This is a genomic window from Paenibacillus sp. FSL M7-1455 (assembly GCF_038004655.1).
GTDB lineage: Bacteria > Bacillota > Bacilli > Paenibacillales > Paenibacillaceae > Paenibacillus_AQ > Paenibacillus_AQ cookii.
Window position 1 is genome coordinate 987032 of the sequence record NZ_JBBORO010000001.1, and the last position, 115343, is coordinate 1102374.

104 protein-coding genes, 6 tRNA genes and 3 riboswitches (1 of these 113 cut by a window edge) are annotated in these 115343 nt (G+C 55.0%); of the genes, 85 read left to right on the forward strand and 25 right to left on the reverse strand.

Annotation, left to right across the window (positions count from 1 at the left end):
• The first annotated feature begins 61 nt into the window (after positions 1-61).
• The 5 genes from NYE48_RS04530 to NYE48_RS04550 all read left to right on the forward strand — a co-directional run bounded on the left by NYE48_RS04530 (position 62) and on the right by NYE48_RS04550 (position 6275).
• A complete protein-coding gene (locus NYE48_RS04530) occupies positions 62-1156 on the forward strand; it encodes an outer membrane lipoprotein-sorting protein (RefSeq protein WP_340997128.1) in 1095 nt (364 codons plus the stop codon).
• A 209-nt stretch (positions 1157-1365) separates the two neighbouring features.
• Positions 1366-2553, forward strand: coding sequence for an alanine racemase (gene alr / locus NYE48_RS04535; protein ID WP_340997129.1), 1188 nt, complete (start codon positions 1366-1368; stop codon positions 2551-2553).
• Positions 2554-2785: 232 nt separating this feature from the next.
• On the forward strand, positions 2786-3067 hold the full coding sequence (locus tag NYE48_RS04540) for a CopG family ribbon-helix-helix protein (protein ID WP_036713120.1): 282 nt from the start codon (positions 2786-2788) through the stop codon (positions 3065-3067).
• A gap of 3 nt (positions 3068-3070) precedes the next feature.
• Entirely contained in the window at positions 3071-3421 is a 351-nt protein-coding gene (locus NYE48_RS04545; protein ID WP_036648300.1) for a type II toxin-antitoxin system PemK/MazF family toxin, read from the forward strand.
• Between the two features lie 643 nt (positions 3422-4064).
• On the forward strand, positions 4065-6275 hold the full coding sequence (locus NYE48_RS04550; RefSeq protein ID WP_340997133.1) for a Tex family protein: 2211 nt from the start codon (positions 4065-4067) through the stop codon (positions 6273-6275).
• 91 nt (positions 6276-6366) lie between these two features.
• Here the strand turns inward: NYE48_RS04550 and NYE48_RS04555 are convergent, their stop codons facing one another.
• Positions 6367-6942 carry a CGNR zinc finger domain-containing protein gene (locus NYE48_RS04555; RefSeq protein ID WP_212952188.1) on the reverse strand — a complete coding sequence of 192 codons (576 nt, stop codon included), beginning with the start codon at positions 6940-6942 and terminating at the stop codon, positions 6367-6369.
• A 189-nt stretch (positions 6943-7131) separates the two neighbouring features.
• On the opposite strand from NYE48_RS04555, the gene NYE48_RS04560 reads away from it, so the two are divergent.
• The gene (locus NYE48_RS04560) at positions 7132-7599 is read left to right on the forward strand and encodes a DinB family protein (RefSeq protein ID WP_036713078.1); all 468 of its coding nucleotides are present in this window, start codon (positions 7132-7134) and stop codon (positions 7597-7599) included.
• Positions 7600-7791: 192 nt separating this feature from the next.
• Here the strand turns inward: NYE48_RS04560 and cmpA are convergent, their stop codons facing one another.
• Complete coding sequence (cmpA, locus tag NYE48_RS04565; protein WP_156124654.1) at positions 7792-7920, reverse strand: cortex morphogenetic protein CmpA; 129 nt, start codon at positions 7918-7920, stop codon at positions 7792-7794.
• Between the two features lie 193 nt (positions 7921-8113).
• Positions 8114-8464, reverse strand: coding sequence for a hypothetical protein (locus NYE48_RS04570; RefSeq protein WP_036713081.1), 351 nt, complete (start codon positions 8462-8464; stop codon positions 8114-8116).
• Between the two features lie 168 nt (positions 8465-8632).
• On the opposite strand from NYE48_RS04570, the gene NYE48_RS04575 reads away from it, so the two are divergent.
• The 3 genes from NYE48_RS04575 (at position 8633) to NYE48_RS04585 (ending at position 9316) form a co-directional block, all read left to right on the forward strand.
• Entirely contained in the window at positions 8633-9112 is a 480-nt protein-coding gene (locus NYE48_RS04575; protein WP_081992589.1) for a SprT family protein, read from the forward strand.
• A gap of 32 nt (positions 9113-9144) precedes the next feature.
• Positions 9145-9220 (forward strand) — tRNA-Asn (locus tag NYE48_RS04580).
• A gap of 7 nt (positions 9221-9227) precedes the next feature.
• Positions 9228-9316 (forward strand) — tRNA-Ser (locus tag NYE48_RS04585).
• Positions 9317-9394: 78 nt separating this feature from the next.
• Here the strand turns inward: NYE48_RS04585 and tlp are convergent.
• Positions 9395-9610: a small acid-soluble spore protein Tlp gene (gene tlp / locus NYE48_RS04590; RefSeq protein WP_036713083.1), complete on the reverse strand. Its 216-nt coding sequence runs from the start codon at positions 9608-9610 to the stop codon at positions 9395-9397.
• 214 nt (positions 9611-9824) lie between these two features.
• Between tlp and NYE48_RS04595 the strand changes: the two genes are divergently transcribed.
• The 3 genes from NYE48_RS04595 (at position 9825) to NYE48_RS04605 (ending at position 10126) form a co-directional block, all read left to right on the forward strand.
• A tRNA-Glu gene (locus NYE48_RS04595) sits at positions 9825-9896 on the forward strand.
• A 48-nt stretch (positions 9897-9944) separates the two neighbouring features.
• Positions 9945-10020 (forward strand) — tRNA-Lys (locus tag NYE48_RS04600).
• 20 nt (positions 10021-10040) lie between these two features.
• Positions 10041-10126 (forward strand) — tRNA-Leu (locus NYE48_RS04605).
• 182 nt (positions 10127-10308) lie between these two features.
• On the opposite strand, the gene NYE48_RS04610 is transcribed toward NYE48_RS04605, so the two are convergent.
• From NYE48_RS04610 to NYE48_RS04620, 3 genes are all read right to left on the reverse strand, one after another.
• A complete protein-coding gene (locus NYE48_RS04610; protein ID WP_340997135.1) occupies positions 10309-12258 on the reverse strand; it encodes an amidase family protein in 1950 nt (649 codons plus the stop codon).
• 211 nt (positions 12259-12469) lie between these two features.
• Entirely contained in the window at positions 12470-13300 is an 831-nt protein-coding gene (locus NYE48_RS04615) for an AraC family transcriptional regulator (RefSeq protein ID WP_340997136.1), read from the reverse strand.
• 90 nt (positions 13301-13390) lie between these two features.
• Complete coding sequence (locus NYE48_RS04620) at positions 13391-14050, reverse strand: urease accessory UreF family protein (RefSeq protein ID WP_340997138.1); 660 nt, start codon at positions 14048-14050, stop codon at positions 13391-13393.
• A gap of 423 nt (positions 14051-14473) precedes the next feature.
• Between NYE48_RS04620 and NYE48_RS04625 the strand changes: the two genes are divergently transcribed.
• From NYE48_RS04625 to NYE48_RS04650, 6 genes are all read left to right on the forward strand, one after another.
• Positions 14474-15784 carry an AraC family transcriptional regulator gene (locus tag NYE48_RS04625; protein WP_340997140.1) on the forward strand — a complete coding sequence of 437 codons (1311 nt, stop codon included), beginning with the start codon at positions 14474-14476 and terminating at the stop codon, positions 15782-15784.
• 39 nt (positions 15785-15823) lie between these two features.
• Positions 15824-16120, forward strand: a complete 297-nt coding sequence (locus tag NYE48_RS04630; RefSeq protein WP_340997141.1) for a hypothetical protein — start codon at positions 15824-15826, stop codon at positions 16118-16120.
• A 168-nt stretch (positions 16121-16288) separates the two neighbouring features.
• Positions 16289-17299, forward strand: coding sequence for an ABC transporter substrate-binding protein (locus NYE48_RS04635; protein WP_340997143.1), 1011 nt, complete (start codon positions 16289-16291; stop codon positions 17297-17299).
• Positions 17300-17325: 26 nt separating this feature from the next.
• Positions 17326-18333: a FecCD family ABC transporter permease gene (locus NYE48_RS04640; RefSeq protein ID WP_340997145.1), complete on the forward strand. Its 1008-nt coding sequence runs from the start codon at positions 17326-17328 to the stop codon at positions 18331-18333.
• Positions 18326-19345, forward strand: coding sequence for a FecCD family ABC transporter permease (locus NYE48_RS04645; RefSeq protein WP_212952193.1), 1020 nt, complete (start codon positions 18326-18328; stop codon positions 19343-19345). The genes NYE48_RS04640 and NYE48_RS04645 overlap by 8 nt, the downstream gene beginning before the upstream one ends.
• 23 nt (positions 19346-19368) lie before the next feature.
• Positions 19369-20928, forward strand: coding sequence for an alpha/beta hydrolase (locus NYE48_RS04650; RefSeq protein ID WP_340997148.1), 1560 nt, complete (start codon positions 19369-19371; stop codon positions 20926-20928).
• Positions 20929-21057: 129 nt separating this feature from the next.
• Here the strand turns inward: NYE48_RS04650 and NYE48_RS04655 are convergent, their stop codons facing one another.
• From NYE48_RS04655 to NYE48_RS04670, 4 genes are all read right to left on the reverse strand, one after another.
• Positions 21058-22080, reverse strand: a complete 1023-nt coding sequence (locus NYE48_RS04655; protein ID WP_340997150.1) for a DUF2804 domain-containing protein — start codon at positions 22078-22080, stop codon at positions 21058-21060.
• Between the two features lie 235 nt (positions 22081-22315).
• A complete protein-coding gene (locus NYE48_RS04660; RefSeq protein WP_340997152.1) occupies positions 22316-23545 on the reverse strand; it encodes an MFS transporter in 1230 nt (409 codons plus the stop codon).
• Between the two features lie 11 nt (positions 23546-23556).
• Positions 23557-23952, reverse strand: coding sequence for a MarR family transcriptional regulator (locus NYE48_RS04665; RefSeq protein WP_052147175.1), 396 nt, complete (start codon positions 23950-23952; stop codon positions 23557-23559).
• Positions 23953-24177: 225 nt separating this feature from the next.
• Positions 24178-24795 carry a PAS domain-containing protein gene (locus NYE48_RS04670; RefSeq protein ID WP_340997154.1) on the reverse strand — a complete coding sequence of 206 codons (618 nt, stop codon included), beginning with the start codon at positions 24793-24795 and terminating at the stop codon, positions 24178-24180.
• 253 nt (positions 24796-25048) lie between these two features.
• Between NYE48_RS04670 and NYE48_RS04675 the strand changes: the two genes are divergently transcribed.
• Positions 25049-25402 (forward strand): helix-turn-helix domain-containing protein, encoded by a 354-nt coding sequence (locus NYE48_RS04675; protein WP_036713100.1) that lies wholly within the window; start codon positions 25049-25051, stop codon positions 25400-25402.
• Positions 25403-25598: 196 nt separating this feature from the next.
• On the opposite strand, the gene NYE48_RS04680 is transcribed toward NYE48_RS04675, so the two are convergent.
• Positions 25599-27002: an MFS transporter gene (locus tag NYE48_RS04680; RefSeq protein ID WP_340997156.1), complete on the reverse strand. Its 1404-nt coding sequence runs from the start codon at positions 27000-27002 to the stop codon at positions 25599-25601.
• Between the two features lie 137 nt (positions 27003-27139).
• Here NYE48_RS04680 and NYE48_RS04685 point away from each other — a divergent pair, with 137 nt between their 5' ends.
• From NYE48_RS04685 to kdpC, 7 genes are all read left to right on the forward strand, one after another.
• On the forward strand, positions 27140-27982 hold the full coding sequence (locus tag NYE48_RS04685; RefSeq protein WP_340997157.1) for a helix-turn-helix transcriptional regulator: 843 nt from the start codon (positions 27140-27142) through the stop codon (positions 27980-27982).
• Between the two features lie 137 nt (positions 27983-28119).
• Positions 28120-28202: transfer RNA gene (locus tag NYE48_RS04690), tRNA-Leu, on the forward strand.
• A 471-nt stretch (positions 28203-28673) separates the two neighbouring features.
• Positions 28674-28880, forward strand: a riboswitch (cyclic di-AMP (ydaO/yuaA leader).
• A gap of 109 nt (positions 28881-28989) precedes the next feature.
• Positions 28990-29165: riboswitch (cyclic di-AMP (ydaO/yuaA leader) on the forward strand.
• Between the two features lie 176 nt (positions 29166-29341).
• The gene (locus NYE48_RS04695) at positions 29342-29734 is read left to right on the forward strand and encodes a hypothetical protein (RefSeq protein WP_212952198.1); all 393 of its coding nucleotides are present in this window, start codon (positions 29342-29344) and stop codon (positions 29732-29734) included.
• A gap of 220 nt (positions 29735-29954) precedes the next feature.
• Positions 29955-30017 (forward strand): K(+)-transporting ATPase subunit F, encoded by a 63-nt coding sequence (kdpF, locus tag NYE48_RS28165; protein ID WP_445324056.1) that lies wholly within the window; start codon positions 29955-29957, stop codon positions 30015-30017.
• Positions 30018-30079: 62 nt separating this feature from the next.
• A complete protein-coding gene (gene kdpA / locus NYE48_RS04700) occupies positions 30080-31756 on the forward strand; it encodes a potassium-transporting ATPase subunit KdpA (protein WP_340997158.1) in 1677 nt (558 codons plus the stop codon).
• A 99-nt stretch (positions 31757-31855) separates the two neighbouring features.
• Positions 31856-33886 (forward strand): potassium-transporting ATPase subunit KdpB, encoded by a 2031-nt coding sequence (kdpB, locus tag NYE48_RS04705; protein ID WP_340997160.1) that lies wholly within the window; start codon positions 31856-31858, stop codon positions 33884-33886.
• 79 nt (positions 33887-33965) lie between these two features.
• A complete protein-coding gene (gene kdpC, locus NYE48_RS04710; protein WP_052147174.1) occupies positions 33966-34580 on the forward strand; it encodes a potassium-transporting ATPase subunit KdpC in 615 nt (204 codons plus the stop codon).
• Positions 34581-34761: 181 nt separating this feature from the next.
• Here kdpC and NYE48_RS04715 read toward each other — a convergent pair whose 3' ends face one another.
• Positions 34762-36033 carry an Nramp family divalent metal transporter gene (locus tag NYE48_RS04715; protein ID WP_445324057.1) on the reverse strand — a complete coding sequence of 424 codons (1272 nt, stop codon included), beginning with the start codon at positions 36031-36033 and terminating at the stop codon, positions 34762-34764.
• Between the two features lie 400 nt (positions 36034-36433).
• Between NYE48_RS04715 and NYE48_RS04720 the strand changes: the two genes are divergently transcribed.
• The 12 genes from NYE48_RS04720 to NYE48_RS04775 all read left to right on the forward strand — a co-directional run bounded on the left by NYE48_RS04720 (position 36434) and on the right by NYE48_RS04775 (position 48358).
• A complete protein-coding gene (locus tag NYE48_RS04720; protein WP_036713108.1) occupies positions 36434-36712 on the forward strand; it encodes a hypothetical protein in 279 nt (92 codons plus the stop codon).
• A gap of 210 nt (positions 36713-36922) precedes the next feature.
• Positions 36923-37348, forward strand: coding sequence for a thiol-disulfide oxidoreductase DCC family protein (locus NYE48_RS04725; protein WP_340997161.1), 426 nt, complete (start codon positions 36923-36925; stop codon positions 37346-37348).
• Between the two features lie 217 nt (positions 37349-37565).
• Positions 37566-38711 (forward strand): hypothetical protein, encoded by a 1146-nt coding sequence (locus tag NYE48_RS04730; protein WP_340997162.1) that lies wholly within the window; start codon positions 37566-37568, stop codon positions 38709-38711.
• Positions 38704-39948, forward strand: a complete 1245-nt coding sequence (locus NYE48_RS04735; protein WP_212952309.1) for a CpaF family protein — start codon at positions 38704-38706, stop codon at positions 39946-39948. Before NYE48_RS04730 ends, NYE48_RS04735 begins: the two co-directional genes overlap by 8 nt.
• 56 nt (positions 39949-40004) lie before the next feature.
• Positions 40005-40799, forward strand: coding sequence for a type II secretion system F family protein (locus NYE48_RS04740; RefSeq protein WP_341000599.1), 795 nt, complete (start codon positions 40005-40007; stop codon positions 40797-40799).
• 34 nt (positions 40800-40833) lie between these two features.
• Positions 40834-41685 carry a type II secretion system F family protein gene (locus NYE48_RS04745; protein WP_341000600.1) on the forward strand — a complete coding sequence of 284 codons (852 nt, stop codon included), beginning with the start codon at positions 40834-40836 and terminating at the stop codon, positions 41683-41685.
• 13 nt (positions 41686-41698) lie between these two features.
• A complete protein-coding gene (locus tag NYE48_RS04750) occupies positions 41699-41893 on the forward strand; it encodes a Flp1 family type IVb pilin (RefSeq protein ID WP_036714770.1) in 195 nt (64 codons plus the stop codon).
• Positions 41871-42560, forward strand: a complete 690-nt coding sequence (locus tag NYE48_RS04755) for a TadE/TadG family type IV pilus assembly protein (protein WP_212952308.1) — start codon at positions 41871-41873, stop codon at positions 42558-42560. Before NYE48_RS04750 ends, NYE48_RS04755 begins: the two co-directional genes overlap by 23 nt.
• Before the next feature lie 19 nt (positions 42561-42579).
• Positions 42580-44814, forward strand: coding sequence for a TadE/TadG family type IV pilus assembly protein (locus NYE48_RS04760; RefSeq protein ID WP_340997168.1), 2235 nt, complete (start codon positions 42580-42582; stop codon positions 44812-44814).
• Positions 44815-44875: 61 nt separating this feature from the next.
• A complete protein-coding gene (locus NYE48_RS04765; RefSeq protein WP_340997169.1) occupies positions 44876-45784 on the forward strand; it encodes a TadE/TadG family type IV pilus assembly protein in 909 nt (302 codons plus the stop codon).
• Positions 45785-45856: 72 nt separating this feature from the next.
• Complete coding sequence (locus NYE48_RS04770; protein ID WP_036714773.1) at positions 45857-46369, forward strand: A24 family peptidase; 513 nt, start codon at positions 45857-45859, stop codon at positions 46367-46369.
• Positions 46370-46381: 12 nt separating this feature from the next.
• Complete coding sequence (locus NYE48_RS04775) at positions 46382-48358, forward strand: DUF6382 domain-containing protein (protein WP_340997170.1); 1977 nt, start codon at positions 46382-46384, stop codon at positions 48356-48358.
• On the opposite strand, the gene NYE48_RS04780 is transcribed toward NYE48_RS04775, so the two are convergent.
• Both NYE48_RS04780 and NYE48_RS04785 read right to left on the reverse strand, forming a co-directional pair.
• On the reverse strand, positions 48337-49254 hold the full coding sequence (locus tag NYE48_RS04780) for a TIGR01777 family oxidoreductase (RefSeq protein WP_340997171.1): 918 nt from the start codon (positions 49252-49254) through the stop codon (positions 48337-48339). The two genes, NYE48_RS04775 and NYE48_RS04780, sit on opposite strands and share 22 nt — an antisense overlap.
• 129 nt (positions 49255-49383) lie before the next feature.
• Positions 49384-49854, reverse strand: a complete 471-nt coding sequence (locus NYE48_RS04785) for a DUF2621 family protein (protein WP_036714776.1) — start codon at positions 49852-49854, stop codon at positions 49384-49386.
• Between the two features lie 121 nt (positions 49855-49975).
• Here NYE48_RS04785 and NYE48_RS04790 point away from each other — a divergent pair, with 121 nt between their 5' ends.
• The 13 genes from NYE48_RS04790 (at position 49976) to ppnP (ending at position 70326) form a co-directional block, all read left to right on the forward strand.
• A complete protein-coding gene (locus tag NYE48_RS04790; protein ID WP_036714778.1) occupies positions 49976-51097 on the forward strand; it encodes a deoxyribonuclease IV in 1122 nt (373 codons plus the stop codon).
• Between the two features lie 67 nt (positions 51098-51164).
• Positions 51165-52067, forward strand: a complete 903-nt coding sequence (gene purU, locus NYE48_RS04795) for a formyltetrahydrofolate deformylase (protein ID WP_036714779.1) — start codon at positions 51165-51167, stop codon at positions 52065-52067.
• 180 nt (positions 52068-52247) lie between these two features.
• The gene (locus NYE48_RS04800) at positions 52248-54170 is read left to right on the forward strand and encodes an IS1182 family transposase (protein ID WP_340997174.1); all 1923 of its coding nucleotides are present in this window, start codon (positions 52248-52250) and stop codon (positions 54168-54170) included.
• A gap of 115 nt (positions 54171-54285) precedes the next feature.
• Complete coding sequence (locus tag NYE48_RS04805) at positions 54286-56694, forward strand: DUF7408 domain-containing protein (protein WP_340997176.1); 2409 nt, start codon at positions 54286-54288, stop codon at positions 56692-56694.
• Positions 56691-57620: an ABC transporter ATP-binding protein gene (locus NYE48_RS04810; protein WP_212952301.1), complete on the forward strand. Its 930-nt coding sequence runs from the start codon at positions 56691-56693 to the stop codon at positions 57618-57620. The genes NYE48_RS04805 and NYE48_RS04810 overlap by 4 nt, the downstream gene beginning before the upstream one ends.
• On the forward strand, positions 57617-58561 hold the full coding sequence (locus NYE48_RS04815; protein WP_340997179.1) for an ABC transporter permease: 945 nt from the start codon (positions 57617-57619) through the stop codon (positions 58559-58561). The genes NYE48_RS04810 and NYE48_RS04815 overlap by 4 nt, the downstream gene beginning before the upstream one ends.
• A 53-nt stretch (positions 58562-58614) precedes the next feature.
• Complete coding sequence (locus NYE48_RS04820) at positions 58615-60312, forward strand: phage tail tape measure protein (protein ID WP_340997182.1); 1698 nt, start codon at positions 58615-58617, stop codon at positions 60310-60312.
• A gap of 58 nt (positions 60313-60370) precedes the next feature.
• Entirely contained in the window at positions 60371-61360 is a 990-nt protein-coding gene (locus NYE48_RS04825; protein WP_212952298.1) for an AAA family ATPase, read from the forward strand.
• Positions 61357-62292 carry a DUF58 domain-containing protein gene (locus tag NYE48_RS04830; RefSeq protein ID WP_340997184.1) on the forward strand — a complete coding sequence of 312 codons (936 nt, stop codon included), beginning with the start codon at positions 61357-61359 and terminating at the stop codon, positions 62290-62292. The genes NYE48_RS04825 and NYE48_RS04830 overlap by 4 nt, the downstream gene beginning before the upstream one ends.
• 39 nt (positions 62293-62331) lie before the next feature.
• Entirely contained in the window at positions 62332-64302 is a 1971-nt protein-coding gene (locus NYE48_RS04835) for a vWA domain-containing protein (RefSeq protein ID WP_340997185.1), read from the forward strand.
• Positions 64286-67243 (forward strand): VWA domain-containing protein, encoded by a 2958-nt coding sequence (locus NYE48_RS04840; protein ID WP_340997187.1) that lies wholly within the window; start codon positions 64286-64288, stop codon positions 67241-67243. Before NYE48_RS04835 ends, NYE48_RS04840 begins: the two co-directional genes overlap by 17 nt.
• A 687-nt stretch (positions 67244-67930) precedes the next feature.
• Positions 67931-69949 (forward strand): transketolase, encoded by a 2019-nt coding sequence (tkt, locus tag NYE48_RS04845; RefSeq protein ID WP_212952293.1) that lies wholly within the window; start codon positions 67931-67933, stop codon positions 69947-69949.
• Positions 69950-70005: 56 nt separating this feature from the next.
• Positions 70006-70326, forward strand: coding sequence for a pyrimidine/purine nucleoside phosphorylase (gene ppnP / locus NYE48_RS04850; protein WP_339322178.1), 321 nt, complete (start codon positions 70006-70008; stop codon positions 70324-70326).
• 175 nt (positions 70327-70501) lie between these two features.
• On the opposite strand, the gene NYE48_RS04855 is transcribed toward ppnP, so the two are convergent.
• A complete protein-coding gene (locus NYE48_RS04855; RefSeq protein ID WP_340997189.1) occupies positions 70502-71401 on the reverse strand; it encodes an NAD(P)-dependent oxidoreductase in 900 nt (299 codons plus the stop codon).
• Positions 71402-71645: 244 nt separating this feature from the next.
• Here NYE48_RS04855 and NYE48_RS04860 point away from each other — a divergent pair, with 244 nt between their 5' ends.
• The 3 genes from NYE48_RS04860 to NYE48_RS04870 all read left to right on the forward strand — a co-directional run bounded on the left by NYE48_RS04860 (position 71646) and on the right by NYE48_RS04870 (position 74328).
• On the forward strand, positions 71646-73001 hold the full coding sequence (locus tag NYE48_RS04860) for a glucose-6-phosphate isomerase (protein WP_036715391.1): 1356 nt from the start codon (positions 71646-71648) through the stop codon (positions 72999-73001).
• Positions 73002-73105: 104 nt separating this feature from the next.
• Positions 73106-73738, forward strand: a complete 633-nt coding sequence (locus NYE48_RS04865; protein ID WP_341000601.1) for a YigZ family protein — start codon at positions 73106-73108, stop codon at positions 73736-73738.
• A gap of 5 nt (positions 73739-73743) precedes the next feature.
• Positions 73744-74328 (forward strand): TetR/AcrR family transcriptional regulator, encoded by a 585-nt coding sequence (locus tag NYE48_RS04870; RefSeq protein WP_036715393.1) that lies wholly within the window; start codon positions 73744-73746, stop codon positions 74326-74328.
• 315 nt (positions 74329-74643) lie between these two features.
• Here the strand turns inward: NYE48_RS04870 and NYE48_RS04875 are convergent, their stop codons facing one another.
• Positions 74644-75045, reverse strand: a complete 402-nt coding sequence (locus tag NYE48_RS04875; protein ID WP_339322175.1) for a secondary thiamine-phosphate synthase enzyme YjbQ — start codon at positions 75043-75045, stop codon at positions 74644-74646.
• Positions 75046-75344: 299 nt separating this feature from the next.
• Here NYE48_RS04875 and cysT point away from each other — a divergent pair, with 299 nt between their 5' ends.
• The 5 genes from cysT (at position 75345) to NYE48_RS04900 (ending at position 80557) form a co-directional block, all read left to right on the forward strand.
• On the forward strand, positions 75345-76160 hold the full coding sequence (cysT, locus tag NYE48_RS04880) for a sulfate ABC transporter permease subunit CysT (RefSeq protein WP_340997192.1): 816 nt from the start codon (positions 75345-75347) through the stop codon (positions 76158-76160).
• Positions 76157-76954 (forward strand): sulfate ABC transporter permease subunit, encoded by a 798-nt coding sequence (locus NYE48_RS04885; RefSeq protein WP_036715396.1) that lies wholly within the window; start codon positions 76157-76159, stop codon positions 76952-76954. The genes cysT and NYE48_RS04885 overlap by 4 nt, the downstream gene beginning before the upstream one ends.
• Before the next feature lies 1 nt (position 76955).
• Positions 76956-78020 carry a sulfate/molybdate ABC transporter ATP-binding protein gene (locus NYE48_RS04890; protein WP_212952291.1) on the forward strand — a complete coding sequence of 355 codons (1065 nt, stop codon included), beginning with the start codon at positions 76956-76958 and terminating at the stop codon, positions 78018-78020.
• A 447-nt stretch (positions 78021-78467) separates the two neighbouring features.
• Positions 78468-79535, forward strand: a complete 1068-nt coding sequence (locus NYE48_RS04895; RefSeq protein ID WP_340997194.1) for a sulfate ABC transporter substrate-binding protein — start codon at positions 78468-78470, stop codon at positions 79533-79535.
• Positions 79536-79786: 251 nt separating this feature from the next.
• Positions 79787-80557 (forward strand): MBL fold metallo-hydrolase, encoded by a 771-nt coding sequence (locus NYE48_RS04900; RefSeq protein WP_036715399.1) that lies wholly within the window; start codon positions 79787-79789, stop codon positions 80555-80557.
• 134 nt (positions 80558-80691) lie between these two features.
• On the opposite strand, the gene NYE48_RS04905 is transcribed toward NYE48_RS04900, so the two are convergent.
• Complete coding sequence (locus NYE48_RS04905) at positions 80692-81489, reverse strand: Cof-type HAD-IIB family hydrolase (RefSeq protein ID WP_036715721.1); 798 nt, start codon at positions 81487-81489, stop codon at positions 80692-80694.
• Between the two features lie 39 nt (positions 81490-81528).
• A complete protein-coding gene (locus NYE48_RS04910; RefSeq protein ID WP_036715723.1) occupies positions 81529-82431 on the reverse strand; it encodes a DMT family transporter in 903 nt (300 codons plus the stop codon).
• Positions 82432-82598: 167 nt separating this feature from the next.
• Between NYE48_RS04910 and NYE48_RS04915 the strand changes: the two genes are divergently transcribed.
• Positions 82599-82859, forward strand: coding sequence for a YqkE family protein (locus NYE48_RS04915; protein ID WP_212952288.1), 261 nt, complete (start codon positions 82599-82601; stop codon positions 82857-82859).
• 82 nt (positions 82860-82941) lie between these two features.
• Here the strand turns inward: NYE48_RS04915 and NYE48_RS04920 are convergent, their stop codons facing one another.
• From NYE48_RS04920 to NYE48_RS04930, 3 genes are all read right to left on the reverse strand, one after another.
• Positions 82942-84045 (reverse strand): DUF1835 domain-containing protein, encoded by a 1104-nt coding sequence (locus tag NYE48_RS04920; RefSeq protein WP_340997198.1) that lies wholly within the window; start codon positions 84043-84045, stop codon positions 82942-82944.
• A 57-nt stretch (positions 84046-84102) separates the two neighbouring features.
• Positions 84103-84984 carry an AraC family transcriptional regulator gene (locus NYE48_RS04925; RefSeq protein WP_340997199.1) on the reverse strand — a complete coding sequence of 294 codons (882 nt, stop codon included), beginning with the start codon at positions 84982-84984 and terminating at the stop codon, positions 84103-84105.
• A 140-nt stretch (positions 84985-85124) separates the two neighbouring features.
• The gene (locus NYE48_RS04930; RefSeq protein WP_340997201.1) at positions 85125-85559 is read right to left on the reverse strand and encodes a copper amine oxidase N-terminal domain-containing protein; all 435 of its coding nucleotides are present in this window, start codon (positions 85557-85559) and stop codon (positions 85125-85127) included.
• Between the two features lie 503 nt (positions 85560-86062).
• On the opposite strand from NYE48_RS04930, the gene NYE48_RS04935 reads away from it, so the two are divergent.
• Positions 86063-87256 (forward strand): transposase, encoded by a 1194-nt coding sequence (locus NYE48_RS04935; protein ID WP_340997203.1) that lies wholly within the window; start codon positions 86063-86065, stop codon positions 87254-87256.
• A gap of 667 nt (positions 87257-87923) precedes the next feature.
• Here the strand turns inward: NYE48_RS04935 and NYE48_RS04940 are convergent.
• A complete protein-coding gene (locus tag NYE48_RS04940) occupies positions 87924-88928 on the reverse strand; it encodes a lipoate--protein ligase (RefSeq protein WP_036714621.1) in 1005 nt (334 codons plus the stop codon).
• Between the two features lie 289 nt (positions 88929-89217).
• Between NYE48_RS04940 and NYE48_RS04945 the strand changes: the two genes are divergently transcribed.
• From NYE48_RS04945 to NYE48_RS05010, 14 genes are all read left to right on the forward strand, one after another.
• Positions 89218-90321 carry a pyridoxal phosphate-dependent aminotransferase gene (locus tag NYE48_RS04945; RefSeq protein WP_340997205.1) on the forward strand — a complete coding sequence of 368 codons (1104 nt, stop codon included), beginning with the start codon at positions 89218-89220 and terminating at the stop codon, positions 90319-90321.
• Positions 90322-90541: 220 nt separating this feature from the next.
• On the forward strand, positions 90542-91264 hold the full coding sequence (locus NYE48_RS04950) for an adenosylcobinamide amidohydrolase (RefSeq protein WP_340997207.1): 723 nt from the start codon (positions 90542-90544) through the stop codon (positions 91262-91264).
• Positions 91246-92226: an adenosylcobinamide-phosphate synthase CbiB gene (gene cbiB / locus NYE48_RS04955; protein WP_340997209.1), complete on the forward strand. Its 981-nt coding sequence runs from the start codon at positions 91246-91248 to the stop codon at positions 92224-92226. The genes NYE48_RS04950 and cbiB overlap by 19 nt, the downstream gene beginning before the upstream one ends.
• On the forward strand, positions 92217-92840 hold the full coding sequence (locus NYE48_RS04960; RefSeq protein WP_340997211.1) for a histidine phosphatase family protein: 624 nt from the start codon (positions 92217-92219) through the stop codon (positions 92838-92840). Before cbiB ends, NYE48_RS04960 begins: the two co-directional genes overlap by 10 nt.
• Before the next feature lie 164 nt (positions 92841-93004).
• A riboswitch (cobalamin riboswitch) is annotated at positions 93005-93214 on the forward strand.
• Positions 93200-93424: a hypothetical protein gene (locus NYE48_RS04965; protein ID WP_036714628.1), complete on the forward strand. Its 225-nt coding sequence runs from the start codon at positions 93200-93202 to the stop codon at positions 93422-93424. Its footprint overlaps the riboswitch before it by 15 nt.
• Positions 93425-93487: 63 nt before the next feature.
• Positions 93488-94486, forward strand: a complete 999-nt coding sequence (locus NYE48_RS04970) for an ABC transporter substrate-binding protein (protein WP_340997214.1) — start codon at positions 93488-93490, stop codon at positions 94484-94486.
• The gene (locus NYE48_RS04975) at positions 94486-95532 is read left to right on the forward strand and encodes a FecCD family ABC transporter permease (RefSeq protein WP_036714629.1); all 1047 of its coding nucleotides are present in this window, start codon (positions 94486-94488) and stop codon (positions 95530-95532) included. The genes NYE48_RS04970 and NYE48_RS04975 overlap by 1 nt, the downstream gene beginning before the upstream one ends.
• Positions 95529-96335 (forward strand): ABC transporter ATP-binding protein, encoded by an 807-nt coding sequence (locus NYE48_RS04980; protein ID WP_212952808.1) that lies wholly within the window; start codon positions 95529-95531, stop codon positions 96333-96335. Before NYE48_RS04975 ends, NYE48_RS04980 begins: the two co-directional genes overlap by 4 nt.
• A complete protein-coding gene (cobT, locus tag NYE48_RS04985; RefSeq protein ID WP_052147336.1) occupies positions 96335-97390 on the forward strand; it encodes a nicotinate-nucleotide--dimethylbenzimidazole phosphoribosyltransferase in 1056 nt (351 codons plus the stop codon). The genes NYE48_RS04980 and cobT overlap by 1 nt, the downstream gene beginning before the upstream one ends.
• A 5-nt stretch (positions 97391-97395) precedes the next feature.
• On the forward strand, positions 97396-97953 hold the full coding sequence (cobU, locus tag NYE48_RS04990; RefSeq protein ID WP_340997219.1) for a bifunctional adenosylcobinamide kinase/adenosylcobinamide-phosphate guanylyltransferase: 558 nt from the start codon (positions 97396-97398) through the stop codon (positions 97951-97953).
• On the forward strand, positions 97950-98759 hold the full coding sequence (gene cobS, locus NYE48_RS04995; RefSeq protein WP_340997221.1) for an adenosylcobinamide-GDP ribazoletransferase: 810 nt from the start codon (positions 97950-97952) through the stop codon (positions 98757-98759). The genes cobU and cobS overlap by 4 nt, the downstream gene beginning before the upstream one ends.
• Positions 98760-98933: 174 nt before the next feature.
• On the forward strand, positions 98934-100478 hold the full coding sequence (locus NYE48_RS05000) for a cobyric acid synthase (RefSeq protein ID WP_341000602.1): 1545 nt from the start codon (positions 98934-98936) through the stop codon (positions 100476-100478).
• A gap of 358 nt (positions 100479-100836) precedes the next feature.
• Positions 100837-102231 (forward strand): L-cystine transporter, encoded by a 1395-nt coding sequence (locus NYE48_RS05005; RefSeq protein WP_212952801.1) that lies wholly within the window; start codon positions 100837-100839, stop codon positions 102229-102231.
• A 310-nt stretch (positions 102232-102541) separates the two neighbouring features.
• Positions 102542-103264 carry a queuosine precursor transporter gene (locus NYE48_RS05010; RefSeq protein WP_036714635.1) on the forward strand — a complete coding sequence of 241 codons (723 nt, stop codon included), beginning with the start codon at positions 102542-102544 and terminating at the stop codon, positions 103262-103264.
• Between the two features lie 165 nt (positions 103265-103429).
• Here the strand turns inward: NYE48_RS05010 and NYE48_RS05015 are convergent, their stop codons facing one another.
• Positions 103430-104521, reverse strand: a complete 1092-nt coding sequence (locus NYE48_RS05015; protein WP_341000603.1) for a M24 family metallopeptidase — start codon at positions 104519-104521, stop codon at positions 103430-103432.
• 111 nt (positions 104522-104632) lie between these two features.
• Positions 104633-105370, reverse strand: coding sequence for an MBL fold metallo-hydrolase (locus NYE48_RS05020; RefSeq protein ID WP_340997224.1), 738 nt, complete (start codon positions 105368-105370; stop codon positions 104633-104635).
• A gap of 232 nt (positions 105371-105602) precedes the next feature.
• Here NYE48_RS05020 and NYE48_RS05025 point away from each other — a divergent pair, with 232 nt between their 5' ends.
• From NYE48_RS05025 to NYE48_RS05070, 10 genes are all read left to right on the forward strand, one after another.
• The gene (locus NYE48_RS05025) at positions 105603-106478 is read left to right on the forward strand and encodes an SDR family oxidoreductase (RefSeq protein WP_340997226.1); all 876 of its coding nucleotides are present in this window, start codon (positions 105603-105605) and stop codon (positions 106476-106478) included.
• Positions 106475-107026 carry a DUF2569 domain-containing protein gene (locus NYE48_RS05030; protein WP_340997229.1) on the forward strand — a complete coding sequence of 184 codons (552 nt, stop codon included), beginning with the start codon at positions 106475-106477 and terminating at the stop codon, positions 107024-107026. The genes NYE48_RS05025 and NYE48_RS05030 overlap by 4 nt, the downstream gene beginning before the upstream one ends.
• Positions 107027-107155: 129 nt before the next feature.
• Entirely contained in the window at positions 107156-107659 is a 504-nt protein-coding gene (locus NYE48_RS05035) for a GNAT family N-acetyltransferase (protein ID WP_340997231.1), read from the forward strand.
• Positions 107660-107953: 294 nt separating this feature from the next.
• The gene (locus NYE48_RS05040; RefSeq protein WP_340997234.1) at positions 107954-109495 is read left to right on the forward strand and encodes a copper amine oxidase N-terminal domain-containing protein; all 1542 of its coding nucleotides are present in this window, start codon (positions 107954-107956) and stop codon (positions 109493-109495) included.
• A 367-nt stretch (positions 109496-109862) separates the two neighbouring features.
• Positions 109863-110738 carry a site-specific tyrosine recombinase/integron integrase gene (xerA, locus tag NYE48_RS05045; protein ID WP_341000604.1) on the forward strand — a complete coding sequence of 292 codons (876 nt, stop codon included), beginning with the start codon at positions 109863-109865 and terminating at the stop codon, positions 110736-110738.
• A gap of 138 nt (positions 110739-110876) precedes the next feature.
• Positions 110877-111647: a TRADD-N-associated membrane domain-containing protein gene (locus tag NYE48_RS05050; RefSeq protein WP_340997236.1), complete on the forward strand. Its 771-nt coding sequence runs from the start codon at positions 110877-110879 to the stop codon at positions 111645-111647.
• A 246-nt stretch (positions 111648-111893) separates the two neighbouring features.
• The gene (locus NYE48_RS05055) at positions 111894-112775 is read left to right on the forward strand and encodes an AbiJ-NTD4 domain-containing protein (protein ID WP_340997239.1); all 882 of its coding nucleotides are present in this window, start codon (positions 111894-111896) and stop codon (positions 112773-112775) included.
• A 239-nt stretch (positions 112776-113014) separates the two neighbouring features.
• The gene (locus NYE48_RS05060) at positions 113015-113512 is read left to right on the forward strand and encodes a hypothetical protein (RefSeq protein ID WP_028538617.1); all 498 of its coding nucleotides are present in this window, start codon (positions 113015-113017) and stop codon (positions 113510-113512) included.
• Positions 113513-113736: 224 nt separating this feature from the next.
• Complete coding sequence (locus NYE48_RS05065) at positions 113737-114222, forward strand: hypothetical protein (protein WP_340997244.1); 486 nt, start codon at positions 113737-113739, stop codon at positions 114220-114222.
• A 26-nt stretch (positions 114223-114248) separates the two neighbouring features.
• A protein-coding gene (locus NYE48_RS05070; protein WP_340997247.1) for an IS3 family transposase occupies positions 114249-115343 on the forward strand; the annotation gives its coding sequence in 2 pieces (ribosomal slippage) (positions 114249-114504 and positions 114504-115343; 1152 coding nt in all); it runs 56 nt beyond the window's last position.

Sequence of the window (115343 nt, forward strand, 5' to 3'; positions counted from 1 at the left end):
GAACAAGTCCCTCATAGACATGTATCAATCAAGTAAAACATGTGCTAAAGGGGATGATGTCATGCGCCGGATGTCATGGGTACTCGCCATGATCTTGTGCGTTACCGTCGTATTTGCCGGGTGCGGCAAAAAGGACGCCGCTTCCGTAGTCAAAGGATTAACCGATGTGGCCGACACACTGCAAAGCAAGGAGGGATCTTATAAAGGAACGGGCAAAATGACGTTGTATACGGGCGAAAAACCGCAGGAATACGACATTGAGGTCTGGTACCAAAATCCTTCCTACTACCGGATCAGCCTGACCAACGCGCAAAAGGACGTGACGCAGATCGTTCTCCGCAATGACGACGGCGTATTCGTCCTGACGCCCAGCCTGAAGAAAAGCTTCCGTTTCAAGAGCGACTGGCCCGAAAACCAAGGGCAGGTCTACTTATACCAATCCCTGGTGCAGGGCATCTTGAGCGACAAAACCCGCCAGTTCGCCGAGGACAAAGACGCTTATGTATTCGACGTTGCGGCCAATTACCACAGCTCGTCCCTGGTTCGCCAAAAAATTTGGCTCAGCAAAGACAACTACGCTCCGAAGCAGGTCCAGGTATCCGACGCCGAAGCGCATGTCATGGTGGAAGTGAAATTCAGCGACTTCAAGTTCGATGCCAAGTTCGAAAAGGATTCCTTCGACATGAACCGGAACATGGCGTCCGCAGGCGATCCGACGCTGGGCATGGTGACGGAAGTGGACGAGAACGGAAATCCAATCTCCGCGGACGATTCGCAGGGAGCCGAAAACGCGGCGGCGCCAACAGTGCTCGGAGACTTCGGAACGATCGAGCCGGTGTACATGCCGGAAGGCGTTGAACAGAAGGATGTCCACAAAATAGAGGACAGCGCAAACCATACGGTCCTTCTCCGTTATGACGGAACTTATCAATATACCATCATGGAATCGCGCTCCCCGGACTTGGCCGTATCCTCCCTGGCATCCGGAGATGTCGTCGATCTCGGCTTTACGGCAGGGCTTTATACCGAAGACGAGCAAAAGACGCTGACCTGGATGAACGACGAAGGCATCGAATTCCGCATCACGAGCAGCAACCTGCCGTTCGACGAGATGAAAAAAATCGCCGTGTCGCTGCAGGAGCAGACCGGAAAATAACTTCACGCGGGCGGATTCTCCGCTGCAGGGCAGCTGCTCTGCGGCAGGGGAATCCGCTTTTTTTGCTTGCGGGATGGATCGGTACGCCCGTGTGGTACGGTAAACATGCCCGAAACCGCCCTGCCGTGGTTCATTGACAGTGGCCTTTTCGAACATTACGATTAATGAGCGAGCTTGGCGTAAAACGTAAGAGAAGGTGACTGCAAAAAATGCAAGTTCAATATAGAGCAACACGGGCGGAAATCAATTTGGATCATCTCATCGAGAACTATAAAGCATTCCGGCATGCGCTTCCCGAAGGGATGCGGCTGCTGGCCTGCGTCAAGGCGGACGCTTACGGCCATGGTGCCGTGGAAGTGGCAAGAGCGCTGGAGCAAGCCGGCGCGGACTATTTGAGCGTCGCCTTTCTGGATGAGGCGATCCAGCTTCGCCGGGCAGGCATTCAGGCGCCGGTGCTGGTGCTGGGGTATACGCCCCCGGAAGGAATCCAGGCCGCCTGGGAGCATCGGGTGACGGTGACCGTATTCAGTCCCGAGGTGCTTGAGGCGATCCGGCGCCTGCCGGAAGCAAGCCTGGAGCGGCCGCTCAAGGTGCACGTCAAAATCGACAGCGGCATGGGACGCCTGGGGCTGCTGCCCGGGGACGGCGCGGTGTCCTTCATCGAGGAGGCCGCGGCTTTGCCTCAGGCCGAAGTCGAAGGGATGTTCACCCATTTTTCCAAAGCCGACGAAGAGGACAAAAGCTATACGCAGGTGCAATACCGCCGGTTTGCCGGCGTCGTTGCAGCCATGGAGCAAAAAGGCATCCGCCTCCCGATTCTCCATACCGGAAACAGCGCGACCGCGATCGACATGCCGGAGCTGAGCTTCAACATGGTACGGATCGGGATCAGCCTATACGGCCTGTACCCATCGGATGAGGTCAACCGTCAGCGCGTGGCTCTGCGCCCCGTCATGTCGCTGAAAACCAACATTTCGTTGGTCAAAAAGCTGCCCCCGCATTGGGGCGTAAGTTATGGCGCAAGATATGTAACAGAAGCAGAGGAAATGATCGCTACGCTCCCGATCGGGTATGCCGACGGTTACTCCCGGATGCTGAGCGGCAAGGCGGAGGTGCTGATCCGCGGGCGCCGCGTGCCCGTGGCCGGAACGATCTGCATGGACCAGTGCATGGTGTCGCTCAAGTCCTTCGGGAAAGAAGCGGAAGAGATCGGGGCCGGCGAAGAGGTGGTGCTGATCGGCAGCCAATCCGGCTCAAGCATCACCGCCGACGAGCTGGCTTCCTGGCTTGGCACGATCAACTACGAGGTCGTCTGCATGATCGCGGGCCGGGTACCGCGCCTGTACGTTCGCGGCGGAAATCACGTCCGATTGGTCAACTCCCTCCTCCCTGAATAAAAGGGAAAAAATGGCCGCCCGACTTTTCCGAAACAGGTAGCAGGAATAACTTGCCTGCTTCTCGAATAAGGATTTATGCCGAGATTGTCTGTACGGAAACCGCGGCTGTAGTTTATAATGGAATGCAGCATACCTGATATACCTTCGGCATATATATTCCTTTGTATAAATTTCCTTGAATAAAGTAATACTGGTGCACAAGGGTGTGAAGGTTGTGGGGGTGGAAGAAAAGGTGGCTAATATGCAGAATACCAAACGAATTATGATCAGCTTGCCGGATCATCTTTTGCAGGAAGTGGATGGCATCGTTGCGATGGAAAATTCCAACCGCAGCGAATTGATCAGGCAGGCCATGAAGCTGTATCTGATGGAACGGAAAAAGCGTTATATTCGCGAGTCCATGCAGCGCGGCTACATGGAAATGGCCAAAATCAATTTGACGATGGCCTCTGAGGCGTTTCATGCGGAGGAAGATGCAGACAGCACTTTAGGTCGCTTAGTGAGCGGGGTGTAAACATTGATCGTAAAACGCGGCGACGTTTTTTTTGCGGATCTGTCACCCGTTGTCGGTTCTGAACAAGGCGGAGTAAGACCGGTGCTGGTCATCCAAAACGATATCGGCAACCGTTTCAGTCCTACGGTCATCGTAGCGGCGATTACGGCCCAGATTCAGAAAGCCAAGCTGCCGACGCATGTCGAAATCGATGCGGCTTCGCATGGCTTTGACAGGGACTCTGTCATATTGCTGGAGCAAATCCGAACCATTGACAAGCAAAGGCTGACGGACAAAATCACCCACCTGGACGAGGAAACGATGAAAAAGGTGGATGATTCCCTGCAGATCAGCTTGAGCTTGATCGACTTTTAACCATGAATAGTGCAGTGAAAAGGCGTGCCCGGGGGGCCGCCTTTTTTCATTTTTTTTGCGGCTGTTTTTTTTCAGGCTGTTTTGCCTGGGAAGGGAATAAGGCGTTGGAGCTGCATCAGCGACCCATACTTTAGAGGGAGCGTCTTTTTGAGTTCCGAAGTCCCTCCTTAGGCGGCTCTCCCTTGTGGAGAAAGTTTCCACCGCCCCAAATCCTTGAAAGACCGCGTAAAAAGATTGTAAAATACAAGCCTCGTACCCGAGCATTTTTGACAAAGCGTTAATGCAAATGCCGACGAAACCGGCAGAATGAAGGGAATAAATGCCCCCTGAAAGAAGCATCTGCCATCCTTGTTTGCCTCTTCCAAAGATGTCCGCTGGAAATGTAGGCAAAAGTTTGTGATAATATACAAGAACCTAGCTTTACTTTTTAGAAAAATATCTAAATTTTTTAGACCGTTTTACGGGGATTTTACGCCAATTTGGAACTTGAAGCTCCATGCCTTGCATGTAATGCGGGTGGAGAACGAAATTTTACATGACAACCATAAATGCATAAAAAGCGCCATTAAACGAACGAAATATACGAACGAACGATGCAATTGTCGCCGAAACAAGCGAATTGAACGGGAAAGAGGGATTTCATATGACGGAAAAAGCAGTTGTCGACATGAATACGGAGGAACAGAAGGCGATCGAACAGGAACGGATCATCCAGCAGACCGCGAAGGAATTGCAGCTTTCGCTGAAGCAGATCCGCACGACGGTCGAGCTTCTGGACGAAGGGAACACCATTCCGTTTATCGCCAGATACCGCAAGGAAATGACCGGGGAACTCGACGAAAACCAGCTGCGCGATATCGAGGAACGGGTTCACTATTTGCGCAATTTGGAGGAACGGAAACGCGAAGTCATCCGGATCATCGACGAGCAGGGCAAGCTGACGGGCGAGCTGAAGACGGCCATCGAGAAGGCAGTCAAGCTGCAGGAAGTGGAGGATTTATATCGTCCTTACCGGCAAAAGCGCAAAACGCGGGCAAGCGTCGCCAAGGAAAAGGGACTGGAGCCGCTGGCGGAATGGATCATGGGGCAGCCGAAGCAGGGGGATCTCCAGCAGGAAGCCGCGAAATACGTGGATGCCGAAAAAGGCGTGGAGAGCACGGACGACGCCATTGCCGGCGCAATGGACATTTTGGCGGAAAACATGGCCGACGACGCGACGATCCGCTCCTGGGTCCGCCGTTATACGATGGATCATGCGATGTTGACCTCGGAAGCCAAGGATGCCGAGCAGGAATCGGTGTACGAAAACTATTACAATTACCGCGAGCTTGCCAAAAAGATGCCGCCTCACCGGATTTTGGCGATCAACCGGGGCGAACGCGAAAACGTGCTCAAAGTGGGGCTTGAGGTATCGGCCGAGCCGATCCACAATTTCATGGCGCGCCAGACCGTAAAGGGGCCGTCCATCGTGCAGAACCTCCTGACCGCGGTCATTGAAGATGCGTACAAACGTCTCATCGCGCCTTCGATCGAACGGGAAATCCGCGCGGAACTTACGGAAAAAGGGGAAAATCAAGCGATCTCCATCTTCTCCGGCAACCTGCGCAGCCTGCTGCTGCAGCCGCCGGTCAAAGGAAGATGCGTGCTCGGCGTAGACCCGGCGTACCGGACGGGCTGCAAGCTGGCCGTCGTCGACGAGACGGGCAAGCTGCTTGAGGTGGCGGTCACCTATCCGACGCCTCCGAACAACAAGAAAAAGGAAGCCGCGGAGAAATTCCGCGAGCTGATCAACAAATACGGGATCGAGCTGATCGTCATCGGCAACGGCACCGCTTCGCGCGAAACCGAGCAGTTCGTGGCGGAAGTGATCGGGGAGCTGCAGGATCGTAACCTGGCGTACCTGATCGTCAATGAGGCGGGCGCGAGCGTATATTCGGCCTCGAAGCTGGCGCAGGAAGAGTTCCCGGACCTGGACGTAGCGGAACGGAGCGCGGTTTCCATTGCCCGCCGGGTGCAAGACCCGCTTGCGGAGCTGGTCAAAATCGAGCCGAAAGCGATCGGCGTCGGGCAATACCAGCATGACGTCTCGCAAAAGCATCTGGACGAAAGCCTGAAGGCGGTCGTGGAATCGGCCGTCAACCACGTCGGCGTCGACGTCAACACGGCTTCGCCGTCGCTTTTGTCTTACGTGGCCGGGGTCAACGCGACGCTGGCGAAAAACATCGTGAAATACCGCGATTCGAACGGCAAATTCATCAGCCGCAAACAGCTGCAAAACGTGCCGCGCCTCGGCGCCAAAACGTATGAGCAATGCGTCGGCTTCCTGCGGATTTCGGACGGGGAGAACCCGCTGGACCGCACGCCGATCCACCCGGAATCGTATCCGGTGGTCGATCGTTTGTTCAAGGAGCTGGGCATCGGCATGGACAAGCTGGGCACGCAGGAGCTGTCGGATTTGCTGGCGCAGCAGCATGTCGGCCAGCTCGCCGAAGCGCTTGACGTCGGCGTGCCGACCTTGCGCGACATTTTGGAAAGCTTGCAGCGCCCGGGCCGCGACCCGCGCGAGGAGCTGCCGCTGCCGATTTTCCGGACGGACGTGCTGAAGATCGAGGATTTGTCTCCGGGCATGGAGCTTCAGGGCACCGTGCGCAACGTGATCGACTTCGGGGCCTTCGTGGATATCGGCATCAAAAGCGACGGGCTCGTGCATATTTCGCAGCTGAGCGAAGGTTACGTCAAACATCCGATGGACGTCGTCTCCGTCGGGGACAATGTAACGGTTTGGGTGCTGAACGTGGATTTGAAAAAAGGCCGCGTCGGTTTGACGATGCGCAAGCCGAAAGATCAGCAATAAAAGGCGGTAAAAACGAATAAGCCCCTGTCGAAAAAATCGATAGACCGGGGCTTATTTCCGCATGTCTTTATAAGGGAAGCCGGTTACTCTTTCAGGGGGCGTCCGGGTTTGCTTGAACGGGGGCGGAGAGCTTCTTTTTGGCCCGGAAACGCCGCACCTTCATCAGGTTGCCGCACATTTTGTCGTCGCAATACCGCTTGGAGCGGTTGCGCGTATCGTCATAATACACCCAAAGGCAGTCCGGGTTGTCGCAGATGCGGATTCTGGACGTTTCGCCATTCGCCAGCACGGACGCAAAGGAGGCCGCTATTTCGGCCATGCTTTGCGTCCAATCGGCGTTGGCCGGAAGATACGCTAGGCTCACGGCTTCATCGGCCGCACGGGTCAATTTGCGGTATACCGGCGCTTTTTCCATCCAGTCGTTCAGCATCCCGATCTGATCATCGGTCATGTTTTCTCCGGCGACGATCCGCCCAATGAGCTCCCGCAGAAATGCCCGGAGCTTTTTTAGTTCGCGGAGTTCCGCTGGATCCGGAAGGCTGGCGGCGGTAATGCCGTTTTCCTGCATAAACCGGCGAAGCCACGTTTCCTTCTCCAAACGGTCCTCTTCGCGTCCGCTGCCCCGCCAATCATGCCAATGGCTGTTCACGAAATCATCCCATAACATGGCCTCAATTCATCCTTTCTATATGTGCATTGTAGCAATCACGGATGGCTTTTGCCATCTTTGGCCGCGAACCGCCGGGAGAAAACCGTTTTAAACATATTGGCTGTTGTGCAGGAAGAATATGTATGTTATCCTCCTTGTAACTACCGTAGTTTAATTTGATGGTTACAATTAAATGGAGGCGATGGAATGAGCATTCGGAATTTGCTGCTGGAATATTGGGGTTATTGCATGGAAAAGGAAGATTGGTATCCGCCGCTGCAGCCCGCCCTTCAAAATGTATCGTTTGAGCAGGCGCTGTGGAAACCCGCCGACGGGGCGGCCAACAGCATTTGGGAAAACGTCCAGCATCTTTTGTATTATAAGGAGCGTTTGCTGGCCCGGTTAAAGGGGACGTCGGATGTTTTCAATCTAAGCAACGATGAGACGTTCCGCATCCCTGAAGCGAGCCGCCAAGGCTGGGAGCAGGCCAAATCGAGGCTTATGGATGTGCACGCAGCGCTGCAAAGCGAGCTGGAGCGGCTGCCGGAAGAGGAGCTCGATGCGCATCCTCAACGTTTTATGAGTTTGATTACCCACGATGCCTACCATACGGGTCAAATTGTGTTGTTAAGCAAGCTGCAAGGCGTCTGGCCGGCAACGAGAAGCTTTGAATAAGCGTCAAGATTTGGGGGATGCCCCCGCTTCCTATTTAAAGAAAAATTTCTGCTGCTGGCCGTGTTTCGGGGGAAAGAGAATGGATGCGGCCAGGGGTTCATAAGCAGCCTTCAGGGTAAAAAAGAAGCCGGACGTTGCCCGTCCGGCTTTAGGTTTTTGCAGCCTCTTTGCTTGCGTTATGGATGTCGAAACTTATGAGTGATCCGAGCCCTCGCTGCCTGAATTGCGGTAAAAAAACCAGCAGTCGTTCAGCAGCTTGATTTGGCGTCTGTCCTTTTTGCGGAAGGCGCGTGTCAGTTGATTGCAGAGCCATTGCGGCAAGGGTATCTCCTCCTCATGCAAAACCGTCTGTATGGATAGCATATGGGGAAGACGCCCAAAGCGTGCAGGTCTACATCGTTTTATGAGGCGGACCATGCCGCGAACATCCAACAATCGACTTTTGACGTAAAGCGGACCCGAACGGGACGCGATGTGCCCTCTCTCTGGCAGCGTGCGCCTTTAAACATGGACGTCAGACGGCTTCTTCCTCGTACCATTGCTCCAGCTGCGCCTGCAGGGCACGGATTTCGGTGAGCAGCGAGATGAGCGGATAGTTTGTTTCATTGAGGGAAGCAAAAGATCTTTCCAGTTCGTTGATATAATCCAGGCCGCTTACGATCGCGGACGTTTCCTGCAGCAGCTCGAGATGGTCGCATTCGGCCACGGCGAGCGGCAGCTCCGGCGTACCCTGGGCGGTAAGCTTGCTGACTTCCTTATGGAGCCTCAAATTCAGCGCGCTGAGCTGATAAGCATAATCGGCGGGCATCTCCACGTATTGGAGTTTGTCTCCCGATTGCAAAATAACGTATCGCATGTTTGGCATTATGATGGTTCTCCCTCCGTACTTGCTGCTTGCATATCGATGCAAATCAATCCTTACTTGACAGTGTAGCTTAGGGTGAAGTTAAAATTCAAGTAGATTCCTGCGCGGAAAATACTCGTGTCCGTGCAAATAGACGGAAAGGGAGCATTGATGAAGGACATGCCGATCATGAGCAACGACGAGCTGCAGGAGTGGGTGGAACGCGTATCGCTGGAGAGCTTCGGCGTACCTTTCAGGCATCGGGCGACGTTTAATGCGAGATTGTCCTCCACGGGAGGACGATATTTTACGCATACCCATGACATTGAAATCAACCCGCATCAGCTGGAGGAAAACGGCAGGGAAGAGGTGGAGAAAATCATTAAGCATGAGCTTTGCCATTACCACCTGCACCTTGCCGGAAGAGGGTACAAGCATCGCGATTCCGATTTTAAAACGCTGCTCTCGCATGTGGGCGGAAGCCGGTTTTGCAGCACGCTTCAGAGCCGCGGAGGGAGAAAAACGCTGCCGTATCGTTACGTCCTGGTTTGCCAGGGATGCGGGATGAAATATATGCGCAAGCGGAAGGTGGATACCAGGCGTTTTCGATGCGGCAAATGCAGGGGAAAACTCCGGCAGACGACGCTTGACTCGCCCCAAAAATCATGATAAATTATGTATTGTCACCATATTGAAAACGTTCCCCGATAGCTCAGTCGGTAGAGCACTCGACTGTTAATCGAGTTGTCACAGGTTCGAGTCCTGTTCGGGGAGCCAGTATCTTGGAGAGATACCCAAGTGGCTATAAGGGGACCCTCTGCTAAGGGGTTAGACTGCGTAAGCGGTGCGAGGGTTCGAATCCCTCTCTCTCCGTTTTGGAATACTTCGAAAGCTCCCAGCGCTTACGCTGGGAGCTTCTTCTGTTCTAGGGATGGGAACCCTCGTTTCGACTTATTGATTTTTTTCGTCTTGGTATTCGGCTTCAAAGCCTTCGATGGCTCTTTCGCGCTTCGTATTTTTGTGCTGGAGATTGTGGAGCTCTTCCCCGGAGATTTCATCGGCATGCTCGTCCAGGTAATCGTTCGTTTTTTGGATGTTTTCGCGCGTATTGTCGATGGCGTTTTGGATTTTTTCCGCGTTATCGGAGCGGTTGTCAGGTTTAGCCATGGTTTCGTTCTCCTTTGGTGTGTGAATTTTAGGTTCAGGATTAGATCATCCCAGTGATGACATACCAATCATAAGATGCCGGATTCAGGCCAAACTTATTCATCCATGACGCAAAAAGGCCCGTTCCAAAAGAAATAAAAAAATTTTCAAAAAGGTACTTGTCATGTCCCAAAAATTCTGTTAAGATAATTTCTGTTGTCACGATTGATAATCTGGCCCGTTGGTCAAGGGGTTAAGACACCTCCCTTTCACGGAGGTAACAGGGGTTCGAATCCCCTACGGGTCACTTCTTTCACTTTTAAATGTATGGGCGCACATCTTTGTGAGTCATCGAGAGCCATTAGCTCAGTTGGTAGAGCACCTGACTTTTAATCAGGGTGTCGAAGGTTCGAGTCCTTCATGGCTCACCAGTTTTATTTTCCCTAAACGTGCGGTAGTGGTGGAATGGCAGACACGCTATCTTGAGGGGGTAGTGGGCGTATGCCCGTGGAGGTTCGAGTCCTCTCTACCGCACCATAATCATAACAACGACAGTCCTTGCGATGCCAAGGATTTTTTTGTGTTCAAAAGAAAAACAAAAGCGCACCGATGCCGCGAACCGAGGATCCTGACGGGTACCTCGCAGCAGCAGGTGCGCTTTTTTTGGTGAATGATTTTAATAAGGAATATGAGTTCCGAATATCGCGGAATATTAAACGTTACGGCGTCGATCCGGGCGCCTGGCGATGATGCGTGTGCTGTTCATAGCTGTAAGCCAGCTTGATAAGCTCGGGTTCGCTGAATGCCCGGCCGAAGAAATCGATGCCCACCGGCAGACCGTCCGGCGTAAATCCTGCGGGTACCGTTACCGTAGGCCAGCCCGTAAAAGAACTCAGCTTGAAGGCGTCTCCGGCCACCTGATCTTCGCCGATTTTGACGGCGGTTTTGGACGAGGTCGGAAAGATCAGGGCGTCCAGCTGATGGTCCGCCATCATTTTCAGGACGGCCTCCTGCACGTATTTCGTGCGGTACAGGACGATGTCCTTATACTCCTGCGCGTCCAAAGAGGTTCGTTTGTTCCGGTCGATCAGCGCCTTTTCGATTGAAGGATCGTACCGGCCGGAAGCGATCAATTCGTCCAACGATTTGTACGGCGAAGCGTCGCCGAGCGACTTGAGATAATCGTTGAATTGGAATTTGAATTCCCAGGCGCTTAGGCTTCCGTATTTGTTGATGACATCAAAGTTCGGGATTTTGACGTTGTCCACAAGTACGGCGCCTGCGGCTTTCATTTCATCGATGGCGCGGGAGGCGACGGCGTTGACCTTTTCGTCGGTGCCGAATACTTCGCGTACGATGCCGATCCGGGCGCCTTTCAGCCCGTCGCGATCCAGGTAATCGGTATAATCCTTTGGCACGAAACCTACGCTTTTGGCCGTCGCAATGTCGTTCGGATCATAACCTGCCGTCGCATTCAATATGAGGGCCGCATCGGCTACGGTACGTGCGAGCGGTCCGCCCGTATCCTGGGTGAGCGCCAGCGGGGCAATGCCGTCGCGGCTGGATAAGCCGACGGTCGGGCGGATGCCGACCAGGCTGTTGAACGAGGAAGGGATCCGGATCGACCCGCCGGTATCGGTGCCCATGCCGACCGCGGCCAGGTTGGCGGCAACGGCGGCGGCCGTGCCCCCGCTGGAACCGCCGGGCACGCGGGTCAGGTCGTACGGGTTAAGCGTTTGCCCGCCCATCGAGCTGACGGTCGTATAGCCGAAAGCAAATTCGTGAAGATTGGCTTTGCCGATCACGATGGCGCCGGCGTCCCTTAATTTTTTCACTTGCGCCGCGTCATCCGGAGGGATGACGCCCTTCAGGCCGACGTTGCCGGAGGTCGTGGGCATGTCATATGTATCGTAGTTGTCTTTGACGATCACGGGGATGCCGTGGAGCGGGCTGCGTTCTCCTGTGGCGGCGCGCTCGGCGTCAAGCTGTCTTGCCGTTTCCAGCGCCCTGGCGTTCAAAGTAAGGATACTGTTGAGTTTGGGGCCTTGATGATCGTATTTCGCGATCCGCTCCAAATATTGCCCGACCAGTTCTTCGGATGTGAGGCGCCCGGTTTCCATCGCTTTTTGCATCTCCGCGATCGTAGCCTCCGTCAGCTTGAAGGGCTGCAAATATCGGTAAAGGCGATAGACGATGGCGGCGGTTTCGCGATGGGTCAACATGCTGCCGTAGCCGAAAGCCTGAGGTGATTTTCCTTGCATCAGCTCGGCGGTGTATACGTCTGCGATGGCTTTGCGATCGGGACTGTCCGGAGCGACGTCGCGATATTCAACCGGCTTGGCATAAGGCACTTGAATGAGCGAATCCAGGAGGGAAGCCGCCTTTTCCCGCGTCAGCCCTCCTTTTTCTTGGGGGACCGCCAGGGTGACGGAGGAACCGGCGGCTTTTGCGGCCGTTTTGACCGCCTCGGCAAATTCGGCCGCCGTGATCGGCGAACTGCTCGCCCCAGCCGATGTCAGCGATTGAGGCAACCAGTTTTGGGATAAGGCTTCCGCCATCTCGCCGCTCGGGTCGGGGGAGGCTGCCGGAGAGGCCGATGCGATCGTCGGGGTGAGCGACAGGGCAGAGATAAGTAGCAGCGCTAACTGTTTGCTTTTGAAACTCTTCATAAGTTCTCCTCCTGTGGTTATGTTATGAAAGATGACTCTATACGGAAGACAAGGGCCTGTTTGAAATCCCTGGTTGAGGGGCCGGAAGGCGGATATGCAGGGATTGGGGATCAACAAGCGGCCTTGTTTTCATCGTTGGAGCCTATTTTAGCGGAGAAGATATCACATGGATTGTATAAAACGGAACTGATGTAAGGTAATATGACGCTAATTATGATTTTTTTTGCAGAAGATGCGTTAGCCAGACGGTCGGGCATTCGCGGCTGAATTTTTTGAACTCGCGGATAAAATGGGCTTGATCGTAATAACCGGATTCCGAAACGACGTTGCTGAAGGCGATTTTACCGGGCTGCAGCAGTTGGCGGACGGCGGATTGGAAACGTACGATTTGGCAAAACGTCTTGGGCGGGATCCCTACATATGCCTCGAATAAAGAGCGGAAGTGTCGGCTTGAGCAGTTCACGATGCCCGATAAATGGCTAAGGCTGATATTTCCGCGAGCTTCGCAGATTCGGTCAATCGCCGGCCCGAGTCCTTTGGGCTCCCGATCTCCTCTAAGCGGCGCCAACGCCGTAATGCGGGTTATCCCCTCTTGGAAGAGGCTGATCCGGCTGAAAAAGGAACCGCCCTCCAATGGAAGCCGTAGCATGGAGCACAGGCGGGCGGGGAGGAATTCGCCAAGCGGGACGCAGCTGTTCGCCATTTTTTTGACGGGGATCAGGGAATGAGGGGCGAGCGGTACGGGGAGGAGCCTGGCGCCAAAATACGTCGTTCCCGGCTGGAGCGATAACGTCCGGCTGCGGACGCCGCCGATAACCATCGGGCCCGAAACCTTTGCTCCGAAAGGGAGCAGGATATCGATGCAGCCTCCGGGGATAAGCGTGCACCGTCCCGGGTGTCCCGGGGGAACAACAAATTGATAAAAGAGAACCGGGAAGCCCTCTTGCGAAATATGGTCGCGGAGTTCGATATAGTCGTCGAAGTGTTTGGTCATCCCCGGCTGTGCGGGCAAAAAATCAAAAGCGGCAGGTGCAAAGTTCATCGTCATCTCTCTCCTTCATGAAGCATCGGGTCCATGTCAAAATAACCCCACAACGTGGGGCCGCTTCCGTGGATATGCGGGCGTTTCCGGTCAAGCGATATGGGGGCTGCTGCTTGCCGTGGATTCAAAACGTTCTTTCGTCAGGGAATCTTTTTCGAGCAGCCACGCCTTTTCCATTTCCGCCGTCCATTTGCCGGCCAACATGGCTGCCTCGGGACGGGCGATGTTCAGCGGGCGGGCCGCGCCGTAAACGCAGGCGCATATGGCGGATTTCATATAACCGTACACGGCCTGATCGCAGCTTGTTCCCAATTGGTAGTTGATGTACGCATGAACGGTAGGCAGGCAAGCAGGACCGAGCCGATCCCGGACGATGCCCTCCAATACGGAGAGATTGAGCCATGGGTACAAGGCTTGTGCCAGCTTCACCAGTCTTTTTCCCCGTTTTCTTGCCGCTTCGCATTCGTCCGCCGTTAAGGCTGGGCCAAGCAGCATGTTGTCGATGTTGCTGATTGAGGCGATGTCCAGCAGCTCGGCCGCCTCGTATACCGCTTGAATGGCGGTGCCGTCTTGGCGGACTAAACGGTTCGTCAGGGGATGAAGAAAATAACCTTCGAGTTCCATCTGCGTTTGAATACGTCCCTCCGAAATGCGGCTTCTTAAGTCCGATAAGCAGCTGAAGCCTCCAACCGATAAATCGTTATCCAGCATCTGCACGTAATCCAGCAGTTTGGTGCTTTTGTCGTTCAACGCGGTCACCTCCAGGTAAGAATAGGATGAGCCATTAGAAATGGATGAAAACCAATTTAATGTTATATTATATGACGCAAAACACACTATCCGACTATGTTAAACAGAATATTTGTAAGTTAATATCACACAAACTTTTCCTTTTGTCAATAAAATGAGTGAAAAAAGAGGATGATAACTCAATTAAATGTAATAAAATATTACATAACATTAACAAGAGGGGGGTGGCCCGAAGAGAGCGAGCCGATCGCTCCGTCGGTACGAGATTCATGACAAACATGAAGCACTTAAAGGGAAATCCTAAGCCCTTGAATCTATCTTGAAAAACATGCGAGACGACAGTCCGGATCCCGCTTGGTTTTCGGGCTTTTTTTGTTATATGATAATGATAACCATTCTCAATAAAAGGCGGTATCAAGAATCATGATCTATTCAATCAATCCAGCGCACGCGCATGAAATGACCATAAGATTATGGGACGCCGATATTTCCGTCGAACCGGGGCTCAGAATGGAGCAGCGGCTGGCCGTGAATCACGCATTGATTGTGCTTCTAAGCGGGGAGGCCGACCTGGAGCTGGAGGACCGGGTCATCCGGATGAGCGAGGGGAGCGTATATATTTGCCCGGGCGGGAAAACCTTCGGCATCGGCGGGCAGGGTGCGGAACCGGTATCGGTCGCTATTTTTCATTTCAGCATATATCAGGCGGTTGCCTCGCGCAAAGAGGCGCTGCATGAAAAAGGGGAGGAAGCTTGGATGCTCCGCGAAAGCAGGGTCGGCACCATGCCTTCAAGAAAATGGCATTCGATCTGCCGCAAGGTGTACAAGCATTTTCATCATAACGAACCGATCAGGAGGTGGCGGGCCCAGCTGGACTTCCAGGAGATGCTGTACGAATGGGCCGCGGCTAACGGCAAAGAAGCAAACGGCGATAAGATGCAGGCGCTGGAGCGGGCGAAAGCCATGATCGAGGAGCGGTACGCCGAGGAGCTGACGATCGACCGGATCTCGGAGGCGGCCGGATTCAGCGCGAATTATTTTGCGGATTTGTTCAAAAAAACGTACGGCCGCAGCGTCATGGATTATGTGGCGCAGGTTCGGATGAACAAGGCCAAACGGCTGATGCTGGGATCGGAGAGCTTGCTGAAAGAGGTCGCCCATCTCGTCGGTTATAAGGATGAATTCTATTTCAGCCGGAAATTCAAAAAGGAATACGGCCTCTCTCCCACGGCGTTCATCCGGAAGCGGAAAAATAAAATCGCCTTATACGGTTCGACTTCGCTGCTTGGCTACCTTTCGCCCCTGCAGATCATTCCTTATGCCGCACCGCTGCATCCGAAATGGTCTCCGGAGCCGTATCATGCGTTGGGGCCGGACATTCCGGTCCACCTGAGCGCCTTTCGCCAAAATCACGATAGAGAATCGAACCTGGGCATCTTGGAGGCGGCCGGGCCGGACCGCATCGTCTGCATGCGCGAAATCGAAGATTGGGAAAAGGAAAGGCTGGCCCGGATTGCCCCCGTGCACGAGTTGTCGCTGGAAACGGAAAACTGGCGGGAAGAGTTCCGGTCGCTGGCGCAGTGGCTGGATCGGACGGAAGAAGCGGAGCAGTGGCTGGGCATGTTTGAACGGCATATGGCATGGCTCAGGTCGCATGTTCAGCGCCATGCGGCGCAACCCGCCGTTGCGGCGGTGCGCGTGTGCCGGAACCGGCATGTTTTTTATCGCAGCTGAGCCGTAAATGAAGTGCTGTATAAGCAGCTCGGATGCCGCATGCCCTTGGTCCCCGAAGGGATATCCGACCAATCCGTGCTCACGATCGAACAATTGAGGGAGATGGGGGCGGGCCATTTGCTCGTTTTGGTCCGGCAGGATTCGGAGACGCTCGCTTTTTGGAGGGCCTTCTCATCTTCCCCGGAATGGATGTCGCTGCCCTCCGTGCGTTCCGGCAGGATGCATCTTGTATCATCGCACCCATGGCGCGAGTATTCTCCCGCAGCGATGCAGCTCATGGCAGAATCCGCGGCACGGCTGCTGACCGGGCAAGTCCCCGGCCTGAAAAATCCATGAGAAATCGGTGAATTGTCCATGGCCTATTCGACCGTCCTCTTTTACCATCAATAATGATAATCATTATCAACTGGTGGAGCGCGCAAACCTCGAATTCACGTCCGGACGCATTTTGAAGTTTTGCAATCCTTCATGAAAAAGGGAGTCGAAGGGAGAAATCGGCAAGCGATGAAAAGAAAGAATCTTTTAGTAGGGGTAGTCTTGATGTTCGCGCTGGTTATATCGGCCTGCGGCAAAGCAAACGAAACCGCCGGGCAAGGAGCAAACCCAACGACGGGGCAAACAGAAAGCCGAAACGCCGGAAAAGCAGCGGAACAGCCTGCGGCCTCCGCATCGGGTATGAGAGTGGTCAAATACCTGGATAAGGAATATACGCTTCCTTCCAAAATCGAACGGATCGTCATCACCGGCGCCGTCGAGGCCATGGAAGACTCGATCGTGCTTGACGTGAAGCCGGTTGGCGCGATTTCCTTCTCCGGCAAGTTTCCGCCGCTGTTCGAATCGGTCACCCAAGACGCCAAGTCGGTCGGGGAAAAAACCGAGCCGAATTTCGAAACGATTTTGTCGCTGAAGCCGGACGTCATTTTGGGTTCGACCAAATTCAAGCCCGAAGTGATGGAGAAGCTGAGCAAAATCGCGCCGACCATTCCTTATTCCCACGTCTCCACGAATTGGGAAGCAAACCTGCGATTGCTGGGCGAACTTAGCGGCAAGCAGAATCAAGCCGAACAGGAGATCCAGAAATATAAAGAGGACCTGGCTGCGGCCAAAACCCAAATCGGCGACAAGCTTAAGGGCAAAAAGGTCGTGGCCGTGCGGATTCGCGGCGGCGAGCTTTACATTTATCCGGCGGCGGTGTTCTTCAATCCGGTTCTGTACGAGGATCTCGGTCTTGAAGTCCCGGCCGAAGTCCAAGCCGCCAAAGCGCAGGAGCTGGTCTCGAAGGAAAAATTCGCGGAGATGAATCCGGATTACCTGTTCATTCAATTTTCGCCGGACGAAAACCGGGATACGCCTCAGGCGCTTGAGGACTTCCGGAAAGACCCGATCATGGGCAGCCTGGACGCCTTCAAAAACGGCAGGGCGTTCGTAAACGCCGTCGACCCGCTGGCGCAAGGCGGCACGGCATACAGCAAAATCGAATTCCTGAAGGCGGCGGCGTCCCATCTTGCGAAATAAAGACCTCCATGTAAGGCGTGTTGACGATGCGTGATAAACGTACGCTGCAGGTTGCCATCCTGGCCATGGCTCCGGCAGCCATGGTGTTATTGATTGCGGCCTCCGTATTATACGGCGCCAAATCCATTTCGGCCGGGGAGATATGGCATGCGGTCGTGTCCTTCAACCCGGATTCGGTCGATCATCAAATCATCATGAGCTCCCGCCTGCCGCGTGCGGTAGGCGCGCTGCTGATCGGCGCGTTTCTTGCGGTTTCGGGAGCGCTGATGCAGGGTATGACCCGAAATTATTTAGCGTCCCCGTCGATGATGGGGGTGTCGGACGGTTCCGTGTTTGCGGTGACGCTGTGCATGGTATTTTGGCCGAGCGCGAATCCGAACGTGTACATTGTGAGTTCGCTGATCGGATCGGCGCTCGGGGCGGCCACCGTCTTTGGCCTCGCCCGGCTGATCCCTAACGGGCTGAGTCCCGTCAAATTGGCGATACTCGGCTCCATCATCGGAACGTTTCTCAGCGGCACGGCTCAAGCCCTGTCGACGTATTTCCAGGTGTCGCAAAATATCAGCTTCTGGTATAACGCCAGGCTGCACCAGATGGATCCGGAGCTCATCCGGCTCTGCATCCCGTTTGCGATTTTCGGTCTGGCGCTGGCGCTGGCCGCTTCCAAATCGGTCTCCGGCCTTTCGCTGGGGGAGGAGGTCGCCACGGGCCTGGGCATCCGTACAGGGCTGGCCAAAGCGGTGGCCGTTGTCGCCGTCGTCCTGCTGACAGGAGTTTCGGTAGCGCTCGCGGGCAAGGTGGCCTTCGTCGGCTTGATCATTCCGCACATCGCCCGTTTTTTCGCCGGTTCCGATTACCGCTGGATCATCCCGGTTTCCGGCGTGCTGGGGGGCGTATTCCTGGCGCTATGCGATATCGCCGCCCGGTTCGTCAACTATCCGTTCGAAACGCCGGTAGGCGTCGTGACGTCCTTGATCGGCGTGCCTTTCTTTTTGTATCTGATCCGGACAAGAGGAGGTGCGCAGCATGAATAGCTTGTCCCGAAAGCGGTTTTGGACGGTGGTTGCGGCCGGGCTGCTGCTGGCGGCCGCGGCGGCTTATCTCAGCCTGACCAACGGAACGTTTGATATGTCGGTGCCGGATGTGGTCACAACGCTGCTTCGCATCCATCCGACGCCGGAGCATGATCTGGTCGTGTTCGAGTTCCGTTTGCCGCGGATCGTGCTGGGGGCGCTCGTCGGTTTTGCTCTGGGCGTCGCGGGTTCCATGATTCAGGGCGTGACGAGGAACGGGCTTGCCGATCCCGGAATACTCGGGATCAATGCCGGGGCGGGGCTGGCCGTGGTGCTGTTCATGTTTTGGTTTCAAGGCAGCATGACCGCCACGGGCTGGCTCGGCGTGATGCTGATGCCGCTGTTCGGCGCGGCCGGAGGCCTGCTGGCGACGGCGGCCATTTATATGTTCGCGAAAGAGGGCGGCAGGCTTGATCCGCAGCGGCTCATCCTGGTCGGCATTGCGATCGCATCGGGTTTTGGCGCCCTGACCGTATATATCTCGCTTAAAATGAACCCCAAAGATTACGAGGCGGCCGTCGTATGGCTTGCGGGCAGCCTGCATGGGGCGAACTGGAAGTTCATCGTCACGATGCTGCCGTGGCTGCTGCTTCTGCCGTGGATCTGCCTGCGTTCGCGTCCGCTGGATCTGTTCCAGCTCAGCGAGGAAAGCCGGAAGGGCCTCGGGCTCAACGTGGAACGGGAAAAAAACATCATCCTGCTCTGCAGCGTCGGCCTCGTCAGCGCCAGCGTTGCGGTATCCGGCAGCATCGCCTTCGTCGGGCTGATCGCCCCGCATATGGCCAGGCGGCTCGTCCGTTTGCGGCATATCCATGTCATTCCGGTCAGCGGCTTGATCGGGATGATCATGGTGCTGACCGGCGATTTCATCGGGAAAACGGTGTTCGCTCCGGCCGAGCTGGCCGTCGGCATCGTCGTATCCATCATCGGCGTGCCTTATTTCGTATATTTGTTGATCCGCGCGCGGGGGTAGGACGATCATGACAGGAGGAAATTATGAATCGATATCAGGAGCTTATGGTTGGCGATCGGAAGCTGGTCGTTCATCTGCCGCCATCCTATGATGATTCGGGCCGCCGGTTCCCGGTTGCGTACGTGCAGGACGGCGGGGAACTGTTTGCCGGCTGCCTGAATTATTTGCAGCATTTACATACGTCGGGCCAGCTCGAGGAAATCATTTTGGTCGGGATCGTGCCTCGTTCCCGCCATGACGAATATACGCCGTGGCCGGCCGCCGCGCTCGCTGACGGATTTCCGCCCTTCGGCGGGCGGGGGCGGGCATATGTGGACGAGGTGGCGGATGTGCTGAAGCCTTACATCGACAGCCATTATCGGACAAAAAGCGATGCGAAGGATACCGCCATCCTCGGCGGATCGCTCGGCGGCCTGATCGCTTGGTTCGCAGGCTTCTGGCGTCCCGACGCGTTCGGCAGGATCGGCATGCTATCGGCCTCTTTCTGGTATGAGGGCGCGGTCGACTTCATCAAGGAACGCGATAACGCCGGGAACCCGGTGCGGATGTATATGTCCGTCGGGGAAAAGGAGGGCATTTACAAGAACAATCGGCAGCGGCATATGGTGGAGCTGACGAAGGAAGCGCACCGCCTGTGGCTTGAGAAAGGGATGCCTGTCAGCCGATTGAAGCTGGATTTGGAGCCGGAAGGCACGCATGACAACCTGTTTATGATGAGGCGGTTTCCCGAAGCCTTAAAATGGCTGTTCGGAAGAAAAGACGAAGCGGTCAAGGCTTCGGCCATGACCGACACCGGCGGGGTCCATCTCCCGGGCACGCGGACCTGGAGCTTCACCTCCGGCCTGAACGGCCGCGAATACCGGATCCTGATCGCCGAACCCGCGGGCCCGCCGCCGGAAGGAGGTTATCCCGCATTGTATACGCTGGATGCGAATGCTTCCTTCGGTTCGCTGACGGAAGCGGCAAGGCTGCAGTCGCGGGGGCCGCACGGGATTCCGCCGGCGCTCATCGTCGGGATCGGGTACCATTCCGACGATCCGATCGTCACGAAGGAACGGTTTTTCGATTATACGGTCTATGCCGACGACAGCGAGCTGCCGCAAAGACCGGATGCTTCCGGCTGGCCGCAAACCGGCGGAGCGGAGGCGTTCCTTGATGTTCTGGAATACGAGCTGAAACCCGCCGTAGAGTCTGCTTATGCGGTGGACCGTTCCCGGCAGTCCTTTTTCGGCCATTCGCTCGGAGGTTTCCTGGTTTTGTATGCGATGTTAACGAGGCCAAACGCTTATCGGCGATATTTCGCGGCCAGCCCGTCGATTTGGTGGAAAAACGGCCTGATCTTTAAGCTTTGGGAGGAACGCAGCGGTGCATTGGCGCTTCCCCGTTCGGAAATCGAGCTGCACTTAAGCGTAGGGAGCCTGGAGAAGCCGCACATGGTCAGCGATGCGTACCGGCTGTATGCGTTGATGACGGCAAGCGGCCGCGGCCCAAAAACAATTTCGATGAACGAGGTGCAAGGGGAGGGGCATGTCTCGCTTTTGCCTTCGCTGCTGAGCCCGATGCTGCGGATCGTGACGCGCTGAACCCTTCGCTCCAGCAGGTGGTCCGCTCCGTTCTGCAGGGCCGGCGCATATTCTTACGCATGCCTTTACGGAGCATTCAAAGCCCTTCCGGAATGAACCGGGAGGGCTTTTTGCCGCAGCCGGTTGTGGTCACCAGTGATGGACCGCGTGCTCCACGAACCCCGACATGTCCTTCACGTCGATCACGGTGCCGTCGTCCAGAACGGCTTTGCCGTTGAACCGCCCGAAAATTTGGTGGCAGCGGTTGTCGACGAACAGCATTTTCGTTTCGGTATACCGGTCGTAGATCGGCTCAAAATCCATTTCGAACCGCCCGTCATCGCTGGTGATTTTTTTCGGGGACATGTATCCGCCTGCCGCCAGGTCGACGTACACCTCGTTCAGCTTGTGGGCGTTTCCGTCGTAAAACAGCATATTTTCCGTGGCGGCCTCCGTATTGCCGAACCCGAAGCCGATGTTGAATCCGAAACGTTTGCCGCCGATCCAGGCGCTGCCGCTGCCCCAAACCCATTCATGGCTGAACGGCCAGACGCCGCGTCCCCAGTCGAGAAGTCCGAAAGCCGTTTCCGGCTCGAACGCGATCGTCCGGTCGCCAAACGCGACCGTGCCGCTGGCAGGCATGCAATTGATTTTGTGATTGTAATAAAAATAGCGAGGATCTTCGTCAAACGGCGTTGCAATGACCATCGATTCCAGATCGGGCTGGGAAAGCTCGATATCGACGTCCATCCGGGGGAACGTTTTCGGATCTCGGGTTCGGCAGCGCAAACGGCGGCCGCCTCTGTACACCTCAAACTGCATGTCGATCGTTTTGCGGCGAACGGCCAAATCCCCATGCTCGGCGGAAGCGGGCATGTGCAGCCGGTTGAACGGGAGCGCGATGATTTCTTTTGCGGCGTATGTTTTTTTCTCGTTCAAATCGATCAGCATCGCGGAAACTTCCCCGGCGTAAGAGGCGTGGCCGATGGTCAGCTGGAGGCAGCAATCGTCATTGGACACTTGGTAGAAATCCCATTCCTTGATCCGCCACGGCGGAGCTTTAATATGCTTGCGGTTGTAGCGCATCACGGCTTTGGTCGAATAGCCTTTTTGCATCAAGGTACCGTTCGGGTAGAGCAAATCGGAGAAGGTCGTAATCCGGTGGTTTCGCATGACGGGTCTTCCTCCTTATGTATTGCGATTAGATTTAGAAAGCGTTTACAAAAAACAAAAGACATGTGCCGCTGCATTTTTGCTAAATGGCTTTCACGTTAGGCTTACGGATGTCATGAAACCATTATATGGGGAAGCGGTTCGAAGAATCACCTTAAATTCCAGGGGGCTGCCGGGACTTAAAACGAAGCGTGGAAAAAGACCCCTCCGCGGCGTGCGGAAGGGTCTGCAACGTTTAACCTTCGATCGAGCGGTTGTCCGGGGAAGGCCGGAGCATGGCTTTCGCCCCGTCTTTGGATCGGGTCAGCAGGTACAAGGCATAAATGGCGATAAAGACGCCCAGGAACAACGAGGAATACCGATACATCGTGCCGTAGCTGCTGAAGGCGGCGATTTGCCCCAAAACGAGCGCGCCCACGGCCACCCCGAAGTCGAGCGAGTTGAAATACATGCTGTTCGCCATCCCTTGCCGCTGCGGCGGTACGAGCTGAAGCATCCAGGATTGCAGCGTCGGCTGCAGCGTGCCGAATCCAAGCCCGTAGAAGAGGGCGGCCAGCGCCAAAAAGCCGGTCGACGTCGAATAGGACAGCAGCCACAGCCCGACGATCAAACATGCCGCTGCCGGGATGAGCAGGGCTTTATGGCCTTTTTTGTCGTAAATTTTGCCGGAAATCGGCCGGATCAAAATGACCGCGGCCGCATTAAACAAAAAGAAAAGCGAGGCGTTGGCCAAATGGGCCTCTTTGCCGAACAGGTTCATAAAGCTGAGGAGCCCGCCGTACGTCACGGACATGAGCAGGTTCAGCAGGCTTGGCAGCAGGAGCGCTTTCGGGAATCCCTTTTTCTCCGGGACGGCCGAAAATGCTTTGGGAACGGCGGCGGGCTCCGGCGGTTTAACTTTTTTCGCCAGCGGATAAACAAGAGGGAAAATAAGGGCGATCACGATGATCGTTGCGTACACGAGCGCCGTGAACCCTTGTTTTTCCAGCAGCATGCTGCCGATGACGGGTCCAAGGGACAAGGCTATGCTGGTCGATAAGCCGAAATACCCCATGCCTTCGCCGAGGCGGCGGACCGGAACGATCCCGGATGCCATCGTCGGAAGCGTGGTGCTGCCCATGCCGAAGCCGATGCCGAACACGATCCGCATCGCTAGCAGCAGCGCAAGCGTGCCGCTCCATAGGTAGCCCAGCGTGGCGAGAAGCGCCAGGGCCAGCCCCAGAAACAAGATGACGTTGCGTTTCCCTTTTTCCAGCGCTTTCGCCGAGAAGAGACGGGAGATAATGGCGGATAAAGCAAACACGGTCGTGAACAGGCTGACCGTTAAAGCGCCCGCGTGAAAATGTTCTTTGACGTAACCGGGGAGCGGTGACAAGATCATCTGCAGGTTCAAAAACAGCAGCAGATTGCACACCGTCAGCATGATAAACTCCCGGGTCCACAATTTGTCTTTGGTGTCTTCCATGGTTGTAACCTCTACTCTACAAATATTCGGTCAATATTGGCGTTGATTTGTTTCATAATCTGGTCGAGCGTCTCGAGCTGCTCGTCCGTAATCCCGGCGATCAGCTCGTCGTTCAGGCTGAGCTCCAGCGGCTCGGTTTCGTTCATCAGCTGCTTAACGGCCGGGGTCGCATAGATCAAATAGGCTCTCCGGTCGCCGGGGTCGGGTTTGCGCCGGACGAAGCCCTTTTTGTCGAGAACGTCGAGGATCCGCGTAATGGAGGGCTGGTCTTTGCCGGATCTCAGCGCAAGCTCCTTTTGGTTGATTCCTTCCTGGAGATACACTTGGTACAGCACCGTCCATTGTTCGGGGGTTATGCCGTACGGCTTCAGTCTGCTTGCAAACAGGGAGGACATTTTGCGGGACATGTTGCCGAACCGGAATCCAATCGATTGGTGGGGCAATTTGGACCTTTTCAGAGAGATGCACTCCTTCAATTAATTGTCATAACAATTATATTCATATAAATAGAAATCGTCAACGAAACATCCATAAAATGGAATGTTATTCATTGCGGATGCATACAAGCACGGACGGCATTCGAGCGTCGCGCATCGAAACGACAATCCGGGCATGCGTATGTCAAAGCCGGTTTACGAGCAGGACGATCCGTCCAAAATAGAGGAATACTTCGGATACAGGCGCCGGATGCAGTCCGGACAGATGTCATGGGTGAACTCCGCATGCGTATGTTTTTCGAGAAAACTTTCGACCGAATTCCAAATATCTTGTTCGTCGCGGATTCTTTTGCAGACGGCGCAGATCGGAAGGAGCCCGCGCAGCGTTCGGATTTGGGTCAGGGCCTCCAGCAAATCATGCTCGATCATTTTGCTCTTGGTGATGTCGGTGAAGGACACGGTCATCCCTTTGACGGTATGGCGGCCATCGTCGTAAATCGCCGAGGCTTCGAGCAGATACCACTTATTCGCATGCTGCATCGAGGACTGGATTTCCTGGCGATAATAAGGCAGCGTTCCGTTCAATACGGAATCAAGCTCGTCCGGCGGCCGTCCGTCGGCCTCCGACAGGGCGTAATAAATCTGCATGAAGCTGACGCCGATCCATTCGAACGTTTCGGGAATGCCCGCATCGATCGAATTTTGGACCCAGTTTCGGTTGACGGAGACAATGCAGCCGTCGGCATCGACGACCGCGACGGCCTGCTTGAACGAATCGATGATTTCGGGAAAAGTGAAGCTTGTTTTAGGCAACTAAGGTCGCTCCCTCTATTTGTATTGGAAGTGCTTTATCGCAGGTACGGCGTGCTGGTTCAGGTCTGTCTGACGGGGAGTTCGCATCGGATGTTTGAGGATTGCGTGAATAAGGGAATAAACTTATTTCTCCAATTATTGTTATGTTATAATTACCGTAGCATAAAGAAAAGTATATACTTTTTTACGTCATTTTGCAAGAGAAAAATTACGAAAATACGTCGTCATAAGAATTATCGGAAGGCGGTTTAATATGCAATCCATTTACGAGCGAATCGAATCGTTAATCAAAATGCGGGGGATGACGAAAAAATCGTTTTGCGAGCAGCTCGGCATCAGCACGGGGAACCTGGGGGATTGGAAAAGAGGAAAATCAACGCCGGGTACCCATAAACTCATCGAAATTGCCTCCTTTTTCGACGTCAGCCTCGATTGGCTGATTTTGGGCAAAGACCAGGAGCGTTTTCATTTGAAGGAAAACACAGGTACATATGCATGGGAGGAAGGGGATGACGGCGACGTTCCGTTGTCCGAGAAGGAAAAAGAGTTCATTAGGGAATATATCGAGTTTACGCGTTACCGAAAAAAACAATCGAACGGCGAATGAGCAAATAGAATCGGACGCGACGGCCTTAAGGGACGCATGCGTCCGTTCCTGCAGGAAGGATGGACCGCCGATCCCGATGGGTCAGCCGGATGGCGGCAAGCCTTGAGGGAGCGGCTATCATGGGGGCTTGCCCCGGGACAACGCAAAAAAGAAGCCTTTGCTTTGGGAGCAAGGCTCTTTTTTGTGATTGGGAAAATTAACGTCCAGTCCGCGGGTTACGGCCCTTTCGGCCGATAAAGGCAAACGACAGCAGGCTCCCGGCCAGCAGGACGGCCGCAGTCAGGGCCAGCCCCAGGCGCATCCCCGCCGTCATCGACGGGGCGCCGCCGAGGATCGCGCCGATCATGGCCACGCCCAAGGTCGCGCCCACCTGCCGGCTTGAATTTAATGCGCCCGATGCGGCGCCTGTCTGCTCCCGGGGAACCGCGCTTATGACCGCGGTCATGAGCGCGGGGATGGTGAGGGAAACTCCAAGGCCGATCAGGAACAGGCCGATCAAAGGAAGGGCGTAATCGGAGGTTGAAACCATTCGCAGCTGCAAGATCGTTCCCGCGGCTGCAAGAAGGAATCCTGCGGTCATCGGGATTCTGGCGCCGATCCGGCCGACGATGCGGCCGGTGACGATCGGATTGAATACCAGCGGGATCGTCATCGGAAGGAGGGCCAGGCCTGCCGTATGAGCCGATAATCCGCGCGCTTGTTGAAAAAAGAGCGGCAGCGCGAACAAAATGCCCGACAATCCGATATTGACGGCCATGCCGGCAATCATTCCCGCCGATACGGTTGCGTTTCGAAACATTCCCAGCGGAAGCAGCGGGTCGGGGCCTTTCATTTCGGCCCGCGCAAAGAGAGCCGCGCTGACGAGCGCCAGGACGAAAGCGGCGATCACGATCGGTGATCCCCAGCCGTAAGCCGATCCCTCCATGAGCGCGAAGGATAACGCGGCGATGGCCGTTACAGCCGTCCATTGGCCCGTCCAATCCAGGGGCTGCCGCCGCTTGCGGGCGGTTTCGGCGCCGAGCCGCAGGACGATGGCCAAGCTGATGACGGCAAGCGGCACGTTCAGCAGGAAGATGCTTCGCCACCCGAGCGAATCGGCCAGCAGGCCGCCCGCAACGGGCCCGGCAGCCATGGCGATCCCCGTGACCGCAGCCCAGATGCCAAGCGCCCGGGCTCGTGCGGACGGTTCGGGAAATGCATGGGCAACGAGCGCTAGCGAGGCCGGCGTCAGAGCCGCGCCTCCGATGCCCAAAACGGCGCGCAAGGCGATCAGCAAGCCAAGCGAAGGGGCGGCCGCTGACAAGGCCGAAGCGGCCAGAAACAGGACCAGCCCTCCGGCATAGACGCGGCGCGCTCCCAGTTTGTCGGCCAGCCCGCCCATCGAGAGCAGGAAGCCGGCAAACACGATCGTATACGCATTGACGACCCATTGGAGGCCGGAAATCCCGCCGCCAAGGTCTGCGCGGATCGCGGGCAGCGCGACGCTGACTACCGTCGTGTCCAGCAGCACCATAAAGTATCCGATCGACAGTCCGAGCAGCAGCAGCGCTTTAGCCGGCTTCCAGCGGCCGTCGGACTTGATGTTCATCGCTTTTTCCAAGACAATCCCTCCGTAAAGGCAAAATCGGCAGTCATCGCCGTTACCGGGAAAGTGTATAATGGTTCTTATCATGGGACTAGATGAGGGTTTATCCTAGGAGAAATTCTCCTAGGGAACGGGAAGGGGAGGAGAAGCACTTGTGGGAAAAAGCGGATGGGGAGCGTCTTCGGGAGCTTGCCCAGTTTTTGCGGACCCGGCGCGCCCGGATGACGCCGGAGCAGGCCGGCTTGCCGACGGAGGGGCGCAGGCGGACTCCGGGACTTCGGCGCAGCGAGGTGGCGCTGCTTGCCGGCATCAGCGTCGATTGGTATACGTGGCTGGAACAGGGCCGAAACATACAGGTGTCTTCCCAGGTGCTGGAGAGCATCGCGCGCGCCTTGCAGCTCGATGCCGATGAAAAAAAACATCTGTTTCTGCTTGCCTTGCAGCAGTATCCCCCCGTTTCGGGGGAGGCTGCCGCGGAAATTACGCCTGCGCTTCAGCGGTTTCTGGACCTGCAGGGAACAAGCCCGGCTTACGTGACCGACCAGCGCTTAAACATCGTGGGATGGAACCGGATCGCCAGCATAATATATGGAGAATATGAAACGATGCCGGCAAGGGAACGCAACTCCGTCTGGCGTACGTTTACCTCCCCGGATGTCCGCGGCCTGCTCCAGGAACGTTGGGAAGCCCATGCCCGGCACCGTCTGGCGAAATTTCGGGCAAACTACGCCAAATTCGCCGGGGATCCATGGTGGACGGACTTGATCGGGGAATTAAACCGCGCAAGCGAAGAATTTAGGGCGTGGTGGCCGCGGCATGACGTCTTAAACGGCCCCGAAGGGAAAAAAATCATTCATCATCCGGCCGCGGGCCGGCTCGAAATCGAGCAGGTTTCGTTTGTGACGTCCGACGACCCGGGTTTGACCGTCACGATCAACGTTCCGACGGCGGACGGCGATACGGTCGCCAAGCTGGGCAAGCTGTTGAGGGAATGAACGGGCCGGGTCCCCGGCCCGTTTTTACGCAACGGATCTTGTATTTCACGGGATCGGACTGCATAAAAGAAATAAACTATTTACATATCGTGATAATCGGTGTATAATAACAGAGTTGCTGCAAAAGTTAATATTATGCGGTAGTGGTGGAATGGCAGACACGCTATCTTGAGGGGGTAGTGGGCGTACGCCCGTGGAGGTTCGAGTCCTCTCTACCGCATTGACGATCTGACCGAGAAAATCCCTGTTTTGCAGGGATTTTTTTGTTGCATCGGGCAATGTTTCGCCATCCAAGCGTTCGTTCGTGAAAAGAAGCGTTTGCGCAGCGGGGAATTCCATAGACTCACATATCACGAAAGAGGCCCACGCGGCCTCTTTTTTTGTTTTTATTTTGTTCCATTCTATATGATTTGGGTCGCCATAAGGCAGTAGCCCGCAATTCGATTGGGCCTGGCCGGTTTGCGGAAAAAGGGATCCGTATTCAAAGAAACGCAATAGAAGGGACTTTCGCATCCATTGCCAAAAACGCGAAAAATAGAGAGCATGCGAGAGCTTGGCGCAGATAAACACTTTTGTAAGCGATAACCTGTATGCTAGGGCCGCCATTTTACGCGGATAACGATTTCGCGACTCCTTTACATGCCGCTGCACGCGGGTGTATGATTCAAATCGTAATTGAACATGTTTCCATTTTTTAAAATCGCTGAGTTTCCGTTCGAAGAAGCGGAAATCGGGGGAACCAATCGCGCGTTCCCGTCGTCCGATGTGAGAGTCGGAAGGCAGGGGAGGCGCCGGGGTGAATCCTGCGAAACGGATGCCATGGATCCGATCGCGGGTAGAGCGACTCTCACCGCTCGAATCCGTCAGCTAACCTCGTAAGCGTCGCCTGAGAGAGGAATGATGAAACTTGTGATCGATGAACATCGGCCGCAGGGGATCGGATGACCTCTGTGGTTTTTTATTGCCAAAAACGCAACGTTGCACAAAATGGATGAAAGTCAATAGAAACGTCTTTAACGCTGAATTCCGGCTTTGGCCGGGAGCGGGGGAACCAACGCGCCGTTTGCTTCCACAAGCGGATGGCGCCGGGGTGAATCCCTTTGTCCGAAAACCGGACGGGGGAAGGGCGACTCTCACGCCCGAATCCGTCAGCTAACCTCGTAAGCGTATCGGGAGAGGCCCCATTCGTCGTGAGCGATATTTCATGGCTTTCTTTGGTCATGGATGTTGGAAGCCGCGGGAAAGAATCCTCTTTCCTGCGGCTTTTTTTATTCGGGTCAGCATTTCGGATAAGCATTTTTTAATAAAAGACGCGGTTGTTGGGATCGCCCGATCCAGAAACGAAAGGAGGCGAGAGCCGTGGAAGAGGAACTCATCGTCGTGACGGCCCCGAACGAGGCCGGGCGCAATTTTATCAAGCTTTTGATCTATCTCAAGCGGCCTTTCGCCGCGCTGACGAACAATGCCAAGGAAGAACGCGATCTGAAGAAGCTGGGCGTCTCCAAAGTCATCCGGCTCCATACCAACAACACGGAGGAATGGGTCGTGCCCGAGTGGAGGATCGGCCGGATTTTTATATTCGAAAACAGTTTGAATTTAACGTGCCGTTACTTGCAAATTTGCCGTGCTTGGACGCCGGATTCCATCTACGTAATCACCCGGGCGCATCACTCGCCGGGCATTTACCGGGGGCTTGGGGCGGACCATGTCATTCATACGCTAAACGGCGAGGTCGGTTTTTTGCTGAAGTAACGGTTTGGACGATTGAAACAGGATGCGGAAGGCCGAAGCAAGAAATGTCCGGAGCTTGCAAAAGGCAGGCAGCCGGGCAGAAAAAGGAGAGAGTTTGATCCATGATGGACCTTTTCATGATATTGACGCTGGCGGGCGTGTTCGGAATATTTTTGCTGTTTCTGATGTGGTGCGGCCATATCGTGGACGGGGGAGGAGACGGCAAATGATTGTGGTAATAATGCTGACGGCGTTTGTGTTCATCTACCTGGTGTATGCCCTGATCCATCCGGAACGGTTTTAAAAAAAAGCTGTGCGGGTAAGGCGAAGCCGCCTTCATCCGCGTTTGAAGAGGAGGAAGCGATTTTGGATATGTTGCAGATTGGCATCGTGATCGTGGTGCTGCTGCTATTGGTTAAACCGGTCGGCAGTTACATCTACCACGTTTTTTCTAATGAACCGAATCGGACGGACCGGATTTTCGGTCCCGTGGAAAAGCTTTTTTACGCCATCATCGGCCTTCGGAAGCGCTCGGGAATGAGCTGGAAAACATACGCCCTGAGCATGATCGCAACCAACATCGTGTTGGTGGCCGTAAGTTACGCGGTGCTGAGACTGATGGGCGGGCTGCCGGTCAACCCGAACGGGACGGGAAACATGGACGCCAGCTTGTCCTTCAATACCGTCATCAGTTTCATGACCAATACGAACCTGCAGCATTACAGCGGCGAAAGCGGCATGTCGTATTTGGGGCAGATGATCGTTATCACGATGATGATGTTTACTTCGGCCGCATCCGGCTTGGCCGTGGCGATCGCTTTTATTCGGGGCATCACGCGCCGCGAAGGCGGGCTGGGCAACTTTTTCGAGGATTTCATCAAGGCGCATGTCCGGGTGTTCCTGCCGCTGGCCTTGATCGTCACCCTGGTGCTTGTGGGGTTGAAGGTGCCCCAAACGCTTGATCCGACAGTGACCGTCCATACTTTAAGCGGAGCGGTGCAGCATATTGCGATGGGGCCGGTGGCCTCCTTGGAGTCGATCAAACATCTGGGGACGAACGGGGGCGGTTTTTTCGGAGCGAACTCGTCGCATCCGTTTGAAAATCCAAGTCCGCTCACGAATGTCATTGAAATTTTGAGCATGTGGACGATTTCGGCCGCATTGCCGTACACGTTCGGGCGTTTCGCCAACAACCGCAAGCAGGGCTGGATCATCTTTTCGGCCATGATGGTGCTGTTCCTGGGGTTCCTGTCCCTGACGTACGTATCGGAAAAAAGCGGCAACCCGCTGATCAATCAGTTGGGTATCGATGCCTCGCAGGGCAGCATGGAAGGAAAAGAGGTTCGTTTCGGCGTGGCGCAATCCGCCCTGTTCACGGCCGTGACGACCGCGGCGACCACCGGTTCGGTCAACAACATGCATGATACGCTGACCCCGCTCGGCGGACTGGCTCCGCTGGCGGAGATGATGCTGAACGTCGTCTTCGGCGGCAAAGGCGTCGGTCTTGTCAACATGCTGATGTACGCGATATTGGGCGTGTTCATTTGCGGCCTGATGGTCGGGCGGACGCCGGAGTTTCTTGGGAAAAAAATCGAAAGCCGGGAAATGAAGCTGATCGCCGTCGCGATCCTGGCGCATCCGCTGATCATTCTGGCGCCGACGGCGATTTCGTTTATGACGCATCTCGGCACGGACGCCTTGTCCAATCCGCTGTATCACGGGCTCAGCCAATCGCTGTACGAATATACGTCATCCGCGGCGAACAACGGCTCCGGCTTTGAAGGGCTGGGGGATAACACGGTGTTCTGGAACGTCAGCACGGGGCTCGTCATGCTTCTGGGACGGTATGTATCCATCATCGCGCTGCTGGCGGTGGCGGGCTCGCTGTCCGGCAAGAAGCTCGTTCCCGAATCGATCGGCACCTTCCGGACGGACACGAAGCTGTTTGCCGGCATTTTGGTCGGAACGGTGCTCCTGATCGGGGCGCTGACTTTCCTGCCTGTGCTGGTGCTGGGGCCGATCGCGGAGTTTTTGACGATGTAAGGCCGAATCGGTTGTTTGGAAAATGGACGCGGGAGCGGTTTCGCGGGAAGCATCCCCGTAAAAAGCTCAAAGCGATTGAATAAACGAGGTGGAAAAACCATGGAAGGAAAACGAAAAAGCATGCTGACGGGAAACATCGCAAAGCAGGCGCTGAAGGACAGCTTCATCAAACTGAATCCGGTCGTCATGATGAAAAACCCTGTCATGTTCGTCGTGGAGGTCGGAACGTTCGTCGTCCTGCTGATGGCGCTGTTTCCGGGTTACTTCAATACGACCGGTCGCACCGGCTTTAATTTGGCGGTGTTCCTGATTCTGCTGTTCACGGTCCTGTTCGCCAATTTTGCCGAGGCACTGGCGGAAGGACGGGGAAAGGCGCAGGCCGACTCCCTGAAAAAGACGAAACAGGAAACGACCGCGAACAAATGCGTCGGTTCCGAAATCAAAGTCGTCAACTCGACGGAGCTGCGCAAGGGCGACGTCGTCGTCGTATCCCAGGGCGAAATGATTCCGGGCGACGGCGAGGTCATCGAAGGGCTCGCGTCGGTCGACGAATCGGCGATCACCGGGGAATCGGCTCCGGTCATGAAGGAAGCGGGCGGCGACTTCAGCTCCGTGACCGGGGGAACCCGGGTCGTGAGCGACCGGATCAAGGTCGTCATCACCAGCGACCCCGGGGAGTCGTTTCTCGATCGGATGATCTCGCTCGTCGAAGGCGCGTCGCGCCAGAAAACGCCGAACGAAATTGCGCTTAATACGCTGCTGACCACGCTGACGCTGATTTTTTTGATCGTGGTCGTCACGTTGGCGCCAATTGCCAAGCATTTGGGCGTTTCGCTGGATATTCCGGTGCTCATTTCTTTGCTTGTCTGCCTGATCCCGACGACGATCGGCGGCCTGCTGTCCGCGATCGGGATCGCCGGGATGGACCGGGTGACGCAGTTCAACGTGCTGGCCATGTCCGGGAAGGCGGTGGAAGCCTCCGGCGACATCAACACGATGATCCTTGATAAAACGGGAACGATCACGTACGGGAACCGGATGGCGAGCGAATTTATCCCGGTTGGGGGAGCGGCGCCGGCCGAAACGGCGTATTGGGCGGCTGTCAGCTCGCTGAAGGACGAGACGCCCGAAGGGCGATCCGTTCTGGAGCTGATGAAAAAGCAGCAGCTTGCTTATGATGCCGAGGTGGCGGCCGGCGGCGAGTTTATTGAATTCAAAGCCGAAACCCGCATGAGCGGCATCGATTTGGTGGACGGGCGGCATGTCCGCAAGGGCGCGGTCGACGCGGTGCGGCAGTGGGTGCTCGCCCAAGGCGGCAGCATTCCGGAGGATTTGGCGGCGAAGTCCGACGCGATTGCGTCGGAAGGCGGCACCCCGCTGGCCGTGGCGGTCGGCAGCCGAATCTACGGTTTGATCCATTTGAAGGATACCGTCAAACCCGGGATGAAGGAACGTTTCGGGCAGCTGCGCCAAATGGGCATCAAAACGATCATGTGCACGGGGGATAACCCGCTCACGGCGGCCACCATCGCCCGCGAAGCCGGCGTCGACGAGTTTATCGCCGAAAGCAAGCCGGAGGACAAAATCGCCGTCATCCGCCGCGAGCAGGCCGAAGGCAAGCTGGTTGCGATGACGGGGGACGGAACAAACGACGCGCCTGCGCTCGCCCAGGCGGACGTCGGGATCGCGATGAACAGCGGCACCGTCGCCGCTAAGGAGGCGGCCAACATGGTCGATTTGGATTCCGACCCGTCCAAAATCATCGAAGTCGTGGCGATCGGCAAGCAGCTGCTAATGACGCGCGGCGCGCTCACGACGTTCAGCATCGCAAACGACGTCGCCAAATATTTCGCGATCATTCCGGCGATGTTTATGGCAGCCATTCCGCAGATGAAGGCGCTGAACGTGATGGGGCTGGGTTCTCCGCTGTCCGCGATCCTCAGCGCGCTTATTTTCAATGCGGTCATCATCCCGCTGCTGATTCCGCTCGCGATGAAAGGGGTCAAATACAAACCGATGAGCTCGGCGCGGCTGCTGAGCCGAAACCTGATGATTTACGGGCTCGGCGGCGTCATCGCCCCGTTTGCCGGCATCAAGCTGATCGATCTGGTCGTGCATCTGTGGATCTGACCATGGAGATTGATTTTTAATGGCAGAGAAAAAAAAAGAGAACATTCCTTATCGACGATATGAAAAAGGGTGATATCCAATGAAAACAACGGCGAAATTCGAAGAAATGCCGCACGGCTCCATTTGGATGATGGCGCTGCGCTCCAGCTTGCTGCTGATCATTGTCTGCGGGCTTGCTTATCCGCTGGCCAGCACCGGGCTGGCCCAGCTGATTTTCCCGCATCAAGCCAACGGCAGCATGATCAAGGACAGCTCAGGAAGAACGGTGGGCTCGGAGCTCATCGGACAGACGTTTGCCGATCCATCGTTTTTCCAGGGACGGATCTCCAGCATCGACAATAACGCCGCCGGTTCCGGTTCCAACAACTATGCCCCGTCCAATCCGGAGCTGCTCAAGCGGGTTCAAGCTTCCGTCGCCCGGTGGGAAAAGGAAAATCCGCAGGTTCCGATCGGCAAACTGCCGGTGGACCTGATCACCAATTCCGGCTCGGGGCTTGACCCGCACATCTCGCCTGCGGCCGCCGAGGCGCAAATTCCGCGAATCGGCGCACTCCGGCAGCTTTCCGAGGAGCAGCTGAAGCAGCTGGTCGAAAAAAATACCGAGGGGCGCGACCTGGGCGTGTTCGGCGAAAAGAGAGTGAACGTGCTGAGGCTGAATTTGGCGCTGCAAGAGCTGGCATTAACCAAGAAATAGGTTTCGGAAATAAATCCGGCTGAAAAACCGCAAAAAGAATCCGCCATGGACGTCCCGAAGAAGAGTCCTGGCGGATTTTGTTTGCCGTTGATAGCTTTTATAACTTCTTTAATGCTGAGGGGCTTATGGCACCGGGGAAGCGGTGAGGCGTATGAGGATGAAAGACCAACCGCATCGATCGTCACCCTGCAAAGGTTTGGTAAATAAGAAACGCGTTCAAAACGACGATCACCGCGGACGCGCACCAGGCGAGTATAGCCATCCATGGAGGGTTGGCGAATGTGCCCATGATTTTTTTGTTTCCGGTGAATTGGACGAGCGGAATGACCGCAAACGGGAGCTGGAGCGACAAAATAACCTGGCTTAAGATCAGAAGCTTTTCGGTTCCTTGCTCCCCGGCGACCATCGTGACGATAACGGCGGGAATGACGGCGATCAGCCGCGTAACCAGCCGGCGAAGCCAGGGCGGCAGCTTGATGTCCAGGAAACCCTCCATGACGATTTGCCCGGCCAGCGTGCCCGTCAGCGTCGAGTTTTGCCCGGAGGCGAGCAGCGCAACCCCAAACAAAATGCTTGCGAGCGCGGTCCCGACCAGCGGCGTCAACAAATCATACGCATCGCTGATATCGGCGACTTCCGTCATGCCGGCTTGATGGAAGGTGGCGGCCGAGACGATCAGGATGGCGGCATTGATGAAAAGGGCGAGCGTCAGCGCAATCGCCGAATCCCAAGCGGAGAAGCGGATGGCTTCGCGCTTGCCTTGATCGGAATTCTCATACCGGCGGGTCTGCACGATGGAGGAATGAAGGTACAGGTTATGCGGCATCACCGTGGCTCCGAGAATGGCGATGGCGATATACAGTTTTTCGTGGTCGGCAACCAGATCGGGCGTCGGGATAAAACCTGAAAGGACGCTTTGCATATGGGGCTTGGCCAGCCACAGGTCGACCGCAAAGCAGCTCCCGATCGTCGCCACAAGCACGATGACCAGCGTTTCGATGGCCCGAAAACCTCGATGCTGCAGAAGCAGGATCAGCAAAACGTCAAGCGCCGTAATCAGCACGCCGTACAGCATCGGAATGCCGAACAGCAGCTTCAGGGCGATGGCCGAACCGACCACTTCCGCCAAATCGCATGCGGCAATGGCAAGTTCGCACAAAATCCAAAGGGCAACGGCCGCCGGTTTGCTGTATTGGGTGCGGCAGGCTTGCGCCAGGTCATGGCCGGTGACGATGCCCAGCTTGCTGGAAAGTGATTGGAGCAGCACGGCCATCAGGTTGGACAAAAGAATGACGGACAGCAGCGAATACCCGAAGCCGGCGCCCCCGGCGATGTCCGTCGCCCAGTTTCCCGGATCCATGTAACCGACGGCGACAAGATAACCGGGACCGGCGAAAGCCAGAAATTTCCGGAATGCCGGGCCATTGCGGGGAACTTCCAGCGAATGGTTGATTCCTGTGAGCGAGGAGCGTCTTTTAGGTTTGGTTCAGCCCTTCATTCGGTATCACGCACCTTGTGCACCTTATTAAGGGGTAGTCTTCTAAATGCTCCCGTTTGCTATTCACTTGCGTCCGCTTGAATATTTTTTAGTATAGCGGTGACCGGATGTGGGCAAGCAGAGAGTACGGACTTGGAGGTCATCGACCGCCGGCCGGTTTATGACCGGATTTGCGCCGAAAAAAATTACCAGGCCGCCGCCGGTGCGCCATCGTTTGCGGAGGACGCCGCATTTTCCAGTTTCCAATGGAATAGCGGCGCGCGAAGTGACGCAAGCTTTTATTGACATGAAGTTTAAAATTCTTTAATATGTCTAGGTACTTGATTCAGAAATTTATTATAAACGGGTGATGCATATGTCTTACAGACCAGTGATTGCGAACATGAAGGAAGCCAGCAGCAACGAGCAAAGCGGATTGTACGAATTCATCATGAACCTGGCTGACGGAACAGTGTGCCGCGTGTTCTATAGCCGTTTTCCGGAATGGAAAATGACAAACATCAGCCGATTGCAAAAAACGCCTTGCCCCGTATGCCGCAAAGACTTCATCTGCAAATGCATCGAGAGCTACAAAGGCGAGCTGGAACAGCAAATCGAAGAAAACCAATGGATCGACAAAGCTTTGGCGAAATAAGCTGTCGAACCGAGATACAGGCGCGGGAAGCTACCCGGGCTTTTTTCTTTTTTTTGGATTATGTAAGCCTAATGATACGTCACCCTAAGGTTAAAAGTATCCATACCTGCTTGATCGATAAAAATGCGGCACGTTTTCCCCGCCCCTTTTTTCTGCCATGCTTGATTTCAGGGCAAATACGGCGGATACTAACTTCAGGAGGTGCCGAAAATGGAAAAAGGACGCACGCCTGAAAGCGGCGGCTATGAAGGCATCGTGCTTGTCGATGGAGTCTGTCATTTGTGCCAGGGATTAACCCGTTTTATCATTGAGCGCGACCCGAAGGCAAAGTTCCGCTTCGCATCCTTGCAATCCGGGATCGGGGCCGAGCTGCTGGTCAAAGGCGGTTTGCCCGCAGGCGAGGTGGATACCGTGGTTCTGATCGAAAAGGGGCGCTATTATGTCCGTTCGGAGGCGGTGCTGCGAATCGCCCGGCAATTGAAAATGCCTTGGCCGCTGCTGTATATATTTGTGGCCGTACCAAAGCCCATCCTTGATCGCCTGTACCGTTATGTCGCCCGGAACCGCTACCGCTGGTTCGGCAAGGAGGAGCAGTGTTTGCTCCCGACGCCCGAGTTGAAAAAACGGTTTTTATAGGGAAAGCGCGAGTACTTTTTATCCAAGATATGTCGATAATTTACACATTTTGTATTGTAATTCATTTCAGGATATGGTAAATTCCTAATTAAGTCATGATCAATTTAGGATAGACGAGCTTAATATGAAGCCGATAACGGAAGCACCGTTTGACAGCCGCCTTTGCGGTTGTTCAACGGTGCTTTTTTATGTCTTGGAATGGGGGATGCGAAGGTTTATGGTGCCGTATACGGTGGTCGTTGCCGTCAAAGAGCCGCAGTACTTGGAGCCGCTGCTCCATTACGTGCATGCGGGCGAATACGGAAGCAAATTGCGGATGATCGGTTTTACGAAACAGGAGGCTTTTTTGGAGTTCATGAACGGAGAAGAGCGTCCCGATTTGGTCGTCGGGGACCGGGATATGCTTGAGACTTGGATGGAAGGGGGCAAAACCTGCTCCTGGAAGGTGCTCGGAACGGGCGGCGGCCCGCCTCATGAGATAGCGAAATTTCAGGCGCTTCCCGAATTATGCGAAGCATTGCTTCAGGCCTGTTCCAAGGAAGGAATGCCGGCGGGAAAGGCGGCTCGGAAAGGGGACGGGGCGGTTACGATCGGCTTTGTGTCCGCGGTCGGAGGCAGCGGGAAAACGACGGCAGCGGTCAATATGGCGAAACAGCTTGGCGGATTGGGATGTTCCGTGTTTTACCTGAATCTGGAGGCGATGAACAGCAGCGCCGTTTTTCCCAGGCCCAACCGCAAAGCGGAGGACGCCCAAGGCCTGCCGCGCCTGCTGTACGAGATGAAGGCGGCGCAAGAAAGCAAAAACCCGGCGCCCATTCCGATCGAACCGTTTTCGGTAAAACATCCGGCGATGAAGTGCGATTGGTTCGAGCCGGTATCGAACCGCAACGAAATTCTTCAACTGAGTAAAGCCGACGTACTGAACCTGATCGAACGACTTGCGGCCTGCGGGAGTTACGACGTCGTCATCGCCGATACCGATTCCGGAATGAATGACCGGACGTCCGCCGTCCTGGAGGGGTGCGAGCATTTGGTCTGGATTTTGCTGGACGACCTTATCCATATGTATAAAAGCGGCCAGCAGCTTGCTTACATGGAACGCAGCCATCCCGAGGCATTCGGGCTTGTGGCGGGGAAAAGCCGGTTTATCGTCAACCGTTTCGCCGGCAGCTTGGCCAATACGCCCCCGAAGATCATTCGGGAGATTGACGGAGTCCTTCCTTATATACCGTCCTGGAAACAAAATCATAACGAAGAGCTGCTGCTGAGCTCGCCGATTTTTCAACGCGACATGTTGAAGCTCTGCCGGGATTTGCTCGGGGAAGAGCTGGTCAACGGAACCGGGGTGAAGGGATATGGATGAAGAGCTTTTCAGGCAGCTGCGGGCGGAGGTCCGCTCCGGCCTGGACGTCACGTCGGCTTTGGACAACGACGAGCTGATGAAGTTCATCGAGCGGACGGTGTTCAGCCGCAGGGAGCTGCAGGATCTGACCGCGACGGAAAAAAGAAAGCTGGTCCGGCGCATATTCGATTCGTTCCGCGGGCTCGATATTTTGCAGCCGCTCGTCGATGATCCGGCGATCACGGAAATCATGGTGAACAGCCACCGGGACATTTTTATCGAGCAAAACGGCGAGGTTTCGAAGCTGCCGCTGGAATTCGAGTCCCGGACGAGGCTGGAGGACATCATTCAGACGATCGTGTCCGGCGTGAACCGGGTCGTCAATGAATCGTCGCCGATCGTCGATGCCAGGCTGAAGGACGGCTCCCGCGTCAATATCGTCCTGCCCCCGATCGCGCTCAAAGGTCCGACCATGACGATCCGGAAGTTTCCGGAAAAACCGATGACGATGGACGATTTGACGAGGCGGGGGGCGCTCGGCGAGGAAGCTTCGTTGTTTCTGCAAAAGCTGGTGGCTGGCAAGTACAACATTTTTATCAGCGGCGGCACGGGTTCGGGGAAAACGACCTTCTTGAACGCTTTGTCCCAGTTTATCCCTGGGGACGAGCGCGTGATCACGATCGAGGATTCGGCCGAGCTGCAGATCGTGACCGTGCCGAATCTCGTATCGCTGGAGACCCGCAACGCCAACACGGAGGGACGGGGAGAAATATCGATCCGGGACCTGATCCGGTCTTCGCTGCGGATGCGGCCGAACCGGATCGTCGTCGGGGAGGTGCGCGGCGGCGAAGCCCTGGACATGCTGCAGGCCATGAACACCGGCCATGACGGGTCTTTATCCACCGGGCACGCGAACAGCACGCGCGACATGATCAGCCGGCTGGAGACGATGGTGTTGAGCGGAGCGGAGCTGCCCATCGCCGTCGTTCGGCAGCAGATCGCCTCGGCAATCGATGTTTTCGTCCATCTAAGCAGGCTGCGCGACCGGTCGCGGCGGGTCATGGAAATCAGCGAGGTGGCCGGCCTGGAAAATGGCGAGGTTGTCCTTCATACGCTGTACAAGTTCAGGGAAACCGGAGAAAAGGACGGAAGGATCATTGGGGAGCTGGAGCCCCAGGGACCGCTGCTGAACCAGGACAAGCTGAAAATGGCCGGCATCCGTTATGATCCGCCGGCGTCGAAGGAGGCTGTCGTATGAAAACCGGACATGCGTTCAAAGGGCGCGGCCGCCAGGGATACGCCGGGAGCGGGGGCATGCTGCGCCGCAGCCGCCGTCCCCCAAAAGCAAAGCCTGAAGGGCATAAGCAGCTGCCCGATTACAGCGTCTATGTTTTAAGCCCGTTAGAGCGGGTAATGTGCGTCATCTCCGGAGCCGCCTTGTTTTTTGGCATCGGATACCTGTTTTATCATCAGTGGCTGATGGCGCTTGTGCTTTCGACGGGCGGCCTGCTTGTTCCCCGATTTTGGAGGAAACATATGCTGCAGCGGAGGCGCGCGGCGTTAAACCTGCATTTTAAGCAGGCCCTTTATTCGCTTTCCTCCTCGCTGTCAGCCGGACGATCCGTGGAGAACGGCTTTCGGGAGGCGATTTCCGACTTGCGGATGCTTGATCCGGACGCCGAAAACGATTTGATTACGGAGCTGTCCATCATTTGCGCCCGCTTGGAATATGGGGAACCGATCGAAGACGCGCTTAGGGATTTCAGCCGCAGGGCCTCCATGGAGGACATCACGAATTTCGCGGATGTATTCATCACATGCAAACGGACGGGGGGGGACCTGGTGGAAGTCATCCGGAGAACCTCCTCCATCATCGGCGAAAAGCTGGACATTCAGCAGGAAATCGCCGTTCTCGTGGCCCAGAAAAAATTCGAGTCGAAGGCGCTCCTCGCCGCGCCCATCCTCATGCTGGTGTTCATGAACCTGACCTCGGGCGATTACATGAAGCCGATGTTCGGGGGCATGGGGATGGTCATATCGACGTTTGCGCTACTTGGGCTTGCGGGCTGTTTATTATGGATTATCAAAATTATGAACATCAAAATTTGAGCGGGGTGAGGATGTGGAGCTGATTGCGGTCGTGATGCTGGTTCTGCTGGCGGGTGGTTGGGTGGTGCTGAACCGGATCGGCGGCGCGAAATACCGGAGCGTGACGAAGCTGCATATGGAGGGGCTGCGGCTTAAAAGGTTGGCTCCCCCGATGCTGTATGTTGTGGAGCGATTGAAGCTGATGTCCCGTTTCCCGCTGTTTTTCTTCAAAATTCAGCGCTCGATCCAAAAGCTGAACGGCCAGCGCTACAGCGCCGAATTGACGCTGTTATACGCCGGGGAAATGATGGCTTACGGCTGGCTGCTGCTTATGCTGGGCTGCTTGCTGACGCTCGCCATGAAAGACGCCGCGGGGCTGGCGATCGGCGGGGCGATGGGCGTGCTGGTGCCGGCGGCCATGATCAAGGACATGCACGGCAAGGTCGTCAAGCGCGACCAGGACATTTTGACGGAGCTTCCGGAACTGCTGAACAAAATCGTGCTGCTGGTCGGAGCCGGCGAAACGGTCCAAAAGGCGATCAGCCACTGCGTGGAGCAGAAAAAGCAGCAGGTTCATCATCCGCTCTACCGCGAGCTGATCAAGATGAAGGATGATCTCGAAGGGGGATACTCCTTTCAGCAGTCCTTCGAAAACTTCAGCAAACGCTGCGCCGTTCAGGAGGTTTCGATTTTTACGACGACCGTCCTGCTCAATTTCAGGCGGGGCGGGAGCGACTTCGTGCTGGCATTGACCGATTTGTCCCGGGTTCTGTGGGAGAAACGGAAGGCCATTACGCGGACCCGGGGAGAACAGGCGTCTTCCAAGCTGATCTTTCCGATGGTCGTCATTTTTATGATTGTGATTGTGCTTGTCGGAACGCCTGCTTTTATGATGATGAATTTGTAGGAGGAATGAAGGTATGTGGATGCTTGCTTGGAGCAAAGCCAAACATTTTTGGAAACAGGAAGACGGACTCGGAATGCTCGAAATGATCTTGATCATTGCGGTGATTATCATCATCGCCTTGTTGTTCCGAAAAGAGCTGCTTCGGATCGTGCAACGGCTGTTAACGAAAGTGGACAAAAAAAGCGATGAAGTTTTTTCGGATAGCTAAACCTCTCAAAGGCAGCGAGGGGAGTTTCACCGTCGAAGCTTCCCTCGTGCTCCCGATCGTCCTGTTTGTCACGATGACGCTCGTATTTTTTTGCCTGTACGTGTATCAGCAGAGCTTTTTGCACCAGACCGCGTCCGCCGTCGCGGAGCGGGCGGCTTACAGCTGGGACAACAGCCACAAGCAAGCAGCCACCGGCCAGGTCGGGAAAGGACAATACGATTCCTTGTATTGGAGGCTGAGCGAAGACGGGATGCTTGGGGCGTTGTTTGGCTGGACCGGGATAACGGAGAATACGGAAACCGTTCCCATGCCGGGGGGAAATGGGGCGGGAGGCAGCCTTCCTGTCATCAAAATGAACCATTCCGGAAGCATGGTCCCGCCTGAAATGAAAGGCGAGATCAGCTACAAAAACACGATCGTGCAGCGGACGGTGAGGGTAGACCTGACTCGCATGCTGTCCCTCCCGCCGCTGGATACCCTGCTGAAAGACGGTTCGGATGCGAGCAGCTTTGGCAATTCCGCTGTCGTCGAACCCGTCGAATTCATTCGTACGGTTGATTTAATGAGATATTATGCTTCGAAATTCAAAGGTACAAGGGAAGACGCCAAAACCGATCCGGGCAGCGCCGCGGAGGTGCTGAATCAATTCAGGTCTTCGGGCAGGTAGCGGAAAGAGGGGATAAGGTGTGTTTGCTGGAAGGCGGACGGAAAACGGTTCGGTTTCCGTATTTTTAATCATGATTCTTGCTTTTATATTTGCGTTCGTCGCTCTTTTTATCGATTATGCGCGCATCGCGGCGATGAAGGTTCAAACCGAACGGTTGGCGCATGCGGCGGTTCGTTCCGTCATGTCTTCCTATGACGTGGAGCTGCAGGAACGGTACGGTTTGTTTGCCTACGGGGAACAGAGCGGGGACCAGATTATGGCCGGCGTGTTGAGCAGCAGTTTGGAAAAGGGGAAAAGGAGCGACCGGTTCGATTTGCTGCCGATGGAGCTGGACAGTTCCGGCCTGCAGATGGAAAGGATGCTCGGCGAATACGACATTTTCAACCGCCAAATCGGGGAGGAAATGAAGTATAAGGCGCCAATCGATTTTACGCTTGAGATTGCCGGGAAAATGAAGCCGTTGTCTTCTTCGATGAAAGAGGCTTCCGACACGGTCGACGTGCTGCGCAAGCTGCAAAAGCTGTACGACAAACGTGAGGCCGCGCTGGACCGGATGCTGGACAAGCAAAGACAGGCGGCGCAAAGCGCAAACGGCATACCGGGCATGCTCATGGGCGTGTATTCCTCCTCCATTTCCAATGAGTCTCTCGGATCCTCGCGGGTGAGCGCTGCAGCAGGGATTGCTGCCCAATACGATGATTACGTCGCCAAGGCGAATGAAGACGCGAACCGCGGCGAGGATGAGGAGCCGCAGTACAGCGACGAGATCCGGGATTATTTGACGGATTCGTCGGACGTGACGTCCCGGCTTGGCAGCAAGCATCGTTCGGCGGCGAACAGCCACGGCAAGCTTTTGCAGGAGGCCGATCTGGCATGGCAGGAGGCATCCGAACTGAACGAAAAGATGAAAGAAGTCATCGCGGCTTCCGAAAACCGCTCCGAAAGCGCAGGTTACGACGCGGTTTCGCGAAGCGTCATTCCGGGGCATACGGCCGGAATCAACGGGGATGACGCGGCGACGATCCGCGGCTTGCGCGGACAAACCGACCAGCTTTTGCTGAGCGAAAGCCTGCTGGGGGATTTGAAGCAAGAGATCAGCCGCCAGCGGGACGAGTTCCGGCAGGCGGACCAAAGCCTTTCGTCGGCACGGTCCGAGCTGGCCGGGGCATCCGGGCTTTACGGCAGCTCAAGCAGCATGAAAAGCGCGGTCATTGCGGCCCGAGGGGTGATCGACGGCTATTTGCGGGCCTACGCCGAGTCGGGTTCCGCGAACAGGCTGGACCAGGAAGCGGCGGTGATCGAGCAGCACCGCGGTTCGGATAAAGAGCGGAAGGAAAAGGAAAAACAGGGCAAGGCCAAATTGAAAGAGGCAGCGAATATTTTGGAACGGATCAACGAGCTGGATCAAAAGGCAAAGGCTTATAGGAAAGAATACGACACGCTGCAAACCTATTACGGCGAAAGCATCGAATTTAACAAGCAAGCTGCCGAGGGGGAAACCAAGGGAGCCGACCTTGACGACGATCCTTACGATGCAGGGAAGTCGGCGATGAACGGAATGGACGGGTTGTACGGAGCGCTGGGGGGCATGATGTCCGGGGTCAAGGACGAATTGCTGCAAAACGAATATGCGGCCATGTACTTTAATCATTTTGATATCAGCCGTCTGAAGGAGGCGGCGTCCGATCCGAAGGCGGATTTGGGAGACGCGGTCGCAGACCAGCTAAGCGTCAAAAACCAAGAATTGGAGTACATCGTATACGGGTTTCATAACCCCGTAGGCAACGTTTCGGCGGCCTATGCCGAAATCTTCGCGTCCAGGCTGGCGATCCGTACGATGGAAGGGCTGGTCAAAAACAGCGGCCTCGGCCATCCGCTGCTTGTGCTCGCCGCTGCTCTGCTCTACGGCATCGAAATGGCGATGGCTGACATGATTACGCTGTGTACGACGGGATCCGTAGAACTGTCCAGCTACATCAAAGCGAAATTGACGTACCGCGACCATTTGCGTCTTTTTTTACTCCTGCACAGCAACAATCAGAAAAAAATGTCGCGCATGTTAGCGCTGATCCGTTTCAATACGGGAATCAACCCCGCGGAAAGAGCCACTTACGCTTCGGGAGAGGTGAAGATGGGCATGAGACTGTGGTTTCTCCCCGGCGTGATGAAATGGGTCGGATATGCCGGCGGCAGTCCCGATAAGGTGGAAGGAAACCGATATTATGCGGTCAAACAAGCGGATTATTCTTATTAACCGAATGCGGGCGAGTTTTGGGGAAGGATGCCCCCGACCCGGCGGCACCGAGCAGGGAAGCATGGTCGTCGAGGCATCCCTGGTGATGCCGATGTTTATCTTCTTTGTCCTTTTCCTGATTTATATCGTGCAGATGACGCTGGTTTCTACGGCGCTGCAAAGCACGGTTAGCGATACCGTCAAAATGGTATCCACCCATATGTACCCGGTTGCGCTGGCCATTGAGCCCAAAAAGCCCGGGGATAACGAAGACGGCAAGAAACCTGCCGGCAGCTGGAGCATCCCGAAGCTTTCTTTAAGCGATTGGGCCGCCCAATACACGGATACGCTGCCGGTTCCCTTGAACGAATGGATGGCGGACGCGGCCGCCAGGGCGGACGAACCGCTTCAGGATTTGAAAAACCAGGCGGCGGAGGCCGTCCTTGACCCGGTCATAAAGCCGATTCTTAAGCCGTACATGGAAAGCCGGCTGCTCGACTATGAGCGCATCCATGTATCGAACATTCAAATTCCGAATTTGCGGACCCGCACGGATCCTTATTTCGGGATCGAAGTCAGCTATGAGTTGCCGATGAAGGTGCCGCTTCTGAATAAAAAAATCGTAATCCAGGCGAAAGCCCAGGAACGGTTGTGGATTGGGGAAACGGAAGAGAACGCGGGCAAAGGGGACGAGTCCGGATCCGAAGGATCGGCGGTACAAATTATTGAAAAACCGGACCCTGCCTACGTCGGCAAAAAAGCAAAAGTGCGCGTCAAAATCCAACCCGGGGCGTCGGCCAACCTTTCCGTTTTTTATAAAAGCGGACAAAGCACGGCCAAATACCTCGGGGATCAACAAGCGGATGCGGAAGGGTATGTCGAATGGGAGTGGTTCGTCGGAACCAATACCACGCCGGGCACGTGGCCGTTTGTCATTACGACCTCGGACGGGAAAAGGACCGAGGTGATGTTTACGGTTGTTAAAGGATGAGCCCGGGCGCAAAGATGTCTGCTTGAAGTCTCAGAGCGCCGGGCGCGTCGTGAAAGAAAAGGAGGTTCGGACATGGCTTTTTGGATTTGGGGGTGCGCGCTGATCATCATCTCGGCATTCGTCACGGATATTCGCACGATGAAAATTCCGAATTGGTTGACGCTGTCGGCGATGCTTAGCGGGATTCTGATCCACTTCGCAGCGGATGGTTTCCAGGGACTGTTGTTTTCGGTCAAAGGACTTGGAACGGGGTTCGTGCTGCTTCTGCTGATGCATATGATGGGGGCGGTCGGCGCCGGAGACGTCAAGCTGTTTGGAGGGATCGGCGCATGGCTGGGGACGCTGTTAACCATCCAGTGCATCGTTTATTCGGTGCTATGCGCCGGATTCATCGGTATTCTGATTTTATTGTGGAGACGCGAGACCATGCAAAGAATGCGGAATGTGGCACGCAATTTGGCCGGTTTTTTTATATTGAGGAATTTCCGGTCCCTGACGGCAGGCAAGGAGAAGCAGCTGCGTTTTCCGTTTATGCTTGCGGTGCTTCCCGGTTATGTTGCGGCCAGCGTCTATACACTCGGTTAGAGGTGAACAGGAATGATGGGTTTGTCGCGCGATTTTATGCAGCAGGGCGGAACCTATATGGTATTGTCGGACTCATCCGGCATCGCTTCGGACGAACTGAGCAAGGTAGAGGTGGCGATGATCGGGGCTTCGCGGATCCCGCGCTTATTGCCCCTCCATGTCAAAGAAGTCGATCTTCGGGTTACGCTTTGGTACGACATCACGGAAAAAAAGATGTTGTCCCATATGCTGAAAAGCGAAAAAATCAACATGACCGAATATTACGCTTTGCTGCTGCAGGTGGCCGAGGCGTTGGAAGACAGCGCGCTTTACATGCTGCAGCCGCTCAAATACGTGTTGGACGAAGACTATATTTTCGTGCACGGGTCGCTGCAGGAAGGGACGCTTTACCTGACCTACGTTCCGCTTGACCGGACGGAAGGCTTGAAGCCGGTCCAAGACGCCTTGAAGGAGCTGGTCACCCGGTTCATGGCATCCGTAACCGAACTGAGCGGCAGCGGAGTGCAGCAGCTGCTGCAGTATACGGCATCCGAGGATTTTTCCCCGGGAGGATTTAAAAAGCTGCTCCTGGGTCTTCTCTCTAAGGAAGGCGATGTCCGGATTCAAGCAGGCGCGAACAATCATGCTCCTCCTGCCGCCAGGAAACGGGACCTGATGCAGGAAGCTCCCCGCATTGAGGATGCGGGCCGTTGGAAAGCAGATGAACCCGCGGCGATAAATGGGGGGACCTTTCCTTGGCAACGTCCCGGAGCCGTTTCCCGGATGCAGGAAAAACCGGTGAGCCCCGTGAGAGAGCGGGGGTTACGCAGGGACTCGGCGAGCCTTTCGGCGGCGCGAAGCGGGTTGCAGGCCGAAGCTGCCATGCCTGGCGAGGATCTCTTGAGCTCGAAGCTTCATCCGGCCGGCCGGAACGTTGAAGCGCTGCCCGATTTCTTGAAAAGCTGGAACGGCGGTGACCTGGAAACGGAACCGGAAGCGGCTGAAAACGTCGATGAGGCGGCGCAGAAATCCGCCTCCGCGCGCAAAACCTACATCGCGCTTGGCTGCCTGCTGGCCGCGGCGGTTGTCTGGAGGATGATTTATATGCCGGATCCGGGCAACGGGACGATGATCCTATGCGCCATATTGACCGTGATTTTGGGAGGCGTCGCTACTCTGAGCTGGATGGGCAAACTCTTCGCGCCCACATATGCCGCGGCGGATTCCGCTTCGTTCGAAGCGCTGCCCGATTTCGGCTCCGCCGAGCTTTCCGCCGAACCGAACCTTCGTCAGGGCCGTTCCCGTTTTGAAATTGAACGGTTTACGGGATTTTTGAGAGGCGGGAGAAAAAACAAAGAAGAGGCTTTCGTCCAAGCGGACAAGGATCCGGAGCCGGCGTGGAAGTGGAAATTCCCTCCGCAGGATGCCGTGCAAGACCGCGACGGCAACCGTGAAATGAGGACAAGAGAGAGCGGCGCTGGAGCCGTGGGCATTACGGGGCTCCCGCATCGCCGGGAAGGATGGAACCGGGCCGAAGATCATGTGCCGCTGCGTTTTCCGGATACAGACGAGGGGGAGGGGGACGGCGGCATTGGCCTAAAAACGGAAACTCTGCAGCCTGGAAAAGGAGCCGGCGCTACCGTGCTCTTAAGTCCACTTCCCTCGTCGGGTCGGGAAAGCCATACACCCGTGTCCTCCCCTCCTTTGGGCTATCTGCTTCGGGAAAGCGATGGAGGAGGGGCAGCCGAAAGGATCGAGCTAAGGCAGCAGCATTTTGTTATCGGCAGGTCCGAAGAGGTATCGCAGTATGTCGAGCGCTCCGTAGGAACATCGCGTGCGCATGTGGAATTAAGCCGGAGCGAAGACGGAAGGTTTTTGATCAAGGATCTCGGCTCGAAAAACGGAACGAGGCTCAAAGGGGAAGAGATGGTGCCTTATAAGGAATATCCGCTGCAGGACGGGGATACGTTCGTGATCGTCAAAGGACGTTATACGTTCCGATCCGCTTGATACTCCTCCTTTAATTGACGCAGAGCCTGTTCCAAAGTCGGATATTCGAAGCGGAAACCTTGCGAGAGCAGCTTTTCCGGGATCACCCGCTGACCTTCCAGCAGCATGAGGGAGAGTTCGCCCAGAACGGCCCGTATCATAAACGGCGGCACCGGGAACCAATGCGGGCGTCGGTAGATCCGGCCGACCGTTTGCCCGAACCGGTTGTTGGTGACGGGCTCCGGAGCCGTTGCGTTTACCGGCCCCCGCAATTCCGGATGGAGGACGCAGTACTCGATCAGGCGAACCATATCCTGCACATGGATCCATGGGACCCATTGTTTGCCGCTGCCGATCCGGCCGCCGAAACCGAGCATATACGGCAGCTTCATGAGCGGAAACGCTCCGCCGTCATTCCCTAGCACCACTCCCGTCCGGAGTTTGACCAAACGAACGCCCTGAATTTCGTCGGCGGCATCTTCCCATTCCTGGACGATGGAGGAAGGAAAATCGACGACGCGGCGTTCGCTGTCCTCACGGAAAGTTTCGGTAAGCGATGTGCCATAGATAGCGACCGCTGAACCTTGGACGACGACCGCCGGCTTCTCGCGCAACGCTTGAACGAGTTTGGCGACGGCATGGACGGTGGCCAGGCGCGACTCGATAATGTTTTGCTTGGCTTTTGGCGTCCAGCGCTGATTTAGCGAAGCCCCGGCCAAATTTACGATCGCTTCCGTGCCTTCGAGAAGATCCGGGGCGGTTTTGAGCTGATCCCAGGTCAGGTATCGCACGCCGGCTTGGGCATCAGCCGGCTTTCTTCGGGAGATGATGGTGACTTCGCATCCTTGTCCCACCAGATGCGCCGTCAGCGCTTTCCCGATGAACCCCGTTCCGCCGCCAATGGCTATGTTCCTCAATTTGATCACCTTCTTATCTGGTTCTCGGAATGCAAAAGCCCCCGGGCATGGGATCCAATTGACGAAATGATTCATTTCTTCAAGAGTGATGCTCCTGCCCGGGGGCTTGTTTCGCTAGTATCTCGGAACCTACTTTTGCATCAAATGCTCGTACGGCTTGTAGTCGATCTGGTTTTTGTTCAGAAAAGCGACGAGGAACTTGTTGTCCCTTTTTGGCGTCGCGGAGATGTACCCTTTAATGCAATGGTCGCGGGTCACTTCCGCGGCTCCCTCTTCCAAAGCGATTCTGCCGATTTCGGCGGCGATGGAATGTTTGGCGATGTCCCGGAACGGTCCGGGAACGGGCTTGACCAGTTTTTCCAAAAATGCCTTGGATTCGTCCGTCCAAAGATGGCGGCTGGATTCGACCCAATGGTTCTGCCAATCGAGCTTGGACTTGCCGTCGTTTTTCGGCAGGACCTTCAAAAATTTCCGGATCATGAAATATCCGCCGATCATCATCAAAACGAGCAGGATGACGGCCCATAACATGATGGAATCCATGAACATATCGGAAGGCATGGACGAGGACAGCAGCCTCACGCCCCATGTACTGTGCATGCGGTTCACCTCTACACTAATCTTCGATTTCATTTTACCTTCTTAGAATTATAACCCATTCCTAGATTTATTTCAGCATTCACGATAAAATAAGGTTTAATTCGAATGAGGGGGATGGATTATGCTAAAAATCGGTTCTCATGTGTCCTTTTCGGACAAGGGCCTGTTAAGCGCAACCAACGAAGCCAACAGCTATGGATCGAGCTCGTTTATGATATATACAGGCGCACCGCAAAATACGCGCCGCAAACCGATCGAATCGATGTATCTCGAAGAAGGCAAGCAATTAATGAAGGAGAGCGGCTTTGAGGAAATCGTCGTTCACGCGCCTTACATTATCAACCTTGGATCTTACAAGCCGAATACGTTCGAGCTTGCGGTCAGCTTCCTGCAGGAGGAAATCCGCCGCACTCACGCCATCGGCGTGAAGAATATCGTCCTCCATCCGGGAGCGTATACCGACAAAGACCCGGAATACGGCATTCAGCGGATCGCCGACGGCCTGAACGAGGTGCTGAACGGAACCGATGAGACGGAAGTCCACATCGCCCTCGAAACGATGGCCGGCAAAGGGACGGAAATGGGACGGACCTTCGAGGAAATCGCCCGCATGATCGAGAAGGTGGAAAAAAACGACCGCCTCACGATCTGCATGGATACATGCCATATCCACGACGCCGGTTACGATATCGTCAACGACCTGGACGGCGTCCTTGAAGAGTTTGACCGCATTATCGGACTGGACCGCATCGGGGTCGTGCATATCAATGACAGCAAAAACCCGCGCGGAGCCGGGAAGGACCGTCATGCCCCGATCGGTTCCGGATGGATCGGTTTCGATACGATTCATTCCGTCGTGCATCATGAGAAGCTGGCCGGCAGACCGTTTATCCTGGAAACGCCTTGGATCGGCAAAGACGCCAAAACGCAGCGTCCGATGTACGAAATCGAAATCGCGCTTTTGCGCGGCAGCGTATCCGAGCGTTTCGGCGGCGATTTTATGAATCAGGTGGAGGATCTGCACTCGTTTTTCGCGAAGCAGGACATCCAGCCAAGCCAATACGTCCTGGACGTATGGACGCTGCTCAAAAACGATGCCAAAGCGAAAAAAGCCGATTCCCGGGAGCCTTTGGAACGCTTATACGACATGATCGCCGAAGCGAACCTGTTCCCGGATCTCAGCGAGGAGCAAATCAACCAACGGCTTATCGCCTGCCTCGCCGGCAAAGAAGCGTTGAAGTAACCGGCGGGCCAAGAAACGTTGGAACCAAAAGAAGATTATAGAGAGAACGAGGAGGAGCAGAAGCTTCATGGAACTACACGTCAAGAAAAATGCATCCAGTACATCCCAAGCACATGCCAACCGCGCGCGGATGCTGATCTCCTGTCCGGACGGACCGGGAATCGTCGCGGCCGTATCGCATTTCCTGCATCAACACGGGGCGAATATCGTTCAGTCCGACCAATATTCGATGGACCCGGAAGGCGGCATGTTTTTTATGCGGGTCGAATTCGACCTGCCGGATTTGCAGCAGCGGCTGCCCGAGCTTGAAAAAGAGTTTGCGGCCGTAGCGGCGAAGTTCAGCATGCAATGGAAGATATACGATGTTAACCGCAAGAAAAAACTCGCCATTTTCGTTTCCAAAGAGGACCATTGCCTGGTCGAGCTGCTGTGGCAGTGGCAGGCCGGCGATTTGGACGCCGACATCGCGATGGTGGTGAGCAACCATCCGGACATGAAGGAATACGTGGAGTCGTTCGGCATCCCGTACCATCACATTCCGGTGACGCCCGATACGAAAAAAGAAGCCGAGCAACGGCAGCTTGAAGTGGTCGGCAGCGATATCGACGTCATTATTTTGGCGCGGTACATGCAGATCATTTCGCCGTCCTTCATCGAACATTACCGGAACCGGATCATTAATATCCACCATTCCTTCCTCCCGGCGTTTGTCGGAGGCAAGCCTTACGCCCAAGCTTATGAGCGCGGCGTCAAAATCATCGGGGCAACCGCCCATTACGTCACGGAAGTGCTGGACGGCGGCCCGATCATCGAGCAGGACGTGCAGCGCGTCAGCCACCGCGACAATGTCGGCGAATTGAAGCGGATCGGCCGGACCATCGAACGCGTCGTTCTGGCGAGAGCCGTCAAATGGCATATCGAAGACCGGATTTTGGTGCATGAAAACAAAACGGTCGTATTTAACGGCTAAACCTTCGTCTTATATCGTCAAAACCATATTCACCTACAAAAAAGGGGCTGTCCAGAAAGTCAGTGAAAACTGACTTCTGGTCCGCCCATTTTCGTTGAATGCAAAAAATAACACAAAAAAACCGTCTGATCTTGTAAAATGAAAGTTACCAGACAACCATTTTACAGAAGGACGGTTTTTATGCGTAATCAAATGACTACTACAGAACAGTATACCATGCAAATGATACTTCCTCTAGGGGATTTGGAAGAAAAAGCAGTTTCCAAGCGAAGCCTTGCCCCTGCCTTCAAACCCTATGACAACAGACAGGCTCAGATGATTCTTGATCTGGAGATGCGTATCCCTACCCACCATGTGGCGCGTGTGATTGATGAAATGATTGAAGCCATCCCGGATGAGCAATTGTTTGCTCATTACACAGGCGGAGGCCGCAGTTCCTACCATCCCAAAATGATGCTCAAAGTCATCCTTTACGGTTACTCGCAAAAGGTCTACTCTTGTCGCGGGATTGAAAAGCTACTGCAAGAAAACCTCCCGGCTATGTGGCTGGCAGCGATGCAGCAACCCGACTTCCGCACCTTGAACGACTTCCGTGGCGTGCGCATGAAGGCATTTATGGACGAGCTGTTTGAAACGATGATCCGAAAGCTTATCGCAGACAATTACATCACGATGGAGAACTACTTTTTAGACGGCACGAAGATCGAAGCTGATGCTAACAAGTATTCTTTTGTGTGGAAAAAATCCACCCTTCACTTTGAAGAGAAGCTCAAGGAAAAGGTGCAGGCGGCCCTTGCGCATATTCATACGCTCACGCAGCAAGAAGCTGGCGGATACGCGGCGGCAGAACCGGACGAACTCCCTGCAAGACTCGAAAAAGCAGCCGCCATACTGGAAGAAAAGGTGGAGGATTTCACCGAACAAATCGCTCAGGCAAACGACAGCGAAGAACGGAAAGCCTTACGCAAAGAGCGCAGTGCCTTGAAGAAGCCACTGAAACAAATTCGGGAGGACTTTCTTCCTCGGCTCGCCAAGTATGAGCAGCAGAAGGCGTGCTTTGGCGATCGCAATAGCTACTCCAAAACAGATCCGGACGCCACGTTTATGCGTATGAAGGAAGACCACATGAAGAATGGTCAGCTGAAACCGGGTTACAATGTGCAAATGGCGACAGAAAACCAGTTCGTGTTATTTTACAGTATCCACCAGCGCCCCACCGATACGCGCTCTTTCATCCCGCATATGAAGCGATTGGCCGCGTCTTCTTTGCCGATGCCCCAAACGGTGATTGCTGATGCAGGCTATGGTAGCGAAGAGAACTATTTGTATGCGATGGGCGAAGAAAAAGAGTCCCGTTTTGATTTTCTCATTCCTTACGGCAGTTATATGAAAGAGAAAACGCGTCGCTACAAGAAGGACATTCGGCATGCCTCGAACTGGATGTATGAAGAGCGCGATGACCGATTTGTTTGCCCGAATGGCCGGTATGTTCGCTTTAAGAAATACCAAACGAAAAAAAATGCTTCCGGCTTGGAACAAAGCTTTAAGATATATGAATGTGAAGATTGCAGTGATTGTCCATTCAAGGCAAGCTGCACCAAGGCCAAGGGGAACCGCCAGGTACACTGGAATACGATCTGGGAAGAACTAAAAGCAAAGGCCAAAAAAGCCCTTGAGGATGACGAGAAATCCGCGATCTATGCTCGGCGTAAAGTCGAGGTAGAAAGCGTATTCGGTCACATCAAGGGCAATCGGTCGTTCCGGCGGTTCTCCTTGCGAGGGCTGGAGAAGGTTCACACCGAGTTTGGGATTGTGGCTTTGGCCCACAATCTACTGAAGGTGGCAGGCATCCGCCTCGCTACTTTCCTGCAAAAGCGACAGAACAAAAAAAGTTGGACGGAAAACATGACGTTTTTCCGACCAACTTTTTATTTTGGGGACTTATTGGACAGCCCCTTTTTTTATACATCCCGAATCCGAAGGGCCTTTGCTGCGGGGGAGTTGCCTTCCGAACCCCATGTATGGCGCATCCCAACGGGATTCGGAGGATTCCAGCCGGCCTTTTTCTCTCGAATTTTGACGATCGGGCAGGAAATTTCTTAGAAAATTTTAAAAATATTGAAGTGAAACGGCAAAAAAATGCGTCTTTATTATGAGGGCAATTTTGCCAGTGCAGATAAAAACCATTTCAACCCATGAGAAGAGAGGAGCGGAAATATTGTTTTTCACGACACGTGATAAAAAGCGGACAAGGTTTCCTTTATGGGCGATCGCGCTTTTGCTGCTGCTTCCGCTGGTATCTGGCGGAGGTGCGGTACACGCCGATGACAAGCCGTCCATCGCCCTGAAAAGCGAAGCAGGTTACGGAGGAACGATCAAAGAGGGGACATGGAATCCGCTCAAACTGACTCTGACGAGCAACCGGGACCTTTCCGGGGATATCGTGTTCCAAGTGACGCAGGACCGTTACGGGAACAGCCCGGCGTCCTATATTCAGCATGTCGAACTGCCGAAGGATACGGCGAAAGAGGTCGTTTTGGCGATTCCGGGGCAGCAATACGACAAAAACAATAACGAAATCCGTTTTTATGAGGGATCCGTAAACAAAGGGAATCTTGTCGGTTTTTCGTCCGGGAAAAGTTATGTTTCCGGAGCCGGCATGAATCCGACGAACGTCGCCGTCCTGTCGGAAGATCCGGATGCGATGAATTTTCTGACCCTCCTGCCGAGCGGCAATTCCAAAGTGAGCGTGCTTCACATGAAGCAGCAGGACGTGCCTGGCGATCCGATGCTGATGGACGGCTTGGACGTGATCGTATTGAACCGCTTCGCATCCGATTCCCTGACTCCTGCCCAGGTGGGGGCGATCGAGCAGTGGGTCAGAACGGGAGGCAAGCTGGTGCTTGGAGGCGGCGCGGCTTATCCGAAAACGGCCGCCCCTTTTGCCGCGATTTCGCCCGTCGAATATAAAGGCACCTTCAGCGTTGCAGCGTTGCCCGAACTGGAAAAGCTCGGGGCGTACAAGCAAGGAAACGGCAAAGGCAGTCCCGGCAAACTGATTTTGGACGGGGAGCTGACATTGGCTGACGTCCAGCTGGCGAAAGGAGCGACGGTGCTGTATTCGACCGCGGGGAAACCGCTGTTTGCCAGCAGGCAGATCGAAAACGGTCGGGTGCTGTATGCCGCTTACGATTTAGCCCAGGAGCCGGTCGCTTCTTGGCCCGGCCATCCGTTTGCATGGTCCGCCCTGCTTGGCAATGAGCTGCAAAAAAACAACATGAAAGCGATGACCGGAAATTACAGTCCGCTGATGAACCTGAGCTATATTTTGAACTTTTTCCCTACCCTTAAAATGCCGTCGTTCAACATTCTCGCCTGGCTGATCGCGGTTTACGCCATTGTGGTCGCCCCTTTGCTTTATTGGCTGCTGAAAAAGGCGGACAAGCGGGAATGGGCATGGTGGATCATCCCGCTCATTGCGGTGGTTGCCAGCGGTACGGTGTACATGATCGGCGCTTCGGACAAAACAAAGGAGCTTGCGCACACGTTCAACGTCGTCGAGCTGGACGGCAGCGGGCTGGGGAAGGTCAAAAGCGCAACCGCGTTTTTCTCCCCGGGCAGCGGCGATTACCGACTGGAGCTTCCCGCTAACACGTACGTGAAAATCCAACGGGACGGAGGGGCATTTTCCGGGGCGGACAGCAGCCGCAATCTGGTCGAGGTCGGACCGAAAAGCACGGAAGTCCAGCTGCTCGATATGCCGCAGTGGTCCCTCGCCAAGCTTTGGGTGGAACAACGCCGCCAAAACGAAGGTTTAGGGCAGCTGAAAGTGAACCTGTTCATCAACGATAAGGGCAATATCGACGGAAACGTCGCAAACACGACCAACACGAACTTGAAGAACGCCGCTCTCGTCGTCGGAGGGAAACTTTATACGCTGGGGGATTTGGAGCAAGGCAAAACCGTCTCCCTGGCATCGGTCCAAAACGTGCAAACGGCCCGGAACGGCATGCTCAGCGTGGCGCTGTTCCAGGGATATCCGAACGGCAACGACCCTTACGTCCGGGAGAGAGGGCTGGTGGATAATTACCTTCAAGGTTCGGCCTGGACATCCCAGGATGCCTATGTGCTGGCGTTCAGCAACGATAAACTATTCAATTACCGCAGCGACAACCGCGAAATCGAAAGCGAACAGCTGAACCTGTGGCTGCAGCCGGTCAACGTCCACTGGATCCAAAACGGCAAATTAAACCTTCCGTTCGGCTTCATTGCGCCTGTCGTCAATCAGATCTCGGCGCCGGGGTGGTACGAAGAACCAAACGGAATCAGCCATATCGAGCAAGGAAACGTTACGTTCGATTACGACGTTCCGGATTTGAAAAAGATGGCGGGCGGCGTCCTCAAGCTGCGGAGCAAAAATGCGGGCAAGCAAACGGAATATCATATCTTCAATTACAAAAAGCAGGATTGGGAACTCATCCAATGGGATACCTCCAAGCAGTGGAGCGCAGCGAATCCGAACGGCCAGTATGCTTCGCAAGGACGGATCCGCATGAAGGTGACGGCCAAAGCGGCAACGGAGCTGATTCTGCCCGAGCTTGCGGTAGAGGGGGCGGTCAAACCATGATCGACATTCAACATTTAAGCAAAAGGTACGGCAACTTTGCCGCCTTAAAAGATATCAATCTGCATATTCCCGAAGGGACGGTGTTCGGTTTCGTCGGTCCCAACGGGGCCGGAAAATCGACGACCATGGCGATTTTGGCGACGTTGATGCTGCCGACTTCGGGCGTGGCCCGAGTGGACGGCTTCGACGTCACCCGGCATCCGAAAGAGGTCCGCAAACGGATCGGGTATATGCCGGATTTCTTCGGCGTATACGACCAGCTTAAAACGACGGAATATTTGCATTTCTACGGGGCGAGCTACAACATTCCGCGCACCGAACGCGAAAAGCTCATTCCGCAGCTGCTGGAGCTCGTCAACTTGAGCGACAAACGCGACGTCTACGTCGATGGCCTGTCGCGGGGGATGAAACAGCGTTTATGCCTCGCGCGCTGCCTGATCCATGATCCCAAGGTGCTTATTTTGGACGAGCCGGCTTCCGGGCTTGACCCCCGGGCCAGAATCGAGATGCGCGAAATTCTGAAGGAACTGAAGCAGATGGGCAAAACGATCATCATTTCCTCGCATATTTTGCCGGAGCTGGCGGAGATGGTGGACGAGATCGGCGTCATCGAGCACGGGGAAATGGTGGCGCAGGGCAGGGTGGCCGACATCCAGGCACGCCTCCGCGTCAAAAAAGTGCTCCACGTCCGCGTCATGGAACGCCAGGAAGAACTGGCCGCGCGTTTGCAGGACGAAGCCATGGTCTCGGCGGTGCTGTCCGACAATACGGGCGTCCACGTCCATTTCGGCGGAGGAGACCTGGAGCAGGTACAACTGCTGCAAAAGATCATCTCCTGGGGATTTGCCGTCATATCCTTCCATGAAGCGCAAACCAACCTGGAGGACGTATTCCTCGAAATCACCAAAGGAGGGCCTGCCGAATGAACTGGAGCCGCAAATGGATCAACCCGGTGCTCGACAAGGAATTCCGCTTGCGCATGCGGACCCCGCGGTCGGCGATTTCCCTGCTGGCATACGTTTTGGCGCTTGGGCTGATCGCGCTTGGCTACATTTATGTTTCGCTTTATCTTGGCCGGCAGGGGAACCATGCCTTTAATTCGGGCGCCGGCCGCATGATGTTTTACGTGCTGAGTTTTGCCCAGCTCGTCCTGATCGCGTTTATGGCCCCGGCGCTGACAGCCGGCGTCATCAGCGGCGAGCGGGAAAAGCAGACGCTGAGCATGCTGCTGACGACGCAGCAAAGCTCGTCCACGATCATCCTGAGCAAGCTGTTTTCTTCCTTGAGCTTTATGACGCTGATTGTCGTGGCGACCATGCCCATTTACAGCATCGTGTTTCTGTACGGAGGCATTTCGCTGAAACAAATGATCTATATTTTCTTGTTCTACCTGTTTGTCATGCTGCTGCTGGGTTCGCTCGGGGTGATGTTTTCGACCTTGTTCAAGCGGACGATGATTTCCGTCATTGTCACGTACGGCGTCGGTTTGTGCATATTTCTGATGACGGGACTGCTTTATTTGTTCGTGATGAGCATCGTGCAGCGCAATTATTTTTCGATGCCGACGACGGCAACGGGGCCGACGTACTCTTTTGTCGGTTACATTCTTGGGCTGAACCCGGCAGGGGCGCTGATCAGCTTGTTTGAGCCCGGCTTTTCGAAGGGGGCGTTTCTCGTCCGGAACGGCAATCTCAATTCCGACGCCCCGATCCAGCTGTGGCAGGAATTTTTGTTGGTGTACAGCGTGGTCATCATCGGATCGTTGTGGATCAGCATCCGCAAAATCCGACCGGTGGCGAAACGCAAGCTTAGAAAGGGGACGTACGACGCGCCTTCCGTCGAAACGGGTGCAAGCGATCCCTCTTGAGACCTGGACGTTTTAAGGGAAGGACAGACCTGCTTTAGGAGCATCGAACGTTCGTGGCGACAACGCGCGACGTTAAAGGAGGTACACGGGTGGACGCCATTCGCAAATCCATCGGCAAAACAAAATTTCGGCTGCAGCAGTTCCGTTTTTTGCGCTGTTCTTTATACGGGATCGCCGCAGGACTGTCGGGCGCCTTGCTGATTCTGCTCGCGGCCCGGCTGTGGCCGGTTCCGTCTTACCGCATTCTGGCGCTGGCCGCTGCGATCCTCGGCCTGGCAGCCGGGATGGCATGGGGGCTTGCGCACCGCGTGAAGGACCGCGAGGCCGCGGAGGCCATGGATGCGGCGACCGGCGGAGCCGAGCGGACCGACATGATGGTCACGGCGCTTTCTTTTGCCGGTTCCGACGCTCCGGCGGCCGTTTGGCAGCGAAAGCAAGCGGAAGCTTACGGGAACCGTTTCGTTTCCCAGCTGAGCCGCAGGCTGCCGTTTCCAAGCCATAAAAAAATCGCGATCGCGGCCAGTCTGCTGTTCATCGGGACGATCGCGCTTTCGCTGCTGCCAAGCCCGATGGACGCCAAACTTGCCGAAGCGGACCGCCGCAAGGAATGGGTTCAGGATCAGAAAAAGAAAACCGAGGAGCTGGCGCAGCAGCTTCAGACGCAAAAACTCGATCCTTCCGTGAAAAAACCGCTGGCAGATCGGCTCCAATCGCTGCAACAAAAGCTGGATGGACAAAAGGATCCGGAAAAAGCGTTGGCCGAGCTCGAAAAAACGATGAAGGAAATGGAAAAAACGGCGGCCAAACAGGAAGCGGCCGTGCGGAACGTCAAGGAACTCGGGAAAAAGATGCAAAACGCTCCGAACATGTCCTCTTTAGGGAAAAGCCTGGCGGATGGGCAAGCGGAGAACCTGAAAAAATCGATGGAACGATTCAAGCAGGAAGTGAAGCGGCTTTCGAAGGAGCAAAAAGAGCAGCTCCGGGAAGCATTGAACAAGCTGGCTGCCGAAGCCGATAAAAATCCCGAAACGAAGGCGTTGAAGGAAGCCTTGAAAAAGGCGGAAAAGGCCCTTGCCGAAGGGGCTAAAGACAAAGAGACGGAAGAGGCGCTGGACGAACTGGAGGCCGCGCTTGCCAAAGCGCTTGCCGCCCAAGCGCAAGCCGCGAGCCAATCGGCGGCAGCCGCCAGCCTCAGTTCGAAGCTGGCTTCGCAAGGGCTGGGCCTGGCGTCGCAAATGACCGCCTCCGGCATGGAGGTCTCGGACGCCTGGAGCAGCGGGGGGAGTGCCGAAGAGCTGGCCCTGGCCGAGGAATACGACATCAGCGATGCGGAAAACGGCGGTTCGGCTTCTCCGGGAAGCAGCGGGATGCAAGGGTCGGGGCAGGGGAACGGCTCCGGCAGCGGCAGCGGTTCCGGAAGCGGTTCCGGGCCGGGAAGAAGCGCCGGCAAGGGCACGGGTCAAGGACCCGGAGCGGGGCTTGGCGCCGGGGAACAAAACTTCGTCAAAACGCCGCGCAAATTTGCGGGCAGCGGGAATAAGCAAAACGACAAAGGCCCGCTGCAAGGCCAAGGCGGAACGATCCAAAAAGGCGGCCCGGCCCCTGCGGTAGATGGAGCGAGCCGCCCGTACGAAGAAGTCTACAAGGAATACGAAGCCGAAGCGAAAAAATCGCTGGGGCGGCAGGAGCTGCCGCAGCAGATGCAGAACCTCGTCGAAAGCTATTTTACCGGGATTAATCCGAATCCGTAACGATATCTAGGATGTAACCGGGTCTAACACATATAAGGGAACGGGAAGGAGCACGAAGATGCAGGAAACTATCATCCAGCCTGAAGCCTGGAGAGAAACGATTGCGCGGGTGCGCGGCCAAATCGGTGAAATCATCGTCGGCCAGCAGGAGGTCGTCGAGCAGATGCTCTGGTGCATTTTCGCAGGCGGGCATGCGCTGCTGGAAGGGATTCCGGGACTCGGGAAAACGATGCTTGTCCGCACCATTGCCGATACGCTGGACCTTTCCTTCTCCCGCATCCAGTTTACGCCCGACCTGATGCCAAGCGACATTACGGGAACCCAAATCCTGTCCTTCGGCAAGCAGGGCGAGACGGGCATGACGTTCCAGCGCGGACCGCTGTTCAGCAGCATCGTGCTGGCGGACGAAATCAACCGCGCCACGCCCAAAACGCAAAGCGCGCTGCTGGAAGCGATGCAGGAAAAAACGGTGACGGTCGGGAACGAAACGCATCGTTTGCCAAGCCCGTTTTTCGTGTTGGCGACGCAAAACCCGCTCGAAAACGAAGGCACCTATCCGCTGCCGGAGGCGCAGCTCGACCGTTTTCTCCTCAAAATCCTCGTGCCGTATCCAAGCGCCGACGAACTCAAGGAAATCGTCAGAAGAACGACCGCAAATCTTGCCCCGTCCATCGTGAAGCAGGCGGGACCGGAGGAGCTTTTGGAAATCCAGCATGGGGCAAGGGAGGTCCTGGTCGCCGACGATGTGCTCGATTATGCCGCCAGGCTGCTGATGATGTCCCATCCGGAGGAAGCCTCGGCCCCCGAAGGCGTCAAAAAATACGTGCGTTTCGGCTCCGGGCCGCGCGGAATTCAATCCATCATATCGACCGGCAAGGTGCGGGCGGTTTGCCAGGGAAGAATGCATTTGGCGCAAAGCGACATTCACGCGGTGGCCGTGCCCGCGCTGCGGCACCGGATCTTTTTGAATTTCGAGGGACAGGCCCTCGGCATCACGACCGACCAGATCATAGGCGAAATGCTGCAAGCCCTCGGAGGGCGGCCATGACCAGCGCGCATCTGCTGCCTTCGGACTGGACGGCGCGCCTGGAAAGGCTCACGCTCGGTTCCGGCAGAAGGGTGGCGGGCACGCTTCAGGGCAAACGCCGTTCGAGCAGGCTCGGTTCATCCTTGGAATTTGCCGATTACCGCTCCTATGCGCCCGGAGACGACATCCGCCGCTTTGACTGGGGCGTGTATTCCCGCACGGGAAAACCGTTTGTGCGCCAGTTCATGGACGAGCAGGAGCTGATGCTGAGCCTCTATGTGGACTGTTCGGCTTCGATGGATTTTGGCGGCGCGCCGTCGCCGGATGAAAAAGGGGGCCGCAAGTCCGGAGAAAACAAGCTGCTTTTTGCCAAAAGGCTTGCCGCCAGCATCGGGTACATCGCCCTTTGCTCCTACGAGCGGGTCGGCGTCTGCTGCTACAGCGACGGGATCGACGCCCGTTTGCCCGTTCTGCGGGGGAAAGGCTCGGCGGTGCGGCTGTTTCGGTTTTTGCAGGACATGCCCCCCGGCAGGGAAGGAAGCTTATCGGCGGCGCTGGGACAACCCGGCGCAATCCCGCGGTTGAAAGGCATGACCTGGATCTTTTCCGATTTTTGGCTTGCCGAAGGCGAAGCCGACGTGGGAAACGCGCTTTCCCGCTTGGCGGGCGCCGGTCAGGAGGTCGTGCTGGTGCAGGTGCTGTCGCCGGAGGAAATCCGTCCGGAGCTTAGCGGCGATTTGCGTCTTGTCGACAGCGAACTGAACACCGGGAAAGAAGTGGCCATTACCGGACGGGTGCTCGAACGTTATCGGGAGGAGTTGCACCGTTACCAAAACGAGCTGCGAAAAATCGCATCGGAGCGCGGCATTTCCTTTGTCGCGTTGTCCAGCGGCATGACGCTTCAAGAAGCGGTGTTCGGCACATTGGCCGGCTCGGGGCTAATCCGGGCGTAAAGCCGGACTTGAATCCTAATGGGGGAAGGAGGAATCCGAGTGGGGATCGGTTCATGGCTGGGCCTCTGGTTCGGCCTGAGCATACCGGCGATTTTGGCGATGTATTTGCTGAAGCGCAAATTTTTGGACACGACTGTGCCAAGCCATTTGCTGTGGCAGCGGGTGATAAAAAACCTGGAAGCCAACCGGCCCTGGCAAAAGCTGCAAAACAGGCTTCTTCTTTGGCTGCAGCTCCTTGCCGCGGCATTGCTCGTTTTCGCCTTAATGAAGCCCTATGGGTCTGCTGCGGACATTGGCAAAGCGCATGTCGTGCTGGTGGCCGATACGTCGGGAAGCATGAGCGCACGTTCCGGTTCGGCACAGGGGCAACCGGGCGAGGAGAAGCTGGCGATGATGAAGCGGATGATCAAAGACTATCTCGAACACGAAGCCAAAGACGGCGAGATTACGCTGCTCGGCATGAATGCGGAGCCGAACCTGCTTATTTCCCGGGAAAAAGACCGCAGCCGCGCCTTGCAGGCCGTCGATTCGCTGGAACCCTATTTTGGAAGGGCCGCTTACGATGAAACGCTGTCCCTCGCTTCCGCGCTCACCCGGGATGAAACGGATGCCGAAGTCGTCGTGTTTACCGACGGGCAGTGGAGAGGGGAGCCGGACTCGGTGCCGTTTGGGGTTCCGGTGAAGGTGATGAACGTAGAGGCGGAAGCCGGTTTTAATCTTGCCCTCCGGCAATTTGGCGTTAAAAACGGAGCGGAAGGCAAAACGGCGGTGGCCGTTGTCGGCCAAAGCGGCGGGGCGGCAAAAGAAGCGCACGTCAACCTGTATGGCGACGGCAAGCTGCTGCAAACGGAAAACGCAATGCTGGCGCCGGGAGGAACGGCCACGCTTACGTTCCGGGAGGTGCCGGAGGCGGAAGTGTACCGGGCCGAAGTGGAGGAGGCGGACGATTACGCCGCCGACAACGAAGCGTACGCATTTTCGGAGCGGAATGAAACGGCGCGGATTTTGCTGCTGACCCGGGGCAATCTGTTTCTGGAAAAAGCGCTGCAGCTGACGGGCGCCGAAGTCGTCAAAATGACGCTGCCCGGGAAAGAAGGCGAGGAGTCCGCTCCCGGCGGAGCAGGCAGGACAGCCGTTCCCGGAAACCCGCCGGATCTGGTCGTCATCGACGGGACGGCGCCGTCTTTTACGGCTCAGGACGATTGGAAAAAGCTGATGGAACGTACCCCGGTGTGGACGGTGGGAGGGGGCGAAAGCAAGATCGACGTGGGCGGAGCCCAGCCGAAGCTTGAAAGTCACCCGGTGAACCAATATGCGAGCTATAACGGCGTCTACATCGGGAGCCTCTTGAACCGGAAGCTTCCGGATTGGGCGTCCCCGATCGTCAGCATCGGCACCCACCCCGCGGTCATTGCGGGGACGGAAAACGGACAGCCGAGGTTGTCGTTTTTGTTCGACCTGCAGGATACAGATTTTCCGCTGTCGGCGGAGTTCCCGATCGTCGTTCATGAGGCGGTATCCTGGCTGACGGGAAGCGGAGGCCAAAATCTGGGGCGCCATACGGCGGGATCCCGGGTCGAAATCCCGGTCGCGGCCGATGCCGTTTCGGCCCGGTGGGTGGCCAAAGACGGGCTGGCCAAAACGCTCCAGGTGCCGGAAATACAGGCGGATGCGAACGAAAAAGGAATCAACGCGCTGCAGCAGCTGCCTCCGGTTCCGGGGTTGTACGTTTTTGAGCAGCGGAATCGCGAAGGACAAATGACGGAGTATTACGCCGAAGCGTCGGCCGATCCTTTCGAGGGGAAGCAGGGAACGCCGAATGCCAAGCTTGCGGCGATAGGCCAAACGGCGGACGGGAAGGATGCGGCCGCCGGCAAGGCGGCTGAAGTAGCCGCGGACAACAGCCGCGGGGAGCGGCGCCAAGCACCGCTGATGACGCTGCTTGCCTGCCTGGCTTTGCTCGTTATTCTCGCGGAATGGGGGGTGTACCAGCGTGGGCGTTCAATTTAATCATCCCTGGCTGCTGCTTCTGCTGCTTCCGCTGGCGGCGTTGATGCTGTACGCATTCAAATCGGATTACCGGCTGTCCGGCGCACGGAAAATCGGGGCGGCGACCGTTCGTTCCGCCGTGATCCTGCTGCTGGTGCTGGCCATTTCCGGTTTGCAATCGTATACGGTCCTCGAGCAAAAAAAGGTCGTGTATGTCGTGGACCGGTCCGCAAGCATGCCGGAAGCCGGGCCGGCCGAAGATTGGGTGCAGAAATCGGCGGCTTCGAAAAAGGAAGCCGACGCCGTCGGCGTCGTCTCTTCGACGCTCCAAGGTTCTTACGAGCAGAAGCTGCTGAATCTGCTGCCGGACCCGTTCCGGCTCAACGCCGCCGGAAAGCCGGAGTTCACCAACCTGGAGTCAGGCCTTATGTTGGCAGGGAACCTGCTGGGCGGCAGCGGAGATTCCAGGATCGTGCTGATCAGCGACGGCAAGGAAAACGTCGGCAGCATGCTGGCCGCAGGGCGGATGCTGAAGGACCGGGGAATTCCCGTCGACGTGCTGCCGTCGCCTTCCCGAAAGCTCCAAGATGTCTCGGTGGAGGAAGTTACCGTGCCCTCTAAGCTATACCAAGCCGAATCCTTTTCGATCGAAGTGCTCGTCAGGAGCACTTACAAAGGCCGCGGCGAACTGAGGCTCTACGAGGACAGCCGGGAAATCGGCAGGGAAACGGTGGATATCCGCGCAGGCGAAAACCGTTTTGCCGTCAAAGCGTTCGCGAAACAGACCGGACTCCACCGTTACCGGGCGGAAATGTTCATGGACGGCGACGGCCAATCGGCGAACAATGCCGGTTATGCGTTCACCCGCGTGGACGGTCCGCCGAAGGTGCTCATCGTGGAAGGCAAAAAGGGGACCTCCGGGAACATTGCGGCCGCGCTGCAATCCGGACTCGTGAAGTATGACATCTTGCCGAGCCCCGCGCTGCTGCCGACGGAGCTTGCGAAATATGCCGCCTACGATTCGATCATCTTTAACGACGTATCCGGGGATCAGGTCGGCGAACGGCGGATGGAAATGATCGAGCAGGCCGTCAAAAGCTACGGCATCGGTTTTATGATGGTCGGCGGCGAGGATTCCTTCGGCATGGGCGGTTATTTCAAAACGCCGATCGAACGGGCTTTGCCGGTATCGATGGAGCTCGAAGGCAAAAGGCAAATCCCGTCGCTGGGACTCATCCTCGTCATCGACCGCTCGGGCAGCATGTCCGGCGATAAAATGGAGATGGCCAAAGAAGCGGCGGTCCGGACCGTCGAAATGCTCCGGTCCAAGGATACGGTCGGCGTATTGGCTTTCGATACCAACAATTGGTGGGTCGTCCCGCCCATGACACTGAACGATAAAAAGCAGGAAGTGATCGACGAAATCCAGTCGATCCAAAGCGACGGGGGAACGGACATTTATCCCGCCGCCGCTTCCGCGGTAGAGGAAATGCTGAAGATCCAGGCCCAGCGCAAGCATATCATCCTGATGACGGACGGACAGTCCGCGGGCAACGGCGGATACGGACCGCTTCTGGATCAGATGAACGACGCCAAAATTACGATGTCCACGGTAGCCGTAGGCAGCGACGCGGACGTCAACCTGCTCCAAACGCTTGCCGATGGAGCCAAAGGACGGTTTTACATGGCGTTTGACGAGACGACGATTCCGGCGATTTTCAGCCGCGAAGCGGCGATGATCTCGAAATCGTATATTGTGGACAAGCCGTTTGTTCCCGCGCTGCAGGATCCGGGCGACTGGAGAACGTTGTTTGAGGACGGCGTGCCGCAAATTTACGGTTACGTGGCAACGACGGCCAAGCCCGCGGCCCAGACGGTGCTGACCAGCCCTGAACCGGATCCGCTTCTTGCCCGCTGGCAGTACGGCTCGGGCCGGACGGTGGCCTGGACGAGCGACATGATGGGGAAATGGTCGAAGGATTGGGTATCCTGGCCGGCATTTTCCAACGTGCTGACGCAAATGGTGAAATGGACCTTCCCGCAATTTGCCGCTTCCCCGTACGATGTCAAAACGCAGGTCGAGGGCAACAAGGTGCGGTTCGAAGTAAGCTCCGCCTCCGGAACCGGGCCCGAGCAGCTGCAGGCGATCGTGACCGGCGATGAGCTGGAGCCGGTGGCAACGGAGTTGGTTCAGGAATCGCCGGGCACTTACAGCGGGGAGATGACGGTGGAGCAGCCCGGATCTTTCCTGCTGTCGCTGGAAGACGGCAGCGGCCAAAACGTCGCCATGCCGACGGGGCTGATCGTTCCGTATTCTCCCGAATACCGGATCGAAACCGGCGACGCGGAGCGGGAGCTACAACGTCTCGCCGACATGACCGGCGGGCGCGTGTTGTCCTGGGACCGGCCGGAGGAGCTGTTTGCGGCGCCTCCGCGCCCGAGCCGGCAGCTGCATGATCTCCGTTATGCGCTGCTGGCCGCGGCCCTGATGCTTTGGGTCGCGGATGTCGCCGTGCGCCGCCTGGCCCTCCCGTGGGGCCGGATCGGCGCAAGCCTGGCCGCCGCGCTGCGCAGGCGGCCGCAGCCGGCCGGCGGGGCCGAAGCCCCGGACGCCGGCCTGAGCAGGCTTGCCGCGCGGAAACAGCGCGCGGCAGCCTTTTACGGCGGCGGCGAACGCCCGGCGCCGCCGCCCGAACCGGCGCAGCCGCAGGCACGCGCCGGGCAGCGGGAAGCCGGAGCGGAGCGTCCGGCTTCGGAGGCCCGCCCCGCGGCGCAGAGCCAGAGCGGCGCGCGCGGGCGGGAAGGGGCCGGCCGCCTGCGGCGGGGCCGGGCCAACCGGCGGCGGCCGAAGCGAAGCCGCCGCAGGACGAGCGGTCCGCGGCGATGGACCGCCTGCTGGCCGCGCGCAAGCGTAACTCGCGTTAGCTGCGCGCCGCCAGAGGGCATAGCCGCGGCCAGCTGAAAGCCGGCGTCGCCTATGCTCCGTCAGCAAGCCGGCGACGTCCAATCGGCATAAAATGGCCTTGAGGTATTTTGCTCCGACCGTCCCCGGTACAAACCCGTTGAGCGGGCTTTTCCTCCAGGATGGCGTGTAACCCGGATAACCGTAACCCACTTTGGCCGCGGCTAAAAGTGGGTTATTTTCGTTGCCCCTGAGGACCTCATCTGAGAGTCCCTTTTTTGGCAAAAAAGTTTGTTCCGCCGCTCGCTCCAAGACAGCCATCATGCGCCGGACGGCGATCCGGGAATTAAGATTCGTTCTTCCGGATCTTTAGTTTTTCGGGCCATGCGCCTTCGGGATCAAAAAAATTTTTGTGACAAATGTTGTGCAAAAGGAGGGGAATCCCGACGGAACATGTGACCGCTTTAATCCGCGGTATATTACGATTTTGCAACCTTCCGTCCGCTGTCAATTGTTGCCGCATAATGACGTTCGCTGCAGGGAATGGTGATAAAGGATATGGAAAAGAAGACTGCCAAGTGTTACAATAAGTCAAAATGAAACATTCAAGCGGAGCTTCTTAAAAATCCGTAAGCGGGAGAAGGCTTTTGCGCTTTCTTTTGTCGTGTTATTGCAGCTGGTTCGCCCGGTTACGCGATTTGGCGCCGCTGGCTTTACCTCATCCGAAAACCTTTAAGGAGGATACACATGACTGACAAAAATCAGACAATCGATAACCTATCGATTACGACCATCCGTACGCTGGCCATCGATGCCATCGAAAAGGCGAAATCCGGTCATCCCGGCATGCCAATGGGCTCTGCTCCAATGGGATACCAACTGTTTGCCAAAACGATGAACCACAACCCGGAAAATCCGACTTGGATCAACCGCGACCGGTTCGTCCTGTCCGCCGGACACGGCTCCATGCTGCTGTACAGCTTGCTGCACCTGAGCGGCTATGATCTTCCTATGGAAGAATTGAAGCAATTCCGTCAATGGGGAAGCTTGACTCCAGGCCACCCTGAGTTCGGGCATACCGCCGGCGTTGACGCTACGACGGGTCCTCTCGGCCAAGGCATTGCGATGGCTGTCGGCATGGCGCTTGCCGAAACGCAGCTGGCTGCAACGTACAACAAAGATCAATATAAAGTGGTCGACCACTATACTTACGCCATTTGCGGCGACGGCGACCTGATGGAAGGCGTAGCTTCCGAAGCTGCATCCCTTGCCGGTCACCTGAAGCTTGGCAAATTGATCACGCTTTACGATTCCAACGACATTTCCCTGGACGGCGAACTGAACCTGTCCTTCTCCGAAAGCGTGCAAAAACGCTTTGAAGCTTACGGATGGCAAGTGCTGCGCGTAGAGGACGGCAACGATTTGGCCGCGATCGAAAAGGCGATTGCCGAAGCGCAAGCCGAAACGGAAAAACCGACCCTGATCGAAGTGAAAACGGTCATCGGTTACGGAAGCCCGAACAAGCAGGGCAAAGGCGGCCATGGCGGTACGCACGGTTCCCCGCTTGGCGCCGAAGAAGCGAAGCTGACCAAAGATTTCTACAAATGGGTATACGAAGAAGACTTCTACGTGCCTGAAGAAGTGCGCGAGCATTTTGCGAAAGTAAAAGAACGCGGCATTCAAACGAACAAGGCTTGGGACGAGCAGTTCGCGGCTTACAAAAAAGCTTATCCGGAACTCGCTGCCCAATTCGAGAGAGCCGTTGCCGGCGAATTGCCTGAAGGCTGGGATAAAGACCTGCCGAAATACGCCGTAGGCGACAAAGCCGTATCCACTCGCGTGGCATCCGGCAATGCGCTGAACGGGCTGGTAGGCAACGTGCCTCAACTGCTCGGCGGATCCGCCGACCTTGAAAGCTCCACGATGACGCACTTGAACGGCGTGGGCAACTATACGCCGCAAAGCCGCGACGGACGCAACATTTACTTCGGGGTACGCGAATTCGGCATGGCTGCAGCCATTAACGGCATGATGCTGCATGGCGGTCTGAAGCCGTTCGGCGGTACGTTCTTCGTATTTACGGACTACCTGCGCCCTGCGGTACGTTTGTCCTCGATCATGAAACTGCCTGTGACTTACGTTCTGACGCATGACAGTATCGCTGTCGGCGAAGACGGACCAACGCACGAGCCGATCGAACAACTGGCTTCCCTGCGCATCATCCCTGGGTTGACGGTCATTCGTCCGGCTGACGGCAACGAAACGTCCGCGGCTTGGGCTTATGCGGTCGAAAACAAGGAAAATCCGGTAGCGCTGGTGCTCACTCGCCAAAACCTGCCGATCCTTGAAGGAACAGTTGAAAAAGCAAGAGAAGGCATCAAGCGCGGCGCTTACGTCGTATCCGACGCGAAAAACGGCAAACCGGTTGCCCAAATCATCGCAACGGGCTCCGAAGTTCAACTGGCTGTCAAAGCCCAGGAAGAACTCGCCAAAGAAGGCATTGAAGTTCGCGTCATCAGCATGCCAAGCTGGGATCTGTTCGAAAAACAGGATCAGGCTTACAAAGATTCCGTGATCCTGCCTGACGTCAAAGCCCGTCTTGCGGTGGAAATGGCGCAAACCTTCGGTTGGGAACGTTATGTCGGAGACAAAGGCGATATCCTTGGCATCACGACCTTCGGTGCATCCGCTCCTGGGGACATCGTCATGAAAGAATACGGATTTACGGTAGAAAACGTCGTTAAACGCGTCAAAGCGCTGCTTTAATACGTTTCGCTATCGGCATCGATCTAAGTTTCATGGGATAAGGAGCAGTGGTATTCATGTCGGAATTCAACAACGCGACGGTTGTCAAAGCCGCGAATATTTATTATGACGGTCAGGTCACGAGCCGGACCGTCATCCTGGAAGACGGAAGCAAGGTTACGCTGGGCATCATGCTTCCGGGCAAGTATGAATTCGGTACGGAGGGTCCTGAAATCATGGAAATCCTCTCCGGGAAGCTTAAAGTGCTTTTGCCGGGCCAAGAAGCTTGGCAGGACATTGACGGCTCCGCGACGTTCCATGTGCCCGCCCGTTCGAAGTTTGCCCTGGAAGTATTCGGCGTAACGGATTACTGCTGCTCCTACCCGGAGGAAGCTTAAGACGTTCCCCATGCTGCGGGGCGGCCGAATCCGAAAAACGAATAATTATAAAAGGGTAAGACTGCGTCATACGCAGCCTTACCCTTTTAGTCATCTTTTCAAGAGGGCCCTTGGCAGGTTCGAACATCGGGATTGCCGAAACTTCGATGCATACGGGCGGAGGAACGGGCCAAACTTATTCCAGCGGCTTGCCGCCGATCGTTTGGCCGATCCAAGCTTCGTAGCATTTGACGACGGCAGACAGGTCCTCGTCGCCGTAACCTTGCGTCGCTCCGGCCTGGAACAGGCTTTTGGCCATGTTCAGCATCGGCGCGGGAATGCCGGAAACGTCGGTCAGGGAGGAAGCGAGCTTGAGGTCCTTCAGCATTAAGGCCAGCGAAAACTGGTTGCTGAAATCGGCTTCGATGATCTTGCGGCCTTTCAGATCCGCAGCTTTGCTTCCCGCCGAACCGAGCTGAACGAGCTCCAGGAAGCTGTCCGCAGGGATGCCGGATTTGGCGGCGATGGCGAAACCTTCGGCGAGCGCAAGGTTGTTGATGCCGACCACGGTGTTATGCGCCAGCTTGGCAACGGAGCCGCTGCCGTTCGGTCCCATGTGGATGATCTTTTTGCCGAGGGTATCCAGCACGTCGGTGACGTTTTGGAGCACGGAAGCCTCGCCGCCGACCATAAACACGAGCGTGCCGTCGATCGCCGCCGGCTTGCTGCCGGTCACCGGGGCATCCAGGAAGTAAGCGCCAAGCTCCCCGACGGAAGCCGCGATTTCCTTGACCAGTCCGGGGGAGATGGTGCTCGAATCGATGACGGTCACGCCGGCATCCAGCGAGCATAGAATGCCGTCTTCGCCGTAAAACACCTCGCGGATGGAATCGTCGTTGCTGACCATCGTGATGACGACGTCCCGGCCGGCCGCGGCTTCGCGCGGCGTTGCGGCGGCGGCTGCCCCTTCGGCGACAAGCGGCTCGCATTTGGACGGCGTGCGGTTATATACGGTTACTTCGTAGCCCTTTTTTAGAAGATTGGAAGCCATCGGCGCTCCCATGGTTCCCAGTCCGATAAAGCCTATTTTTTTCATAGCAGATCACCTTTTCTTTCCGTGGAGGAACGCGCGAAGGGGCTTCGGATGAAGCCCCCGGCGCATCCCGGAGAATTTATGAAGCTGGATCTATTTTACCATGAAGCCCGGCCGGCATACCACGAGGAGACGCTTTTCATGGAAGCTTTCTTTCGTGCTTGCTAGCGGCAAGAAATTACAGTATCCTATTCTAAAGCTATTTTTTAGAGCGTGGAGTAGAGATGAAACCAGGAGGTACAGACAAATGTCAAAACCGTTGAAATTCGATTACAGCAAAGCCCTTGCGTTCGTCAACCAACATGAAGTGGATTATTTCGCCGATCCGATCCGGCTGGCTCACGAGCAGCTGCACAACAAAACCGGCGCAGGCTCCGACTACCTGGGATGGATCGATCTGCCGACGGCATACGATAAAGAAGAATTCGCCCGCATCCAAAAAGCGGCGGCCAAAATCCAAAACGATTCCGACGTCCTGATCGTCATCGGCATCGGCGGTTCCTACCTCGGCGCGCGCGCGGCGATCGAAGCTTTGTCGCATTCCTTCTATAACTACCTGCCGAAGGACAAGCGCAAAACGCCTGAAATTTATTTTGCCGGCAACAACATCAGCTCGACGTACGTAACGCATTTGCTCGACCTGATCGAAGGCAAGGATTTCTCCGTTAACGTCATCTCCAAATCCGGAACGACGACGGAACCGGCGATCGCATTCCGCATTTTCCGCGCAGCCCTGGAGAAAAAATACGGCAAGGAAGAAGCGAAAAAACGCATTTACGCTACCACGGACCAAGCAAAAGGCGCGCTCAAAAAGCTTGCGACCGAAGAAGGCTACGAGTCCTTCGTGATTCCTGACGACGTGGGCGGACGTTATTCCGTGCTGACCGCGGTAGGCCTGCTGCCGATCGCAACGGCCGGCATCGACATCGAAGAAATGATGAAAGGCGCTGCCGACGCGGCCAAAGAATACAGCAACCCGAACGTGGCCGAAAACGAAGCGTACCAATACGCCGCCGTTCGCAACGCGCTCTACCGCAAAGGCAAAGCCATCGAGATTCTCGTGAACTACGAACCTTCTTTGCACTATGTATCGGAATGGTGGAAACAGCTGTACGGCGAAAGCGAAGGCAAGGACTACAAAGGCATTTATCCTGCTTCCGTCGATTTCTCCACCGATCTGCATTCCATGGGTCAATTCATTCAGGAAGGCAGCCGGAACATTTTCGAAACCGTCATTCAGGTGGACAAGGTTCCTCATGAAATTACGATCGAAAGCGATCCGGACGATCTGGACGGCCTGAACTTCCTCGCAGGCAAGACGATGGATTTCGTGAACAAAAAGGCTTTCCAAGGCACGATGCTGGCACACACCGACGGACAGGTTCCGAACCTGATCGTAACCGTGCCGGATCTGACGCCATATTCTTTCGGATACCTGGTTTATTTCTTTGAAAAAGCTTGCGGCATCAGCGGTTACCTCTCCGGCGTGAACCCATTCGACCAGCCGGGCGTTGAAGCTTACAAGAAAAATATGTTCGCATTGCTTGGCAAACCAGGCTATGAAAAAGAAAAGGCTGATCTGGAAGCCAGACTTTCTGAATAACGACGCATCTTAAGCATAGACATAAGGCAGAAGGAAGCAGTTCACCGGTTGGAAAAATACGGGGGACTGCTTTCTTGCCAATCTGGGAAAGGGTACCGAAGGACATGATTGAACGTTACCGTACCGTTCGCAGGAGCGGGGAAAAAGAAATCATCATCAAGAAGTCGCGCTTTATCGGGCATATCATGCCGGTTGAAAGCGAAGAAGATGCAAACGCTTTTATCGAGGACATCCGCAAAAAACACTGGAACGCCACGCATAACTGCTTCGCCTACATGATCGGGGAGCGTGACGAAATCCAAAAGCAGTCCGATGACGGGGAGCCCAGCGGAACCGCGGGCAAGCCGATTCTCGAGGTCATCAAAAACCAGGGCCTGAAAAACGTGGCGATCGTCGTCACCCGGTATTTCGGCGGCATCATGCTCGGGGCGGGGGGATTGATCCGGGCCTACACGGACGGCGCCGTCGCGGCGATAGAAGCCGGGGAAGCGATTACTCGTGTACTTCATCGGCAAATTTTTGTAGAATTAGATTACACGTGGCTCGGCAAGGTTGAAAATGAGCTTCGGAACCGCGAGGTTCGCATGGGGGAGACACGTTTTACGGACAAGGTAACGCTGGAATGCCTGCCGCTGGATGCGGAAAAGGATGCGTTCATGTCGTGGATGGTGGATCTGACGCAGGGTCAATCCCTGATTACGGAGGGTGAGCAGCTTTATTTTATTGAAGGGGAATAAGGTCTATGGCAAGAAGAGCAGTGGAACAGGAGTTATCCAGGGAGAGGATTCTGGAAGCAGCCAGACATTTGTTCGTCACAAAGGGCTACAGGGCCATCTCCATGCGCAGTATAGGTCAGCATTTAGGTTACAGTCATGGTTCCTTGTATTATCATTTTAAGGAAAAGGCGGAGCTGTTTTACGCTATCGTCGTGGAGGATTTCAACAACCTGGCGGTTCAGCTGAAAAAGGTCATCAAGGCCTCCCCGGTTCAGGATTTGACCAAGGTGGAGCAGCTCATGCTCGAGTTTATCCGCTTTGGCCTGGACCATCCGTACCAGTACGAGATCATGTTCATGATCCGGGACGAAGAGCTGTTGTCTTACTGCCGTACGGAGCAGGGGCGCTGTTTGGAATTGTTTGCATCCATCGTGCGCCGTTACATGAACGAAGAAAAGCACGGCCAGGATTTCTGCCGGAATCTTCCGCTGACACTGTTTTTGTCTATGCATGGCTTCATCTCGTATTACATCCAAGACCGGGTTACTTTTGAGGAAGTGAAGCCCGCAGCGCTCGCGCATGTCAAAATATGCTGCGAATGCTTGCGGTAGCTATGGTTTGGCCGTCCGAGATTTGATGAACATTCCGCAAAGCGCGGTTCATTCGCTGGGAAGATGCCCCGGCGCCATTTTTGGGCGGGTTGATGCCGCCTCCTCCGAATCCCCCAAAACGACGACACCGGGATCGGCGGACAAGAGAAAATTCGTGAATCGGCCGTCTCTTGACGGACGTTTACTTTATAGCACTAAATTGTTATTGCGTCAAAGCGATCGTGCAGATGGGATGGTGAAGGGGATAGGCGGAACGGCCTGAACCCCAACGCCTGTTTTGTTTTGGATGCTTGCTTCCGTTTGCGTGGATCTAAGTTACCCCTGCATGATTTTGACATGGTACTGCCTGCGGCGGGGACCGTCAAATTCGCAGAAATAAATGCCCTGCCAGCGGCCGAGCAGCAGATCGCCTCCGGCGATGATGACCGTTTGGGACGGCCCGCAGGTGATCGATTTTAAATGCGATGCCGTATTGCCTTCCATGTGACGGTATTTCGGATGTTCCCACGGATAGACCTCGTCCAGCCGCATCAACACGTCCCGCTTGACGTCCGGATCCGCGTTTTCGTTAATGGCGATTCCGGCGGTGGTGTGCGGGCAATAAATCAGCACCGTGCCTTCCTTGATTCCGCTTTTTTGCACGAGCGAGCGGACCTCCCGCGTAATATCCCTCATTTCGTCGCGGCCGGCAGTGGTCAATTCAAGCGTATGCAGCATAATATGGATTCTCCCTTCTTTTTCTCCAAAACGATTTGATGATTGACGGCAACTTAACCACTTCGCCGCAGCTATTTTCAATTCCTTTTGCAGTGTACATTATTTTCTAATTTCCATACAAACTTACATATTGACGATGACAAACAGTTTTTGGTAAAGTATCTCTTAAGTGAAAAGCCGAGTATACAAATAGGAATTCAATTCATTTTATTAAAAAACCATTTTGATGACCATATGCACCATACGCGCAATAGGCGCATTGCGTCACGCGGATTCAAAAAAACGGGGAGGAAAGCCGTATGAATACATTGCTGCGACATAAGGGCTGGACCTGGGGGTTCCGCAGCACCCTGCTTTTATATTTTCTGCTGCTGGTGATCCTTCCTTTGCTTGGCGTCTATTATCATTCCTTTTCGGAAGGCTGGCGCCAATTTGCGGAAAGCGTTACGGATCCGATTGCCTGGAAGGCCGTTCTGCTGACGGTCCGGCTTGCGCTTGTCGCGGCCGTCATCAACATGCTGATCGGCACGATGATCGGATGGGTGCTGGTACGCTGCCGTTTTCCGGGAAGAACGCTGCTGAACAGCCTGGTGGATTTGCCATTTGCGCTTCCGACCGCCGTGGGCGGACTGATGATCCTTTTGCTGCTCGGACCCGCCAGTTGGGTCGGCCAGGTTGCCGGAGCGCTGGGATTCGATATCGTGTTTCATCCGCCCGCGATCATTATCGCGATGGTATTCGTGACGTTTCCGTTCGTGATCCGCGCGGTACAGCCGCTGCTGGAGGAAATTGATCCGTCCGAGGAGGAGGCGGCAAGAACGCTGGGAGCGTCGGGCTTCAGAGTCTTTTTTCAAGTGGTGCTGCCGTCCATGCTGCCCGGCATATTAAGCGGCGGCATGCTTGCCTTTTCCAGGGCGCTGGCGGAATTCGGGGCGGTCGTGCTGGTGGCGGGCAACATCCCCGGACGGACGCTGGTCGCTTCCGTGTATATATACGGGGAAGTCGAAAGCGACCATACGGCGGGCGCGGCCGCGGTGTCGATCCTTCTGCTGACGTTGTCCTTCATCATTTTATGGGTTGTGAACTGGGTACAGACACGGGGGAAAAATCAATGAATAAACTCTGGATCGTACTTACTTATGCCGTATTTACCGTTCTTTTGATCATTCCGCTCGTTAAAATGACGACGGCCGCCTTCAGCGGCGGGCTTGGGGCGCTGGGAGACGCGCTGTCCCGGCCGGAGGCCCTTCACGCGTTTATGATGACGGCGCTTGTGGTCGTCACGGTCACGCTTTTGAACACGCTGCTCGGGATGATGACGGCGGTTTACCTCGTACGCGGCAATTGGATGAGCCGATGGTTGAGAAGGCTGATGAACAGCCTGGTCGATTTGCCTTATGCGGTGTCTCCCGTCATCGGCGGTTTGATGATCGTTCTGCTGCTTGGCCCGGGCAGCGCCGCCGGAGCTTTTTTTGACCATATCGGCTTCAAGATCGTCTACGCGTTTCCCGGCATGGTCATCGCGACGCTGTTCGTGACGTTCCCGCTTATGGTGCGCGAGGTGATGCCCGTTTTGCAGGAGATCGGCACGCAGCAGGAAGAGGCGGCTTCCACGCTCGGAGCCTACAGCTGGACGACGTTCTGGAAGGTGACGTGGCCGTCGATCCGCTGGGCGGTCATTTACGGCGTGGTGCTGACGATCGCCCGGGCGCTCGGGGAGTTCGGCGCGGTGCTGGTCGTTTCCGGCAATATCATCAACCGTACGCAGACCGCGACGACCCTCATTTACCAGGACGTCGAAAACTTCAACGTCACTTCGGCCAACGGGGCGGCGCTGGTGCTGGCGGCGTTTTCGATCGGGCTCATGCTGCTGATGGAATGGGCGAAAAAAAGAAGGGGAGTGCACTGATATGCATATTGAGGTTCGCGGTTTAAACAAGCATTTTGGCAGTTTCCACGCCGTCAAGGACGTGAGCTTTGACATTGCGAAAGGCCATCTGATCGGGCTGCTGGGACCGAGCGGCGGCGGGAAAACGTCGGTGCTCCGAATGCTTGCCGGCCTGGAGCAGCCGGATGCCGGAGAGATTTTGTTCCATGGGGAACCGGTAACCGATCTGCTGCCGCAGGAGCGCGGGATCGGCTTCGTCTTTCAAAACTATGCGCTGTTCAAGCATATGACGGTGTTCGACAACATCGCGTTCGGGCTTAAAGTGAAAAAGGTGCCGAAAGCGGTTTTGAAGGAGCGGGTGATGGAGCTGGTGGAGCTGACCGGTTTGTCCGGCTTCGAAAAGCGATATCCCCATCAGCTGTCCGGCGGGCAGCGGCAGCGCGTCGCTTTTGCCCGGGCGCTGGCCCCCGAACCGCAGCTGCTGCTGCTGGATGAGCCTTTTGCGGCCATCGACGCCAAAATCAGGCAGGAGCTGCGCTCCTGGCTGCGCGAGCTGATCGAACGCGTGGGCATCACCTCGATTTTCGTGACGCATGACCAGGATGAAGCGATCGAGGTCGCCGACGAGATCATGATCATGAATCAGGGGCGCCTGGAGCAGAAAGGAACGCCTTGGGACATATACAAAGAGCCGAAAACGCCATTCGTCGCGTCGTTCATCGGGGAATCGACGATCATCGACGACGTGTCGGAGCTTCGGGGCTTTGAGGAAGCGGGATCGGGCGCAGGAACGCGCGCGCTCATACGGCCCGAATACATCGAAGTCGGGGATGCGCATGAATTCACCATGCCTTCCGCCACGGAGGAAGGGGTCGTGCACCGCCTTCATTTCCGCGGCAGCGAGTGGATGGTGGAGGTGGAGGTCGGCGGCCATAAGCTGATGACCTACCGCTCGCTGGAGAAGCCGTCGTTGACGCCTGGACAGCATGTGAGGGTGCTGGTGCACCGCGCGTATATGTTCAACGAGGAGCGGAGCTGGATGGAGGAGAACCGGCTGAAGGTCGATCCGATGCCGGTGATGATCTGAAAATTGACTGCTTCACGTGTGACGAAGAAGCCGCCGCGATTACGATCGTCTGCTCGTCTTTAAAATAATTGTGGTGCTCAGGAAAAATTATTAAGGTATGGCGCAAGGTGACGCTGCGGTTACGGATCGTTCTTCCGATCGCTGTTGTCTCCAAATTTCGTTTATTTGGTTTATCAAAAAGGAAGAAATCCGGAGACAAAGGCGGCCACTACCGTTTCTTCAGATCGATTCCGTCCCCTCCGCTACTTTTACGCTTATTGTCAAATACCTAATAACTTATGAGCCGGTTCGGAGTAGCCTGTCCTTACGAAGCGCGCTTTCCTCCGAAAGATTCCCAGACGATCTCTGCAGCTTCGGAAGATTTGTTTCTATCCCCTCCGATACGTTCGCTTTTACATGTTCTAATGTGAGTTCATCACAATTTTTTAAAATCAGGAGGAAGCGCATATGAAACCATCCTTAAGCCGGTTGAAAGTGAATATGTCGGGTCTGCTCGCCTTCCTTCTGCTGATGTCGGCCCTGCTGTCCGGATGCAGCCGGGAAACCGCCACGGAAGCCAGCGCGGCTCCGGCGAGCGGGAAAGAGGTCACGCTGGTCATCGGCGCTTACAGCATCGTCAAGGACGCCATGGCGGACATTTTGCCCAAGTTCCAGCAGGAATGGAAAGCCAAGACCGGGCAAACGGTCAAATTCCAGGAATCCTATGAAGCGTCCGGTACGCAGGCCCGCGCGATCATCGGCGGCTTTGAGGCGGACGTGACGCTGCTTGCGATGGAAGGAGACGTCGATAAGCTGGTCAAGGAGGGGCTCGTCAGCAAGCAGTGGCGAGACGCTCCGGACGGCGGCATGATTACGCGCTCCATCGTCGCTTTGGGCACGCGGGAAGGGAACCCGCTCGGCATCCGCGATTTTACGGATTTGACCAAACCAGGCGTCAAGGTACTGTATCCGAACCCGCAAACCTCCGGAGGGGCCCAGTGGGATATCAACGCCATTTACGGAGCCGGACTGAAGCTTTCGGAGGAGCAGGGACAAAAAGATCCGGCATACGCCAAAGCCTTTTTGGAGAAGGTGCATCGGAATATCGAATCGCTGGACAAAAGCGGCAGGGCGTCCATGGCGGCCTTCGAATACGGCGTCGGCGACGTGGTCGTGACCTACGAAAACGAGCTGCTCGCCCGCATCAGGCAGGGGCAAAAATATGACGTGATCATCCCTAAATACACCATCAAAATCGAAAATCCCGCAGCCGTCGTCGACAAGTACGCCGATCAGCACGGAACGCGCAAGGTAGCGGAGGCTTTTGTAGAGTACCTACGAAGCAAAGAGGCGCAGACGGTGTTTGCCGAATACGGCTTCCGGCCGGTGAACGAAGAGGTGCTGAAAGCCAACGAAAGCCGGTATCCGGTGCCATCCGGATTGTTTGACATTTCCTATCTGGGCGGCTGGGACGAGGTGCGGGAAACGCTCTATTCCAAAAAAGGACTCTGGTATCAGGTGCTCGCCGGCATTTAACCGAACGCATCTTCGGGCAAAAGCCGCCGGTCAAGGACGGGAAATTGCGGCTAACATGTTGGCTTGACTCTAGAGGGACAACAAGCGGGATTATGCCTGTATGGCAGATCCCGTTTTTTTGCGCAGAGCGATATCGCCGGTATTCGGCGGGCACCCCTTTGCGCGGCGTGATACAATATAAGCATTCCATGAGGTTTGAATGGCCCGGAACATGATAGGCGCCAAAAGGGGCGTGGAGGAGGAAAAACAGAATGGATACGCTTGTGTTTTTGGGAACCGGCGACGCGATGGGCGTGCCTCGGGTTTATTGCGAATGCGACGTATGCATGGAAGCAAGAACGACCGGAATCAACCGCCGATTGCGCTCGCTCGTGATGGTCGAGGGGCCGGACGGCGGCTTTTTGATCGATTGCGGTCCGGATTGGCGAGGCCAGATGGAAAGCCAAGGGATTCGTTTTGCCGAAAAAATATTGGTGACGCACGCGCATTTCGACCATATCGGAGGACTTCCGGAATGGGCGGATGCCTGTCGCCGGCTGGGCCGGAAAGGGGAGCTGTACGCCCCGCAGGAAGTGATCGACACGATCCTGAAGCAGTTTCCATGGCTTGCGAGACATTTGATGACGACGGCGGTCGATAAGGGGATCGAACTGGGCGGTTGGAAGATTCAGGGCTGGAAGGTATGCCACGGCTACAACGGGTTCAGCTACGCGTACCGGCTCGAAAAAAACGGCTTCCGCTGGGTGTACTGCTCCGATTCCATCGGTTTGAACGAGAAGGAAAAACAGCCTTTGCATGATTTGGATTTGCTGGTGCTGGGGACAAGCTTCGTGCACGAAACGGCTCCGTACGAGACGCGTTCCGTCTACGACATGCGGGAAGCGGCGGAGCTTCTGGCCGAGGTTCGCCCGAAACGGGCGCTCTACACCCATATGTCCCACGACGTCGATTTGAATCGGGATATACCGCTGCCGCCGAATGTCGCGCTTGCGCGCACCGGCATGAAGGTGGATTTGGCCTGAAAACCGTGCGCCAGCTAAACGTAAAAAACAGCCGCAGGGGTTCGGAAACGAACGTGCTCTGCGGCTGTTTTTTTATCCGTGCAAGGAATACGATGCGGCTTAGGGTCATGGGTCGACACGAGCGGACTTCGGCCTCAGGCGTTCAAAACAAACTTCTCGATCGCAGCCTTTACGCCGTCCTCGTTGTTGCTGAGCGTCACGTAATCGGCAATATCCTTCAGTCCTTGAATAGCGTTGCCCATCGCCACGCCAAGGCCTGCGGCCTCCAGCATCTCGTGGTCGTTCCAGGAGTCGCCGATGGCCATCGTTTCTTCCAGATTCACGCCAAAATGGTTGGCGAGGAAGGTCAGCGCATGTCCTTTCGTGCCTTCGCGATGCATAATCTCAAGGAAATGAGGCTTGGACTTGGTGATATGCACCTCGCTGCCGAGCAGCTCGCGGAAAATCGGAATCAGCTTGTCCAAATAATCCGGGTCGTCGATGATCAGCATTTTCGGCGTCGGCTGTTCGACCAGCTTTTCAAAATCCGGTTCGATATAATACGGCGTCCGGTTCAGATTGCAGTAGTCGATCAGCTTCTGGTTTTCCTCGCGCGCGTACAACTTGTCGTCGATGTATACCTGCAGGTGGAGATCATGCTGAATGCAGTATTCAAAAAGCTTATGCGCCGCGTCTTTGGGGACGTAACGCTCGTAAAGCACCTTTTCGTCCATCAGGTTTTTGACGAGCGAACCTTGATACGTAATGATCGGCACGTTCAGGCCGGTCTGGCGGGCGATGGCTTGAGCGGACGCGTAAGCGCGGCCGGTGGCCAGCGTCACGACGGCGCCTTTGGCGATTGCGGCCTCCAAAGCCTTTTGCGTGGCAGGGGTCACTTCCTTGTCATCGTTGATGAGCGTGTCGTCGATGTCGATGGCGATCAGTTTGTACATGATGGCTTCTCTCCCTTTTTCTATAGTATCCGGCTTCCTTTATTGTACCGTAGGGGGCGCGGATTTCAATTCCGCAATAATCATGCCTGCGAAAATAAACAGGCAGCCGACCCCGGCGGCGACGCCGAGCGTCTCTCCCCCGAACCACAAGCCGGTAAGGGCGGCAAAAACCGGTTCCATCGCAAAAATGACCGCCACCCGGGACGGGCTCGTATATTTTTGGCAGACGGTTTGAATCCAGAACGCAAACGCGCTGGTAGGTCCGATCGAAACGGCCAGCGCCCATAACACCTCCGGCTGCAGCAGCTTGTCCATCGTTTGGGCGGCGGGCCCCATATCCTCGAACAGCAGCGATCCGATCAAGCTAAGCAGGCCGACGACGGCCATTTGCAGCGCAGCCAGCGGCAGCGCGGGATATCGGGGCGCAAAAATGCCGGTATAGGCGATATGAAGGGCGAACCCGATCGCGCACAGGAAGACGAGAACATCCCCTTTGTTCATTTCAAACGCGGAACCGGCAAAGGTCAGCAGGTACAGTCCACAGGCCGCCAGCAGGGCGCTCAGCCACGTAAAACGCGAAATCGGATGCTTGAGCAGGATCAGGGCCAGGAAGGGCACCAAAACGACCGATAACCCCGTGATAAAACCGGCATTGGAGGTCGTGGTGTACAGCAGGCCGACCGTTTGAAACGCATAACCCAAAAACAAAAAGAGACCCAGCAGGCAGGCATGAAGCAGCATGCGGATGCTGACGGCACGCCACTGGCCGCGGTAAAACACCGTGATGATCAAAGCAAGCAACACCGCCGCCCCGGCGAAGCGGATGCCGTTGAAAGCCAGCGGAGGCAGCACCCTCACGGCATGCTGGACGATCAAGAACGTGCATCCCCACATCGCGGCGACGATAAGCAGGCTGAGATCGGCAAGACGAGAGCGGTTCAATGAAGTCATTCCTTTCATGCATGAACCCCGGGCGCTTCCTATCAGCCCCAAGGCAAGTGACCAAATTGTATCGCAAATCCGCCGGGCGGACAAGAAAAATTGCCGCAAAGCTACCTGACCTTAAACGGGAAACCTGCTATAATGTGGGGTGAAACGGAGTTGATGACATGGCCAAAAAACGAAAACAGGATGCGGCCGTGAAGCCGCAGGCGGCGGACAAGCCGGCAACCCTGAAAGATCTTTTGAGCAGCGAGGTGCTGAGCAAGCTGAAGCAGCAGTCGGAGGAATTAAAAGCCGAGCAGCAAAAGCAAAAGGAAGCCGAGCTGAAAAAAGCGGAGGAAGCGCGCAAAGCCGAGCAAAAACGCCGCGATAACGACTTTGAATATTTGCTTGAAAACAGCAATATGGATTGGAAGAAATATAAATGACCGACGGTAAAGCTGCCCACACGGGCAGCTTTACGTATGTCGCGTCAGGCTCATGATTAGGGGCGAGATCGGTGGTTCATGATCATGGCCCGTTCGTTGAACTCCCGGGACTCATGCGGCCCTGAACGCTCCGCTTTTTAAGCCTTACCCCGTAATATCGCATCGCCCGCGGCACTCCTTTGATTTCCAGCCGCCCCTCATAAATGAGATGCCGGAGCCGGTACTCGAAAAAGACATCCCCGATATAGTCGTCCCACATGCCGATGGCTTGGCCGATCACGCGGGCCGCTTTGATGAATTCATGCTCCGGCAACCTGTGCTGAAGTTCCTCTACCGTTCGAAGCAAGTAGGCATCAAGGTAGTCCACGCCGACGCTCCGGAGATCATCGTCTTCCCACAGACGCAGCGTCTCGTGCCGACCGGACAGCTTTAGCCATTTGTCCTCCAACTGCCGCCGGGTCTCGCCGGGGATCGGGTCTTCCTGTTCGGCCTCCATGTATACCTCTTGCAGTTTTTCAGGGGTGATCTCGCCCGTATGGTTGTATTTGCACCAATAATCCGGCGTGTTGTATTTTTTGCCGCAGGCTTCGTCCGCATCGATGATATGGATGGGGTTCGGATGGTGCCGCAGCAAATAAACGGCCCACAGCAAACCCGTCCGCTCATGGGCGTTTTTACAGCTCCAAATGACGATGCTCGCTTCCGGAGGGATTTTCGACAGCTGCTTTACGAGCTCCCCATGGTATTCTTCATAGCTAATCCCGTCATCTTTTCGGGACTCGTTGATGTGATCCCTGAACCATTCCTCCCTGCGTTTTCGGCCTTCTTCCGTATGAAGATCATGCAGCGGGCCAAACGCAAAATAATCCTGGTCGAACGAAACGATTTTGTCCGTGTCGACACGGCCCAGCGCCTCAATCACGCATTTTAGGCTCCCAGCGGGCGAGCGGCCGAAGACCACATGGATCGTTTTTGTGCCCGTATCGGGCTGCCAGCGGCGGACCTGGTTTTGGCGGATGTCAAGAAGATGGTCGTACATCTCTTTTAGAAAAGGGTACAGCTCTTCTTTTGCAAGCTGGTCATTTGCGGCGGCCTCCACCTGATGAAACGTCAGCAACAGCAGCTGCTTCAGTTCTTGCGCGGAAAGCCGGTTCAATGCTTCTTTCATCTTCACGATATTGTCCATCTTTCGAATCCTTTCTTTCCGAAATGGCTGCATAACCTGGAACGCCGCCTTAACCGCTTAAGACTGTCGGTGTTTTAGCCGATATTGATGCGGTGTCGACCCGGTTTTTCTTTTAAAAATGCCGTGGAAAAATTTCGGGTCCTGGTACCCGGATAGTTCGGCGATGTAGGGGATTTTAAACGAAGTTTCGCGCAGCAGGCGGCAGCTCCGGTCAATCCGGACATTCTGCAAATACGTCAGAAACGTCACGCCGCAGTACCGCCTGAACATGCGCTGGACGTATCCGGCAGAAACGTTCAGCTGTCCGGCCAACTTTCCGATCGTAAACTGGGATTCGCCGCAGCGTTTATGAACGATGCTCAGCATTTCTTCGAACAACGGGTCTTGATTGCAAGCCTCCCCGGTGCTGAATAGTTGGCGGTCGAGTAGTCCCAGCAATTCCAGCAGCTTTCCGCATAGGATGGCCCGGTAGCCATCCGCTTTGCGGATATATTCGGAGTACAGGCCGGTAAAAAGCAGCGCGAAGTCGCCGCTATTGTCAGTTGTTCTCAGCCAGGAGGGCGACGAATTTTCATCAGACGGCAGCGACAGGTATTCGAGAAGCCGCTGAGGGATCGGGACCGATTCGGACCATTTCTCGATCGTCCGCGGATGAAAAACGCAGTTATAGATGACGATCGGCTCCTTCGGCGACACCGCGGTTGGCCGAAACACATGCGTCGTTCCGACGGGCAGGACAAAAACGTCGCCTTTCTCCGCGTCGACCCGATCTTCGCCGATATAATGGAATCCCCGCCCTTCGGCGACGTAATTGATTTCGACGAAATCATGGCCGTGCTGCGGCGTTTCGAATGATTCCGCGATCCGGTTCACGAAGATGCTTTCATTCGGGTTCAGCAACGAATCGATCTGCATGATCACAAACGAGCTTGTTCTCAAAGGAAATCCTCCCTTTAGAAATGATCCGGTATCCCCTATTTAAATGCAATGAATGCCCGATTTTTTGCGTTCTTTGGTTCATTATACAATAGGCAGAAAACGGATACACTCGAGGCGAAGGAGGAGGTGAGCGAACATTTCTAATAAATATATATGGATGCGTCATTAGCTGTTTTTTTCCATTCGACTTTTGCTCCTAATGTCTCAGCGATAAATCTGAGGATTACATAAAAAGTACTGTTGTCTGGATTAAAACTAGGGACCTGATTCAGAACTTGAACTTTTCCATTTATGTAAGCCTCATTGGCATTATGAATAAGTTTTATGGATGTTTCACCTTTTGTTGCGGTAGCTGACTTCGTCTTATTATCCCAAACTACAGTCATACCGAATTTTTCAAAAATAGGCCTCATCGGGACTAAGGTGGTTCCACTGTATGTGACGCTTGCGTAAATATCCATTTTCTCATTATTTATGAAGATTGAAGGTTTTTCTCGGGAAGCAAAGGCCGCATTTACCCCAAGTATCATGGAAATGGCCATAGTCGAAATGAATAATTTTACCGTAGATTTCATGTTGCAAATTCCTCCTTTGAAGTTTAATAGTATCCATTGCCTATTAAATACGTTATTTATATAACGACTATCTACGGTAATTGTTACGGTGTTATTAATGTCGCGAGTAACATAAGCATGATCGGGGATAACTCGAGGAAGAAATGCCTTCCGTATGGTAACGCGAGCAGGGCCTTTTGCCAGGCCGAGCCTGCAACCACTAATGAAAGTGTTCGAGTTGTTTCTGTGGATGGCCTAAAAGGTTTACGTGAAACTGATTTTTTAAAGCTTCGATAAAGCCTTGATATGCTTGTAATTTCGGGCGCAGCACGAGTTTAACAAACTATTAGATTGGCCATAGTGGAGGTCGATTCAATTTAGTTATTTTTATTGTTTGAGCGTTTTGCAGTAATCTGAGGCCTTGAGCCGTAAGGATTTTCGGACATAAAAAAGGGACTTCACCCCAACTTGGAGAAGTTTTCAAGTGACCAAACCCAAAAACCTCAAGGATGGAGGAAGTCACTTTGTATATTCTCCAAGAATGTCTGTTTTCCTTCGAAGAACTTTTAAAAATTCAACCCAAGGAGAGATTGCCGATCTTCTTCAGCTCTCTCGATCTGAGACCGTATGCCAAGGAACTGAGAAGCCGTTCACCCCGAGGCGCTGAGGGATACTGCAGACAAGGTATTCTACGAGCACTCTTGGCTGCGCCGCTTGAAGGAATAAGTACCTTTTCAGGGTTGCATAAGCGTTTGGATACGGATCTCCGGTTTCGTTATCAGTGTGGTCTTCCGCTGGATCGAGAAGCTCCTTCCATATCCACATTAAGCCGAGTTTTCTCAGAACTGACGAGAAAGGACTTGGCAAAACGGCTTTTTGAGGATTTGGTCACACGCTGTCAGCAGGAAGGTATCATAGAAGGCAGTAACGTCGCCATAGACAGCACCGCTCTCCGCGCTTACGAGAAAAAGCAGCCCAAACGCAAAAGCGAGCAAACGGGTAATGCGAACTGGGGCGCAAAAATTGATTCCTTCGGCAATAAAATCACATGGTTTGGTTACAAAATTCATCTGGCGGTCGATACGAAAAGTGAATTGCCGATCGCCTTGGAAGTAACGCCGGCGCATGTCAATGATGGAGAAATGGCGCCGGGCCTGATCGAGAAAACAGCGTCCAGGACGAGCACACGATTTTTCATACTCGATGCGGGCTACGACCAAATGAAAGTTTATGAGGCCGCCCGCAACGTCAAGGCACAAGCCATCATTCCCCTTAATCTTCGGGGGGAGAAGGAACCGCCTGCTGGCATGACCTCGAACGGAACACCGTGCTGTTCCATGGGTTATGCGATGACATACTGGGGAGTTGACGGCGATATGCATAAATTTCGCTGCCCGCATGCCACGGGTAAAGTCGACTGTCCGCTTGGCATGGCTGCCTGCTCGTCTTCAAACTATGGAATGGTCGTCAAAGTAAATGCGAAGGATGATCTCCGGCGATACAGCATCCCTCATCGGGATACAAAGCGTTGGAAGGAACTTTACAATGAACGAACCAGCGTAGAACGCTGCAACTCCCGATTGAAAACCTATTTGACGGCAGACGCCGCACATGTCCGGGGCATTCAGAAAGTCACAACTCACCAGTATTTGAATGCCATTGTTCTGCTTGCATCTGCGCTCGCCGTTTCTCATCATTCAAAACGGGCTGCCGCTTAAAAAACGAGCTGTTCTAAAATTCTGCAAGTCTGCCCTTTTCTTCATCCATATAATACCATTTTCGAAAATTACCCCTTAACGACAGTGAATATGCTATCGCTTCTTCTCTGAAACGGAATTATGCAAAACACTCATTATTGGAAGATTGAGATCATAATAAACCCCAGTCCATTCCAATGGTTGCCATTAGCCAAATGGTCTCGTTTTGATTAAGAAGGGGCTTTTCGCGGCTGGGCGGAAAGAACGATGCCGGTGTCGTGAGCCCCCGAAGCCGGGGCTTATGCTCGGAGCATCGAAACTGTGCAAGCGCTCATGCCGGCGGCATCGAAATTACCCTGAGCTGCCCAGGGCGAACGGACGGTTTCAATGAAGAATCGTAATTCCCCCGTAATCATAAAAAACAGCATCCTTGCCGGAAGCAAGATGCTCAGAGTGTCGAGAAAGTCCAACGGACTTTTCGACACTCTATTTTTTATATGGGGAATCATATCTTTTAAAATAAAAATCGATTTAAAGCGCTCTGAGAACCCTACTTCAGTGACCGACGAGGCAATTTTAAACCCCCTGCAAAAAAAACAGGGGGTTTCTCGACAGCCTGAGCATCCTTGCCGGAAGCAAGATGCTGTTTTTTTGTAGTTATATTTAAAAACCCGCGAATCGCCTAAGTTTAATCTTCCAAAAAGACGAGCCCGATGAAGTCGTCCATTTCGATATTGCCGAAGTAATGTTTAATATCGACGCCTTGAAGCGCTTCACGAACTTCGGACTCTTCGTAACGTTTGCCGCGCAGCTTGTCCTCGATGTCGGCCACGTCGCCCACGCCGAAAAAGTCGCCGTAGATTTTGATGTTCCGAATGCGCGCATCCTTGATGTCCATCCGGATGTCGATGATGCCGACGGGGAAACGTTTCGTATGTTTGACGTTCGATTCCGGCGATTGGCCGTAGTTCCATTCCCAGTTTTGGTACCGCTCTTTGGAGATTTGGTTGATTTTCTCCCAATCGGCTTCGGTCAGCTTATATTGCGGCACGTCTTTCGGATCCATGTTGAAAATGGCGCGCAGCAGCTCGGAGCGGAATTCCTCGATCGTCATTTTCCGGTCCATCAGGTCGCTGATGTTGGCGACGCGGCTGCGGACGGATTTGGTGCTTTTGGATTTGAATTTTTCCGGATTGGCGTTCAAGGAAGCTTGGACGTCATCCAGGTTCAGGTTGAACATGAGCGTGCCGTGGCTGAACATCCGGCCCCGGGTGGCGAACTGGGCGTTGCCGGAAATTTTTTGCTCTCCGACCTGCAGGTCGTTGCGGCCGCTGAGCTCGGCATTCACCCCCATGCTGCGCAGCGCGTCGATCACCGGCTGGGTAAACTTCAGGAAGTTGTGGAAGGACTGGCCGTCGTCTTTGGTAATGAAGCTGAAGTTCAGGTTGCCGAGGTCGTGGTAAACCGCGCCTCCGCCGGAAAGACGCCGCACCACCTGGATATTGTGGTCTCTGACGTATTCCTGGTTGATCTCTTCGATCGTATTTTGATGCTTGCCGATAATGATGGAAGGACGGTTGATGTAAAACAACAGGTAACTGTCTTCCTCCATCGGCAAATGCTTAAGGGTAAATTCTTCGATGGCCAGGTTGATGGCCGGGTCGGTGATGCCTTGGTTATCGATAAACAGCATGGCTTGACTCCTCCGTTTAAAGGCCTGTATTCGATCTCTTTGGTTTTTGCAAAATGAAAAACGAGCTTCAGCGGGATCTTTTTTGGATAGTTACGCAAAACGCGCCTGCAACCTCCCTAAAAACATAGCCCGAATGCGGCTTAAACCGGCTTTCGCAAAATCCAAAGCAGCTTTCGAATCTATTGTAAACCAATCGATTGCAAGAAACAAAAAAGAATTTGCATTGACGCCGCAAAAACATTGACGCCATAATGGATTCAATTAGGGTGAACAGACAGGAGTGCTGCATATGCTGGAAAGATACGGGCATGGCGGGGATTTGGAAAGCGCTGCGGAGATCTACGGCCGGGGCGCTTTTTTGGATTTCAGCGCCAACATCAACCCGCTGGGGCCGCCTCCCGGCGTGATGGAGAAGCTGCGGGACGCGCTGCCTGCGGTCATTCGTTATCCCGACCCGGGGCACCGGGGGCTGAAAGAGCTGCTGAGCGTCCGTTTGGGCGTTCGGCCGGAGCAGCTGTGCATCGGCAACGGGGCGGCGGAGTGCATGGCGCTCATTTTGCTGGCATGTCGTCCCCGGAAGGTGGGGATCGTCGAACCTTGTTTTTCGGAATACCGGCAGTTGTCGGAGCAGTTCGGGGCCGAAGTGCAGTCGGTGTACGGCACGCGCAACAACGGATGGAGGGCCGAGGCCGGTGAGATCGAAAAGCTGCTGCGAGCCGTCGATCTGCTGTTTATCGGCCAGCCCAACAATCCGAACGGAATCCAATACGATAGGGAAGTTTTGCGCCGTTTGGCAGGCGCGGCGGAGCGCTGCGGCACCTATTTGGTGATAGACGAGGCGTTTATCGATTTTATACCGGACAAGGACCGGCAGACGCTATTGCCGGAGCTTGCCCGGTATCCGCGGACGATGCTGGTCCGTTCGATGACGAAGTTTTACTCGATTCCGGGCCTGCGGCTCGGGTTTGCCGCGGCGCATCCGGATCTGGTGCAGGCCATGACCGGCAAGCAGGTCACGTGGAGCGTGAACGGGCTGGCGCTGCTTGCCGGGGAAGCCTGTTTGGTAAGCGGCGAAGGTTACGAGCGGGACACGATCAATCTCATCACGGAACAAAGAGGATTGTTGGCCGCGGGTTTAAGGAAGCTGGGCTGCGATGTGACCGAGGGAGAAGCGAATTTTCTGCTGGCGGGCCTTCCGGCTCCATGGACGGCGGAGAAGATGCAAACGGAAATGGGCCGGCGGGGCGTGCTGATCCGAAGCTGCGCCATGTACCCCGGGCTGGGCCGAGAGCATATCCGGGTTGCGGTCAAAACGCATGCGGACAATACGCGGCTGTTGGACATCATGGGGGAGGTCATCGCCGGAACGCCGCCCCGGAACGTTGGCAGCTGAGAAGCCAAAGAATTTGGCAAAATTGGGATGATGAGCTCAAGGAAACGTAACGTTTCAAGCGTTGCGATTGGCTTCGGCGGTCTGCGATTGCCGGTCCGTAAGCGGATCGGAGGCGTTGTAAACAACGGGTGAAAACCTGCGGCCGAAGCCGTGTCTAGCAATAGGGATTTTTGAACGAGGACTGGAAAAATAAAGAGATACAATTTAAGGGGGAAGCGGTTTGGCAACACCTTTTTTGACCGAAAAAGAAACCGAATACGCATCAAACGTTTGGCCGGGGCTCGTGCTTCGGAAAGGGGAGCGGCATCTGCTGCTTCAGGCGCCGGGACCGTTCGACGCGATCGGAAGCGCGGTGTACGGCGGGGGCGTGACGCGGCTGCGCAGAATGGCCAACATTTATGTGGACAAACATTACGACTGCTCCGATCCGGTGCGCGACGTGGCCGATTGGCTGCGGGAATGGCGATACCCCGTGGATACGACCGCCGGGCTTCTGACCGCGGTTCAGCTGAAGCACGCTTCGGTCATGGAGGAGCGCAACGGGGAGGCCGCCGTCTTCTGCTGCGTGACCGCAGGAACCTCCAATGCCGCCAAAGCGGGCTCGGAACGGAAGACCTATCCGGCGTATCGCCCCGGAACGGTGAATATCATGCTGATGATCGATGCGAAACTGACCCAGGCGGCGATGGTCAATGCGATCATGACGGCGGTGGAAGCGAAGGCGGCCGCTCTTGCCGACCTTGACGTGCGCGACGCGGAGAACGGGCTGGTGGCCACGGGAACGACTTCGGATGCGATCATGCTCGGCGTGAGTCAAAGCGCGGTTTATCCGGTGGAGCACATGTATGCGGGAACGGCGACGGATCTCGGCGGCATGGTGGGACGCGCGGTGTACGGCGCGGTGAAGGAGGCATTGCTGACGGCATGGGCGGAGCGGCATTAACGGCGATGGCCGTGTTGGCCGGGGCTTTTGCATTGGATCTGCTGATCGGCGACCCGCGCTGGATTCCGCATCCCGTCATTCAGATGGGCAAGGCGATCAAAGCCCTGGAGAATGGGATTCGCCGGCAATTCCGGCCCGAACAATTCAAGCTGGCGGGAATCCTGCTGCCTGTCGTTGTCGCCGGGGGGGCATTGATTGTCACTTGGGCGCTGCTCAAGGTACTAAACGCCATCCATCCCTGGCTTGGCTGGGCGGCGGAGGCGGTGCTGATCGCCACGACGATTGCCGTTAAAGGGCTGAAGGATGCGGGGATGGAGGTGTACCGCCATCTCGCGGCCGGCGATCTGCCGGCGGCGCGCCGGAGCCTCGGCATGATCGTCGGGCGCGAAACCTCGCATTTGGACGAACCGGAGATCGTCCGGGGGACGGTGGAGACGGTCGCCGAAAACATCGTGGATGCGGTCATTTCCCCGCTGCTGTATGCGCTGATCGGCGGGGCCCCGCTGGCCATGGCCTACCGCGCCGTAAATACCCTCGATTCGATGGTCGGCTACAAAAACGAAAAATACATTCACCTCGGCTGGGCTTCGGCCCGGCTCGACGACATCGCCAACTGGATTCCGGCAAGGCTGACGGCGCTGCTGCTTACCGTGTCGGCTTTTATTCTCCGGATGAACGGGCGCAGAGCCTGGCGCACGATGCGCCGGGATGCGCGAAAGCACCCGAGCCCGAACAGCGGCTTTCCCGAATCGACCGTCGCGGGCGCGCTCGGGATTCGGCTCGGCGGGGTCAATGTATACCACGGCGTCGAATCGTTCAGGGCCTATATGGGAGACGCGCTCAGACCGATGGAATCCCGCGACATTTTGCTGGCTAACCGGCTGCTGCTGACCGTCTCGGTGTTGTTCGTCCTGCTGGCTTTGCTGGCCGTTTGGGCGGCGGGAGGCGCGTTATGGACATGAAGCGGCTGGAGATCGTTTTGATGAGACATGGTTCAACGCCGTGGAACGAAGAGAAACGATATTTGGGGCACACCGACATCGGCCTTAGCCCCCGGGGCAGGGACGAGCTGGCCGCCGTCCGCGAAAAGCTTCGGGACCGGAGCTTCGGCATGATCTATTGCAGCGATTTGTCGCGGTGCCGGGAAAGTTTGCGCGAGGTGCGTCCGGACTTGATCGAAAAAGCGGTGTACGATTCCCGCTTGCGCGAAATGGATTTTGGCGCGTGGGAGGGGCACACCTACGACCAGCTCAAGGATATCGCCTTGTACCGGCAGTGGCTGGACGATCCGAAACATGCGACCCCGCCGCAGGGCGAATCTTGGGAGGCTTTTGAAAGCCGAATCGCCAAGTTTTTGGCTGGTATGCTGCGGGAAGCGGATAAAGGAGCACCTGAACACGGGGAGTCCGCTCCGGTCCTGCTTGTGGCGCATGGCGGGGTCATCCGGCAGGTCGTACATGTGTTTATGAACGCCGTCGCTTTTTGGGATATCCGCATCGAACCCGGAAACCTGCTTGTCCTGACGCTGGAACGGACGGAGGAAGGCTGGAGCGGCGCGGAGCTTGGGAGTGTTTGACGTAAGGAGATTACGCCCGGCTATCAACGGATTCCGCACGGAACACCGTAATGGCCCGTTGGCTTGCGGCGGTCTGCATCGAACGATTCTCTCAAAATCAGATTGTCACCTCTTCCATCTTCCCCTATAATCAACAACTAGAGATGCATTGCCTGGAATAAATGAATAATGAACGCTGATGAGGTCCCGGAAAGCGGCGCAGCCCCGCTTCTTCGGGTGAAAAGGGAAGCCGGTGCAAATCCGGCACGGTCCCGCCACTGTAATACAGGTATGTCCCGATATGCCACTGTTCCGCCACGAAGGCGGGATGGGAAGGCCGGGACGATATCGCCCCGCCTGTAAGTCAGGAGACCTGCCTCATGAGCTTAATGACGGTCCTTCGAGGAAAAGGATTACGTTGCCGCACTTTCCGGCGGAAGGCATTCATGCCATTCGCCCATGAAGTGTGCCTGCCCGTTCCCGCGGTTTTTCCGCAAGATGGCAGGCAACGTGATCCCTGGTTCTTTGACGATAAGAATCAGGGTTTTTTTGATGATATCAGCAAGGATAAACTATCGCGAGTACCGTCAAAGCCGCATTCATGAACGTTCTATTGCCAGGCCTCTTGTGCGTCAAAGAAAAAGAACCCATAGAGGAGAGAACAGTACATGAATTTGTCTATCAAAAGATGGTCCACCGGCCTTGCGGCTTTGCTGCTCGCGTTATCGCTTGCGGCTTGCGGCAACGGCAGCAAGGAACAATCCGCGCCTCAGGAGCCTGCCAAGCAGGAGGCTTCCCAGCAGCAGACGCAGACGGACAGCCTGAAAACGACGTACCCGCTTACGCTGCAGGACGCGACGGGCGAATCCTTTACGTTCAATGAAGCCCCGAAAAAAATCGTGTCGGTGTCGCCGGCCGAAACCGAAGCGCTGTTTGCGATCGGGCTCGGGAACGTAATCGTCGGCGTATCCGATTTTGACGATTATCCCGAAGAGGCCAAAAGCAAGCCGAAAATGGGCGGCATCATGAAGCCGAACGAGGAAGCGATCATCGCGGCCCAGCCGGATATCGTTTTTACGGGCATTTCCATGAGCGAGGAAGCGGTCAAAAAAATGCGCGGGCTCGGCATCAAGATTTTCAAAACCGATCCGAAAACGGTGGACGACGTCATTCAAAATATCGAAACATACGGCAAAATTACCGATCATCAGGCCGAAGCCCAAAAAGTGGTCGACCAGATGAAAGCAGAAGAAAACAAAGTCGTCGAGGCCGTCAAATCCTTGTCCGGCGACAAGAAGAAAAAAGTGTACATCGAGTTTTCCCCGGGCTGGACCGTCGGAAAAGGCGAGTTTATGGATGAGCTGATCAACTTGGCCGGGGGAATCAACGTGGCCGCGGACACGCAGGGCTGGAATGAAATCAGCGAAGAGAAGATCATTAAAGACAATCCCGACGTCATTTTGTATGCCAAAAGCGTGGTCGACGATAAAACGAAAAAAGGCTTGGGCGACATCATCAAAGGCCGCAGCGGATGGGATCAAATTACGGCCGTCAAAAACGGAGCGGTCATCGGACTGGACGACAACCTGCTCAGCCGTCCGGGCCCGCGCGTGACGCAAGGCCTGCAAGAGGTTGCCAAAGCCATTTATCCGGAGTTGTTTAAATAATGAGCAAAAAGCTGGCAGGTTACGGAGGGATCGGCCTGGCGCTGCTGGTGCTGACCCTGCTGGTCTGCCTGGGGATCGGCTCGGTCGCGCTGCCGGTGAAGGATATCGCGTTGATCGTGCTTCACCGTCTGCCGGGAGTTTCCGGTCTCATTCATCCGACGTGGGATCCGTCGTTTGAGCAAATCATCCTTAAGGTGCGGCTGCCGCGCGTGCTGCTGGGCATGCTGGTCGGGGCCGCGCTGGCGGTGGCGGGCTCGGGCTTTCAAGGCGTGCTGCGCAATCCGCTCGCCGATCCGTTTACGCTCGGCGTCTCCTCGGGTTCGGCCGTCGGCGCGTCGATGCTGATCTTTTTCGGTTTGCAGTATTCGCTGATCGGCGCGTGGACGCTGCCTGCGGTCGCTTTTGTCACGGGAGCGTTGACGCTGTGGGGCGTGATGGCGCTGGCCCGCGAAAGGGGCAAGATTCCGACGAACAGCCTCATTTTATCGGGCGTCGTGATGCAGTCCTTTCTCGGGGCGGTAGTTTCGTTTTTAACCGCGATGTCCAAGGAAACGGTCAACGAAATTTTATATTGGACAATGGGCAGCTTGAGCCTGCGTGGATGGTCGTATACGGCCATCCTTTTGCCTTATTTTCTGGCGGGGCTCCTGCTCGTTTGGAGCCGGGCCCGCTCGCTGAACCTGCTGGCGCTCGGAGAGCGGCAGGCCGCGCATTTGGGCGTGAACGTCGAAGGGCTCAAACTTACGGTGCTGCTCGTCAGCACCCTGCTGACGGCGGCAGCCGTCTCGATGGCCGGCGTGATCGGTTTCGTGGGGCTCGTGATTCCGCACGTGGTCCGGCTGATCGCCGGGTCCGACTACAGGCTGATCGTGCCGCTTTCCGCGATCGGCGGCGGCATATTTATGGTCTGGGCGGATACGATCGCGCGCTCCCTGCTGGCGCCGACCGAAATTCCGCTTGGCGTCGTGACGGCTTTTGTCGGGGCTCCGTTTTTCGGTTATTTGCTATACCGCAGCAAGAAGCAGCGAAAGGGGATGGGCGCATGATCGAAGCCATCGGCGCAGGGAAGGCGTATGGCGGCGTCACCGCCTTGCATGGATTGGACTGGACGGTCCGGGAAGGCGAATGGTGGGGCATCATCGGTCCGAACGGAAGCGGAAAATCGACGCTGATGCGCCTGCTGTCGGGCGTGGAACGCGCAAGCTCCGGGATGATCCGCGTCCGGGGCCGGCAGGTCGAAGATTACGGCCGCAAGGAGTTGTCGCGGATGATGGCCGTCCTCCAGCAGGAAGGGATGATGCCCGTTCCTTACCGGGTGCGCGAAGTGCTGGAAATGGGCCGTCATCCCTACTTGAATTGGCTCGGGCAGGATCCGAAAGAAAACGTGGACGTGATGATCGACGGCATTTTGGAGAAGCTCGATCTCCTTGATTTGGCGGACCGTCATGTGGATGAATTGAGCGGCGGACAGCGGCAGCGGGTGGCCTTGGGTCAGGTCATGGCGCAAGAGCCGCAAATATTACTGCTTGACGAACCGACGACTTTTTTGGATATTCATTACCAGCAGCAGTTTATGGAGCTTGTGGCTGAGTGGAGGGATGAGGCGGGGATCACCGTGGTCGCCGTGCTGCATGATCTCAATTTGGCTGCGCTTTATTGCGACAAGCTGCTCGTGCTGCGTGACGGAAGGGCCGTCAGCATGGGGACGCCGGAGGATATGCTGACATCGGAGCGGATCCGGTCCGTATACGACGTGGAGCCCGTCATCGTGGCGCATCCCGTCTATGGCGCGCCCCAGGTTCTTTTGTCCAAGGCAGCGTTAAAGCGAAATGAGGAGGAGGGAAATTAATGGATTTTCTGGAGCAGTATGTGGAACGAATCCCCGAGCTGGATATGGAGGCCTCGCGCGCGGCGGCGGCCCATATCGGGAACCTGACGGTTCCTCCCGGCGCCTTGGGGAAGCTGGAATCGCTTGCGGTTCAGCTGGCGGGCATTACGGGACGAATCAAACCTTCGTTCGAAAAAAAAGCGGTCATCGTCATGGCGGCGGACCACGGCGTATGCGAAGAGGGGGTCAGCGCATTTCCGCAGGAAGTGACGACGCAGATGATACACAACTTTTTGTCCGGCGGCGCCGCGGTGAACGTGCTTGCCCGCCAGGCCGGGGCGAAGGTGGTTTGCGTGGATATCGGCGTCAATAACGACATCTCCCATCCGGCGCTCGTTTCCCGCAAAGTCCGCTTCGGCACGGCCAACATGGCCAAAGGACCCGCGATGACGCGCGAGGAGGCGATCCGGTCCATCGAGACCGGCATCCGCATCGTCGAGGAAGAGGTTCGGCGCGGCGTCGGCATTTTCGTGACCGGCGAAATGGGGATCGGCAACACGACGGCCAGCGCCGCCGTCATGTGCGCCATGACCAACACCGATCCGGCGAAAGCGGCCGGACGCGGCACGGGGCTCGATGATGAACGGCTGAAGCATAAAATCGGCGTCATTGAAAAAGCTTTGCAGCTGAATGCGCCGGATGCGGCGGATCCGATCGACGTACTGGCCAAAGTCGGGGGACTCGAGATCGGCGGATTGATCGGGGTGATTTTGGGCGCGGCGGCGAACCGCTGTCCGGTCGTGATCGACGGCTTCATCTCAAGCGCCGCGGCGCTTTTGGCGCGTGTCATTTCCCCGGAAGCCGCCGGGTACATGGTGGCCTCCCATATCTCCCAGGAGAAGGGGCACCGCCAGCTGCTTGAGGCGCTGGATCTTCGTCCCGGACTCGATCTGGACATGCGGATCGGCGAAGGAACGGGCGGCGTGCTTGGGCTGACGCTGATTGACGCTGCCTGCCGCATCGTCAGCGAGATGGCGACGTTCGAAAGCGCCGGCATTTCCGGAAGCGGAGCGTGAGGGCGATGGGCATTTTGGTTACCGGCGGGGCCAGGAGCGGGAAAAGCTCGTTTGCCGAGCGCTGGATCATGGCGAACGCGCAGCAGGCGGTCTATGTAGCGACGTCGCAGGCGTTTGACGCGGAAATGAAACAGCGGATCGCCTTGCATAAGCAGCAGCGGGATCAAGCGGAATTCCGCTGGAACACGATGGAGGAGCCGCTGAAGCTGCCGGAGCTGCTTTCGTCGCTGCATGCCGGCCCCGAGACTCCGGCGGTGCTGGTGGACTGCTTGACGTTGTGGCTGACCAACGTGATTTTGGCGGCCGAGGAACAGGAGGACATGGAGAAATCGATCCGGGAAGCCATCGACCGGCTGGTGGCAGCGGTTCAAGCTTACCCGGGGCCGCTCGTGCTCGTCACGAACGAAGTCGGGGACGGGATCGTGCCGGAATATCCGCTGGGCAGATTGTTCCGCGATTACGCGGGAATTTTGAACCAATCCGTCGCCCGCGTCTGCGAGCAGGTCTTTCTGGTGACGGTCGGCATCCCGATCGAACTCAAAAGCAGGGAGTACCGGTTATGAATCCAGGCCTGCAAGCCGTTGCGGCGGCTTTTCAATTTCTGACCCGGTTTCCGGTCAAAGCGCATCTGGATTACACGCCCGAGCTGTTCCGGCGGAGCACGCGCCATTATCCGCTTGCGGGCGCGGCGATCGGCGCGGTGGTATGGTGCGCCGCAGCCGCGGCTTTGTACTTGCTGCCGCCGCTGCCTGCCGCGGTGCTGACGCTGGCCGTGTGGGTCGCCTTGACCGGCGGGCTGCATTTGGACGGATGGATGGACACCGCGGACGGGCTCTTGAGCTACAGGCCGCGGGAGCAGATGCTGGAGATTATGAAGGACAGCCGGGTCGGCGCGATGGGCGTCATGGCCTGCGTGCTGCTTCTGCTGCTGAAGGCATCGCTGCTTTATTCGCTGCTAATCGGGGGCTGGCCGCCGCTCGTGCTGCTGCTGCCGCCGGTCTGGAGCCGGTGGTTTATGGTGCATGCGATGGCGTCGTGGCCGATGGCCCGCGGCAACAAAGGACTCGCCGGCAGCAATTTTAACGGCATGGAGAAACGCCACAGTTTGGCGGCACTGCCGGGGGCCCTTCTTCTTGCCGCAGCCGCGGCAGCGCTCTGTCCGCTGCTCGGCATCGGGGAGTGGACGTATTTGCAGGCAGGCCTGGCCTGGGTGGCATTGCCTCTTGCAGCCTGGGCGGGGGGAACGTGGGCGGCGCGGCGCATGGCCCGCAAGCTCGGCGGCCTGACCGGCGACACGTACGGCGCGCTGAACGAGGGGATCGAAACGCTGCTGCTGCTCGTACTTATGATCATTCAGTATCGGTTATAAATGGGACCGAAAAGCCGCTTCGGAAGCAGTTGCTAACGGTCGGAAGCATCCGTAACCGGAGCGGCCATCCTGCGTAATGTTATAAACTATATCAATCATGAGCCCTATCAGAGGAGGAAACCGCGGGTGACGGAGGACAAGGGAACAGGGAGCGTGAAACAAGCGGCGGTGCTGATGCTGCAAGGGACGGCTTCGGATGTGGGCAAAAGCGTCCTTACGGCCGCGCTCTGCCGGATCTTCGTGCAGGACGGCTTCCGCACGGCTCCGTTCAAATCGCAAAACATGGCGCTGAATTCCTATGTGACGGCTGACGGCAAGGAAATCGGGAGGGCTCAGGGCATGCAGGCCGAAGCGTGCGGGATCGAAGCGACGACGGACATGAACCCGATCCTGATCAAGCCGACGCATGACATGCATTCCCAGATCGTCGTCCATGGCCGGCCTTTGGCGAATATGAGCGCGGCGGACTACCGCAGCCGGTATTTGCCGACGGCCAAAGCGACCGTCATGGAGGCGCTGGAACGGTTGCGTTCCGCATACGATATCGTCGTGATGGAAGGCGCGGGCAGCCCCGCAGAGATCAACCTGAAAGACCGGGATATCGTCAACATGAATTTGGCCGGCTGGGCGGACGCGCCCGTCGTGCTGGTGGCGGACATCGACCGCGGCGGCGTGTTCGCCTTCCTCGTGGGCACGCTGGAGCTGCTGGAGCCCCATGAACGTGCGCGCGTCAAGGGATTTATCATCAACAAGTTCCGCGGGGACCTGTCGCTGCTGCAGCCGGGGCTGGACTGGCTGGAGGAGCGGACCGGCATTCCCGTGCTTGGCGTGATCCCCTATATCCATGATCTTCGATTGGAAGCGGAAGACTCCGTGGCACTTGAAGAGCGAAAACAGCCCGCGGCTGAAAAAGCGCCTTCCGGCAGTATCGATATCGCGGTGATCCGCACGCCGCGCATTTCCAATTTTACAGACTTCGATCCGCTCGGCGGAGAAGCCGGCGTGTCCGTGCGTTTCGTCAGCCGATCGGCCGAACTGGGGCAGCCGGACGTCATCGTTTTGCCCGGCACGAAAAACACGATCGGCGATCTCACGTTTATCCGGGAGCAGGGCTTCGATGCGGCGATTGCCGAGGCGATGCGGTCCGAAACGGTCCAGCTCATCGGCATATGCGGCGGATATCAGATGCTGGGCAAAACGCTGTCCGATCCCGCGGGGCTGGAAAACCCGCATGCGGCGGAGATCGAAGGCCTCGGCTATCTGCCGCTGGCCACCGTTTTTGCCGAAGACAAACGAACGGTGCGGGTCAGCGGCCAAGTGCTGCCGGAATGCCCGCTGCGCCTGGAACGCGATCCAGGCCGTGAATCCTTCACGGTAGAAGGTTACGAGATACATATGGGACGAACCGCCGTGCTTGAAGGCGATCATTTGAAGGTCAAGCCGCTTTTCCAAATCCATGAGTCCGGCGGGGAACCCAAAGCGGAAGGATGCGGCACGGCCAGCGGCCGCGTGTGGGGCACGTACGTGCACGGCATTTTCCATAACGACGGTTTCCGCAGGAGCTGGCTGAATGCGATCCGCGCGGCAAAGGGGCTGCGGCGGGAGGCGGAGACCTTTTCGGTGCAAGCGCTAAAGGAACGGGAATTCGACCGCGTCGCGGACACGGTGAGACGGCATGTGCGCATGGACGAGATTTACAAGCTGCTCGGCATGAAATGAGATGCGAGGTTCCTGCGGGGCATGTCCGCCTTCGGATAAAAAAGCAGAAACCGGCGGATGCGGTTATAAATTGAACGAAATAGGAAAAAACTGAGGAGAAGTCATCCAAAATTACAAGGGATGACTTCTTTTTGCGTCATATCCCCAAAATTGTCCTAAAATTAATCCTATCCAAATACTATGAATTGTGCTAAACTTAAAATCACTTTCGAAGCTGATTGAGGAGCTTGCCGATTCTACCGGCGTTAAAGCTTGCTTTCGGCCAGTCATCATACATCATCAAAGGCCAAGCAATTTCCGGCTGCGGACGGGGAAACGCTGGGGGGCCTTAAGAATAACAAGGGGTGCTATAAAAGAGATGAACACATTATGGGTTGTTGTCAATGTGATCGTCATGCTGGCCTTGATCGGCCTGCTGCTGTGGATGCAGAAAAAGCATGTATCGTTCACGAAACGCGTGTTTGCCGGTCTCGGACTCGGCGTCGTGTTTGGCGTCGTATTGCAGTTGATTTTCGGCGTCGACTCCAAAGTGATATCGAAGTCGGTCGACTGGTTCAATTTGGCGGGTTACGGCTATGTCGGCCTGCTGCAGATGGTGGTCATTCCTCTGATCATGGTTTCGATCATTTCCGCCATCATGAATTTGAAGGGCAGACAAAATCTCGGCAAAATGAGCGGTTCGATCATCGCCGTGCTGCTGATCACCGTAGCGATTGCAGCCGCGGTAAGTATCGCGACCAGCCTCAGCTTTAACCTGAAAGCCATCGACATCAAAGCGGGCGACCGCGAGGCCCAGCAGGGACAGAAGCTGGAGCAGAAGCTTGGCGATGTCCAGGATAAAACGATTCCGCAGCAAATCCTGGAATTCGTGCCGACGAATCCGTTCGCCGATATGACGGGCGCGCGCCGTTCGTCCACGCTGGCCGTCGTTATTTTCTCCGCGTTCATCGGCGTGGCGGTGCTCGGCATCGACCGCAAAAAGCCGGAGCAGGCGGCCACCTTCCGAAAAATGGTTGAAGCGGTCTACGCGGTGGTGCTCAGGATCGTAACGCTCGTCTTGAGGCTGACGCCGTACGGCATCCTCGCCTTGATTACGAAGACGGTGGCGACCACCAACGTCGACGAGATCCTGAAGCTGATCAAATTCGTCATTGCATCTTATGTCGCTTTGATCGTGATGTTTATCATTCACTTGATTATCGTTGCTCTTTTCGGATTTAATCCGGTGCAATATGTCAAAAAGGTATTCCCGACGCTGACCTTCGCTTTCACTTCCCGTTCGAGCGCGGCGACGATTCCGCTGAACGTGGAGACGCAAACGAAGAAGCTGGGCGTTTCCGAAGGGATCGCCAACCTGTCCGCAACCTTCGGGGCCACGATCGGGCAAAACGGCTGCGCCGGCATTTACCCGGCCATGCTGGCCTGCATGATCGCGCCGACGGTCGGCATCGATCCGCTGAGCTGGAGCTTTATCGTACAGCTGATCCTGATCGTCGTCATCAGTTCCTTCGGCGTTGCCGGCGTGGGCGGCGGGGCGACGTTCGCTTCCTTGATCGTCTTGTCCACGATGAACCTTCCGGTGGCGCTCGCCGGCCTCCTGATCTCGGTTGAACCGCTGATCGACATGGGCCGCACGGCGCTGAACGTCAACGACTCGATGGTCGCGGGGCTGGTATCCAGCAAAATTTTGAAAGAAAACGACCATGACGTCTTCAACAAGGACGTGGATCTGGACCATGCCGTCCAGGCATAATCCGGTCAACGTGTAATCAGAACGTTCTTCTCCCGGGATTTGCGGCGCTTCGATTTAACTTGTGCGTAGGTTGAACGAGGTCTCTCTAGGGCTTGCCTGCAACATCCCGACATATAGATGGTTTGGAGCTTCGGCGGATGCCGGGGCTCTTTTTTTCGTTCACGCCCGGCTTTGCCCGCATGTTTTCTCAGAAAAAAACAATAGCCACAAGGGGACGAATTATGTTACATTAGAACATGTTTTTGGGCCAAGACGCCCGGAAACCGCGGTTCGAAACCATCCCGCGTAATCAAAACTAGGAGGAAACATCATGTTTAATTTGCTTTGGGGTATCGTGTACGTACTCGTCAATTTTTCGCTGTACTTGCTCTGTTACCGGCTGTTCGGCAAAAAAGGCCTGTACGCCTGGATCGGCGTCGCCACCGTCGTAGCCAACATTCAAGTGACCAAAACGATCGAAATGTTCGGCATCGCCATGACGCTGGGCAATACGATGTATGTCAGCCTGTACATGACCAGCGACCTGCTGAACGAAAAATACGGCAGGCAGGAGGCGCGGAAGGCCGTCTGGTTCGGCTTTTTTACGCTGATCATCACGACGGTGCTGATGCAGATGGCGCTTTATTTCAAGCCGATGGGCGGCGCGGACGACGAAATGCAGAAGGCGCTGCAAAGCATTTTCGGATTGATGCCGCGTCTGGCGCTCGGAAGCTTGACCGCGTATTTCGTGAGCCAGTTCCTGGACGTGAAGCTGTACAGCTGGATCCGCAAGTTTTACGGCAAACGCCATCAGTTCTGGATCCGCAACAACGGCAGCACGATGATCAGCTCGCTGGTGGACACGCTCGTCTTTTGCGTCATCGCGTTTGCGGGAAGAGAAGGTTTTACGTGGACCGTGTGGCTGGAAGTGTTCCTGACGACGTATATCATCAAGTTCATTTTGACCGCCGTGGGGACGCCGTTTTTGTATATCGCCCGCGACTTCAAGTTTGCGGATGAGGAACCCGGCGCAAGCCGTCCGGCACAATCGTAATCGGCAGCCTTTTTCTTGAACGGCCGGCAGAGCGGCCGGCGAATGCTAATACATTTTTGTACGCATTACGCATGAAAAAAACCGGAAGCAGCATCCGACAAGGATGAGGCATTCCGGTTTTTTTCGTTGTTGATCGGGCGGCGGCCGCGGGCTTTACACCCTTGGTCAGCCTTCGAGAATGGTCAATTCTTTTGGATAGGACGTCAGCACTTCCACGCCGTTGTCCGTCACGAAAATGTCGTCTTCGATCCGCACGCCGCCAAGGCCTGCGACATAGACGCCGGGTTCGACGGTGAACACCATGCCCGGCTGCACGAGATCGGCGTTGTTGCCGTGCACGGAAGGATATTCATGCACATCCATGCCGAGGCCGTGGCCGAGGCGATGCAGGAAATACGGGCCGTAGCCTGCATTTTCGATCGCATCCCGGGCCGCTTTGTCCACCGACGCGAGCGTCACGCCCGGTTTGATGGCTTGAATGCCCTGCAGGTTGGCTTCCAATACGGCGTTGTATATCTTTTTCAGTTCCGGAGAGATGTCTCCCACCGCAAACGTGCGGGTAATGTCGGAGGCGTAGCCGTCCGCGTACACCCCCATATCGAACATCAGCAGGTCGCCGTGCTGGATTTTGCGGTCTCCCGGCGTGCCGTGCGGCAAAGCCGTTTTCGGTCCGGACAAGACCATCGTTTCGAAGGAAGGGCCCTGCGCACCGAGTTTCTTCATTAAATATTCCAGCTCGGCGACGATTTCGATTTCGGTCACGCCGGTTTTGACGCTTTTCAGCCCTTGGCGCAGCACCTCTTCGATCAGTTCCATCGCGTGTTTCATGCGTTTGATCTCTTCCGGCGATTTGTTCACGCGCATGCCGCGCAGCAGCGGGCCGATATCCGCGTATTGCTTGGCCGATACGGCTGCGGACAGCTCTTCGTAACGGGCGACGGTCAGCTGTTCCTTTTCGATGCCGAGCGTGCCGATGCTGCCTTTAAACAGCCGCTGCAGCAGCGCATACGGATTGTCCGTGTCGCTGTGGGTCACGATGTTTTTGACGGTGGATGCGGCGTTGGCCGCTTCCGCGTCCAGGGCCGGCACGATCAGCGTCGGTTCTTCGCCGCGTACGAGCAGCAGACCGAGAAAACGTTCATGCGGATCGCTGGCGAATCCGGTCAAATAGTATACATGTTTGGGATCGGTCACCAGCAGGCTGTCCCATCCCTTTTCATTCATGGATTGTTCCAATTGTTCGATACGACTGCTCATCATCCCAACTTCCTTTCTTTAGCAAAGCTCTCCCGTGCGAATCGCTCTTCCATTGTACACCCAAGCGTGATTGGGCTGAACCGTTTTCTGGCCTTGCTTGCGCAGATTTTTTTATGCCTGTTCCAGCGTGCGGATCAGCTCGGCAAGGCGTTCGGATGGATGGTTATCGTACAAGCCCCCATGGTAGCAGAAGATTTTTTGCAGCGGCAAACCGGTCAGCTTGTGCATGCTCCGAACCGCTTCGTCCATGTCCAGGGTAAAAAAGCCTTCCGGAGGTCCCGCCAAATCCCCGTCAACGACACGCAGCTCGTCCGCGGCCAGCAGCAGCTGTTCTTCAGGCAGATACAAGCAGATATGGCCAGGGGTATGGCCCGGCGTATGAATGACGCGCATGCCCCCGTGGATATCGAGCACGTCGCCGTCTGCCAGCACGCGGGAGATCCGGATGGAAGGCAGCTTGTCGAAAAGGGAGCGGATGGCGGTTTGCGCCGCCTCGGGCATTTGGGAAATGCGCTCGTCCGTCATTTTGATGATGCGTTTTTCGCCCGTGATGTACGGAATGTCATCGGCATGCGCCCACACCTCGATCGCCGGATTTTCGGCGATAAACGCCGCCAAGTTTCCGACATGGTCAATATCCTGATGCGTCAAAATAATCCGTTTAATGTCCGACAGCTGCAGTCCGGCTTCGCGGATCGCCCGGGTCATCTGGTCCATTTGCCCGATCATGCCGGTATCCACCAGCGTCGCCCCCTCCTGATCCCACAGCAGCACGGGCTGGTAATAAGGCTGGGCAGCTCCAGGCTGCGCGTACAAATCGATCGACACGATGCGTTCTCCAAGTTTCATATGTTCTCCGGATGAATATCCGGCACACCTCCTTCGGGTTTCTGACCTACTTCATTATAATCCGTCAGAGCGGAAAATAAAAAACGCCGGCTTGGGCCAAAAGGAAAACCAACGGTTGCTTTCCTCGTGCGGGCATGTTTAATTACAGATAGGGAGAAATAGGAAAAGACTGGACGGCGGGCAGACATTGGGATGATGTGAAGCTAAAAAAAGGGACGGGAGGAACGAAACGATGGGCAAGTTGATGGTCGTCACCGGGGCCAATTCGGGCATGGGGCTTGCTTCCACGATTGCGCTGGCCAAGCAGGGAGCGGACGTCGTGATGGTGTGCCGCAACGAACGGCGGGGACAGGAGGCGCTGGCAGAGGCCGTGCGGCAAAGCGGTTCGGATCGTATTCAATTGATGCTTTGCGACTTGGGCCGTTTGGACAGCATACGGGAGTTCGCCAAGGCGTTCCGGGAGCGTTACAGCAAGCTTGACGTGCTGCTCAACAATGCCGGCGTCGTCATGCTGACAAGGCAGGAGACGGCCGACGGCTTCGAAATGGACATGGGGGTCAATCACCTGGGTCATTTTCTGCTGACGAATTTGCTGCTGGAGCCGCTGCTGGCCGCCAAGCAGGGAAGGGTCGTGACGGTCGCCTCCGGCGCGTATAAGGCGGGGAAAATCCATTTCGACGATCCGTTCCTGACGCGCGGATTCAACCCGGCCAAAGCTTATGGGCAGTCGAAGCTGGCGAACATTTTGTTTACGAAGGAGCTCGCTTCGCGCGTGGCCGGTACTTCGGTCACCGCCAACTGCCTGCATCCGGGAGCGGTCGGAACCCAAATCGGCGTCAACCGCGATACCGGGTTCGGCAAAACGGTGCTGGCCATGCTGAAGCCGTTCTTTTTAACTCCGGAAAAAGGCGCCGAAACGGCGGTGTATCTCGCTTCCGATCCGGAAGCGGGGCGGTTTAGCGGGCAATATTTTTACAAGAAAAAACCGCAGCCGCTTGCGGCCAAAGCCGAAAACATGGAGGATGCCAAACGTCTGTGGGCGTGGAGCTGCCGTCAGGTGGGGATCGAAGACGAACCTGTCGGGGGCAACGAAAGGAGAACGCGATGAATCCAAACGATAACCTGGAACGCGAGACGAGGCCGGCGAGGGGGCAGCCGCCGTTATCCATGCGGACGGATATGCCCCAAGGGCTGGGCGGATGGTTAGTGCTTTTGCAGATCAACATGTATTATTCGCTGTTATTGTTTTCCGATTATTTCTTTCGGGGCTTGCTTCCGATCTATTCCTCGGAGACTTGGCATTCCTTGACGTACCCGGACGGCGCATACTACAATCCGCACGCCAAACGGCTGTTTATGCTGGAAACCTTGTCCACGGCCGTCATGCTTGGCCTGCTCGTCGTCGCTTTGGTGCTGCTCTACCGGAAAAAGTCCGCGTTTCCATGGATCATGATTTGTTATTTTGTGCTGACCGTGTTGTTTGATTTGGGAACGAGCATGGTGTTCGACCGGTTTTTGACGTATGAGGATTTGGGCGGAGCCGAGCGGGATCAATATACAAAAACCGGGCTGGTCATTCAGCGGTTAACCTTTTGCGTCGTGTGGACGGCGTATTTGCTCCGTTCCAAACGGGTGAAAAATACGTTCGTGAACTAATTCATGCGGGGAAGACCCGGCCCGTGACGGAGGCGATCCCTAAAATCTGCCGTATAGCGCTCCCGCCGTTCTTCCTTTACAATAGAAAACAAAATCTATCGGACTCGCTCGAGGAGGACTGTTTGCAGCATGACATGGGACAACTATACGATCGAAGATGCCCTACTTGAAGATTTGCCGGACATCGTCGCCATTTACAACTCAACCGTTGCCGGAAGGCAAGTGACAGCGGATCTGGAGCCGGTAACGGTGGAAAGCCGCCGGCGCTGGTTTGACGAGCATAACAGCCATCACCGCCCGCTGTGGGTCATGAAGTCGGAGGGGAAGACGGTCGCTTGGCTGAGCTTCCAATCCTTTTATGGACGGGCCGCATACAATGCGACGGCGGAGATCAGCATTTATGTGTCGGAGGCGTGCCGCGGCAAGGGCGCGGGCGGCATTTTGCTGGAAAAAGCGTTTGAAGCCTGTCCGCGTCTGGGGCTCAAAAGGCTGGTCGGGTTCGTGTTCGGCCACAACGATCCGAGCTTGAAGCTGCTGAGAAAGTATGGTTTTGAGGATTGGGGCTTGCTGCCGGGCGTGGCCGAACTGGATGGCATCGAGCGCGATCTCGTGATCGTGGGGAAAAAGGTGTAGGCATAAGTTCGAGATGAAAGTCCAGGCGTAAAGTTAGCAGAGCCGCCCAAAGCAGAAACTACGATGGAACGCCGCAATTCTATTTTCACCATTCAAATTCAAAAGCCGATCTTGTCTGTTACGAAACAGTGCGAGAGTCGGCTTTTGCTTGTTCGGGGGAGTTCGTGTCGGATTCCAAAATCATGCAAAAATAGTGTTTACACGGGCCTATGCGCACTGGCATACTATATACAATCGGGATATTCCCGAGTGCTTTTTATGGCAAGAAAATACGATGGGTACATAAGGAGGAACATGATGAAGAAGCGTTTCAAATGGGGACTGGCTGCCATGCTGTCCTTGCTGCTGGTCGTGATGGCAGGCTGCCAAGCCGTTGGCGGCGTGGATGTCGGCAAGGCGGCGCTGAGCTCGCTGGATGTCAAATCGGCGATGTCCAAGCAGACCGTGTCCTTGCAGCTGGTTCCGGCTGACGGCAAACTGAGCGCAGAGGACCAAAAGGCGATCGATCTGCTGAGCTCCTTGTCCATTACGATCGACCAGGCCATTACGCAGGACTTGAATCACGCGTCTATGGAAGGTGCCGTTCAGTTCCAAGGCAAAAAGCTTCCTTTCCACCTGGCGATGGATGCGAAAACGTTGAATCTGTCGGTCGAAGGCATGACGCAGCCGATCTCCGTATCGCTTGAACCGGAAACGTTGGATCCTGCTTTTGCGGTTCCGCAAATGAACAACGAAAGCGTTATTCAAATGTACAAGGACATGCTCGGTTTCCTGCTGAAGCATACGCCGAATCCGTCCAAGATTTCGATTACGCCTGTGAACGATACAGTGAACGGGGAGTCGCTGTCGCTGCAAAAGCTGCACGTCGAAATCCGAGGGGATGAGCTGGCCGGCCTGGCCAAAGGCTTCCTGACCAGCCTGTCCAAGGACAAAGAAGGCCTCAAACAATTGATTACCCGTCTGTATGACACCTATTATCCGATCATCGCCGCTTACTACGCCGGCGTTCCGGGGATGGAAGAGGATGCGCTAACCAGCGCGGAGAAGGAGAAAGAAATCGCTCTCGTTGCGGATCAGCTGATCAGCGCCGTGAACGAGATTTTGCCTGATTTCGATAAAAACGTAAACGAGCTGTTCGAGGGAACGCCTGAGCTGCGCACCGTTTTGGGCAAAGACACCGTGCTTTCGCTCGACTTCCTGCTCGACAGCAAAATGAATATCCGCAAGCAAAACATGGACCTGACCGTGCAGCTGCCGGCGAACAAGGACATTCCGGTGAAGCAGGTGAAGGTGCATTCCGAAGCGGAAACGTGGAAAATCAACGAGCCTGTGACCATCCATCCGGTGGACGGCTCCAAAGGCTTCTGGAACGTGGCTCCGGGCGAAGGAACGCCGGGCGAGGTGCTGCGCCATCTGGACAGCAAGTCGGAACTGTACCGTTTATTGAAGAACGATATGCAGATCACGCGTAAATCGTTCGACATGTATGCGGAAGATGACCCGACCATGATGTTGGTTCCGGGATATGAGCCGGTCATCGTGAATAACACGCTGATGGTGCCGGTGAAACACGTCGCGAACCAGCTGGACGCAAAATTGTCCTGGGACAAAGCGACCAAACAAATCACGCTCACGGAAGACCTGACCGGCGCCAAAATCGTCCTGAAAGTAGGCTCCAAGCAGGCATCCATCAACGGTACCGCCGAGGTGCTTGCCGAGCCGGTGCAAAACTTTGAGGGCTCCAACTACGTGCCGATGCGTTTTATCACCAAGGCGCTGGGTGCGCAAGGACATTGGGATGCCAAGGGGAAAGTTTTGACGATTGAGAGGGATTGAGTGGGGTTTTTGGCGTTGATTATACCTTTTTGAAGAGAGCAGCATGTTGTTCCGAAAGAATCGGAGACGGTTGAGAAAAACCGTCTCTTTTTTGCGTTCTAGGAGACGCGTATCTGTAGAGTAAGAACACCAGCATTTTGATCGGGGGGACAACCGTGCATGTAAAACGTATTGAAGTGCGAAATGTCTACGAGGGCGACTATGGCTGACTCTTTCTCACGAGAAGGATTGGATTCGGCGGATACGTAACGTTCCGGGACGAAAATGGCACCCGGATCTAAAGCAGTGGAGCTTTCCTGCTGATGAACGTACCTTGGGGATATTTGTGGAGCAGTTTGCAGATTGTCCCGTTCATATGGAAGAGGTGATGCGGAGTAAGTATCTTCAATTCAGGAGACTTTCTACTTATGGAGACCGTTGGCGTAAACAGTGCCAAGAATGCATGCGTTTAAAAGGATATAGCAGAAACACTGAAAAAGCATATTTAGGACATTTGGAGAGGTGCATGCAGAGTACGGGAAGCAGCTTGGAATCCATGCGTGTATCAGATGTGAGAAATTACTTACTTGAACTTTTTGATCAAAATCACTCTCATACCTATGTTAACCAGGCGATCAGCGCTCTAAGTTTCTGGTTTAAGGAAGTAGAAAAACGGACCGACTTCCCAAAAGTATGGGCTCGGCCGAAACGGGAAAAGAAGCTGCCCGCCGTTCTATCGGCATCGGAAGTATCCACGCTTCTTAAAAGTGTTATAAATTTAAAACATAGGGCCATTCTAACCTTGATTTATTCGGCAGGACTGCGAATCAGTGAGGCTGTGCATTTGAATGTTCATGATCTGGATGTAGAGCGTGGCATCATTCACATACGACAGTCAAAAGGAAGAAAGGATCGATATACGGTTTTGTCACAGACGGCATACAAGCTGCTGGAGCAGTATATCCGAGTAGAAGGGCCTGAAACCTGGCTTTTTCCTGGGCGAAGCAAAAACAGTCCGATCACCGCGAGAACGATTCAACATGTATTTGAAAAAATAAAACAAAAAGCAGGCATTCAAAAGCCCGCGACTGTTCATACGCTGAGACATTCCTTTGCTACCCATCTCTTGGAGGCAGGTACAGACATAAGATACATTCAAGAATTACTAGGCCATACGAGTTCCAAGACTACTGAAATCTACACTCATGTGAGCATTAGAGATATCCGTCGCATCCAAAGTCCTTTGGACCGAATGCAAGAATGAATTGAATATACTGGGAAATTCGCATAACATTATAATATATGGATTTAATGCGAATGTCGTAATAATTCGAGAAAGAGGAGGGATTACGACATTCGCAGAATAAGAGTTAGGTGAAATTACTGAAAAGGAATGAAAAACATGAATGACGGTGAAATCAAAGTAGCTAATAATGATTTGAAAGCAAGTATTACAATTAACAATCCAGTAGCATATGAGTTTATTGAATCAAAAATAGAAAAATTAAAATCAGAATTATCTTACCAAAGAAAACTAAATATTGGTATGAGGTCATTCTTTTTGATTCTACTAATTATTGGTTTGTTGGGATTAGCCGATGTTTTGAATATCAACAACATTGTGAGTAGTATTATTAGTATAATCTGTGGCTTGATAGTTGCTGTTAGTTTTGCTAATTCAAAACATGAACAATTAGCTGCAGAAATAAGAGCATTAGAACAACAGAAAAATAGGATAGAAAATAAATCTGCAAATCAGAAAACAACAAGATATTTTGATGATCTAGTATCCATAAACTTGAGGAATTTAGAAGACTATTATGAATTGGTTAAAAACAGCAACAGAAAATCTTTTACAGCCTCATTATTAATGAGCATTTTTGGATTATTACTTATATCCAGTGGCTTAATTGTCTCATATCTATATGATGATTTAGAAGATATTTCTTATATCGTAACAAGCTCGGGTGTGTTGGTTGAAGCAATCTCTGGATTAATGTTTTATTTATATAACAAGACAGTGCTTCAACTAAAGGGATATCACGATAGTTTATTAGATGTCCAGAATATCCTGCTTTGTTTCAAACTAGTTGAAGATACAGATGATGATAATTCTCGGACGGAAGTTATGAAACAGATGATTGAATATCTTATGAAGAGAAAGAGTTTATAGTTTTTCGAAGAAGTCAGTAACTTCACCTAACACCGTATTCACGCATCGGGCATTCGCCCTCGGTCCGGCACGAAGTTAGAAGAGGAGTTGGAGGGGCATTTCAGTTTCGAGGAAGCGGGATCAGCCGGACACACCCGCACCACCTAACCGCATCGCGGCCGTCCCTTCGGGACTTAAGTTGGTGGGGCGTCGTGAATACAAGAACGTTAGACGAAAGTCACGAAATGCTGAAAGGAAGAGATTCTTATGAATGAGGTCACATTTGAACAAAGATTCGGATTATCATCTGGAAAACCAATTATTAATGATTTTCCGAATTCAGCAAAGATAGCTTTATCCTATGTAATTGATGATCTTATAAATAGAAAGTATATTCTTGAAGGTCATACTGGTTCAGCTTGGAATACAATTATTACTGAAGCATATAGAATCTCTAGGATTGATAGTTCAGGAAGTCAATTCCATACATTTCATGATGAACTTATGTGGCTATTAGAGCAAACTGAATGGCCAAAGGTCTTTACATTCTGTGAAAGAATCTATTCAAGATTTTTAACAGATAATTATACACAATTAGAATCTATTGAATCTGTAAGGAAGTACTTTTCGGATGAAATCAATCAACTATTATCTGAAGAGAACATGGATTATAGGTTTGTGGGTGGACTGTTTGAAAGGAGGGGTAGAGCCCAAACGCAAAACAATATAAAGAAGATGGGTTCTATACTTGCAGACAGTAATTTGAATGAGGTAAGGAAACACTATAATAAAGCACTAAAATTCTTCAATCAAACGCCAGAACCTGATTATCATAATTGTGTAAAAGAAGCTTTATGTGCTTTTGAGTGTGCTATTGAAATCTGCACCGGAAAGAACGCTTCAAATAACTTTACTCAAGCATTGAATGAGCTTGAAGGTAGTGCCGAAGACGAAATACCGACACCAATTTCTCAGAGTATGAAGAAAATTTATGCTTACCGAGGAAGTGGTCAGGGAATATCTCATTCTGCACTAAATGGATATCGTGTAACAGATTTAGAAGCTGAACTTGTATTAAATTTAGTTGCTTCTTATATCACGTATTTTGTAGATTTGTACCCTATTGTTAAAGATGATTTACCATTTTGATAGTATTCCAGGATGTCGTGACCTTCGTCTAACACAGTATTCACGCATCGGGCCATTCGGCCCTCGGTCCGACAGGAGGAAGAAGTGGATTCGTTGGGGCTTTTCAGTGTTCGGGGAAGTAATGCCAGCCGGACACATCGATCCCCCTAAGATAGGAGCTATCTAAGGGGGATCGACGTCGTGAATACGATAACGTTATACGAAAGACTTTTGAATAAATATAAGTATGGGAGAAGTCGATGAAGTTTACTAAATTAATCGAAGATTTAGAAATTATTATTGAATATAAAATCAAAGATGCTATAGGGAGAACAATTAGTGAATTAAATAGAAGGAATATGCTAACAGCAGCATTTGCAAGTGATGATATTATTACTTCTGGATTCATAGAACTAAACAATCAGATTATTAGTAATATTGAGGAATTTAGTAAGTTAAAACTGCTTAAAAAGGGAGAAATCATAGTACTAAAGAAGCAAATAAATATAATAATTGAAAATCAAAGTATATTGTTATTTGGTGAAGCGACGAAACTTACAAGCCATGAACCCAATTACTTGAAATTAGAACATTTTAAAAAAGAATCAAAGAGGATTATGAATCTGCAGATTGAACGTTTACTAAGAGAGAAAAAGCAAAAAACAATTAGTTTTTGGTGGGATCTTTCGAAGATAGCACTTACAGCTATCGTTGCTGGATTTATTGGAGGATATATAAAAGACATTTTTTTTAAGTAAATTCAATGATGAAAAGTCCTTCGTATAACATTGTATCTACGCTTCGTCGCTTTCGCTCCTTGGTCTGCCCGAGGGATTTCGGAGAAGCGGATTCAGGCAGACAACCCTGCAAGGTTAAGTGGCGGAGCCACCCAGTCGCTACGCTCCTTTAAGCCTTTCGGGTTCGTAGATACAGAAACGTTATGCGAAAGACTTTTGAATAAATATAAGTATGGGAGAAGTCGATGAAGTTTACTAAATTAATCGAAGATTTAGAAATTATTATTGAATATAAAATCAAAGATGCTATAGGGAGAACAATTAGTGAATTAAATAGAAGGAATATGCTAACAGCAGCATTTGCAAGTGATGATATTATTACTTCTGGATTCATAGAACTAAACAATCAGATTATTAGTAATATTGAGGAATTTAGTAAGTTAAAACTGCTTAAAAAGGGAGAAATCATAGTACTAAAGAAGCAAATAAATATAATAATTGAAAATCAAAGTATATTGTTATTTGGTGAAGCGACGAAACTTACAAGCCATGAACCCAATTACTTGAAATTAGAACATTTTAAAAAAGAATCAAAGAGGATTATGAATCTGCAGATTGAACGTTTACTAAGAGAGAAAAAGCAAAAAACAATTAGTTTTTGGTGGGATCTTTCGAAGATAGCTGATGCTAGACTAAATAGTGGACACCGAGAATCGAGAATGCGACAATAAACCTAGCAAAATCGAGGTGTCCGAAGATGAGTCAGAAATATGACAAAGAGTTTAAAATCCAAACCGTAAAAATGATTCAGGAACAGGGGAAGCCGGTGGCGCAGGTCGCCCGAGAATTGGGCGTATCCGACAATACTCTGTACCGCTGGATCAACGAATTCAAACAGGATCCGGTCAATGCGTTTCGCGGCAGCGGCAACCTGAAAATCGAGGAAAAAAACCTTCTCGAAATGCAGAAACGAATCCGCCAACTCGAGATGGAGAACGAAATTTTAAAAAAGGCGATGCACATCTTCGCAAAAGACCGGAACTGATCTTTGCGTTTATCCACAAACACCGCTCCAAGTATCCGGTATCGGAGATGTGCAAGGTTTTGAACGTATCCCGGAGTGGTTATTATCAATGGACCAGGCGCCAGGAAAGCAAGCAAAAGAAACGTCGCCGAGAACTGGAACAACAGATTAGCCGTATCTTTGTGGACTCGCGTCGCCTGTACGGCAGCCCGAAGATCGCTCAAGTCTTGCGCCAGCAAGGTGTTCGGGTATCCGAAAAAACGGTCGCCCGCATCATGAAGGAACTGGGGCTTAAGTCGCGCACCGTCAAGAAATACAAGGCGACGACGAACTCGAACCACAATCTGCCAGTGCATGACAATGTGCTGAACCAGCAGTTCAGGGCACAAGCTCCCAATCAAGTCTGGATGGCGGACATCACTTACGTTCCGACAGACGAGGGATGGCTCTATGTCGCGAGCGTGATGGACTTGTACACGCGCAAAATCGTAGGCTGGCACGCCGATGAGCGAATGACCAAGGAATTGGTCCTGCAAGCTCTGGATCAGGCTTACAACCGTCAACGGCCGAAAGGCGAAGTCCTGCATCATTCCGATCGCGGCAGCCAATACGCATCTCATGAGTACCAAAAACGGCTCTTGAAATACGGGATGAAATGCAGCATGAGCCGCAAGGGCAACTGCTATGACAATGCCTGCATCGAATCGTTCCACAGCGTGCTCAAAAAGGAACTCGTCTATCTGGAGAAGTTCAGAACCCGCAAGGAAGCCCAAAGTCGGATTTTTGAATACATCGAGTTTTTCTACAACCGGAAACGCGTACATTCCG

What these genes read in the sequence shown, in the direction of transcription:
- NYE48_RS05035 (WP_340997231.1), top strand. Translation starts at nt 107,156, where the DNA reads ATGACATGGGACAACTATACGATCGAAGATGCCCTACTTGAAGATTTG.
- NYE48_RS04815 (WP_340997179.1), top strand. Translation starts at nt 57,617, where the DNA reads ATGAACTGGAGCCGCAAATGGATCAACCCGGTGCTCGACAAGGAATTC.
- NYE48_RS05005 (WP_212952801.1), top strand. Translation starts at nt 100,837, where the DNA reads ATGAACACATTATGGGTTGTTGTCAATGTGATCGTCATGCTGGCCTTG.
- NYE48_RS04650 (WP_340997148.1), top strand. Translation starts at nt 19,369, where the DNA reads ATGAATCGATATCAGGAGCTTATGGTTGGCGATCGGAAGCTGGTCGTT.
- tkt (WP_212952293.1), top strand. Translation starts at nt 67,931, where the DNA reads ATGACTGACAAAAATCAGACAATCGATAACCTATCGATTACGACCATC.
- NYE48_RS04870 (WP_036715393.1), top strand. Translation starts at nt 73,744, where the DNA reads ATGGCAAGAAGAGCAGTGGAACAGGAGTTATCCAGGGAGAGGATTCTG.
- cbiB (WP_340997209.1), top strand. Translation starts at nt 91,246, where the DNA reads ATGGGCGGAGCGGCATTAACGGCGATGGCCGTGTTGGCCGGGGCTTTT.
- ppnP (WP_339322178.1), top strand. Translation starts at nt 70,006, where the DNA reads ATGTCGGAATTCAACAACGCGACGGTTGTCAAAGCCGCGAATATTTAT.
- NYE48_RS04725 (WP_340997161.1), top strand. Translation starts at nt 36,923, where the DNA reads ATGGAAAAAGGACGCACGCCTGAAAGCGGCGGCTATGAAGGCATCGTG.
- NYE48_RS04550 (WP_340997133.1), top strand. Translation starts at nt 4,065, where the DNA reads ATGACGGAAAAAGCAGTTGTCGACATGAATACGGAGGAACAGAAGGCG.
- xerA (WP_341000604.1), top strand. Translation starts at nt 109,863, where the DNA reads ATGCGGAGTAAGTATCTTCAATTCAGGAGACTTTCTACTTATGGAGAC.
- purU (WP_036714779.1), top strand. Translation starts at nt 51,165, where the DNA reads ATGGAACTACACGTCAAGAAAAATGCATCCAGTACATCCCAAGCACAT.
- NYE48_RS04790 (WP_036714778.1), top strand. Translation starts at nt 49,976, where the DNA reads ATGCTAAAAATCGGTTCTCATGTGTCCTTTTCGGACAAGGGCCTGTTA.
- NYE48_RS05020 (WP_340997224.1), bottom strand. Translation starts at nt 105,370, where the DNA reads ATGAAACTTGGAGAACGCATCGTGTCGATCGATTTGTACGCGCAGCCT.
- tlp (WP_036713083.1), bottom strand. Translation starts at nt 9,610, where the DNA reads ATGGCTAAACCTGACAACCGCTCCGATAACGCGGAAAAAATCCAAAAC.
- NYE48_RS04825 (WP_212952298.1), top strand. Translation starts at nt 60,371, where the DNA reads ATGCAGGAAACTATCATCCAGCCTGAAGCCTGGAGAGAAACGATTGCG.
- NYE48_RS04900 (WP_036715399.1), top strand. Translation starts at nt 79,787, where the DNA reads ATGGATACGCTTGTGTTTTTGGGAACCGGCGACGCGATGGGCGTGCCT.
- NYE48_RS04740 (WP_341000599.1), top strand. Translation starts at nt 40,005, where the DNA reads ATGCTGCGCCGCAGCCGCCGTCCCCCAAAAGCAAAGCCTGAAGGGCAT.
- NYE48_RS04940 (WP_036714621.1), bottom strand. Translation starts at nt 88,928, where the DNA reads ATGCTGTTTATCGATAACCAAGGCATCACCGACCCGGCCATCAACCTG.
- NYE48_RS04610 (WP_340997135.1), bottom strand. Translation starts at nt 12,258, where the DNA reads ATGAAGAGTTTCAAAAGCAAACAGTTAGCGCTGCTACTTATCTCTGCC.
- NYE48_RS05025 (WP_340997226.1), top strand. Translation starts at nt 105,603, where the DNA reads ATGGGCAAGTTGATGGTCGTCACCGGGGCCAATTCGGGCATGGGGCTT.
- NYE48_RS04885 (WP_036715396.1), top strand. Translation starts at nt 76,157, where the DNA reads ATGAATAAACTCTGGATCGTACTTACTTATGCCGTATTTACCGTTCTT.
- NYE48_RS04785 (WP_036714776.1), bottom strand. Translation starts at nt 49,854, where the DNA reads ATGCACAGTACATGGGGCGTGAGGCTGCTGTCCTCGTCCATGCCTTCC.
- NYE48_RS04920 (WP_340997198.1), bottom strand. Translation starts at nt 84,045, where the DNA reads ATGGACAATATCGTGAAGATGAAAGAAGCATTGAACCGGCTTTCCGCG.
- NYE48_RS04615 (WP_340997136.1), bottom strand. Translation starts at nt 13,300, where the DNA reads ATGAACTTTGCACCTGCCGCTTTTGATTTTTTGCCCGCACAGCCGGGG.
- NYE48_RS04575 (WP_081992589.1), top strand. Translation starts at nt 8,633, where the DNA reads ATGAGCAACGACGAGCTGCAGGAGTGGGTGGAACGCGTATCGCTGGAG.
- NYE48_RS04860 (WP_036715391.1), top strand. Translation starts at nt 71,646, where the DNA reads ATGTCAAAACCGTTGAAATTCGATTACAGCAAAGCCCTTGCGTTCGTC.
- NYE48_RS04630 (WP_340997141.1), top strand. Translation starts at nt 15,824, where the DNA reads ATGCCCTTGGTCCCCGAAGGGATATCCGACCAATCCGTGCTCACGATC.
- NYE48_RS04905 (WP_036715721.1), bottom strand. Translation starts at nt 81,489, where the DNA reads ATGTACAAACTGATCGCCATCGACATCGACGACACGCTCATCAACGAT.
- NYE48_RS04675 (WP_036713100.1), top strand. Translation starts at nt 25,049, where the DNA reads ATGCAATCCATTTACGAGCGAATCGAATCGTTAATCAAAATGCGGGGG.
- NYE48_RS04895 (WP_340997194.1), top strand. Translation starts at nt 78,468, where the DNA reads ATGAAACCATCCTTAAGCCGGTTGAAAGTGAATATGTCGGGTCTGCTC.
- NYE48_RS05055 (WP_340997239.1), top strand. Translation starts at nt 111,894, where the DNA reads ATGAATGAGGTCACATTTGAACAAAGATTCGGATTATCATCTGGAAAA.
- NYE48_RS04665 (WP_052147175.1), bottom strand. Translation starts at nt 23,952, where the DNA reads ATGTCCCGCAAAATGTCCTCCCTGTTTGCAAGCAGACTGAAGCCGTAC.
- NYE48_RS04960 (WP_340997211.1), top strand. Translation starts at nt 92,217, where the DNA reads ATGGACATGAAGCGGCTGGAGATCGTTTTGATGAGACATGGTTCAACG.
- NYE48_RS04965 (WP_036714628.1), top strand. Translation starts at nt 93,200, where the DNA reads ATGAGCTTAATGACGGTCCTTCGAGGAAAAGGATTACGTTGCCGCACT.
- NYE48_RS04930 (WP_340997201.1), bottom strand. Translation starts at nt 85,559, where the DNA reads ATGAAATCTACGGTAAAATTATTCATTTCGACTATGGCCATTTCCATG.
- NYE48_RS04745 (WP_341000600.1), top strand. Translation starts at nt 40,834, where the DNA reads ATGCTGGTTCTGCTGGCGGGTGGTTGGGTGGTGCTGAACCGGATCGGC.
- NYE48_RS04890 (WP_212952291.1), top strand. Translation starts at nt 76,956, where the DNA reads ATGCATATTGAGGTTCGCGGTTTAAACAAGCATTTTGGCAGTTTCCAC.
- NYE48_RS04810 (WP_212952301.1), top strand. Translation starts at nt 56,691, where the DNA reads ATGATCGACATTCAACATTTAAGCAAAAGGTACGGCAACTTTGCCGCC.
- NYE48_RS04800 (WP_340997174.1), top strand. Translation starts at nt 52,248, where the DNA reads ATGCGTAATCAAATGACTACTACAGAACAGTATACCATGCAAATGATA.
- NYE48_RS04875 (WP_339322175.1), bottom strand. Translation starts at nt 75,045, where the DNA reads ATGCTGCATACGCTTGAATTGACCACTGCCGGCCGCGACGAAATGAGG.
- NYE48_RS05015 (WP_341000603.1), bottom strand. Translation starts at nt 104,521, where the DNA reads ATGAGCAGTCGTATCGAACAATTGGAACAATCCATGAATGAAAAGGGA.
- NYE48_RS04560 (WP_036713078.1), top strand. Translation starts at nt 7,132, where the DNA reads ATGAGCATTCGGAATTTGCTGCTGGAATATTGGGGTTATTGCATGGAA.
- NYE48_RS04645 (WP_212952193.1), top strand. Translation starts at nt 18,326, where the DNA reads ATGAATAGCTTGTCCCGAAAGCGGTTTTGGACGGTGGTTGCGGCCGGG.
- NYE48_RS04750 (WP_036714770.1), top strand. Translation starts at nt 41,699, where the DNA reads ATGTGGATGCTTGCTTGGAGCAAAGCCAAACATTTTTGGAAACAGGAA.
- NYE48_RS04980 (WP_212952808.1), top strand. Translation starts at nt 95,529, where the DNA reads ATGATCGAAGCCATCGGCGCAGGGAAGGCGTATGGCGGCGTCACCGCC.
- cobU (WP_340997219.1), top strand. Translation starts at nt 97,396, where the DNA reads ATGGGCATTTTGGTTACCGGCGGGGCCAGGAGCGGGAAAAGCTCGTTT.
- NYE48_RS04855 (WP_340997189.1), bottom strand. Translation starts at nt 71,401, where the DNA reads ATGAAAAAAATAGGCTTTATCGGACTGGGAACCATGGGAGCGCCGATG.
- NYE48_RS04655 (WP_340997150.1), bottom strand. Translation starts at nt 22,080, where the DNA reads ATGCGAAACCACCGGATTACGACCTTCTCCGATTTGCTCTACCCGAAC.
- NYE48_RS05030 (WP_340997229.1), top strand. Translation starts at nt 106,475, where the DNA reads ATGAATCCAAACGATAACCTGGAACGCGAGACGAGGCCGGCGAGGGGG.
- NYE48_RS04945 (WP_340997205.1), top strand. Translation starts at nt 89,218, where the DNA reads ATGCTGGAAAGATACGGGCATGGCGGGGATTTGGAAAGCGCTGCGGAG.
- NYE48_RS04915 (WP_212952288.1), top strand. Translation starts at nt 82,599, where the DNA reads ATGGCCAAAAAACGAAAACAGGATGCGGCCGTGAAGCCGCAGGCGGCG.
- NYE48_RS04775 (WP_340997170.1), top strand. Translation starts at nt 46,382, where the DNA reads ATGATGGGTTTGTCGCGCGATTTTATGCAGCAGGGCGGAACCTATATG.
- NYE48_RS04975 (WP_036714629.1), top strand. Translation starts at nt 94,486, where the DNA reads ATGAGCAAAAAGCTGGCAGGTTACGGAGGGATCGGCCTGGCGCTGCTG.
- NYE48_RS04625 (WP_340997140.1), top strand. Translation starts at nt 14,474, where the DNA reads ATGATCTATTCAATCAATCCAGCGCACGCGCATGAAATGACCATAAGA.
- NYE48_RS05060 (WP_028538617.1), top strand. Translation starts at nt 113,015, where the DNA reads ATGAAGTTTACTAAATTAATCGAAGATTTAGAAATTATTATTGAATAT.
- NYE48_RS04735 (WP_212952309.1), top strand. Translation starts at nt 38,704, where the DNA reads ATGGATGAAGAGCTTTTCAGGCAGCTGCGGGCGGAGGTCCGCTCCGGC.
- alr (WP_340997129.1), top strand. Translation starts at nt 1,366, where the DNA reads ATGCAAGTTCAATATAGAGCAACACGGGCGGAAATCAATTTGGATCAT.
- NYE48_RS05050 (WP_340997236.1), top strand. Translation starts at nt 110,877, where the DNA reads ATGAATGACGGTGAAATCAAAGTAGCTAATAATGATTTGAAAGCAAGT.
- NYE48_RS05000 (WP_341000602.1), top strand. Translation starts at nt 98,934, where the DNA reads ATGCTGCAAGGGACGGCTTCGGATGTGGGCAAAAGCGTCCTTACGGCC.
- NYE48_RS04730 (WP_340997162.1), top strand. Translation starts at nt 37,566, where the DNA reads ATGGTGCCGTATACGGTGGTCGTTGCCGTCAAAGAGCCGCAGTACTTG.
- cobT (WP_052147336.1), top strand. Translation starts at nt 96,335, where the DNA reads ATGGATTTTCTGGAGCAGTATGTGGAACGAATCCCCGAGCTGGATATG.
- cysT (WP_340997192.1), top strand. Translation starts at nt 75,345, where the DNA reads ATGAATACATTGCTGCGACATAAGGGCTGGACCTGGGGGTTCCGCAGC.
- NYE48_RS04765 (WP_340997169.1), top strand. Translation starts at nt 44,876, where the DNA reads ATGGTCGTCGAGGCATCCCTGGTGATGCCGATGTTTATCTTCTTTGTC.
- NYE48_RS04660 (WP_340997152.1), bottom strand. Translation starts at nt 23,545, where the DNA reads ATGGAAGACACCAAAGACAAATTGTGGACCCGGGAGTTTATCATGCTG.
- NYE48_RS04635 (WP_340997143.1), top strand. Translation starts at nt 16,289, where the DNA reads ATGAAAAGAAAGAATCTTTTAGTAGGGGTAGTCTTGATGTTCGCGCTG.
- NYE48_RS04640 (WP_340997145.1), top strand. Translation starts at nt 17,326, where the DNA reads ATGCGTGATAAACGTACGCTGCAGGTTGCCATCCTGGCCATGGCTCCG.
- NYE48_RS04720 (WP_036713108.1), top strand. Translation starts at nt 36,434, where the DNA reads ATGTCTTACAGACCAGTGATTGCGAACATGAAGGAAGCCAGCAGCAAC.
- NYE48_RS04830 (WP_340997184.1), top strand. Translation starts at nt 61,357, where the DNA reads ATGACCAGCGCGCATCTGCTGCCTTCGGACTGGACGGCGCGCCTGGAA.
- NYE48_RS04570 (WP_036713081.1), bottom strand. Translation starts at nt 8,464, where the DNA reads ATGCCAAACATGCGATACGTTATTTTGCAATCGGGAGACAAACTCCAA.
- NYE48_RS04865 (WP_341000601.1), top strand. Translation starts at nt 73,106, where the DNA reads ATGATTGAACGTTACCGTACCGTTCGCAGGAGCGGGGAAAAAGAAATC.
- NYE48_RS04755 (WP_212952308.1), top strand. Translation starts at nt 41,871, where the DNA reads ATGAAGTTTTTTCGGATAGCTAAACCTCTCAAAGGCAGCGAGGGGAGT.
- NYE48_RS04530 (WP_340997128.1), top strand. Translation starts at nt 62, where the DNA reads ATGCGCCGGATGTCATGGGTACTCGCCATGATCTTGTGCGTTACCGTC.
- NYE48_RS05040 (WP_340997234.1), top strand. Translation starts at nt 107,954, where the DNA reads ATGATGAAGAAGCGTTTCAAATGGGGACTGGCTGCCATGCTGTCCTTG.
- kdpB (WP_340997160.1), top strand. Translation starts at nt 31,856, where the DNA reads ATGGAAGGAAAACGAAAAAGCATGCTGACGGGAAACATCGCAAAGCAG.
- kdpC (WP_052147174.1), top strand. Translation starts at nt 33,966, where the DNA reads ATGAAAACAACGGCGAAATTCGAAGAAATGCCGCACGGCTCCATTTGG.
- NYE48_RS05010 (WP_036714635.1), top strand. Translation starts at nt 102,542, where the DNA reads ATGTTTAATTTGCTTTGGGGTATCGTGTACGTACTCGTCAATTTTTCG.
- cobS (WP_340997221.1), top strand. Translation starts at nt 97,950, where the DNA reads ATGAATCCAGGCCTGCAAGCCGTTGCGGCGGCTTTTCAATTTCTGACC.
- NYE48_RS04770 (WP_036714773.1), top strand. Translation starts at nt 45,857, where the DNA reads ATGGCTTTTTGGATTTGGGGGTGCGCGCTGATCATCATCTCGGCATTC.
- NYE48_RS04555 (WP_212952188.1), bottom strand. Translation starts at nt 6,942, where the DNA reads ATGTTATGGGATGATTTCGTGAACAGCCATTGGCATGATTGGCGGGGC.
- NYE48_RS05065 (WP_340997244.1), top strand. Translation starts at nt 113,737, where the DNA reads ATGAAGTTTACTAAATTAATCGAAGATTTAGAAATTATTATTGAATAT.
- NYE48_RS04970 (WP_340997214.1), top strand. Translation starts at nt 93,488, where the DNA reads ATGAATTTGTCTATCAAAAGATGGTCCACCGGCCTTGCGGCTTTGCTG.